At 45.0% G+C, this 115,343-nt stretch carries 91 protein-coding genes, 1 pseudogene and 1 riboswitch (2 of these 93 cut by a window edge); of the genes and pseudogenes, 74 read left to right on the top strand and 18 right to left on the bottom strand.

Features of this window, described 5'->3' with window-relative positions; translation table 11 throughout:
* From A6049_RS13155 to A6049_RS13110, 10 genes are all read left to right on the top strand, one after another.
* Positions 1-139: the end of an AraC family transcriptional regulator gene (locus tag A6049_RS13155; protein WP_063565080.1), read on the top strand. 740 nt of this gene lie to the left of the window's left edge; the window shows 139 of its 879 coding nt (coding positions 741-879); the start codon falls outside the window, past its left edge; its stop codon occupies positions 137-139.
* 85 nt (positions 140-224) lie between these two features.
* Entirely contained in the window at positions 225-1,499 is a 1,275-nt protein-coding gene (locus A6049_RS13150; RefSeq protein WP_063565079.1) for an ABC transporter substrate-binding protein, read from the top strand.
* 52 nt (positions 1,500-1,551) lie between these two features.
* A complete protein-coding gene (locus tag A6049_RS13145) occupies positions 1,552-2,442 on the top strand; it encodes a carbohydrate ABC transporter permease (protein WP_063565078.1) in 891 nt (296 codons plus the stop codon).
* Between the two features lie 15 nt (positions 2,443-2,457).
* Positions 2,458-3,339, top strand: coding sequence for a carbohydrate ABC transporter permease (locus tag A6049_RS13140; protein WP_063565077.1), 882 nt, complete (start codon positions 2,458-2,460; stop codon positions 3,337-3,339).
* A gap of 227 nt (positions 3,340-3,566) precedes the next feature.
* A complete protein-coding gene (locus A6049_RS13135; protein ID WP_083584581.1) occupies positions 3,567-4,322 on the top strand; it encodes a response regulator transcription factor in 756 nt (251 codons plus the stop codon).
* Complete coding sequence (locus A6049_RS13130; protein WP_063565075.1) at positions 4,291-5,943, top strand: sensor histidine kinase; 1,653 nt, start codon at positions 4,291-4,293, stop codon at positions 5,941-5,943. Before A6049_RS13135 ends, A6049_RS13130 begins: the two co-directional genes overlap by 32 nt.
* Positions 5,944-6,161: 218 nt before the next feature.
* Positions 6,162-7,799, top strand: coding sequence for an extracellular solute-binding protein (locus A6049_RS13125; protein WP_063565074.1), 1,638 nt, complete (start codon positions 6,162-6,164; stop codon positions 7,797-7,799).
* 184 nt (positions 7,800-7,983) lie between these two features.
* Complete coding sequence (locus A6049_RS13120; protein ID WP_063565231.1) at positions 7,984-8,853, top strand: ABC transporter permease; 870 nt, start codon at positions 7,984-7,986, stop codon at positions 8,851-8,853.
* Positions 8,854-8,863: 10 nt separating this feature from the next.
* Entirely contained in the window at positions 8,864-9,751 is an 888-nt protein-coding gene (locus A6049_RS13115) for a carbohydrate ABC transporter permease (protein ID WP_063565073.1), read from the top strand.
* Between the two features lie 161 nt (positions 9,752-9,912).
* Positions 9,913-11,061 carry a glycoside hydrolase family 76 protein gene (locus A6049_RS13110; RefSeq protein ID WP_095206081.1) on the top strand — a complete coding sequence of 383 codons (1,149 nt, stop codon included), beginning with the start codon at positions 9,913-9,915 and terminating at the stop codon, positions 11,059-11,061.
* Positions 11,062-11,277: 216 nt separating this feature from the next.
* Here the strand turns inward: A6049_RS13110 and A6049_RS13105 are convergent, their stop codons facing one another.
* Entirely contained in the window at positions 11,278-13,332 is a 2,055-nt protein-coding gene (locus A6049_RS13105) for a GxGYxYP domain-containing protein (RefSeq protein ID WP_063565072.1), read from the bottom strand.
* 306 nt (positions 13,333-13,638) lie between these two features.
* Here A6049_RS13105 and A6049_RS13100 point away from each other — a divergent pair, with 306 nt between their 5' ends.
* The 10 genes from A6049_RS13100 (at position 13,639) to A6049_RS13055 (ending at position 31,843) form a co-directional block, all read left to right on the top strand.
* Positions 13,639-14,787, top strand: coding sequence for a GntR family transcriptional regulator (locus tag A6049_RS13100; RefSeq protein WP_063565071.1), 1,149 nt, complete (start codon positions 13,639-13,641; stop codon positions 14,785-14,787).
* A 166-nt stretch (positions 14,788-14,953) separates the two neighbouring features.
* Complete coding sequence (locus A6049_RS13095) at positions 14,954-17,158, top strand: hypothetical protein (protein ID WP_063565070.1); 2,205 nt, start codon at positions 14,954-14,956, stop codon at positions 17,156-17,158.
* A gap of 46 nt (positions 17,159-17,204) precedes the next feature.
* Positions 17,205-20,282, top strand: coding sequence for an alpha-mannosidase (locus A6049_RS13090; protein WP_063565069.1), 3,078 nt, complete (start codon positions 17,205-17,207; stop codon positions 20,280-20,282).
* Positions 20,283-20,332: 50 nt separating this feature from the next.
* On the top strand, positions 20,333-21,259 hold the full coding sequence (locus A6049_RS13085; RefSeq protein ID WP_082935088.1) for an ABC transporter permease: 927 nt from the start codon (positions 20,333-20,335) through the stop codon (positions 21,257-21,259).
* 12 nt (positions 21,260-21,271) lie between these two features.
* The gene (locus A6049_RS13080) at positions 21,272-22,168 is read left to right on the top strand and encodes a carbohydrate ABC transporter permease (RefSeq protein WP_063565068.1); all 897 of its coding nucleotides are present in this window, start codon (positions 21,272-21,274) and stop codon (positions 22,166-22,168) included.
* Between the two features lie 63 nt (positions 22,169-22,231).
* Complete coding sequence (locus A6049_RS13075; protein ID WP_063565067.1) at positions 22,232-23,884, top strand: extracellular solute-binding protein; 1,653 nt, start codon at positions 22,232-22,234, stop codon at positions 23,882-23,884.
* Positions 23,885-24,026: 142 nt separating this feature from the next.
* Positions 24,027-26,036: a glutaminase family protein gene (locus A6049_RS13070; RefSeq protein ID WP_063565066.1), complete on the top strand. Its 2,010-nt coding sequence runs from the start codon at positions 24,027-24,029 to the stop codon at positions 26,034-26,036.
* A gap of 23 nt (positions 26,037-26,059) precedes the next feature.
* On the top strand, positions 26,060-29,281 hold the full coding sequence (locus A6049_RS13065) for a glycosyl hydrolase (protein ID WP_240321386.1): 3,222 nt from the start codon (positions 26,060-26,062) through the stop codon (positions 29,279-29,281).
* Between the two features lie 256 nt (positions 29,282-29,537).
* Positions 29,538-31,112, top strand: a complete 1,575-nt coding sequence (ptsG, locus tag A6049_RS13060; protein WP_095206079.1) for a glucose-specific PTS transporter subunit IIBC — start codon at positions 29,538-29,540, stop codon at positions 31,110-31,112.
* Positions 31,113-31,117: 5 nt separating this feature from the next.
* A complete protein-coding gene (locus A6049_RS13055; RefSeq protein WP_063565065.1) occupies positions 31,118-31,843 on the top strand; it encodes an N-acetylmannosamine-6-phosphate 2-epimerase in 726 nt (241 codons plus the stop codon).
* Positions 31,844-31,892: 49 nt separating this feature from the next.
* Here the strand turns inward: A6049_RS13055 and A6049_RS13050 are convergent, their stop codons facing one another.
* On the bottom strand, positions 31,893-32,696 hold the full coding sequence (locus A6049_RS13050; protein WP_205412012.1) for a MurR/RpiR family transcriptional regulator: 804 nt from the start codon (positions 32,694-32,696) through the stop codon (positions 31,893-31,895).
* Between the two features lie 297 nt (positions 32,697-32,993).
* On the opposite strand from A6049_RS13050, the gene A6049_RS13045 reads away from it, so the two are divergent.
* The 3 genes from A6049_RS13045 to A6049_RS13035 all read left to right on the top strand — a co-directional run bounded on the left by A6049_RS13045 (position 32,994) and on the right by A6049_RS13035 (position 39,229).
* Complete coding sequence (locus A6049_RS13045) at positions 32,994-37,058, top strand: S-layer homology domain-containing protein (RefSeq protein WP_063565064.1); 4,065 nt, start codon at positions 32,994-32,996, stop codon at positions 37,056-37,058.
* A gap of 161 nt (positions 37,059-37,219) precedes the next feature.
* Entirely contained in the window at positions 37,220-38,266 is a 1,047-nt protein-coding gene (locus A6049_RS13040; RefSeq protein WP_063565063.1) for an AraC family transcriptional regulator, read from the top strand.
* A 168-nt stretch (positions 38,267-38,434) separates the two neighbouring features.
* Entirely contained in the window at positions 38,435-39,229 is a 795-nt protein-coding gene (locus A6049_RS13035; protein ID WP_063565062.1) for an SDR family NAD(P)-dependent oxidoreductase, read from the top strand.
* A gap of 83 nt (positions 39,230-39,312) precedes the next feature.
* Here the strand turns inward: A6049_RS13035 and A6049_RS13030 are convergent, their stop codons facing one another.
* On the bottom strand, positions 39,313-40,218 hold the full coding sequence (locus A6049_RS13030) for a LysR family transcriptional regulator (RefSeq protein WP_063565061.1): 906 nt from the start codon (positions 40,216-40,218) through the stop codon (positions 39,313-39,315).
* A gap of 134 nt (positions 40,219-40,352) precedes the next feature.
* Here A6049_RS13030 and A6049_RS13025 point away from each other — a divergent pair, with 134 nt between their 5' ends.
* Positions 40,353-40,931 carry a LysE family translocator gene (locus tag A6049_RS13025; RefSeq protein WP_063565060.1) on the top strand — a complete coding sequence of 193 codons (579 nt, stop codon included), beginning with the start codon at positions 40,353-40,355 and terminating at the stop codon, positions 40,929-40,931.
* A gap of 25 nt (positions 40,932-40,956) precedes the next feature.
* On the top strand, positions 40,957-42,102 hold the full coding sequence (locus A6049_RS13020) for an epoxide hydrolase family protein (protein ID WP_063565059.1): 1,146 nt from the start codon (positions 40,957-40,959) through the stop codon (positions 42,100-42,102).
* A 101-nt stretch (positions 42,103-42,203) separates the two neighbouring features.
* Here the strand turns inward: A6049_RS13020 and A6049_RS13015 are convergent, their stop codons facing one another.
* Positions 42,204-42,863, bottom strand: a complete 660-nt coding sequence (locus tag A6049_RS13015) for a helix-turn-helix transcriptional regulator (protein ID WP_063565058.1) — start codon at positions 42,861-42,863, stop codon at positions 42,204-42,206.
* 165 nt (positions 42,864-43,028) lie between these two features.
* Here A6049_RS13015 and A6049_RS13010 point away from each other — a divergent pair, with 165 nt between their 5' ends.
* The 11 genes from A6049_RS13010 to A6049_RS12960 all read left to right on the top strand — a co-directional run bounded on the left by A6049_RS13010 (position 43,029) and on the right by A6049_RS12960 (position 52,965).
* Positions 43,029-44,432, top strand: a complete 1,404-nt coding sequence (locus A6049_RS13010; protein ID WP_063565057.1) for an MFS transporter — start codon at positions 43,029-43,031, stop codon at positions 44,430-44,432.
* Between the two features lie 33 nt (positions 44,433-44,465).
* A complete protein-coding gene (locus tag A6049_RS13005; RefSeq protein ID WP_063565056.1) occupies positions 44,466-44,771 on the top strand; it encodes a winged helix-turn-helix transcriptional regulator in 306 nt (101 codons plus the stop codon).
* 50 nt (positions 44,772-44,821) lie between these two features.
* Positions 44,822-45,163, top strand: a complete 342-nt coding sequence (locus tag A6049_RS13000) for a hypothetical protein (RefSeq protein ID WP_063565055.1) — start codon at positions 44,822-44,824, stop codon at positions 45,161-45,163.
* Between the two features lie 45 nt (positions 45,164-45,208).
* The gene (locus A6049_RS12995; RefSeq protein WP_063565054.1) at positions 45,209-45,565 is read left to right on the top strand and encodes a HesB/IscA family protein; all 357 of its coding nucleotides are present in this window, start codon (positions 45,209-45,211) and stop codon (positions 45,563-45,565) included.
* 113 nt (positions 45,566-45,678) lie between these two features.
* Entirely contained in the window at positions 45,679-46,569 is an 891-nt protein-coding gene (gene murB, locus A6049_RS12990) for a UDP-N-acetylmuramate dehydrogenase (RefSeq protein WP_063565053.1), read from the top strand.
* Between the two features lie 6 nt (positions 46,570-46,575).
* A complete protein-coding gene (locus A6049_RS12985) occupies positions 46,576-47,004 on the top strand; it encodes an Rrf2 family transcriptional regulator (protein ID WP_063565052.1) in 429 nt (142 codons plus the stop codon).
* A gap of 37 nt (positions 47,005-47,041) precedes the next feature.
* Positions 47,042-47,590: an NADPH-dependent FMN reductase gene (locus A6049_RS12980; RefSeq protein WP_063565051.1), complete on the top strand. Its 549-nt coding sequence runs from the start codon at positions 47,042-47,044 to the stop codon at positions 47,588-47,590.
* A gap of 183 nt (positions 47,591-47,773) precedes the next feature.
* On the top strand, positions 47,774-49,180 hold the full coding sequence (locus A6049_RS12975) for an outer membrane protein assembly factor BamB family protein (protein WP_063565050.1): 1,407 nt from the start codon (positions 47,774-47,776) through the stop codon (positions 49,178-49,180).
* 198 nt (positions 49,181-49,378) lie between these two features.
* Complete coding sequence (locus tag A6049_RS12970; protein ID WP_063565049.1) at positions 49,379-50,602, top strand: RNA polymerase sigma factor; 1,224 nt, start codon at positions 49,379-49,381, stop codon at positions 50,600-50,602.
* Positions 50,603-50,771: 169 nt separating this feature from the next.
* The gene (locus A6049_RS12965) at positions 50,772-51,752 is read left to right on the top strand and encodes an SDR family NAD(P)-dependent oxidoreductase (protein WP_063565048.1); all 981 of its coding nucleotides are present in this window, start codon (positions 50,772-50,774) and stop codon (positions 51,750-51,752) included.
* Positions 51,753-51,942: 190 nt separating this feature from the next.
* Positions 51,943-52,965, top strand: a complete 1,023-nt coding sequence (locus A6049_RS12960) for a phosphotransferase enzyme family protein (protein WP_063565047.1) — start codon at positions 51,943-51,945, stop codon at positions 52,963-52,965.
* A 170-nt stretch (positions 52,966-53,135) separates the two neighbouring features.
* On the opposite strand, the gene A6049_RS12955 is transcribed toward A6049_RS12960, so the two are convergent.
* Positions 53,136-53,762 (bottom strand): HXXEE domain-containing protein, encoded by a 627-nt coding sequence (locus tag A6049_RS12955; protein ID WP_095206076.1) that lies wholly within the window; start codon positions 53,760-53,762, stop codon positions 53,136-53,138.
* 24 nt (positions 53,763-53,786) lie between these two features.
* The gene (locus tag A6049_RS12950) at positions 53,787-54,368 is read right to left on the bottom strand and encodes a TetR/AcrR family transcriptional regulator (RefSeq protein ID WP_063565046.1); all 582 of its coding nucleotides are present in this window, start codon (positions 54,366-54,368) and stop codon (positions 53,787-53,789) included.
* A 281-nt stretch (positions 54,369-54,649) separates the two neighbouring features.
* Between A6049_RS12950 and A6049_RS12945 the strand changes: the two genes are divergently transcribed.
* A complete protein-coding gene (locus A6049_RS12945) occupies positions 54,650-55,564 on the top strand; it encodes a poly(ethylene terephthalate) hydrolase family protein (RefSeq protein ID WP_063565045.1) in 915 nt (304 codons plus the stop codon).
* 150 nt (positions 55,565-55,714) lie between these two features.
* Here A6049_RS12945 and A6049_RS12940 read toward each other — a convergent pair whose 3' ends face one another.
* Positions 55,715-56,830 carry a GntR family transcriptional regulator gene (locus tag A6049_RS12940; RefSeq protein WP_063565044.1) on the bottom strand — a complete coding sequence of 372 codons (1,116 nt, stop codon included), beginning with the start codon at positions 56,828-56,830 and terminating at the stop codon, positions 55,715-55,717.
* A gap of 408 nt (positions 56,831-57,238) precedes the next feature.
* Between A6049_RS12940 and A6049_RS12935 the strand changes: the two genes are divergently transcribed.
* The 15 genes from A6049_RS12935 to A6049_RS12865 all read left to right on the top strand — a co-directional run bounded on the left by A6049_RS12935 (position 57,239) and on the right by A6049_RS12865 (position 80,799).
* Positions 57,239-58,618 carry an ABC transporter substrate-binding protein gene (locus A6049_RS12935; protein WP_063565043.1) on the top strand — a complete coding sequence of 460 codons (1,380 nt, stop codon included), beginning with the start codon at positions 57,239-57,241 and terminating at the stop codon, positions 58,616-58,618.
* A 71-nt stretch (positions 58,619-58,689) separates the two neighbouring features.
* Positions 58,690-59,583, top strand: a complete 894-nt coding sequence (locus tag A6049_RS12930; RefSeq protein WP_024631712.1) for a carbohydrate ABC transporter permease — start codon at positions 58,690-58,692, stop codon at positions 59,581-59,583.
* A 12-nt stretch (positions 59,584-59,595) separates the two neighbouring features.
* Positions 59,596-60,414 carry a carbohydrate ABC transporter permease gene (locus A6049_RS12925; RefSeq protein WP_024631711.1) on the top strand — a complete coding sequence of 273 codons (819 nt, stop codon included), beginning with the start codon at positions 59,596-59,598 and terminating at the stop codon, positions 60,412-60,414.
* Positions 60,415-60,454: 40 nt separating this feature from the next.
* Positions 60,455-63,214 (top strand): alpha-mannosidase, encoded by a 2,760-nt coding sequence (locus A6049_RS12920; RefSeq protein ID WP_063565042.1) that lies wholly within the window; start codon positions 60,455-60,457, stop codon positions 63,212-63,214.
* Positions 63,215-63,337: 123 nt separating this feature from the next.
* Positions 63,338-68,908, top strand: a complete 5,571-nt coding sequence (locus tag A6049_RS12915; RefSeq protein ID WP_161490580.1) for a glycosyl hydrolase family 28-related protein — start codon at positions 63,338-63,340, stop codon at positions 68,906-68,908.
* Between the two features lie 45 nt (positions 68,909-68,953).
* Positions 68,954-70,177, top strand: coding sequence for an enolase C-terminal domain-like protein (locus A6049_RS12910; RefSeq protein WP_063565040.1), 1,224 nt, complete (start codon positions 68,954-68,956; stop codon positions 70,175-70,177).
* Between the two features lie 34 nt (positions 70,178-70,211).
* Positions 70,212-71,054, top strand: coding sequence for an NAD-dependent epimerase/dehydratase family protein (locus tag A6049_RS12905; protein WP_063565039.1), 843 nt, complete (start codon positions 70,212-70,214; stop codon positions 71,052-71,054).
* A 33-nt stretch (positions 71,055-71,087) separates the two neighbouring features.
* Entirely contained in the window at positions 71,088-72,779 is a 1,692-nt protein-coding gene (locus tag A6049_RS12900) for a carbohydrate-binding protein (protein WP_095206074.1), read from the top strand.
* A gap of 52 nt (positions 72,780-72,831) precedes the next feature.
* The gene (locus tag A6049_RS12895) at positions 72,832-74,160 is read left to right on the top strand and encodes a family 43 glycosylhydrolase (protein WP_063565038.1); all 1,329 of its coding nucleotides are present in this window, start codon (positions 72,832-72,834) and stop codon (positions 74,158-74,160) included.
* Positions 74,161-74,496: 336 nt separating this feature from the next.
* Entirely contained in the window at positions 74,497-76,968 is a 2,472-nt protein-coding gene (locus A6049_RS12890) for a family 43 glycosylhydrolase (RefSeq protein ID WP_240321385.1), read from the top strand.
* 217 nt (positions 76,969-77,185) lie between these two features.
* Positions 77,186-78,106: a deoxyribonuclease IV gene (locus A6049_RS12885; protein WP_240321384.1), complete on the top strand. Its 921-nt coding sequence runs from the start codon at positions 77,186-77,188 to the stop codon at positions 78,104-78,106.
* A 101-nt stretch (positions 78,107-78,207) separates the two neighbouring features.
* On the top strand, positions 78,208-78,552 hold the full coding sequence (locus A6049_RS12880) for a YojF family protein (RefSeq protein ID WP_024631702.1): 345 nt from the start codon (positions 78,208-78,210) through the stop codon (positions 78,550-78,552).
* 23 nt (positions 78,553-78,575) lie between these two features.
* Positions 78,576-79,250, top strand: a complete 675-nt coding sequence (gene bshB2, locus A6049_RS12875) for a bacillithiol biosynthesis deacetylase BshB2 (RefSeq protein WP_063565223.1) — start codon at positions 78,576-78,578, stop codon at positions 79,248-79,250.
* 169 nt (positions 79,251-79,419) lie between these two features.
* Positions 79,420-80,061: a hypothetical protein gene (locus A6049_RS12870; RefSeq protein ID WP_481852721.1), complete on the top strand. Its 642-nt coding sequence runs from the start codon at positions 79,420-79,422 to the stop codon at positions 80,059-80,061.
* Positions 80,062-80,250: 189 nt separating this feature from the next.
* Positions 80,251-80,799 (top strand): hypothetical protein, encoded by a 549-nt coding sequence (locus A6049_RS12865; RefSeq protein ID WP_240321383.1) that lies wholly within the window; start codon positions 80,251-80,253, stop codon positions 80,797-80,799.
* Between the two features lie 117 nt (positions 80,800-80,916).
* On the opposite strand, the gene A6049_RS12860 is transcribed toward A6049_RS12865, so the two are convergent.
* From A6049_RS12860 to A6049_RS12845, 4 genes are all read right to left on the bottom strand, one after another.
* Positions 80,917-81,729 (bottom strand): undecaprenyl-diphosphate phosphatase, encoded by an 813-nt coding sequence (locus A6049_RS12860; protein WP_063565034.1) that lies wholly within the window; start codon positions 81,727-81,729, stop codon positions 80,917-80,919.
* A gap of 16 nt (positions 81,730-81,745) precedes the next feature.
* Entirely contained in the window at positions 81,746-82,510 is a 765-nt protein-coding gene (locus A6049_RS12855) for a DUF817 domain-containing protein (protein WP_072732831.1), read from the bottom strand.
* 167 nt (positions 82,511-82,677) lie between these two features.
* Positions 82,678-83,529 (bottom strand): bifunctional 5,10-methylenetetrahydrofolate dehydrogenase/5,10-methenyltetrahydrofolate cyclohydrolase, encoded by an 852-nt coding sequence (locus tag A6049_RS12850; RefSeq protein ID WP_063565033.1) that lies wholly within the window; start codon positions 83,527-83,529, stop codon positions 82,678-82,680.
* A gap of 51 nt (positions 83,530-83,580) precedes the next feature.
* A riboswitch (ZMP/ZTP riboswitch) is annotated at positions 83,581-83,662 on the bottom strand.
* A gap of 83 nt (positions 83,663-83,745) precedes the next feature.
* Positions 83,746-84,558, bottom strand: a complete 813-nt coding sequence (locus A6049_RS12845) for a stalk domain-containing protein (protein ID WP_063565032.1) — start codon at positions 84,556-84,558, stop codon at positions 83,746-83,748.
* Positions 84,559-84,825: 267 nt separating this feature from the next.
* On the opposite strand from A6049_RS12845, the gene A6049_RS12840 reads away from it, so the two are divergent.
* From A6049_RS12840 to A6049_RS12830, 3 genes are read left to right on the top strand one after another with little or no spacing between them, the layout of a single operon-like run.
* Positions 84,826-85,308 (top strand): MarR family transcriptional regulator, encoded by a 483-nt coding sequence (locus A6049_RS12840; protein ID WP_063565031.1) that lies wholly within the window; start codon positions 84,826-84,828, stop codon positions 85,306-85,308.
* 20 nt (positions 85,309-85,328) lie between these two features.
* Entirely contained in the window at positions 85,329-85,904 is a 576-nt protein-coding gene (locus A6049_RS12835; protein ID WP_063565030.1) for a nitroreductase family protein, read from the top strand.
* A gap of 16 nt (positions 85,905-85,920) precedes the next feature.
* Positions 85,921-86,406, top strand: a complete 486-nt coding sequence (locus A6049_RS12830) for a nitroreductase family protein (RefSeq protein WP_063565029.1) — start codon at positions 85,921-85,923, stop codon at positions 86,404-86,406.
* Between the two features lie 169 nt (positions 86,407-86,575).
* On the opposite strand, the gene A6049_RS12825 is transcribed toward A6049_RS12830, so the two are convergent.
* The 3 genes from A6049_RS12825 to A6049_RS12815 form a co-directional block, all read right to left on the bottom strand.
* On the bottom strand, positions 86,576-87,838 hold the full coding sequence (locus tag A6049_RS12825; RefSeq protein WP_063565028.1) for an MFS transporter: 1,263 nt from the start codon (positions 87,836-87,838) through the stop codon (positions 86,576-86,578).
* Positions 87,839-87,877: 39 nt separating this feature from the next.
* The gene (locus A6049_RS12820) at positions 87,878-88,783 is read right to left on the bottom strand and encodes an ArsR/SmtB family transcription factor (protein WP_063565027.1); all 906 of its coding nucleotides are present in this window, start codon (positions 88,781-88,783) and stop codon (positions 87,878-87,880) included.
* Positions 88,784-89,033: 250 nt separating this feature from the next.
* Positions 89,034-89,696, bottom strand: coding sequence for an MBL fold metallo-hydrolase (locus tag A6049_RS12815; protein WP_063565026.1), 663 nt, complete (start codon positions 89,694-89,696; stop codon positions 89,034-89,036).
* Positions 89,697-89,863: 167 nt separating this feature from the next.
* Here A6049_RS12815 and A6049_RS12810 point away from each other — a divergent pair, with 167 nt between their 5' ends.
* The 5 genes from A6049_RS12810 to A6049_RS12790 all read left to right on the top strand — a co-directional run bounded on the left by A6049_RS12810 (position 89,864) and on the right by A6049_RS12790 (position 95,645).
* Complete coding sequence (locus A6049_RS12810) at positions 89,864-90,391, top strand: sigma-70 family RNA polymerase sigma factor (protein WP_063565025.1); 528 nt, start codon at positions 89,864-89,866, stop codon at positions 90,389-90,391.
* A complete protein-coding gene (locus A6049_RS12805) occupies positions 90,378-91,850 on the top strand; it encodes a DUF4179 domain-containing protein (RefSeq protein WP_063565024.1) in 1,473 nt (490 codons plus the stop codon). The genes A6049_RS12810 and A6049_RS12805 overlap by 14 nt, the downstream gene beginning before the upstream one ends.
* Before the next feature lie 318 nt (positions 91,851-92,168).
* Complete coding sequence (locus A6049_RS12800; RefSeq protein ID WP_063565023.1) at positions 92,169-92,804, top strand: glycoside hydrolase family 11 protein; 636 nt, start codon at positions 92,169-92,171, stop codon at positions 92,802-92,804.
* A gap of 212 nt (positions 92,805-93,016) precedes the next feature.
* Positions 93,017-93,856 carry a formylglycine-generating enzyme family protein gene (locus A6049_RS12795; RefSeq protein WP_063565022.1) on the top strand — a complete coding sequence of 280 codons (840 nt, stop codon included), beginning with the start codon at positions 93,017-93,019 and terminating at the stop codon, positions 93,854-93,856.
* Between the two features lie 346 nt (positions 93,857-94,202).
* Positions 94,203-95,645, top strand: a complete 1,443-nt coding sequence (locus A6049_RS12790; RefSeq protein ID WP_063565021.1) for a hypothetical protein — start codon at positions 94,203-94,205, stop codon at positions 95,643-95,645.
* Between the two features lie 80 nt (positions 95,646-95,725).
* On the opposite strand, the gene A6049_RS12785 is transcribed toward A6049_RS12790, so the two are convergent.
* Together A6049_RS12785 and A6049_RS12780 are read right to left on the bottom strand one after the other, a co-directional pair.
* Positions 95,726-96,109, bottom strand: coding sequence for a winged helix-turn-helix transcriptional regulator (locus A6049_RS12785; RefSeq protein ID WP_063565020.1), 384 nt, complete (start codon positions 96,107-96,109; stop codon positions 95,726-95,728).
* Positions 96,102-96,464, bottom strand: coding sequence for a winged helix-turn-helix transcriptional regulator (locus A6049_RS12780; RefSeq protein WP_063565019.1), 363 nt, complete (start codon positions 96,462-96,464; stop codon positions 96,102-96,104). The genes A6049_RS12785 and A6049_RS12780 overlap by 8 nt, the downstream gene beginning before the upstream one ends.
* A 105-nt stretch (positions 96,465-96,569) precedes the next feature.
* On the opposite strand from A6049_RS12780, the pseudogene A6049_RS12775 reads away from it, so the two are divergent.
* A pseudogene (locus A6049_RS12775) lies at positions 96,570-97,483 on the top strand (arginase family protein).
* Positions 97,484-97,751: 268 nt separating this feature from the next.
* Positions 97,752-98,207: a hypothetical protein gene (locus A6049_RS12770; protein ID WP_306291819.1), complete on the top strand. Its 456-nt coding sequence runs from the start codon at positions 97,752-97,754 to the stop codon at positions 98,205-98,207.
* Between the two features lie 69 nt (positions 98,208-98,276).
* Here the strand turns inward: A6049_RS12770 and A6049_RS12765 are convergent, their stop codons facing one another.
* Positions 98,277-99,128 (bottom strand): aldo/keto reductase, encoded by an 852-nt coding sequence (locus A6049_RS12765; protein WP_063565018.1) that lies wholly within the window; start codon positions 99,126-99,128, stop codon positions 98,277-98,279.
* Between the two features lie 222 nt (positions 99,129-99,350).
* Positions 99,351-100,394, bottom strand: coding sequence for an SIS domain-containing protein (locus tag A6049_RS12760; protein WP_063565017.1), 1,044 nt, complete (start codon positions 100,392-100,394; stop codon positions 99,351-99,353).
* Between the two features lie 284 nt (positions 100,395-100,678).
* Here A6049_RS12760 and fba point away from each other — a divergent pair, with 284 nt between their 5' ends.
* The 12 genes from fba to A6049_RS12700 form a co-directional block, all read left to right on the top strand.
* On the top strand, positions 100,679-101,545 hold the full coding sequence (gene fba, locus A6049_RS12755) for a class II fructose-1,6-bisphosphate aldolase (RefSeq protein ID WP_063565016.1): 867 nt from the start codon (positions 100,679-100,681) through the stop codon (positions 101,543-101,545).
* Positions 101,509-102,471: a 1-phosphofructokinase family hexose kinase gene (locus tag A6049_RS12750; RefSeq protein WP_090807496.1), complete on the top strand. Its 963-nt coding sequence runs from the start codon at positions 101,509-101,511 to the stop codon at positions 102,469-102,471. Before fba ends, A6049_RS12750 begins: the two co-directional genes overlap by 37 nt.
* Positions 102,472-102,655: 184 nt before the next feature.
* Positions 102,656-103,456: a DeoR/GlpR family DNA-binding transcription regulator gene (locus A6049_RS12745; protein ID WP_063565015.1), complete on the top strand. Its 801-nt coding sequence runs from the start codon at positions 102,656-102,658 to the stop codon at positions 103,454-103,456.
* A gap of 70 nt (positions 103,457-103,526) precedes the next feature.
* Positions 103,527-104,819, top strand: coding sequence for an ABC transporter substrate-binding protein (locus tag A6049_RS12740; protein WP_063565014.1), 1,293 nt, complete (start codon positions 103,527-103,529; stop codon positions 104,817-104,819).
* Between the two features lie 15 nt (positions 104,820-104,834).
* Entirely contained in the window at positions 104,835-105,770 is a 936-nt protein-coding gene (locus A6049_RS12735; protein ID WP_063565013.1) for a carbohydrate ABC transporter permease, read from the top strand.
* 22 nt (positions 105,771-105,792) lie between these two features.
* Positions 105,793-106,617 (top strand): carbohydrate ABC transporter permease, encoded by an 825-nt coding sequence (locus A6049_RS12730; RefSeq protein ID WP_063565012.1) that lies wholly within the window; start codon positions 105,793-105,795, stop codon positions 106,615-106,617.
* A gap of 18 nt (positions 106,618-106,635) precedes the next feature.
* Positions 106,636-107,937, top strand: coding sequence for an alpha-galactosidase (melA, locus tag A6049_RS12725; protein ID WP_063565011.1), 1,302 nt, complete (start codon positions 106,636-106,638; stop codon positions 107,935-107,937).
* Positions 107,934-108,890 (top strand): carbohydrate kinase family protein, encoded by a 957-nt coding sequence (locus tag A6049_RS12720; RefSeq protein ID WP_063565010.1) that lies wholly within the window; start codon positions 107,934-107,936, stop codon positions 108,888-108,890. The genes melA and A6049_RS12720 overlap by 4 nt, the downstream gene beginning before the upstream one ends.
* Positions 108,891-108,940: 50 nt before the next feature.
* Positions 108,941-110,488 (top strand): right-handed parallel beta-helix repeat-containing protein, encoded by a 1,548-nt coding sequence (locus A6049_RS12715; RefSeq protein ID WP_063565009.1) that lies wholly within the window; start codon positions 108,941-108,943, stop codon positions 110,486-110,488.
* 254 nt (positions 110,489-110,742) lie between these two features.
* A complete protein-coding gene (locus A6049_RS12710) occupies positions 110,743-112,404 on the top strand; it encodes an extracellular solute-binding protein (RefSeq protein ID WP_063565008.1) in 1,662 nt (553 codons plus the stop codon).
* A 75-nt stretch (positions 112,405-112,479) separates the two neighbouring features.
* Entirely contained in the window at positions 112,480-114,315 is a 1,836-nt protein-coding gene (locus tag A6049_RS12705) for a sensor histidine kinase (RefSeq protein WP_145921922.1), read from the top strand.
* A gap of 2 nt (positions 114,316-114,317) precedes the next feature.
* On the top strand, positions 114,318-115,343 hold the 5' portion of the coding sequence (locus tag A6049_RS12700; RefSeq protein ID WP_063565006.1) for a response regulator. It continues 525 nt past the right edge of the window; the window shows 1,026 of its 1,551 coding nt (coding positions 1-1,026); it begins with the start codon at positions 114,318-114,320; its stop codon lies off the right edge, out of view.

Here is a 115,343-nt window from a genome sequence, read left to right as displayed (position 1 = left end):
ATCTATTCTGGATATTGCCATTGGTCATGGGTTCAACAATGTGAACTCATACAACCGTCTGTTCAAAAAATATAATGATTGTACCCCGTCCGAATTTCGCAAGAAGCATCGTACAAATATCACAACATATGAAGGATGATTCACAATATTTGGGGAGAAAGCCCTCTCCAAAATCCATATACTCTAATAAATTGTAAGCGTTTCCTTTTTGAAGGAGGGGGCCCATGAAGAAGTTTAAGCTTAAATATATCTCCATGATTGCACTCGTAAGCGCAGTGTTAATGGTGTCCGGCTGCCAACCAAGTGGAGCCAACCAGTCCAAGCAGGAGGAAATCACCGTCTGGAGTTTTACGGATGAAGCAGGTTATGCTATTGAAAAATTCGAAAAGAAATATCCTAACATTAAGGTGAATTTTGTCAATATTCCGGGCAATTTCTACATCACCAAGCTTAAGTCTGCACTACAGACAACGTCTAAGGCTCCGGATGTGTTTATGATCGAGAATGCAAATATAAGAGAGCTAATTGATGTGCCTTATCTGGAGAATTTATCGGCAGCACCGTATAACGCCAATGAATTAATTCCAGAGCAATATGCTTTTGTGCAGGCTAATGAGAAGGATAGCGAAGGAAATATTAGAGCGATCGGTTATCAGGGAACGCCTGGAGGTATTTATTATCGGAGAGATCTGGCCAAAGAATATTTGGGTACGGACGATCCGGAGAAGGTAGCGCCGCAAATTGATACATGGGAGAAGATATTCGAGATTGGAGAGAGAGTTGAGCAGGAGAGTGGAAATAAAGTTCATGCCCTTGCCAACTGGAATGCGATATCCAATTCATATGATGGTATCCCTTGGGTTAAGGATGGGAAGTTAGTCATCGATCCCACTTATATGAGGGTGCTTGACCTTGTTCGTGAAGCCCGTCAGCGGCATGTGCTTGCAGAGTTGGATGATGGTAGTGCCGGATATGCGGCTTCGATGCAAAAAGGCCAAGTGATGTTCTATCCGGGAGCAACCTGGGCGTTGCAATACACCTTTAAGGCGAACGCTCCGGATACCGAAGGATTTTGGGGTCTCGCGCCGGGGCCATCCGCTTTTAGTGCCGGTGGAACTTATATTGCGATGTACAGCAAAAGTGACAAAAAGGATCTGGCCTGGAAGTTTATTGAGTTTTATAACTTTGATCATGAATTTCTCTCTGGGCTGGCGAAGGAACAGGACTATTTCACAAGTAACATGGTCGTGAATGATCAGCTTGCGGGATCTGTATCTTCAGCGTATTTGGGAGGGCAGAAGCATTTTGAGTTTTTCTCGGAAGCAGCCAAGCAGGTTCCTGTATATGAGCGAACCAAATATGATTCAACCATTAACAATGACATCTTCAAAAATGTTCTCCAGTTGTATCTCAATAATGACATTCAGACCAAAGAAGAAGCCGTAAAACGAATCAATCGTGATGTCAAATTGAGATTTCCGGAGCTGGAAGTGGATTAGCTTAGAAGTAAGCGAATGCCTTTTAATCATCCGATGACTGGGGGTACAAATCATGTTTGCCAAGTCAATCCGCAAAGATCATTACGGATACTATTTCATTGCTCCGTTTTTCATTCTTTTCGCCATTTTTGGGCTATACCCCATTCTGTATTCTCTCTATATCAGCTTCACCAACTTTGATGGGATTACTACGCCAGACTTCGTCGGAATGGGTAACTATATTGCTGTTCTGCAAGATCCTTTGTTCTACAAGACATTATTTAATACTCTTTTTATCTGGGGTGTCTCTGTGGTCCCACAACTTACTGTTTCGCTTGTACTCGCCTTTATCCTCAACGACAAGTTACTTAAGGGAAGAGACTTTTTCAGAGCGGTTTATTTCTTTCCCAACATCGTTACCGCTGCATCATTGGGTCTGCTTGTGAGTCTGATCTTTGATTGGCAATCCGGCGGTTTAAATCATTTTCTGGTTCAAGTTGGACTTATCGATGATCCAATTAACTGGAAAAATGATCCTTGGTTTATGCGACTGATTGTTTCATCCATTCTGTTCTTTCAATACTTTGGTTACTCCATGGTCATCTATCTGGCAGGGCTGCAGGGTATTGATCCGGCACTGCAGGAAGCCGCTCAAATGGATGGGGCGAAAAAGAAACATATTTTCATTCATATCATCGTTCCAATGCTCCGCCCAATCATTCTATTTCAGATGATCACGTCCATTATTGGGGGTATTCAGATTTTCGATCAGCCGTTTACATTGACGAATGGAACGGGTGGTCCGGATCGTGCAGCCATGACGAGTATTATGTATCTGTATAATGTGGCATTCCAAAGTACACGTTTTGGTTATGGGGCGGCCATTGCATTCTGTCTGTTCATCATCATTATCCTGCTATCGGTCGTATCCTTCATGATGACGAAGCGCAAGAGCCGTGCATAGGGAGGGGGAAATGAAATGCCAACCGTCAAACCAGTCGAACAACAAAAAGTTACTCTACAGCAGTACGATACTGTGAGGCGTCTGACACTGGGCAAAGTCATTATTTATCTGTGTTTGATTGGCCTAGCCGTGCTCTGTATCATTCCATTTTATCTCATGCTCATCTATTCCACGCATAATAATGCGACGATTGCATCGACATTTACGTTTCTGCCCGGCCCCTTCTTGCTGGACAATTATACGAACATGGCTTCCAAAATCAATATCTGGCGCGGGTTTGCCAACAGCTTTTTCATTGCCGGAACGTCTACGGTGCTATCTTTGTATATCGGTTCACTAACGGCTTATGGCTTCGCCAAGTTCAAGTTCAAAGGTCGCAACTGGCTATTCCTGTTCTTGCTTGCGACCATGATGGTGCCTGGGCAGCTCGCGCTGATTGGGATGTATCGTCTGTTCAGTATGTTAGGTTTGCTGGACAGCTATGCAGCGATCATTTTGCCGGCAGCGGCGAATGCATTTAATGTGTTTTTTATCAAACAATTTATGGAGAGCAGCATTCCAGACGAGATTATTGAATCTGCACGTGTAGATGGTGCAGGGGAGTTCCGCACGTTCAATCAGATTGTCTTGCCCATTCTGGGCCCGGCCATATCGGCCCTTGGTATATTCACCTTTATCGGTTCGTGGAATAATTTTCTCACGCCGCTGGTCCTGTTTTTCTCCCTGGATAAATATCCGCTTCCGGTACTCGTTGCGCTGGTACAAGGATATTATGGAATGGATTACGGACTGTTGTATTTGGGTGTTGCGATCTCGATCTTGCCTATTATCATTGTCTTTGCGATATTCTCCAGACAAATTATAGGCAGCGTTGCATTAGGTGCGGTTAAGGGATAGCACGTGTACGGAAATAGTCGCCTTTTTGGCGGCTTTTTTGTTGTTTTACATGATATTTCTATGTCGCTGGGCACTTAAATCATGGACATCGATGCCTGAAAATTGGTGGATTACCTTTTTGAAAGCCCTTTCCTAAATCTATGATATACTACGATATGACTGAATACTATGTACACCAAGATAGTCCCCTTATAGTTTGCCTTCACTTTACTTGCAAAGGAGATGTCATGATGTTTAATGTTCTTGTTGTTGACGATGAGTGCGTGCAAAGAGAAGGCATTAAGGATTTGATCTCTCACTACGGCTTTCCCTTTCAAGTATTGGAAGCCGAGAACGGAAAGAGCGCAGAGCGAATTCTGGTAGAGAACGCGATTGATATCCTCATCACCGACGTCAAAATGCCTCTTATGGACGGACTAGAGCTTAGCAAACAAGCCAGGAAAACGCAGCAGAATATAAAGATTGTGATCTGCAGCGGTTATGATGAATTTGAATATGCCCGCAGTGCCATTCGACTGGGTGTGGTTAATTATTTGCTCAAGCCACTGGTTAGGGAAGAGTTTGTACAGGTGATGGAGGATATCACGCAGATCCGTGCTTATGGTGGAGGTCCCGAACCGGAATCCGTGGAATCGAAGGTCATTCGACAGGTGAAGGATTATGTGAAGGATAACCATCAGAGAGATATTTCATTATCCGAGGCAGCCCACGATGTTTATCTATCGCCAGGGTATTTGAGCATTTTGTTTAAAAAAGAGACTGGGGAGAACTTCTCGAAATATTTGACCGATTATCGTTTGCGGCGTGCAAGCCATCTGCTGGCTCATTCGAATATGAAAATCAATGATATTGCAGGGGCCGTTGGCATCGACAATCATTCTTATTTTGCCAAGCTGTTCAGAAACAGGTTTGGCGTCAGTCCGTTACAGTTCAGAGAGTGCGGGGTGCTTCATGATCGGATGGATCAAGAGCAAATTCAATGATATCAGGTTCCGAAACAAGCTGCTGTTATCCCATTTGGTGATTGCACTCATTCCGATCCTTCTGCTTGGACTGCTCTCCTTCATACAGTCTTACCGTATTCAAATGAAGGAGTTGCGGAGCGAAGCTGAAGCGAGTCTGGAGCAGGTGGCTAACATTATGGATTATAAGATTAATCGCTACAATACGCTAAGTGAGTTCATGGTGCTTAACCGGGATTTATCCCAAATATTTACGAAAGACTACGAAGATAATTATTATAATATGTACCTGGATTTCCGGGACATTCTGGAGCCATTGATCTCGAACATCCGGCTGATGGATGATGATATTGAAGGCATTACCTTTTATACATCCGGGGAGTTATTGGGGATCCGCAATAATATTTTGCCAATTGGGGATCTCAAGAGTAAGGCTTGGTATGACGGATTTCGAGGCAGGCGCTGGATTGTGGATGGGGAGAAGCTTTATCTCGTTCAGGAACTGATCAGCAATCCGAAAGACAGCAATTTTATGGTGATCTCCATTCAGCATGATAGCATCTTTGCAGATCTGGACAATCTGTCGGAACATGTAGCTGTTCATATTGAGGACGCGAAGCAGCATGTGATATTTCAGGAAAACCACAAGCGTGTTGCTGTGGCCGCAGGTTCGAAAGTTGGGGAGTCTGGCGATCTAAGTCTTAGCCGCTCACTCGCTAACAACGGCTGGACCATTCACTATAATCTGCTGAATACCAATGCGTACGCCAATGCAATGAGTATTTTTCAAATTACGCTGTTTGTCATCATCCTCAGCCTGGTCATTACCTTCCTGCTCATTTATGTCATCTCTAATAACTTTACGCAAAGAATTATCCATATCAAGAACAAGGTGGACAAGGTAGAGCGGAACAATCTGGATGTGATTATCCGGAGTTCATCCAGGGATGAATTTGGTGAGCTGACTAACGGTATCGGTAAAATGCTGACAAGGATCAACAGCCTGATCTCTCAGGTGTATAACGCCGAAATTGCCAAGAAGGAAAGTGAATATAACAAGTTGATTAGTCAGATCAACCCTCACTTCCTGTACAATACCCTTTCATTTATACGCTGGAGGGCCGAGAAAAAGGCGGATATAGAAACGAGTTATATGGTATCTGCATTAGCCCGTTTCTATAGAACAACACTAAACCAGGGGAAGAATATGGCCACCATTGAGGCTGAGGTGCAGCATATTAGAGCGTATCTGGATTTGCAGCTCATCATGAACGATGGCCGATTTGATGTGGATTACCATATCAATGACGAGGTATTACATACAGAGGTGATTCATTTTATTTTGCAGCCAATTGTGGAAAATGCCATCAAGCATGGTTTTGTGGAGGCAGATGCGATAGATTATCGCATTCACATTACAGTTAACCGGGTGGGAGAAGGGATTAAACTAACCGTTTGTGATAACGGTGTTGGCATGACGCCTATGCAGACGGCAGGGTTGTTAACAGGAGAGAACGGCGGATGTGGTGTTCGGAACGTTAATGACCGAATCAAGCTGTATTATGGTCGGGATTACGGCCTCGTTATTCATAGTGAGCCAGGCAGCGGAACGGAAGTGTCAATCGTCCTTCCTGCCACATGATTGCGTGTAGTTACATTAAAAACATAGCGTTAGTACGGAAGCGGTTGCTGTTGCGACCGCTTATTTGTTACTGTTATAAACTTTTAATACAGAGAAATAAAGTAAATTGGAGGTCATAAAAAAAGTGTTACATATCCGAAAAATGTGGCATATACGCCATTTGTGAAAACGCATACAATTTGGTTATCAAAAGCAAATCAGATAAAGGGGATGACAGAATGAAGAAGCGCAGTAAGATGGCTACGCTGCTGATCGGAAGCATGATGATAGCTGTAATCAGTGGCTGTACCGGGGGCAATAACGAGAGTGCACAACCGCAAATTTCACAACAGGACTATGAACCTTATGGTAAATATGAGACACCCGTGGAATTTACGATTGGCCGAAATACCAATCATGTGAACAATCTGCCTGCCGGCGATACCATTGAAAACAATTTGGCTACACGCTATGTAGAAGACCGGGTGAACGTCAAAGCCAAGGTGGCTTGGGAAACAGATGATATGGATCAGAAGCTGTCACTCTCGATGACGACAGGTGACCTCCCGGATGTAATGCTTGTCAGCCGCGAAATATTTAATCAACTGGTGGATAACGATCTCATTGCCGACATGACAGAGGTTTATGAGAAGACAGCATCCGAGGGTGTTAAAAATATTTATGGTTCCTACGGAGATTTGCTGCTGAATCAGGTAAAGGTGGATGGTAAAATCATGGGTCTGCCCATGACGAATATCGGAAACCAGCACCAATTGCTGTGGGTCCGGAAGGATTGGGTGGATAAAGTAGGCGCGAAGCTCCCGGAATCCGTCGAGGATGTATGGAATCTCGCGAGAATGTTTGTGGAGAAGGACGTTTCGGGAACAGGCAAGACGGTAGGCATGGTCATGGATTCCAATGCGATGAACTTTACGCCGATCTTTGCTGCACACGGTGCCTTTCCGATGAACTGGATTCAGAAGAACGGTCAGGTTGAATATGGATCTGTTCAGCCTGAAGTGAAGCAAGCGCTGACAGAGTTGAGTGCCATGTATAAAGAAGGTTTGATTGATAAACAGTTTGCTGTCCGGTCGAGTGAAGAGAAGGAAGCTCTCGTCATCAACGGACAGGCCGGAATGGTGTTTAATCCATGGTGGATCGGCTACACCAACTACAAGGATTCCATCAAACAAGATCCTGAAGCAGTCTGGGTTGCCGTATCTGCACCAGTGGATGAAAATGGCAAGTTCAAGACGATCCGGCAAGATCCGGTGGGCGGTGGTATCGTCGTTGTGAAGAAGGATTTTGCTCATCCTGAAGCGATTATGAAATCAGTCAATTTAACAACGGATTTCCTGTACTCCTTAACGGAGGACGCAATCAATTACAAGAAAGAGCATGCTGACGAGTTGCTCACCGATGCAAGCCGCTGGAACAATGATCCTACCCAGATTCCGATGCAAGTGGATTATGACGATGTGCTGAAGCGGTATTACGATGATCTGATTAAGGCGGATGAGGCCGGAGATGCTTCCGCTGTTCAGGAAGATCGAATGGTTTCTTTCAAGGCCTATCAGGAATTCAAAGAGAAAGGTAATGCGATCGATGCAAACACCTATGGTGAATATCTCTCCCGGATCGAGGGACAGCGTGAGGCGAATAACCCGAATTTGGAAGTGATTCCCGCAGGCTTCTACGGAACAACCGAGACGATGAAGCTGAAGTGGGCGAATCTGCAGAAGCTCGAAGAGGAAACCATGCTCAAGATCATTATGGGGGAAGCTCCTGTAGATGAATTCGATAAGTTTGTCGACACTTGGAAACGTACGGGTGGTGACGAGATTACAGAAGAAGTCAACGAGATGAGCAACAGATAAGGATCGCGTGAGCTTAGGTGCGGAAGCCTGATGGTGGACTTCCGCACGGGCTTTCGTCGATAAAGCCTGTCCAATTAGGCACATGATGGAGGTGGAAAGGACAATGCCGCAAATGGAAACAACCGTTAATCAAGAGCGGGAAGTGCGTTACCGGAGCAAAAAGAAACGTAAAACCTTTGACGAAATGACCTATCATTTTATGCTCCTGCCTGGCATGATCATGCTGTTCATTTTCTCAATTGTACCGATGTTCGGGGTCGTGATGGCATTCCAAAAGTTCATTCCCGCCAAAGGAATATTCGGGTCAAAGTGGGCAGGGCTTTCCAATTTCACATATATGTTTCAACTGCCGGACGCGAAGCAGATTTTCATTAATACATTGGTTATCGCGGTTGGAAAGATTGCTCTAGGGTTGATTGTACCCATCGTATTCGCTTTGCTGTTAAATGAGGTGCGTCTGAAAGTATTCAAGAGTACAATTCAAACCATCGTCTATTTGCCGCATTTTATGTCCTGGGTGGTTCTGGGCACCATGCTGACCATGATCTTTTCTTTCGATGGCATGGTGAATAACTTCCTTGAGTTTCTCGGACTGGAGCGGATTATGTTTCTGGCGAGTAATGACTGGTTTAGGCCGCTGCTCATTGTGACGGATACGTGGAAGGAATTTGGCTACGGGACGATTGTCTATCTGGCTGCATTAACGGCAATCAACCCTGCATTGTACGAATCTGCCGCAATGGACGGCGCAAGTCGCTGGAAACAGACGCTGAATATCACGCTGCCGGGTATGTTCCCAACGATTATCCTGCTGGGTACGCTGAGTCTTGGTAATGTACTGAATGCGGGTTTTGATCAGGTGTTTAACCTGTATAATCCGCTGGTATATGAAACGGGCGATATTATCGATACTTTTGTATACCGTATGGGTCTGATCAACATGCAATATTCATTTGCAACAGCGATTGGACTGATGAAATCGGTGATCAGCTTTGTTCTGATCGTGATTTCCTACAGACTGGCTTCGAGGTATGCGGGGTACAGAATTTTCTAGGAGGGTTAGCATGATTCAATCCAAATCGCTCGGCTCCAGGCTATCCCGCCTGTTGATTATGTTTGCGTTAATTCTGATTACGTTCATGTCCTTGGCGCCGATTGTCAATACCATTATGGTGTCCGTCAGCAGCAGTACAGCTGTTAATGCAGGTCGGGTTTATTTTTTTCCAGTGGAGCTGAATTTCTCATCGTATGGCCAGATTCTGAATGATACGAAGTTTTGGAAGGCTTTTTTCATCTCGGTCGAGCGGGTGGTGCTGGGGGGAGCAATCAACATGTTTTTGACCATTCTCATGGCCTATCCGTTGTCACGAAGCGTCACACAATTCAGATCGAGAAACACATATATGTGGATTATTGTGTTTACTATGCTTTTCAGCGGGGGGATCGTTCCATGGTATATGGTCATCAGCAAGTTGGGGTTGATCAACAGCATTTGGGCGCTGGTTCTGCCGGGGGCAGTTCCTGTCTTTAATGTGATTCTCCTCATGAACTTCTTCAAGGGAATTCCAAAGGAACTGGAAGAGGCCGCATTTATTGACGGTGCCAGTCCGCTTAAAATTCTGCTCAAAATCTTCATCCCCATTTCCATGCCGAGTCTGGCAACGATCATGCTGTTTGTTATTGTTGGGCACTGGAACAATTTCTTTGACGGCATCATTCTGATTAACGACAGCTCCAAAATCCCGCTCCAGACCTATCTGCAGCAGCTCAGCCTCACACGTGATCAGATGCAGAATCTTTCGGTCGAACAGCTGCAGCAGTTCAATAAAATCTCCAATACAACGTTGAATTCTGCCAAAATTCTGGTATCCATGATTCCCATTCTGATGATATATCCTTTTCTGCAACGTTATCTAATCCACGGAATCGTACTTGGAGCCGTAAAAGAATAGTTCTGGTTATCAGCATCATCTGCAGTTCTGCCTGAGAAATATGGAAGGGGGTGAAGGAACACCGTCAGGGACAGGCGTGAACAGAGCTGGAGCAAGGGATTGACACTGCTTTACGGGTAAAACTGTTAGTTATACGTCGATTGGAGAAGGGAAGGGATCTGATGAGCAAAAGGAAAATGGTTAGCCTCACGCTGGTACTCAGCATTATTCTGGTCACCACCATGGGGGCAACAAGCGGTGGCAAGAATCGCTATGCAGATCAGGCGCAGTGGTCGCAAGAGAAGCTGCATGAATACTACTGGAATGATGCATCAAAAATGATGAATAATGCTTACCCATCAACACCAGAGGGTGAACAGGCCTTAAATTACTGGTGGAAGGCTCATGCGGTCGATGCATTGGTGGACGGATACGAACGTACAGGAGACAATGCCTACACTGAGCGTGCGGAAGAACTCGTTCGCAGTATCATTGCACGAAATGGTTCACTTCACAATGAATTCTACGATGATATGGAATGGCTCGCGCTCGCCGGGCTTCGTCTGTATGATGCAACAGGCAGTGAAGAGATGAAGGGATACGTAATGGAGTTGTGGGATGACATCAAGACCGCCTGGTGGGAAGATGAGCTTGGCGGTATGGCTTGGAAAAAGGATCAGCGTTATAACCGAAATGCATGCTCCAATGGGCCTGCCGCTATCTTGGCTGCAAGGTTGTATGAACGTTTTGGCGATGAGCGGGATCTGGAATGGGCCAAAAAAATATATGATTGGGAGAAACAACATCTGGTTAATCCGAAAACGGGCCTGGTAGCGGATGGTTTGGTGCTGAAGGAGGATGGCACACTGGATGTGAATGAAGCATGGATCTTTACGTACAATCAAGGCACGTTTATCGGAGCGGGTGTTGAACTCTACCGGATAACAGGAAAGAAGACGTATTTGAAAGATGCCGAGAAAACCGCAGCTGGTTCTTTGAAGACCTTAACGGATGAGAAGACGGGCATATTTAAAGAGGACGGCGACGGGGACGGTGCGTTGTTCAAAGGCATCCTGATCCGTTACATGGTTGAGTTGTATGAAGTCGGGCATAACAAGAGCCTGAAAAAGGCAGTCTATCGCAATGCCGATGCCTTACTGAAAGGTAGCCGGGACAATGGATTGTTCGGTCAAGCTTGGGGGAAAGCAGCCCAGAACCCACTCGACCTTACGGCTCAGCTCAGCGGCGTATTTCTGCTGGAAGGAGCTGCTAAGCTGGAAGACGGCAAAGCGGATAAGCCAGGTAAACCGGATAGACCAGTGAAGAAGTAGCCATTTGAGTGGAAGATAGGTTAATAGGATAGTAATTATTAGAGGTCAGCGCCTGCATGAATCTTTCCAAGAGAAAGATCATGCGGTGCTGTTATGTTCCGGTGTCACTGTTAAACGGTAAATCAGCGGTGAGGCTTCATTCGAAAAAAGCATCGTACCCAATTACTCAGGGTACGATGCTTTTATGCGTCTGCAAATTCATTGTAGGTATGGTGATTACTTGCTAGCGGGTAAGTTGTAGCTTTCTCGGATTAGGGAGAAATAGTCATCAGCACGGACAACCTTGAATTCTGTTCCGAGTTCTTCGGTGATCGCCAGTGCATCGGATGGAGTCGTACTCCATGCAAGCAATCCAAGGGAAACGAACAATGGCGATTTACCATCCCAATTCGCTTTCGCTTCATTCAGCACCTGTAATCCATCCTGCACGGTACTTATCCCACGAATTGTGGATACGGGCAGGCTATCATCAACGATTTCCACACCATAGTTGTCTTCATAGCTGATGAATAAGCCGGGTGCATGATAATCCTGTGCATAAGCCTTGGCTTTAAATGGCGTGAGAGGTACATTCTCGCTGTCTATACGGTTCAACACATAAGGAATGGTCATGCCAGTCTTTTTCATATATTTTTCAGTTTGCTGCAAAAATTGCCGGAAGCTTGAGTCGGGCCATGCCTCTGGATAGAAGTATCCTGCACCGGACGGTCCAGCGATCAGCAGGTCATTCGGGGTTGCAGTGTTCACATAATAATTCAATATTGCTGGTGCACCTTCGTAGAGAAGCGGGCTTGAAGTCCAGTTAATCGGAACCTTACCTCTGGCCGGATCATCCCACATCACACGCATGCGATGCTGGTTATACTGAAAATTATCACCCTCCGTAAAGGTATATGTTACATAGATTTTGTTCTCCAGCGCAGGTCGCGGAGATTTTTTCACCGGGGTGAGATTCGGTTTTGTCCCCGAGAAAACAGTCAGGTTGCTGAACCAATCGGCTGCAAGAACATAGACGCCATATCGAGATGCGATCTCAACGGAGCTGAACTCACCTTCGACATCATTGCTAAACCAGCCAAGGTAGGGAGTTCCGGGTTTTACATCAGACATGATCTTCTCGAAGAGTGCTTTTTGCTCAGGTATATTGGAATCCAACCAGAATACCATCGCTTTATTAGCGACTGCATAATCCCTTAAATATGCATAGGGCTCCCGTTGCTCAGCGGAGAGAGGGCGGATATTACCCGCGGATACTTTATACTGATTCCACATGTCCACTTCAGCTGTCAGGTTCTGAGTACCTACAGGAGGAGTGAATTCATACACAAAATAATTGCCATTATCGGCGAAACGGTGGCCGCCTTCTCCTTCAGCAACCTTGGAATTCTGTCTATCATACAGGAATTGTTCTTCTTCCGGTGTTCCTGCGATGAAGTTAGCGATCTCTTTTCCATCCGCCTTGACCGTAACCTCATGTACAGCCGGTCCCCAGCCATCTTGAGTAAAGGCGTCATCAAATCGGAGATATACTGAAGATTTTCCCAAGAGTGTAGAAAGATCCAGGGAATACGTATCACGGTTGCTTGCATCTCGAATCTGTTGTTTTTCCTCCGTTATCGTAACAAAGGATTCAGGCATGCCGGATGGAATGCGAATCGCCGTATCCGGATCGAGTCCAATTAACATCTGGTGGTTCGTTTTCTTCCACAGATTCTCATACTGCCAGGTATAGGCATCTATCCGACTATTGAATTTACCCCGCAGGTCATCTACAATCTTCAATTTGTAAGGGGCTTTGGACAATTTGACTGCTAACTCGGGACTGGCAACCACAGCATTCTTCAGTCCTGCGAGCGTGGTTGCTACGTTGATCGTATCAGGTACTTGGGGATCATATACAACCATGCCTTTGACTTCGTTGCGATAAGCAGAGAACACTTCCCAATAATCCTGATGAAGCGTGTAAGGCACCTTGATGTCCTTAAGCCAGGTCAATTTTCCTTCTTCCTGGGACTCAATCAGATAGATTCGGGGTTGTTCTCTGTTAACGATACCCTGTAATGTTCCCAGCAACAATTTGATGTCACCTGGCGCATCATAGATGTCGGCTGCATCCAAATGTTTCGGCTTTTTGAAACTTGGCAGTTCACGGTGTTTGGACCCATCAGGTTTGGCTGTCTGTACATCCGTTTCCGTAGCTGAAGCAGCGCCGGCGGTTAATGAAAAAGCGCATATGAGAGCTAAACAGAGCATCGTGAATCTACGAGCCATGGCGAATTCACTCCTTGTTATAGTCAAGAATTAGAGCTGTGCCTTCGTAATACCCACCCTCCTTTTTTGGTCAAAAGCCAATCCACACATCTCTATCCAACACATATTAAATATATTCATATATAATTTTACAAGGGGTTCGACAAAACTTCCCATTATTCCTGGAAATCAGGCATATTAAATGCGATGATATTAAGGAGATAATCTTTGCAACTGCAGATAAGCTCAGCTTGTTTATTGCACTTGCAGGTGAAAGGATATATTATATATCTCAAATATTATGAATGAATTGGTGATGTGATCAAAATGAGTACAAATGATCGAATTCCACTGTATCAACAAATCCAGGACTATATCAGACATGTCATAACTCAAGAAAATATGAAACCCGGTGATCGCATACCGACAGAGAAGGAACTGATGGATCAGTTTCAGGTCAGTAAAATTACAGTTGCCAATGCCTTGACCGGATTAGCAAATGAAAAGTTAATTGCGCGTGTGCCGGGGAAAGGCAGTTTTGTAGCTGAAGAAGCGGATAGTGCTTCTATGACCTCATCGCAAGCGAACACAATGAAAGGTAGAGAGGGGACACTGTCTACAGGAATGATTGGCATCATTGTGCCCTCCATCCATGATTATTTTGCCATCAGGCTCGTTGAGGGAATTGAGCAAGCCTTGCGTGACGAAGGATATCGCAGCATGATCATGTTTACACATGGCAAGGTGGATAAAGAGAAGGATGTCATCAAGGAAATGAAGGCGCTTGGGGCAGAAGGTCTATTAATCTTTCCTGTTGATGAAGAGAACTACAACGAGGAGATCCTTGGCATGAAGCTCTCGGGTTTTCCTTTTGTACTGATGGACCGTTATTTGCCAGGGGTCGAGACACATTATATTGCGGCAGATGGCAGACGGGGCACAAGGCTAGCTGTGGAGCATCTTTGGGAGCTGGGACACCGGGATATCGCTATTTGCTCGGATTCTCCCCTTCAGACAGTTACGGTTCAGGAGCGGATCGAAGGTTATATTGAGGCTTTAAAAGGCAAAGGTGCGTTAATTAATCCTGCTCATATGATCACAGATTTCCAACCGCTAACTGAACTTAAGGAAGCAGAGGCCCACCCTTTGTATCGATATATCCAAAATCGAATGGTCACAGCCTATGTTTCGCTTAACGGCAGGTTAGGTGTGCAAATCTATCAAATGGCCAAACAAGCAGGGCTTCGAGTGCCTGAAGATGTATCGATAGTAAGCTTCGATGATCCCACCTCAATCGTGGAGGAATTCAGTATATTTACCCATGTTAAGCAATTTGAGCGGGATATGGGGTATCGGGCGGCTGCTAAATTACTTGAAGTATTACGTGGTCATGGGGAAACGAAAAGTTATAGCAAAATGCTGATTGAACCCGAGCTGGTCGTACGTCAAACTACCGGAACGGTTCCTCAAGCTTAATTTAACAAGAAAAGAAAACCTTTTCCGTAGAGAAGCGGAGAAGGTTTTTTTATGTTTGTATAAAAAACATATTGAATATATTCATATCATATATTATAGTCTAGAAAAAGATGGATAGTCATACATTGCAACCCAAATCAAATACGAGCTTGGGGAGGTTAAGAAAATGGCACGAGATCGAAAGGAAGAGCGTACGGGATTTCAAGAATCTGCTGCTTACCATCCGGATTATGATTTACAGACTGACTTTGTGATGGTTTACGGGATTGATGAGTCGATGCAGGAACGCATTCTGAAGTGGAAAGAAAAAGGATATGTGGTTCATTTGATGACAGGAGTTGCTTGGGGGACCTACAACAGCTATTTGGATGGTGAGGTCGATGGAGCAACACATTGGGATGAAGCTCAAATGGACCGGGAAGGCAACATGATTCTTCATGGGAGCGAGCCAGTCATTCCATACATGGTGCCTACCATTTCCTTTGGTCATTACATAGCGGATCGAATACGTATTGCCGTTGACGCCGGTGTGGAAGCCATCCATCTGGAGGAACCTGAATTCTGGGTAAACGGAGGCTATTCAGAAGCTTTTAAACGGGAATGGCAGTTGTATTACAAAGAGCCTTGGATTCCGCCACATGCTTCACCTGATGCCCAATTTCGAGCTTCCAAATTAAAAGCGTATTTATATACACGTGTCCTGGACCGATTATGTGCCGAGATGAAGGACTACGCGTTAAAACGTTATGGTCGTGTCCTTCGCTTTTATGTTCCGACTCATAGTCTGATTAATTACACACAGTGGTGTATTGTCAGTCCACAATCTCAGCTTCTAGAGCTACCCTCCATCGATGGGTATATTGCACAGATCTGGACCGGGACATCCCGAACCCCCAATGTGTATGAAGGGTTGCGTAAGGAACGTACGTTTGAAACCGCTTACCTTGAATATGGCGTCATGCAGGAACTGGTTCGTGGGACCGACAGACGAATGTGGTTCCTGCATGATCCGATCGAAGATAACCCGAATTATACCTGGGCTGATTACCGCCAGAACTATTTAAAAACGGTGGTTGCCTCACTGCTGCATCCCGGGGTCGCCCATTATGAAGTCGCACCTTGGCCTCGACGAATCTTTCAAGGCACTTATCCATCCGAGGATGGCTCTGGCAAGGAGCAAATTCCGTCAGACTATGCCACAACTTTGCTTCAGGTCATGCACACGCTTGGTAACATGAATCAGGATGTGATTGAAACAGCAGAGGAGACATTCCAAGTTGGCGTTTTTATTGCAGACTCAGCGATGTTTCAACGAATGAAGTCAGATCCCAATGCAGCTCATGCCGGTAAATACGATGGAACAGATCCTGAAGGATTCCAGGAGGATGGCGATACAGAACTGCTCGATTTTTCTCCTTTTTACGGTCTGACACTGCCGTTATTGAAATATGGTATTCCTGTCCGTCCACTTCAACTGGATAATGTAAGGCGGTATCCGGGTTACTTGGCAACTTATCGTGTGCTCATACTGAGCTATGAATTTATCAAACCGGAATATCCGGACATTCATTATGCTCTTGCACAGTGGGTACAGGATGGTGGAGCGTTAATCTATGTAGGCGATGACAGCGACCCGTATCACGATATTCGTGCATGGTGGAACCATGACCGCAAGCAAGGGCAGTCAGATCAGTCGTATAACTCCCCTCGAGCACATTTGTTTGAACAGCTAGGTCTAAAAGATAAGAGGCAAGGTGTCAATAAGGTAGGAAAAGGGGTAGTTTGCTGGCTGGATGAACATCCGGCTGACTTCACTTTATCCAAGGCAGGGGCTGATCGGCTGCGCCAATCTGTGAAAGAAACGTTGGAAGCTGTCCACGGACCAGAACTACAGTGGGAATCGAAGCCTTATTTCAAAATTAGACGAGGTCCCTATCTAATCGTATCGGTTCTCGATGAATCGGTCAGCGAAGAGGCAGTAGTCATTCCAGGTCCGATTGTGGATTTGTTTGATTCAAAGCTCTCAGTGCTGAACCAGGTGACCCTAAATCCGGGAGAGCAAGCCTTGCTCTATGATATTGAAGCGGGTCGTCCAACGGCTGGAGAAGTATCCGTCATTGCTGCTTCTTCCCGAATAGAAGGTCTGTCTCAGTCGGCCACAGGTTTTCGATTCATTGCAAGAGGACCTTCCAACATGAAGGCAACAGCAAGGTTGTATTGCAAGGCCAGACCATTATCCGCCCAGTATGTCATTCAAGAGCAGATGGTCCCCGTGGTATGGGAATGGGACCCGGATTCAAAGACAGTGCTTCTTCAGTACGAACATGGCAACGAGAACAATGCAGAGGTTCATGTCCGCTGGACTTCCTGAATTCACAATACAACCTGATTGATGTAACAGAGAGGAGTATACTAGTATGCCCTACGAACCGATAAGGCCAGAACGGTTAAAACAGATGTTAAACAAACTTCGGGAAGCCATATATGAGCCGATTGCCGAATTAGAAGTGACGGCTTGGATTACACCAGAGCCCGTACCTTACGAGGAACGGATGACCGGCACGAAAGTGACACTCAAGCAAGGAGAACAATGGGGAGAATTATGGGATTGTGCCTGGTTCCGTTTTGCAGGTAATCTTCCGGCAGTCACAGGTAACCAAACCACGGTCCTCTTGCTGGATGTCAACGGTGAGCTGTGTCTGGTTGACCATGAAGGGTCACCTATCCAAGGGTTGACGACGATTAACTCCGAATTTGATTTTTCATTAGGTCTGCCTGGCAAACGAGTCGTGCAGCTCCATGAGACATCTGTAAATGGACAGGAAGTTGAAGTGTGGGCAGATGCAGGCAATAACGATCTGTTCGGCAAGTATCGCGGAGGGACGCTGAAAGAAGCACTCATCGCCTACTGCAGGGGAGATATTCGGGATCTCTATTACGATACCGAGGTGCTCTTGGAGACCGCAGAGCAGCTCCATGAAGGTTCCGCCCGGAAGGAGAGAATCTATCAGACGCTCTATGATATTTCAGTACAGTTGATCGATTTCTCGAAAGGGAATGTCGAGCAAGCGAAAAAACGACTAAATGAACAGCTAACCCTAGAGGGGGGCGATCCGGTCTTAACCCTAAGCGCTGTGGGTCATGCTCATATAGATTTGGCTTGGTTATGGCCGATCCGTGAAACGATCCGTAAAGGAGCTAGAACGTTCTCAACTGTGCTTCGCATGATGGAGCGTTATCCCGATTATGTGTTCGGAGCGAGCCAACCGCAGCTGTACGATTGGATGAAGCAGCATTATCCCAAGCTGTATGAGCAGATCAAGGAACGTGTACGTGAAGGCAGATGGGAACCGCAAGGCGCCATGTGGGTAGAATCGGATACCAATGTGCCTGGTGGTGAATCACTCGTACGCCAGATTTTGTATGGCAAGCGTTATTTCCAGCAGGAATTTGGTCTGGAAATGAAATCGCTCTGGATGCCTGATGTATTCGGCTACTCGGCAAGTTTGCCCCAGTTATTAAAGAAATCCGGTGTGGATTACATGATGACCCAGAAGCTCTCCTGGAGTGAGTATAACCGGCATCCCCATCATTCCTTTCTATGGGAGGGAATTGATGGTTCAGCTGTATTAACACATATGCCACCAGAGGATACTTACAACAGTCCTGCAGCTCCGCGTTCGATCATCAGTGCTGAACAGGGGTATCTGGATAAAAATGTATCAAACCATGCGCTAATGCTCTTTGGTATAGGAGACGGAGGCGGAGGACCTGGCGAAGAGCATTTGGAGCGGCTGACACGGGTGAAAAACCTGCTTGGCTTGTCCCCTGTTATACAGGAACCTTCTTGGAAATTTTTCGAACGACTTAATGAGGAACGTGAACGGTTCCAGACATGGCGCGGTGAGCTTTACCTGGAGAAGCATCAAGGAACCCTGACCAGTCAGGCGCGAAGTAAGCGGTATAACCGGAAGATGGAGAAAGCACTGCGCGAATTGGAGTTCGCCTCAGTACTTGTGGCTTCACAGCTAGGCAAGTCTTATCCGTCCGAGTCACTGGAAACGATATGGAAGGAAGTCCTCCTGTATCAGTTCCATGATATCCTTCCGGGGTCTTCCATCAAGCGTGTGTACGATGAGTCACTCATACGATATGAAGAACTTTTAGATCAGACAGAAAATATGATCAACGAAACCTACAGCCATATGGCAGACCAGATCTCTTCAAATATCGAATCCTCATCCAGCTGCTCCGTGGTGATATTCAATTCATTGCCTTGGGAGCGTCAGGAATGGATTCACACGAATGGAAACTGGCGCAAGGTTCAGGTTCCATCCATGGGATACACAATGGTATCAGATCATGTGGACCAGGGTGCTATAGATGAAATCGCATCATGCGCCCAGTTAGTTCCGGGAATACAAGAGTCGGAATTTCACGTTTCCGCTGAAGAACGCTGTGTGGAGAACGACACATTCATCGTGAAGTTTGATCGGAATGGAGCCATTATCTCCATTCAGGACAAGGCTGAAGCGCGGGAAGTCATTCCGCAAGGTCATCCGGGAAATGCACTTCGTGTGTATCACGACGAAGGAGATGCTTGGGATTTCAGTCATGACTATTCCGCACATACAGGTATACCATTAACGCTTCATGACATTCGCGAGCTTCGTGAAGGACCAAAAGTCGGGTTGGTCTTCGAATATAACTATGGAGAATCCACTCTGATCCAGACGGTGGTTCTGACAGAAGGCAGCAGACGAATTGATTTCGAGACGACCGTGGATTGGAGAGAGAATGGTAAAATGCTTCGTACTTCATTCCCGGTGAATATCCGTACAGATCAGGTTCACTGTGAGATCCAATTTGGCAGTTTGACCAGACCAACTCATCGGAATACGATGTGGGACTTCGCCAAGGATGAGATATGTGCTCATCAGTGGATTGATTTATCGGAGCCAGATTATGGAGTCGCATTGCTTAATGATTGTAAATATGGTCATAGAGCCATCAATAATGTGCTTGGTCTGAATTTGCTGCGCAGCAGCTCGTATCCTGATCCGGAAGCGGATCGTGCGGAGCATACGTTCACCTATTCGTTATATCCGCATCAAGGCAACCATGTTCAGGCTGAGATCTATCGAAGAGGTAATGAACTGAACATCCCGCTTCGTACAGTTTCCTTATCATCTGTATCTGGTAAGCATAACGGTAAGCTCCCATATTCGAAAACATTTCTTCAGCCGGATCATCCGCACATCATGGTGGAATCCGTCAAAAAAGCCGAGGATGCAGACGACATCATCGTCCGTCTATATGAAACTTCGGGAACACATGCCATCACGGCATTACATCTTGGATTCCATATAGCAGAAGCCTGGACGACTGATCTTATGGAAAATATCATTTCACCCGTTTCATTTGCAGGAGCATCCGAGATGGCTTTATCCTTCACGCCATTTGAAATCATCACGTTACGATTGAAGTTAGGATAGCTATAGCTGGGATGGATGACCGTCCATTATGAGAAAGGAGAGGTTGGAATGTGATCAAGACAAGAGTGAGCAACAATCGATTGATGAAGCGAATCTGGCAGCATAAACTCTTTTATTTGTTTATGCTGCCCGGAATCGTCTGGTTTTTCCTGTTCTCCTATGTACCGCTATATGGAATTCAGGTTGCTTTTAGGGATTACAATTTCGTTGGCGGATTCACCGGAAGTCCATGGGCAGGCCTTAAGTACTTTCAACAGTTCTTCAATTACTATCAATCCGGTGACATCATCCGTAACACGATCATCATCAGTCTCATGAAACTGCTAATTGGCTTTCCGATGCCAATCATTCTTGCACTCCTCTTAAATGAAGTACGAATGATCAAATTCAAAAAGACGGTTCAGACCCTTTCTTACTTGCCTTATTTCGTATCCTGGATCGTCGTGGTTACGCTGATGCAACGGCTCCTAACGCCGTATGGGGGGCCAGTCAATGACTTATTGGGGTCATTTGGAGCGGAGTCGATCCAGTTCCTGAATAATCCAACATGGTTCTATCAGATGATCGTCGGTTCAGACATCTGGAAGAATATCGGTTGGAATTCCATCATCTTTATGGCCGCCATTGCGGGTATTGATCAGCAGCTTTACGAAGCTGCCAAAATGGATGGTGCGGGACGCTTCAGACAGATGTGGCATGTATCGCTTCCAGGTATCCGCAATGTAGCTATCATATTATTCATACTCGCTGTGGGCAGTCTGATGAGCGCAGGTTATGAACAACTGCTTCTCCTGAATGGACCGGCAACCGCAAGTCTTGGCAGTGTACTGGACGTGCATGCCATTAACTCCGGGATTCGAGAAGGACGTCTCAGTTACGCTGCAGCTGTAGGACTATTCCAAAGTGTTATCGCACTCATTCTGGTTGTAACCGTTAATCGCATCGCCCGCAAAGTCAGTGATGTATCCCTGTTCTAAGGAGGTGACCTTATGGAACGAAAATGGTCCTTATTCTCGGTACTTAACTATATTTTTCTTGCTTTGGTTGGATTCTCGATGATTTACCCGTTCATATATATCTTGGCTTATTCACTGAACGACGGTAAGGATTCGATGCAAGGCGCGATTTATTTTCTTCCCCGCCAATTCACGTTGGATAACTATGCTCAGGTATTCGATAACGCAAGGATCTGGAAGGCATATCAAATTACGATTATGCGCACCGTGCTGGGTACTTTTCTCCACGTTGTATTGTGTACACTCATGGCCTATGCACTTTCCAAAAAAACATTGCCAGGTCGCTCCTTTTTCACCTTTTACATCTTTTTGCCTACGATTTTCAGTGCGGGATTCATCCCGTTCTTCATTACACTTCAAAAACTGCATCTGATTAATAGTTTCTGGGTGTACGTTTTGCCCTTGTTGTTCAACTTCATGCACATCATCATTATTCGGACATTCCTGCAAGGCATACCTGAGGAACTGGAGGAATCGGCGCGTATTGACGGGTATGGAGATTTTCAAATCTTCGTACGAATCATTCTGCCTCTTTCCGGGCCGGTACTTGCAACGATCTCGCTGTTTATTGGGGTAGCCCACTGGAATGATTGGTTCTCGGGCGCTTATTACGTCTCGAACAAAGATTTGATACCGGTGCAGACCCTACTGCAAGAAATGCTGACGGAAGCAGAGGCATTATCCAATTCGATGCAGCGTGCAGCTCAGCAGGGTGGGCAGACGGTTGGTGGTGTCGGTGGAGCAGGAGCAACACCTGAATCACTTCGTATGGCATTGCTTGTTATTACGGTTTTCCCGATCTTATGTATATATCCGTTTCTGCAACGATATTTCGTGAAGGGGGTTATGATTGGTTCGGTTAAAGGGTAGATCATCCTGACCTGAATTTGCTAGAGCTTTTACCGAGATCATTTAATCAAGGAGGCGATTGGTTTGAACAGGATTTGGTCGAAAGGCGTATCCATCTTGCTCGTGTCCATCATGGTTGGAGGTTTGCTGAGCGGTTGCACGAATTCATCAGGAAACGGGGAAGGCGCAGAAGGAGAGAACGGAAATAAACTCAAAATCTTGCACAATTGGAATGGCTCAGGCGGATCGGATAATGGGATAACCCCTGTCGAGGAAGTCATCAAAGAGAAAACTGGCGTCACATTAGAGTGGGAATATACGAAAGGGAGCGAGACGGAGAAAGTAAACCAGATTTTCGCCACACAGGATTTGCCGGACATTTACACCGGACCTGCATGGGGCGGCGAGCTGGACGGGATCATAAAGGCTGCCAAAGAAGGACAGCTGGTAGATATATCCGATAAATTGGGGGATTACCCAAACCTGGCGAAATCCATTGCGAAAGAGAATGTGCCACCAGCATTGTATGAAAAGGCGATAGATGCGTATGACGGCAAGAAATATTTACTTTTACAAAATCAGCCCGCAACGAACGAAGACGGCATGGATTGGCTATATGGCTTCTATGTTCGCAAAGACATAGCCGAGAAAGTCGGCGTGGATCCTCAGTCTGTCGTGACGAAGGAAGACTTCTATAACTTCCTCCAAAAAATCAAAGATGCCAACCTGAAGGAGAGCGGTCAGCCCGTGTTTCCACTGGGCGGATTTAGTAACGGATGGTCCGTAGGCATCGGAAACACGATGTTCTATTCCGGAGCAGGCTATGTAGACAAAGGTGACGGAACGGTAGAGCATAACTTTTTCACCAAAGGATACGAAGAATACACGCTGTTCTATCGTAAACTGGTTGAGGAAGGGCTGATGGACCCCGAAGCCTTTACTCAGACGGATCCTATTGCCAAAGAAAAAATTAATCAAGGACGCATTGCTATCCTTGCCGCACATTATCCGGCCATTTTGGACGCCTCCAAAGAATATGTTACTTCACATCCTGGAAGCGATTACATCCCGATCGGACCATTGGAGCGGGCAGATGTTGACCCGAGCCGGCCTGTTGATCTTGGCATTCAAGGAAACAACGTAACGGCTATCACCAGTAGCTGCAAGGGCGAGTGTGTAGATGCAGCGCTCAAGTTTCTCGATTACATGGCTTCTGACGAAGGCTTCATGCTGGCCCGGTACGGAGTTCAAGGGGTTCACTGGGATATGAAGGATGGCAAACCAGTACCGAATCAAGAATGGTTCGATAAGTTTACAGCAGATCAATCCGGTAAAGTTCGCAAAAACGAGGGTATTTCCATTGGGCTGGAATCGATCACGGGGCTTGACCGGATCAATTCGGCAGCAGGCGGCGACATCTGGGCAGACCAGGAAAGACTCGATGCCATGGAGAACGCCCGGAAAATCCTGCGACCAAATGGCATTCATGTGATTACAGCCTATAACCCGGGCGATGTGATTACCAAATCACCGGAATGGGAAATGTTGAAGCCTTCCATGGACCGGATGGGAGATGCCTGGAAGGAAGCTATTTTCGCAAAATCGGATGAAGCAGCCCTTAGCATTATCAACGACCTCAGGGAACAGCTTCGGAAGACCGGATACGACCACGCGATGCAGTTCACCAATGAGAATCTGAAAGGAAAAGATATCGTAACTGTTCAAATGCCGAACTGATGCTGAAGAGTTAGGTTAACGATTATCACGGAAATCAAATAGGCTTTGCAGCGCCTTGGTCAACAAGGCGAGCGAAGCCTTTCCCTTTTGAATCAGGATGTACCGTTTTCGTTGAAAAAATGAATTGAAGGAGATGAAATAAATGACGACATTTAGACCACCATCCGTACCTTTGGTCACGGTAGACCCTTATTTCAGCGTATGGTCTGCTGCTGACCATCTCTATGATGATCACACCAGGCACTGGACGAATAAAACTCAAGGTATGGTTGGCATGATTGTCATTGACGGCAAAATCAGAAGGTTTATGGGGAAAGTAGGCGTTCACGAAAATTCAACCATTGAGGAGCCTGATGTGCTCAATCAGACGAATCTAACCGTTGAGCCTGTAACTACCCGTTACACCTTTGCAGGAGAAGGCATCGAACTTGAGGTTCATTTTACCACACCGCTATTGCTCGATGATCTTGAACTGTTATCCAGACCAGTGACGTATGTTACGTTCCATGTTCGAGCGATAGATGGTCAAGGCCATCAAGTGAAAATCTATTTTGATGTGACAGGTGAATGGTGTGTACATACTCCTGATCAGCAAGTCACCTGGGAGTCTCATGTAATTAATGAACAGTTACACGCCATGTCTATAGGAACGGTGGAACAACCTATATTAAAACGTGCCGGAGATGATACGAGAATAGACTGGGGTTATATGTATCTGGTGGTTCAGCGATCTCATCAATCTCAAGCGGTCATCCATGCGGTATCCAAGCGTGAGGAGTATGCCCGGTCAGGTCTTTTTAAGACAGGAGATGATTCTATCCAGCCAAAATCCATATCTGGCGATATGGCTATTATGGCAACTGAACTGGATTTGGGTCTTATCCATGAAGAGCCAGCATCCCGCTACCTGATGCTCGCCTATGATGATATTCATGCAATTGAATATTTTCACCAACCACTGAATGCGTATTGGAAGAAAAATGGTCTGACATTTGAGGAAATGCTGGTAAAAGCAGCGGATCAATATGAAGAGCTAGTACAACGATGCGACCGCTTTAATCGGGAACTCTTAGCGGAGAGTCAGGCTACAGGCGGGAACCAATATAGAGACATTCTGGCATTGACCTATCGGCAAGCGATTGCTGCACATAAATTGGTTGCTGATGAAGCAGGAGAAGTATTATTTTTCTCCAAAGAGAATTTTAGTAACGGCTGTATCGCGACGGTGGATGTGAGCTACCCCTCGATTCCGTTGTTTCTGAGGTATAACACCGAATTGGTCAAAGGTATGATGCGTCCAATCTATAAGTATGCCGAAAGCACGGATTGGACGTTTGATTTTGCTCCACATGACGTGGGGACTTACCCCCAAGCTAACGGCCAGGTTTACGGAGAGAACAAACTCGAATACCAGATGCCCATCGAGGAATGTGGCAATATGCTCCTGATGGCAGCAACGGTATGCAAATATGAGAAGCATGCGGAATTTGCCCGTGAGCACTGGGGACTTCTAACAACTTGGGCTTCATATTTGTTGCAACATGGTCTGGACCCTGACAATCAACTGTGCACGGACGACTTCGCCGGACATCTAGCGCACAATGCGAACTTATCGATTAAAGCGATATTAGGCATTGCCGCCTATGCGTATATGTGTGATGAACTTGGTTTGCCGGATGGTGCCGTTTATCGTGAAGCGGCTGCAAAAATGGCAGAGGAGTGGTCATCCATGGCGACAGCAGGTGATCACTACAAGCTGACTTTTGACAGCTCGGATGAATCATGGAGCATGAAATACAATCTGGTGTGGGATCGTTTGTTGGACCTCAACCTTTTCCCAAAAGAAGTGGCTGCTAAAGAGTTGGCGTATTATCAGCTAAAACAGAATCGATATGGCATACCGCTGGATAGCCGTGAGACATACACCAAGTCCGATTGGCTCGTATGGTGTGCCTCCATGAGCGAAACGCAGCCTCAGTTCGAACAGATGATTTCTCCTCTGTGGGACTTTATGAATGAAACATCGAGCCGTGTACCTGTAACAGACTGGTATGACACCATCACCGGAAAGCAGTTGAATTTTCAAAATCGGTCGGTTGTTGGAGGATTATTCATTCCTTTGCTGAGAAAGACATCTGTATCAAAATCATGATGAGATCAGGTGATGAATTGGAGTTGAAAATCACGGATATTCATAAATTACAACAGCAGTTCAAGAATCCTGAGGCGACGTATCGTCCACAGCCCTTTTGGTTTTTGAACCACAGTTTTAGCAAGCCAGAGTTAGAAAACCAAATTCAATCCATGGTTGAAGCCGGTGTTGGCGGCGTTGTATTACATGCGCGTCACGGGATGCAGGCCTCATACCTGTCAGAGGAGTTCATGGATACGGTGGATTTCTGCACAAAAGAGTGCCAGAAGCGTGATATGGTTGTCTGGCTGTATGATGAGGACAATTGGCCGAGCGGAACACTGGGAGGTAAGCTGACGAGGCAATATCCCGAGTATCGGATGAGATACTTGAGGGTTGAGGAACGAAGATATTTACACGATGCACAGCAGGAAATGTTATCTCTCGATTTTGCCTCCTACGCTAACAATGAACTCATCGCAATTCTCGCTTATCGTGCCATCCAGCAAGAAGGGGAATGGCTGATCTATGATCAACCTGAGGATATTACAGAGTTATGCGGACAGGAATGGAAGCCTGATAACGACGAGGATTATATTATACTTGCCTGCTGGTCCTGTGAAATTGCTGAAGGGATCACGTTTGCAAAAGGGTATTATCTGGACACGTTGAACCCGGAAGCCGTGCAGGCTTTCATTCAGTCGGCATATGAGCCGTTTCAGCAATTTCAGCCTCATTTCGGAGTGACCATTCAAGGTGTATTCACGGATGAACCTGGGCTCATGATCCACGACGGTTTTTTTGGAGTCGAAGCCATCCGAACGTCGGTTCAGGATGTGAATGCAACTCTGCCCGGAATCGTATTCGCTTGGACACATGGGATGGTGGAGCGGTATGAGCAGGAGAACGGATATGATCTGATTCCAAGATTAGGCGCGTTGTTATATGGTATGGCCGATGGCAGCAGGTCTGCGAGGCAGGACTATCATGATACGATTACCCGTTGGTATGTGGAAGGTTATCATGAAGCTATTCGTTCGTGGTGTGAATCACACAGCTTGCTGTACATCGGCCATACGCTGGAAGAACCCGTCTGGGGGCAGGCTCGGTCGCAGGGTAATCAAACCCGTGTATTGCAGCAGTTCCATTATGCGGGTGTGGACTACCTAACACATGGAATCGGTACAAAGGAGAATCCACATCGTATCGTATCCGTAAAGACGGCCGGGTCTGTCGCACAGTTGGACGGGAAAAAAAGAGTTATTTGTGAGTCATTTGGTGCAAGCGGTCATGCCTATGCCATGCGACAAAGGCGGCTTGATGCCAATTTTATGGCATTTTTGGGTGTTAATTTGTTTATCCCGCATGCATTTTACTATTCGTTTGCAGGGTATCGGAAAACAGACTTTCCACCTACGGAATTCAAGCATGCACCGCATTGGCCACATTATCGGACTTTTGCCGATTATCTTGGTCGGTTGAGTGTACTGGGTACTTTCACGAAGCGTACACCTGAAGTACTTCTGTTGTCACCTATCCACACGGTATATGAGCGGATGTTCTTATCCGGTGAATCGAACCAGCATCCAGCTGCGGATCAACTGTTTTCGTTATTGTCAGACCGCATGCTGCGCAGCTCCATTGATTACGATTATGTGGATGAGTGTCAGCTCAGGCAGGCAAAGATTACTCAAGATGGAGGATATCAGTTTAACGGAGAACTAAACGAATATTCGATTTTGATTTTGCCGGAAATTACGGTCATGTCTGTAGATATCGCAAAACAGCTTGTTACCTTTGTAAACTGTGGTGGAAGGCTTATTGCGGTTGGGGCAATTCCTTGTGACAGTGAGCGACAGCGCCAAGATCCGGAATTACGGAAGTATATGAACGAACTATATGGCTCCGATCCTCAGCCAGGGGAATTACAAGCGATTGGCAAAGGGTACAGCCTATTCTATTCCATGAAAAACACAGCTCATAACGACACACTTATGAACTTTTGTGTTCAGTTAAGAGAGTTAACGACATCATCACCAGCGATTGCCTGGAAACAGATCGAGGGGCAAGCTGAGGATCTCATTAGCGTTGAACGCAAAATTGAAGATCATGTGCACACATGGCTGATGAACTGGTCGGAGCAGCCCGTGACCATTCAACTCCATCAGAACCCTGTGAAAGAACACATTGATGAACAGATGGAAGAATGGAACTTGGAAAACGGGAATATAAACTCGTTGAGTCAAGATGCTGTTCTAACATTTGTACCGGGAGAGCTTCGGGTTCTATCCGTTAGACCGGATCATGTACCTGATCCGCTTCACACTGAAGATTCGACGCATCCCAAACCGCAAGAGCCTATAAATCATAAAGTGCAACATACCACCGATGTGTTGGTACTAGGTGATCCTTGGCAGTTTCAGACCGTCGAACCCAATGTGCTTGTGTTAGATCAGTGGAAGGTCACATTGAATGACCGTCAGTCCAGAATGAATGCAACGATGCCAGGCCAAGTCAACACGTACCGGACGACGTTTGTCGTAACTGAAGAATGGATCGAGTTTACGAAATTACAGCAAGATGCAGTCCATTTAAACGAAGCTGGAAATGAGCGGATCTTCACGATTGAGCTAATCCTTGACGATATCGAGCAAAAAATTCCATCCCATATTGGTTTCCTCCAACGCAGACGTAATGTTGAAATCTTTGTTAATGGAGTACGGATGGAAGCACTCCGGCCTTCCCTGTGGCAAGATACTCATTACGCTGGTGTGGATATTACCGAACATCTTGTTAAAGGCGAGAATGAGCTTGAAGTTCTCACGGTTTCATTGCTCGAACCTATGCCAGCCATTTCTTTTCCTGCTTATCTGGTTGGTTCATTTGCTATACAAAATCAGACTACATTAACCATTGAACCTGAACAAATGACTGGGGTTTGGAATGTTGAAGGTTATCCTTTCTATTCGGGAGCAGGAGTGTACTCGCAGCAACTGGATTTGTCTGATGTCAGCTTGAATTCGGCAAATGAAATTTGGCTGGAAGCGGAAGATATTAGAGAGACGGCTTGCCTGTATGTGAATGGGGAGCAGGTTGGCATCCGATTATGGCCACCCTATCATTGGAACGTCACGTCTTACATGCTGCGAGGTAATAATGTAATCGACATTCATGTGGCTAATACACTGGAGAATCTATATGGAAAGTCTTCACTACCTTCGGGCATGAATGGGCAGGTAAAACTTGTAACTAAAATATTGAAATAATGCATGATTCAGGTTTAGGTTTTGGATTCACGGGGGAAGAATATGAACACGATAAAGTCGCCAAACTGGCGGCTTTTTTTGCATTGGAACAAAAAGACTGAGCTTTACTTCGCTGGAAATAATTATATTTGAACCGGGTTATTCATCAAATGATTAGACCTCACACGTAATGAAAGCGATTTAAAATTGTGTTGACGAAAACCATTTTCATAATTATCATGTAAATGAAAATAGTTTTAGAGAGGTGGATATCACTGTGAAGCAATATTTTGAGAAGGCTCAGAAGTTTGGTAAATCGTTTATGCTTCCTATTGCTGTTTTACCAGCGGCGGGTCTATTACTGGGGATCGGAGGGGCCTTGTCCAACGCCAATACGGTTAACTCGTATCCATTTTTGCAGATCACATGGTTGCAGCAAGTGTTTACGGTGATGAGCAGTGCAGGAAGTATTGTGTTTGATAATCTGGCATTAATCTTTGCCATTGGTGTGGCTGTTGGACTCGCCAGAGCGGACAAAGGTACAGCAGGATTGGCAGCTGGACTTGCCTATCTGGTCATGAATGCATCGATCAATGCCATGCTGGTCAATTCGGATAAACTTGCCGCGGATCATTTGGCTAGTGCCGGTCAAGGTATGGTACTTGGAATCCAAACCTTGCAAACCGGTGTACTCGGAGGGATCGTCGTCGGATTGGTTACCGCATGGCTTCATAATCGGTATAACAAAATAGAACTTCCTCAATTCTTAGGATTCTTTGGAGGTTCACGTTTCATTCCTATCGTTTCATCTTTTGCGGCCATCTTTATTGGTATTGCTTTGTTCTTGATCTGGCCAACCATCCAGCTCGGCATAACGCAGCTTGGAGGTTTGGTCGATAGAACTGGGTATATCGGAACACTGTTATATGGATTTATTTTACGGATGCTGGGTCCACTGGGGTTGCACCACATCTTTTATCTGCCTTTCTGGCAGACGGGAGTCGGCGGAACAATGGAGGTTGCGGGAAAAGTTTACGAAGGAACACAGAATATTTTCTTTGCTCAACTGGGAGACCCTGCAACCGAGAAGTTCTTCTCGGGTACATCCCGATTTATGTCAGGACGTTTTATCACGATGATGTTTGGTTTGCTCGGTGCGGCCCTCGCTATTTATCATACGGCCAAGCCTGAACGTAAAAAAGTAGTTGGCGGATTGATGTTGTCTGCGGCACTCACTTCGTTCTTGACAGGAATTACGGAGCCTCTGGAATTCTCATTCCTGTTTGTTGCTCCAATCCTGTATGTCATTCACGCCGTATTTGATGGATTGGCATTTATGCTTTCACATATTTTTGAGATTACAATCGGTCAGACTTTTTCAGGTGGATTAATCGACTTTATCTTATTCGGGGTACTTCAGGGTAATGCCAAAACGAACTGGATTATCGTTCCCATCATCGGAGTGGTCTGGTTCTTCCTTTATTACTTCACCTTCCGAATCTTGATTGTGAAGCTCAATTTAAAAACTTCGGGACGTGAGGAAGAAGTAACATCAGAGGCAGACGCCAAAACGCAAAGTCAGCAGTCTAATACACCCGCATCAACGAAAGGTGAAGAACGCTCCATCGCTATCCTGAATGGACTTGGCGGTGCAGACAATATTAACGAATTGGATTGCTGTGCAACACGGCTTCGCGTATCTGTGAAGGATATCGAGAAGGTTCAAAAGGATGCGCTTACAGCTACTGGAGCCAAAGGGGTAGTACTTGTTGGTAACGGAGTGCAGGTTATTTATGGCCCTCAGGTTACCGTGATCAAAAATGAAATCGAAGAAATTATGGAAACGGAGTAATTGCAATGAATTTAGATAAATTAGATAAATTAGGTTTACAAGGTGGTCTCGTTGTATCATGTCAGGCTTTGGAGCACGAGCCACTTCATAGTTCGCTGATTATGGGACGCATGGCAGTCGCAGCAAAAGAGGGAGGAGCGATCGGTATTCGTGCGAATACTGCTGTAGATGTGAAAGAGATCAAAGAACAGGTTGATCTGCCCGTCATAGGTATAGTGAAAAGAAACTACGGAACCAATCCCGTATTTATTACACCAACGATCTTGGAAGTAGATGAACTTGCCGAGGTCCACGCAGAGATTGTTGCGGTTGATGCCACTTTGCGTGCACGGCCGGACGGTAAATCACTGGATGAATTCGTACATGAAATTCGCACCAAACATCCTCAACTTCTATTAATGGGGGATATTTCAACCAAAGAGGAAGCCATCAATGCAGAACGACTTGGTTTTGATCTGATTTCCTCTACATTGGTCGGATACACAGAAGAGACAGCAGGGCTTAAGCTGTATGATAATCAATTTGCAGCCTTGAAAGAAATTCTAACTAGCGTACAAACGCCTGTTGTTGCGGAAGGGAATATCATGACACCGGAGATGGCAGCAACGTGTCTGGAAGCTGGAGTCTATTGTGTTGTTGTTGGTGGAGCCATTACGCGTCCTCAACAAATTACGGAACGTTTTGTCTCTGAAATTGCTAAATTGAAAAAGCCTTCTCCTTCTGTCCAATAAAAAAAGAAGAAATCAACAAAACAGCCAACGAAATAGGTTGGCTGTTTATTTATTCAGCAGAATAAAGAGCTTTTAACGTTTGCTGCCGCGCATGGAGTAAATGTTCATCCTCAAGTAATAGAAGAGAAATCACATCCAGGATGTAAATAATGGCTAATTGGCTGTTGATGAAGCTCACATCTCCGGTTCGCCCGATATCAGGTGTGAAAATGCACAAATCCGAGACTTCAGACAGGGGTGTATGATCAAAATTAGTAATTCCAACAACTTTGCTTCCTCTTTTTTTGGCTGCGTTTAATGCGTCACTGACTTCTAAGGTTCGTCCTGAATTGGATAAACCAATGACCAGATCATCTTCGCCCAAAAGAGAAGCACTCATGATCATCATGTGTGAATCCGTCACCGCATCAATGACGATATCCATCCGCATTAGTCTGTATTTGAACTCCAGAGCAGATAAACCTGAACTTCCCAAACCATAAACATAGATTCTGCGAGCTTTTTTTATGTACTGGACCACTTGTTTGATTCTGTCGGTATCCAGCATTTCTGCGGTAGCGTTGATGATATCATTGTGGATCTGCTGTGTTCTGATAAAGAAATCTGTTTGATTGCGGGGTTGATCCACTTCACGGTTAAGTCGAATTTTAAAATCTACAAAGGTAGAACAACCTACTTTTTTACAAAATCGAGTTATGGTTGACATGGAAGCATTGGTGTAAGCAGCCAAATCCCTAATATTAATATTATTAATGGATGATTTATTACGCATCACATAATCAGCGATTTCCTTTTCTTTCGCTGAAAAACGTTGATATTCAAGCTGCAGCATGTCGATGACACTAGATGACATTATGATTCCCCTTTCCCAGAACATGTTAACTTTTGTATAGTCTATCCTCATTAGTCTACTTCCTAAAAGCCAATTCATCAAACCTTTAAAAATAGTCTGTATATTTTGATCCAAATAGGAGGAAAACCATATTAATTATTATGTTAACTAAAAACATTGTCCATATTATAAGTCAAATAAATGTAAGAGTTTACATAAGTTTTACTTCCCGCTAACTGAATGCTGATCTTCTCTTGTTATGCTAGGCCTGTTTGGATTTACATAAGCCAACCAATCATACATACAAAGGAGAGAATTATGATCAGTCACCTCTACAAAAAAGTGTTATCCATCCTGTTATCGATTGCTTTGGTATTCGGATGGCTTGCGGGATTTGGGGGAGTTAATTCAGCCCAAGCCGCATCATTGTCTGAGCCTGAGATGCTGTTAGAGCGTAATGCCACTTGGCATTATTTCGATCAGGGTCAGGATCTGCAATCGGATTGGCGTGCTTCATACGATGATTCATCTTGGAAAACGGGACAGGCTCCACTTGGTTACAAAGACAACGGTAATGGCGTAAGCACTTCCTATTTTGGATCACTCAAAACGGAAGTCAGCTACGGTCTGGACAAAAAAAATAAACCCCGCACAACCTATTTCCGGACAAACATTAACGTTAACAAGGATCAGATTGACGGTTACGGGCAAATTCTCGGCACATTCGGTATTGATGACGGTGCAGTGATCTATGTGAATGGTGTGGAAGTCATTCGTTTTGGCATGCCGGATGGAGAGATTGTGTACTCCACCCAAGCAACCTCAAATAAGGACTTGCCGGTAATGTATGAGAATATCGACCTAACTGAGCCAATGAAAGCCAATTTGCATGAAGGCTCAAACGAAATTGCGGTCGAAGTGCATCAACAGAGCGACAGCAGCTCGGACCTGTATTTTGACATGGAGCTTAAAGCCTTGGCTAATGCGCCATCGCTGGATATCAGCAAAATAACGGTTACCTTCTATGGAGATGCAACAAGTAGCAAAGGCTTCACTTGGTATACTCCTCTTGCATCTGCACAGAGCACTGTTCAAGTGGTGCCGAAACAAGGAGGAGGCGTTGCCGACTTCAGTCAGGCCCAAATTTTCAATGGGCGTGCAACCGTCGCTTCCAACTCCCCGGGAGAAATGGTGCATAAGGCGGAAGCGACAGGCCTTTCCCCTGACACTTCTTATTCTTTCCGTGTTGGTGATCAGGATCTGGGTATATGGAGTGAGGTTGGAACGTTTAAAACGGCTCCGGTTGACGGAGCATTTACCTTTATTGACCTGACGGATACACAAGCGAAGGAAGAGGATGAGGCGATCCTGTCCGGATCTACTCTGTCCAAAGCACTCGCGACTGTTCCGAATGCTGAATTTGTCGTCCATAACGGAGACGTTGTGGAGAATGGCACTTCAGAGCAAGAATGGAATTGGTTGCTTGGTCATTCGCAAGCCAGTCTTATGAACACGACCATTGCACCGTCTGCTGGCAATCATGAGAATAAAAATTATGCGTTCTACGAGCATTTTAATGTGAAGCAGCCAGACGGTGCTACAACGGTAACAGGCGCATATTATTCGTATAATTATAGCAAAGCTCATTTTATCGTATTGAACTCCAACGAGGATTCATCGGATTACGCCAACTTCTCGAATGAGCAAGTCGCATGGATGAAGCAGGATGTAGCGGAAGCAAAAGCCGCAGGGGCCAAGTGGATTATCGTGAACATCCATAAAGGTCCATACACGACATCGAATCACGCCACGGATAGCGACATTATTGGTGCGAACGGTGAACGAAAAAAAATCGCTCCACTCATGAACGAACTGGGGATTGATCTAGTCCTTCAGGGACATGACCATATCTATGCACGGACGAAACCAATCAAGAGCGATGGTACTGCTGAAGATGTGTCCAAAATAACGGAGACCTTCAATGGACAGAGTATCGAATACGCGGTCAAACCGGATGGAACCATTTATATGATTCCTGCTACCGCCGGGGCTAAAGTATATTTCAAAAACCAGAAAACTGAATTAGGAGATGCATATTTTAATTTGTTCGAGCGTGCGGAGGAAAACCACGCTCGGCAATATGGCGACACCACGAGCGCAGCCAGAGGGCAGGTTCAGAACTTCGTTTCATTGACTATTGACGGAGACAAGCTGTCCGCCATAACGTATGAGATTGACCAAAATAAGAATGCAGAACCATTTGTCGTGGATACTTTCGGGATTATCAAGGAATCGGATACAGTTCCTGTTCCAGAACAGGTAAACAAGGTAACGGTAACGTTCCATGGAGATCCTACCAAGAGCAAGGGGTTCACATGGTACACTTCCGATCAAGTAACGAATAGCGACCTTCAGGTTGTGGAGAAAACAGCTGCAACACCTGATTTCACGCAAGCCAAATCGGTTCAAGGGCGCTCTGCACAACCTGCGAATGCTCCTACAGAACTGATGCACAAAGCAGAAGTGACAGATCTGAAAGCTAATACAACCTATTATTTCCGTGTAGGGGATGCTTCCCAGCAAGTATGGAGCGAGACTGGTACCTTCCGTACAGCACCGGAGAAAGGCAAATTCACTTTCATTGATCTGGCGGATACACAAGCGAAGGAAGAGGATGAGGCAATTCTGTCCTCTGAGACATTGGCCAAAGCATTGGCTACAGTACCGGATGCACAATTTGTTGTTCATAACGGGGATATCGTTGATAATGGTGTGAAAGAGGAACAGTGGAACTGGCTGCTCGGGCATTCGCAGGAAAGCCTCTTAAATACAACCATCGTTCCATCCGCAGGGAACCACGAGGACGAAAATTATGCGTTTATCGATCATTTCAACATCCAGTCACCGGTAAATTCTGCTACGGAGACGGGAGCTTACTATTCTTATGATTACAGCAATGCGCATTTTGTTGTGTTGAACTCCAATGAGGATTCGGATGAGTATGACAACTTCTCTTTAGAGCAAGTCGAGTGGCTGAAGAAAGATGTTCAGGCTGCCAAGAAGAATGGATCCCAGTGGATAATCGTCAATATTCACAAGGGACCGTACACGACGTCAAATCACGCAACGGATTCCGACATCATGGGAGCAAACGGTGTGCGTACCAAGATTGCACCGATCATGGCGGAGCTTGGCATTGATTTTGTACTCCAGGGACATGATCACATCTATGCGCGCACAAAACCGATTGATCAGAAGGGGAAAGCGCGTCAGCCAGAGATTATCACGGAGATGCAAAACGGACAGAAAATCGAGTACTCTGTGAATCCGGATGGCACGATCTATCTGATTCCGGCAACAGCGGGTCCAAAAGTGTATTACAAAAATCCGAGCACAAGTCTCGGTGATGCTTATTACAATCTTTTTGAACTGGCAGAGGAGAATCATGCAGCCAAATATGGCCCTGATCCGAATGACAACCGTCGTCCAATGCGCAGTCAGGTACAAAATTTTGTGGGCATTACGATTGACGGCAGCAAATTGACAGCTATAACGTATGAAATTGACCAAAATCAAAATGGAGCAGCCCCGTTCATTGTTGATCGGTTCGGTATCGTGAAGAAGACAGAACCATCGAATCCAGGACCAGGAACTTCCAATCCGGGAACATCGAATCCCGGCTCGGGTTCAGGTTCAGGTAATGGATCTGGCAGCGGTAATGGCTCCTCAGGAAGCGGTGGCGATACAACTACCGGTAACGGTTCGAACAGCGGTAGTGGTAGCGGAACTGATTCCGGCAACAAACCGGATACTGGATCAGGCAATAACGGAAACGGAGGGACTGCGCCAGCGTTGAAAGATACAGCCGGACACTGGGCAAAATCTGCAATTGATAAAGCCCTGGCGGCTGGATTCGTCAATGGCTATGGCGATCAGACCTTCCGTCCAAATCAGAAAGTCACACGTGCCGAGTTCATTACGATGCTGGGCCGTGCCTTGAATCTGAATACCGTAAGCGAGAGTATTCACTATACGGATGATAACAAGATTCCTTCATGGGCGAAGCCTTATATTACAGCAGCTGCATCCGCTGGCATTGTCAATGGTTACGAGAATGGCTCGTTCGGCCCTAGCAAGACGCTGAGCCGGGCGGAGATGGTAACTATGATTGCACGCGCTGGCGGAATCCAAACGGATTCCAATGCGAAACTGGATTTCAAAGATGCAAAAGATGTCCCAGCATGGGCAGTATCCTATGTAGCTTCTGCTGTGGAAGCAGGTCTGGTGGGCGGTGTAGGTGGCAATCGATTTGCTCCGATGCAGACAGCTACCCGTGCTGAAGCAGTTACACTTATTGTTGGGCTTCTTGAACAATCGAAATAACGCTAAACCTAATTTCCAAGAAACCAATGCGGAACGTTCCCGCATTGGTTTCTTGTTTTATTCTAGAGACCGGGAAATATTAGAGTTATTGCAAAAGAATCAGAGTCCCTGTACAGTGGATGAATCATTAAGCAACAATGACTCCAAGAAGGAGGGTATTTATGAAGTCCCACACCTCTGAGCGTATTAAATTCCCGGCAGGGTTTTGGACAAGCTTGCATCAATTAGGGATTGCGGCCCACGATGTAGCTCGCAAAGCACAACTGCCGCTCACGATTATAACTGAACCAGCCGTCACGACTGCTCAATATTTCGCGATCTGGCAGGCATATTCTGATCTCGTCGGTGACACTGCCGAAGGAATCATCAAGCTTGCGACCGTCTTTGAAACGGGGAAATACCCGCCGAGTGTCTTAGCAACCTACCATGCGCGTGACTACCGTGATGCATTACACCGAATGGCTCGCTACAAACAACTTTGTCCCCCTGAAAGCTTGCGTATTACTGAGGAGGGCGATGATTGTTCAATTGAACTGAAATGGTCTAACGAACAACCAGGTCCGTCATTGCTGGTTGGAGTCACACTGGCATTTCTCCTCGAACTTGGGCGCCGGGGAACAGGTCAACCTTTGACTGCGCGGCTTGTCGAATTTTCGCGCACCATGGGCGATGTTCGAACCCTTGAGACTTATTTTGGCTGCCCAATTCGAATTGGTGCAACTTGTAACCGGCTTACCTTACTTCGTAAAGATTTGGACCGTCCGTTTCTTTCATACAACGAAGAGTTACTGGAGATCCTTACTCCCGCCCTGGACCGATCGCTGGATGAACAGCAGGGCAGTCGTTCTATTACAGACATGGTCAAATGGATTATGAAACGCAGTCTCACAGGAGGTCGCCCCGACATTCAAGTCGTTGCCAAGGAATTGGGTATGAGCGATCGGACCTTGCAGCGCCGGCTTACAGAAGAGAATACAAGTTTCAAGCATCTATTGACGCAAGCCAGACATGAGCAGGCACGAGCCTACTTGGCAGACCCTACACTGGATATTAAAGAAGTAGCTTTCTTGATTGGATATGAAGACCAGAATTCGTTCTACCGTGCCTTTCGTTCATGGGAAGGGGATACGCCAACGAATTGGCGTACGGTATATTTAGGAACGAATTCGCTATCCGAAGGACCGCCAGAATCATCAACTCTTCATTAACTAAATGCTTTGTATCATTTGGCGTGTTATGCAAGAACTTTGGCGCAACACGCTAGTTACTGGACAACGTAGACAAGGTAATATAAATCCTATCCGGAGCACAAGACTGTTTTTAACATGATAACGAATCAGCTTGCCGCTACAAGAAAATAAAAGGAGTAGTGTAATATGGATATGGGTTTATACGGTAAAACAGCTTTGGTTACAGGATCGACGAAGGGGATAGGGAAAGCCATTGCCATTGAACTTGCCAAAGAAGGGGTTAATGTGCTCATCAATGGACGAAATGATGCAGAGGTTGAGCGCATGGTTCATGAAATGAAGTCTGATTTTCCTGCTACCTCACCTCAAAAAGCTACAGCTGATCTGGTGGACATTGGTCAAAGAGAAGCCTTATTTGAAAAATACCCCCAAATTGATATCCTAGTGAACAATATGGGGATTTATGAAATGATGCAATATGAGGATATCAGCGATGAGGTTTGGGAGAAATACTTCCGTACGAATGTGCTCGCTGCAAATGCATTGTCCAAATTTTATATGCCAAAAATGTTGCAAAATGATTATGGCCGCATGATCTTTATTGCGAGTGAAGAAGCCATTATGCCTTCAGGACAAATGCCTCAGTATTGCATGACCAAATCCATGTTATTATCGTTGTCCAAAAGTTTATCGAAATTAACGGTAGGAACAGAAGTTACCGTCAATACAATCATGCCAGGACCAACCCTCTCTGAAAATGTGCAAGAAATCATTGAGAGCATCTACCCTGATGAATCGATGACTTTTTTAGAAAAAGAGAAGGATTTTATGCGCAAAAACCTGCCTCAATCCGAAATCCAACGATTTATCAAGCCTGTTGAGATTGGCAGATTGGCCACATTTGTATGCAGTCCGTATGCATCGGCATTCAAAGGTTCTCCAATCCGTATGGATGGGGGAATGGTGCCAACCATCTTCTAAACTTGTTTTTCACTATACAAGTGAACGTAAAGAACCTTGAGGGAAGCCCAAGGTTCTTTTTTTGTTTCTATATATCTATAAGCTTAATGGATCAAATCCGATTCGTTTTCTGATACACTGATTGATTTTATAACAAGCTCACTGAAAGCTTTAATGGCTGGAGATAGCCATTTTTTCTTTTTAATCAGCATATGGGAGTAAAGGGGGTCAAACTGTTCGGAATGACTCACAATCTTAAGTTTTCCTCGTTCCACGTCTTCTTTAACTGTCATGTAAGGTAAAAAAGAAAAGCCGAGTCCACTCATAACGGTTTGTTTGATGGCCTCAATACTCCATAACTCCATCGTTTGAAACGGAGGAATATCATGTTTTACAAGATGTTTTTCAAACATGGTTCGATAACTGCATCCTTCTTCGTTGGTGATAAAAAAGGTGGGGTTGTTCTCCAGTTTATACGCATCAAAATGTTCCGGGCCGTCATTGCTGGAAACCAGTACTATTTTTTCCTCGATTAGCTGGTAATGAATGCATTTTTCCGGATGCAGCTCCGGGTACACCATCAAAGCTACATCTACACGCCCACTTATCAAATCAACCTGGTTTTGCTCACATGTACCGTTGGTAAGGATGAATTGAACTTGAGGATATTTCGATGAATACTCCTTGATGATCGGACTTAATCTGGAAATTGTTAAAGACTCTGGTGCAGCTACCCTTAATTTACCTTTAACTTCCTGTTCGCTTCTTATACTTTTAATTTGATCATGAGTTGCCAGCAAATCTTCTGCCAGCGGTATTAATTCCCTCCCCAGATGTGTAAGCTTCAATTGTCTTTTTTCGTATGTGAAAAGCTCCCCGCCAATCTCTTCTTCTAGGGACTGTATATGAGCCGTGATCGTAGATTGTGTGTAGCCCAATTGGGATGCGGCACCGGTATAGCTTCCAACCTCGACAATCGTCTGAAATGTGACAAGATGTCTAATTTCCATCCAAGTTCTCCTTAGCTTGAGACATGTATCGATAAAAATGATAATGCTTTTAATAATTTCGATTTTATTAAGGGTTTAATTCATCATACAATAAAGTCCTTCAGATCGTAAATGATTTCATTGGGGGGTACAGCTTGAATATTGTAGCATTTCTAACGTATGTTATCGTGACCTCCATAACACCTGGACCAAGCAACATCTTGATGATGAATGAGGCACGGAAATTTGGCTTTATTGGATCATGGAGATTTAATGGTGGTATTTTAGCGGGGTTTGGCTTATTGGGGATCATAAGCGGCGTATTTACAACAAGCCTATATCACTGGTTGCCAGTTGTAGGGCCGTATTTTAAATGGGCTGGTGCAGCATATATGCTTTATCTGGTGTGGCTTATGATTGGGAATAAAAGCTCGGCAAAGGATTCGAGGGATGTGCAATCGTCATTTTTATCCGGTGTTATGCTCCAACTTATCAATGTCAAAAGTATATTGTTTTTTCTAACGGTGATGAGTGCTTTCATTTTGCCTTCTTCACCTTCTGGCGGGAGTCTTGTTATTTATTTGAGTTTATCGATCCTTCTGGGATGGTTGTCGTTACTTGTATGGTCGGGGTTTGGCTCCATGTTCAAAACCTTTCTAACTGTCCATGACAGGTCAATTCGATTGCTGATGTGTCTGTTGTTGACATACTCAGCGATACGTATTTTTATTTAACTCAAAACGTAGGAGGATAATTGAAATGAAACCGTTCAAGATCGCTATTCCAGAGCAACAATTACACGATTTATCTAACAGATTGAAACAGGTTCGATGGCCCTCTCGATTCTCTGAAGAACCATGGGCTTTGGGGACAGATCATTCCTTTTTGAAGCGATTAGTGGATTACTGGAGTTCGGAGTATAACTGGCGCGAGCAAGAAGCAAGACTGAATCGTTTCCCGCAATATATTGAGAACGTGGATGGTTTCGATATACATTTTGTTCATGTTCGAGGTGAAGGCGTTTCATCACGGCCGCTGCTACTGACTCATGGTTGGCCAGGATCATTCGTAGAAATGTTAGAACTGATTCCTTATCTAACAACCCCATCATTATATGGTGGACAGGCTGAAGACGCATTTGATGTGATTATTCCTTCTTTGCCGGGATTCGCATTTTCGAGTAAACCCACTCAGCCTGGGGTAGGTTCCAAATATGTAGCTACACTTTGGGCGAAACTGATGGATCGTCTGGGTTATGAAAGGTATTTTGTACAGGGAGGGGATATTGGAGCAGGAGTCTCAACGTGGTTAGCCTTCATCTACCCCGAGCGGGTGAGAGGACTTCATCTTAATTATATTCCTGGAAGCTACAGGCCACCACTTACTCAGAATACACCTTCGATGAGCAAAGAAGAGCGCACATACCTTGACTCCATAGCGGAATGGTCGGAACGAGAAGGCGCTTATAGCGCCCTTCATAGAACCAAGCCGGAAACTTTGGCTTTTGCACTGAGTGATTCCCCGGCAGGTCTTGCCAGCTGGATGGTAGAAAAATTTCGGGGGTGGAGTGACTGTAAAGGAGATATTGAGAGTTCCTGTTCACTTGATCATATCCTCACGAATATCTCGATATACTGGTTTACCAATACAATTGCATCTTCCATGCGAATCTATACTGAAGGTGGCAAAATGCCACTGCATTTCACGGAAGGCCAGCGCATTACTGTTCCAACAGGGGTTTCCGTATTTCCCAAGGAGTTGCCGATGCCTCCACAAAGCTGGGTAGAGCGTGTGTATCATGTTACGTACTGGGAGGAAGCGGATAAAGGGGGGCATTTCGCTGCGATGGAACAGCCAAAGTTATTAGCTGAACATCTTCATCGTTTTATTCATTCCATTAATTAATTTCTCATACAATCCTTTTCTGGATTTAACGGGAACAAAACGTAACCATTCAGAAAGTCGCCTGTTGGCGGCTTTTTATATAGTTATGCAAGTTTGTTTGGTTACGAATGATATTCTCTAACCGTATATATGCAGTTTCTTCCTCCAGCCAAAATATACTCTCCACGTTCAATATGAACTTGATCCCCCAGAACCGTTTTGAATAAATGCAATTCATTCTTACATAACCCGGTACATACCGCCGCAGCTTCACAGATTGGACAATGCTTCTCTATAAACAACAGGCTACCATCGCCTTGATCCTTGACCTCGGCCATATAGCCTTCATTTGTTCGGATTTCAGCCAGTTTCTCCAGCCTTTCCTTCACGCCGGATGTATCGCCAATGTACTGTAGATATTGCTCTTGCATGTTCTTATTCCGAACATTGAGGAGCTTGTCCAGCCCTTCATTTCCGAAAGCTTCTTTCATGGAATTGATCAGACTGACGGATAACTCCGAATATCCACTAGGGAAAAAACGATCAGCAGCGGGGGTTAATCTCCATAGCTTGGTTGGTCGACCCATGGGACGAGCTTCTTCTTCGAAAGTAACCAATCCTTCTTCTTTCAGTGCATTTAAATGCTGCCTGATAGCCATTCCAGATAACGCAAATTGGGAGGAGAGTGCCACAACATCCATTCCACCTTGCTGTTTAAGCAGGTTAATGATTGCTTTTCGGGTACTGGTTGAGGCATCCTTTTTCGTTTGATCCCGGCTCATGGTGAACCTCCTTTTTAAGCAACTGAATCTTCATTATTTCATACATTTTAAACAAATACATTGACAAAGTCAAAGGCGAACTGTAGTTTAAACTTTGTAAAGTAAAATGTTTACTAAGTATCCGGATACGATGTATACATAAAATTCTCTTGGAGGTCACATACCATGTCGTCCCATTCACAAAGTATTTTCAGTCCGCGTTATTTTGCATTATCCATAGGAATTATATTGTCAGTGATGGCTGTTGGATTTGAAGGTTTGTCGGTAACGACAATTGCTCCTTCCATTGCTGGAGACCTGAACGGTCTTAACCTGTTTGGCTGGATATTCAGTACATATCTGCTTGCACAGATTATAGGCACCTTGGTTGTTGGTCGGATTATTGATAGAAGGGGACCCGCAGTACCATTTACGCTCGCACTTCTATTGTTTATTGTCGGGCTGGTCGCAGCCGCAACTGCAGGAGATATGTATACCATGATCGCGTCACGCGCCATGCAGGGTTTGGGGGCCGGAGCTATGATGACTTGCGTGTACACGGCGATTTCCTTAAGTTATCCTGATGAATTACGTGCCAAAATACTGGGCGCATTCGGTACAGCCTACGTTCTTCCGTCCATGCTTGGTCCATACGTTGCAGGGCTTATTGCAGATCAGTGGTCATGGCGCTTTGTGTTCTGGGGGATTCTACCGATCCTGTTAATTTCAGCGCTCCTTAGCTTACCTGCCTTTACGAAATTAAAATCACAGCCTTCACAAGGGGAGCAAGGATCTGCCGCTACTTGGATGGCGCTGCTATTAACGATAGGTACGGGAACTTTATTAGTGGGACTTGGAAAGCTTCCGTCAATTATTGGATTTGTTATCGTCTTTATTGGGGGAGTTCTGATGGTATACCCACTGCGCAAACTCCTGCCGGAGGGAACCCTTGCTTTGCGAAGAGGTATGCCCGCTATACTCGCTACGCGTGGATTGTTCTTCGCTGCTTATACCAGTACACAAAATTTCTTGGTATTAGCTTTAATTGAGGTGAAAGGCATTACACCTTCTCAGGCTGGTTTAATTGTAGCAAGCGCTGCACTGAGCTGGTGTGTCATTGCTTATATGCAAGGGCGTTGGGACTCGGCAGATCAGGGTCGTGGACGTCATACACGAATTATTATTGGTGTACTCCTGCTTGCCATCGGAATTACCATCGTATTTTGGGTTCCTGTTGTGACCGTTACCGCAGCGGTTATAGGCCAAATCATAGCTGGAATAGGAATTGGATTGGCACATCCGATTAGTGGTGTTGTTGCGTTTTCCCAAACAGGAGAGGAAGGCGTTGGCAAAACCTCGGCAAATCTGCAATTTGCAGATTCATTTACACCGGGCGTAGTCATCGGGATCGGTGGTTCTATCCTGGTGGTGTGTCAAGCTGGCGGGATGTCATTGCAATCAGGATTAATCGTAACGATGGGCTTTCATCTGATATTGATTGTCTTGAGCTTGATTGCCAGTACTCGAATTGCACCAGTAACAGACCAAATAAGAACGGGACTGCAATCGTTAGGCTTGAAAAACAAATAAACGGGGGTAAGCCAAGGAAGGTGTGTTCATGCGATGTTGACTTCGGATACCGAGAAACTTTTCACAGCCTATCGTATTATCGGAACGAAATGGACGATCCATATCCTATGTACTCTTTCGCAAGGTCCTAAGAAATTCAGCGAAATTTACGAAAATGTGCCTTCCATCTCAGAAGCGATCCTCTCCAAACGATTAAAAGATCTTCAGAATGATCAGTTGGTGAAGAGAAAAGCCCTAACACATCCCATACAGATCATGTATGAACTTACACCCAAAGGGGTCGCTCTAGCTGCTTTCATACCTTGCTTGATGGAATGGTTTACTACAAACATGAATTAACGCAAAGGAATATCCTGCGATTGCCATCATTTTATCCGGAGGTTTTCTGAATGAACCATGTGTTAATCCTATCCGATACGCATCACATTGTTAAAAGTTTAAGTTTGTTGATTCAAACCGAGGCGTCGTTACATGTACTGGACGCTACTCGTGATGTGATCGGTAGTAACATGGATCAACTTCCGGATAATTCTGTGATCATCGTAGATATGAATGTGGACAATATTGAGCTGCTTATAGAACAATTTCCCGAGAAATATCGAGTGATATTGTATAGCGGGTCGCTGGAACTTATGGATATTCCTATCCATCTGCAATCAACAGGTTGTCGTTATTTTAATGCATATACGAGTCCTGAAGAAATCATTAAGATTTTAATGGGCTGCGTTTGAAAAACAACCGGCTAGCCAAAAAATACGCTTCAAGGAGGTATAACAATGATTCAGGTCAGTGAAGCAGCAGCAGAAAAAATCGTTGAAATCCTGGCAAGTACGGATACCCAGAATTCTTTCCTTCGGGTCGGGGTCGATGAGGGGGGATGTAGTGGTTTATCCTATAGCCTTATCGTAGATGAACAGCAAGCAGAAGGGGATATCTTATTAGATAAAGGTGTATTTCGTATATTGGTTCACACCAATACGGTTCCATATATTGAAGGACTTGAGATTGATTACGAAGAAAGTGGAATGTTAGGGGGATTCACCATGAATAACCCTAATGCAAAAGTTTCATGTGGATGCGGGGCCAGTTTCCGAATGGCGAATTACCGTGGTGAGGTCAAAAAATGTGATTAATTGTCAGGATGACGGAATATTTTCAACCAATATCTCATATTAAACATACAATGAAGGAGCTTTCTATTTGCCGATCGTGCAATCATGTCTTTTCAACTCAGGGAGAGAATGTCATGAATATTTTTGAGAATCACATACCTTTGGAAAAATTGAAATGGAATGAGCCATTAAAAGACCACACGTATATAAAGCTGGGTGGTAAAGCAGACATACTTATCCATCCTACAACGAAAGAAGAAATTGTTAACGTGATTAACATTGCAAAAACACATCAAATACCTCTAACGATTATTGGAAAAGGATCAAATGTCATTATCAAAGATCAGGGCGTGCGTGGAATAACGCTCTCTCTGAGCGAATTTGATCAGATTAAAGTCTATGGTGACAAGATTGTCGCGCAGAGCGGTTCCAACATTATTGATGTGTCACGTACTGCTTTACACAACAGCTTAACAGGTCTGGAGTTTGCATGTGGAATACCCGGAAGTACAGGTGGCGCCTTATATATGAATGCGGGGGCTTACGGTGGTCAGATGGATGAGGTCGTTGAGCGAGCGCTAGTGGTTACTAAAAACGGAGAGCTGATAAACATGGTCCGAGATGACATGCAGCTTGGTTATCGAAACAGTATCTTTCGAACGGATCAATACATCATACTTGAAGTGGAATTTAAGCTTAAACCAGGGAATAAGGATGTCATTTCGAGTATCATGCAGGATTTAACGTTTAAACGGGAATCCAAACAACCGCTTGAATTTCCCTCTTGCGGAAGTGTATTCAAACGTCCAGAGGGACATTATGTCGGAAAACTCATTCAAGAATGTAATTTACAAGGTACTCGCATTGGGGGAGCGGAAATTTCCAAGAAGCATGCTGGTTTTATCATTAATGCAGATGACGCCACTGCTGAGGATTATTTAGAATTAATCAAATTAATTAAAAAAACAGTGCGTGATCAATTTAATATTGAATTGGAGACGGAAGTCATTATTTTGGGAGAGTAGGCTGCTATGAACAGTGAGCTAAGTGTTGTCATCTATATTCTGGTTCTCCTTAGTTCACATGAAAATGAGAAGTTAACCAGTACTCAGATCTCTGAAAGGATTCGGGTGAACCCGGCGAGGATACGCCGAGTCCTTAGCTCGATCAAAAAAGTGGGATACGTTAAGTCAAAAGAAGGTATTGACGGTGGTTATGTTTTGTCTAAAGACCCGTATGAGATAACCTTGAAAGATGTGTACACCCTGGTGTCTTCCAAGCCGCTTCAGATCCCCAAACCATCCATTATGAAAAAAGGGAATTTAACAGCAGAGGTAGATATTCAGCTCGCAAACATTTTCATAGAAAGTGAACAGCAGTTAATGCAGCAGTTAGAAAAAATCACCCTAGGCAGCATGCTTCATGTGATGAAGGAATGTGCGTTGGAAACCATGGAATAGTTTGATGATGAAGAAGAAATCATAGGAGGTTAATGTTGTGAAATTAATCGGATTATCCGGGTCACTGATTGGATCAAAGACACCAGTGGGTGTGGATGCTGTACTCCAATTCGTAAAAAATAATCATCCAGAAATTGAAGTGGAACTCATAGATTTAAGAGATTATAAAGGGATCGAATTTTGCGATGGTCGCAAGTTGGAGGAATACAATGAAGACACCCAGTTGGTGGTCCAAAAATTGATTGATGCTGACTTTTACGTTATCGGCACACCAATATATCAATCCTCTCTGACAGGCGTACTGAAGAATGTATTCGACCTTCTGCCCGTGCAGAGCATTTACAATAAAGTGATGGGTTTTATAGCAACCGGGGGCACCTATCAGCATTATTTGGTAGTGGAAAATCAATTAAAACCGATTGCCGGCTTTTTCCGCTCTTATGTCGCACCAAGCTATGTATATCTGAATAGTGATCATTTTGATGCTGAGAATAACATTAAAGATACTGAAGCACTAAGTCGGCTGGAAAAGTTGGCTGAGGAACTGGTCTTCATGCAGACTCAATTAAAAGCTTCATCGAGCTGAACAAGGAGTCGCCAATTTGGCGGCTTTTTTCGTTTTAAATTCAATATAAATCTCTTAACAATAGTATAACTATTATGCAATTCAATGCGTTATATTCATAAAGATTATAGATACGATAGCTCTCTCAAGAAATACACATCTATTAAGGTAACTAATGTAGAAACGATTACAATGGAGGGTATTATGCTCAAAACGAAAAAGAATCAACCGTTTACAAATTTGAAAGGTCAACTATTCCGATGTATCGTCGCAAGCTTTATAGCTGTCGGGCTTATTACTCTGGGGGGGAACGCCCTAATTCTGTCTCAGGCACATGCAGACGCACCTGATGTTTCGGTACGCAACTGGTATTCCTATATGGGGATATCGGTACCCGAACTTAAGCCTTCCTGGACTGCACAAGTGGACAATTATTTGAATATGAACGAACCTTATATTGGTCATCAGGCAGTAGCGGAAGAGGGGAAGGTATTCACTTTCGCTGATAGCAAACTGATCTCATTGGATGCAAAGACAGGCAAACGGCTATGGTCTTACGGAAAAGGATTAACACCTTATGTTGTTTATCATAATAACGTCATTTATGGGCTCACTGAGGATCATAAGCCTTATGCTTTGAACGCGAAGACAGGAAAAGCGATATGGCAATCCGGTTCATCCACATGGATCGATACACGGTATCGTACAGAAATGTTAGTTCCAACGGGTGATACGCTTTATATTATCCAAGGTAGTACAACATTTGCATTTGATATAAAGACGGGCAAGCTAAAGTGGCGGGCTGACGAGCCGCTTGGTGAAGGAAACGGTACCGACTACCTGGAGGAATCTAATGGCGTCGTGCTTCGAACCTTTTTTGTACAGGGGGCACTTACGTCCATCCAACTAAATGCATATGACAAGAAGACAGGCAAAAAGTTATGGGATGCTTTCGGTCAAGGAGAAGCACTTCAAATTAAAGACGGTCTCGTGTATTCGGTTGATTATCATTCTTCCAAACTGACAGAATATCAATCAAAACCGGAACGTAAAGTGAGTGTGAATGCCTATAACCTCAAGACTGGCGTACAAAAAGGGAGCCTTGAATACAACTGGAAAATGAATGGTGATCCACCGTATGACTATGGGTATGGGAGTGTATTTGCAAGCAATGGAAAGTTATACATTGAACAAGGAGATCGGGTGGCGGAATACAACTTTGACAAATATATAGCTAATGCGGATCCGCTTCGGACTTATCCGCGCCCTTTTTATAAAGAAAACGGGCTGTCGCTTGGTATCGTGCAGGAAAGGCTGATATACAAAAATGAAACAACGGGAGAACTAGCGGGTATTAAGCTGGTGAATGGACAGGAAATCAAGTGGTATGGCGACGCGCCTGTTGCTCAGATTAGCGTGTACGGCAAAGGAATGTACCGGACGCAGCGTAACGGAACAATGTTGGGGATTAATATGTTGACTGCTACACCCGTCTTTCGGGTAACCACCGGAGCAGATTTACACGAAGCGACGCTGAAGACAGACGGTATGATCATAATACAGGCGGAGGGTAAACTCCTCGGTGTAAAGCTGCCCGCATCGTTGAGATAAGCAAAGGCTGAGTTGTGTTTTCATAAAGAACAAAGGTAGCCGGTCAGTGAATCGGCTGCCTTTGTTTGTTTTTCATCTTCAAAAAAGCAAAATTCATATCTTAGAGATGAAGTAGCCAAAAATTATTTTTTCTCATGCGTGGCTTTTTCGCTTCCTCCGGTGTCTAATTAAATGTAAATCAAGAGGAGGTTCCCCACCATGTCAGGAGCTCATGACACGAAACCTGTTTATCCGGATGAACAGGAAAGCATCACCATCTTTGAGAACACGTATGAGCAATATCGTCAACGAATCAGCAAATACTTCTCACTGAAATTGAACCCGTTGGTTGCAGACGATTTGACCCAACAGGTATTTTTGAAAGCAGTCGAAAATATTCACAGCTTTAAAGGAAGCTCAAATTTATTCACCTGGATCTTTAAGATTGCTCAGAACACGGTGAAGAACGAATATCGCAGGTTATCACGACAAAAAGAATCTCCTTATGATTTTACAGATTATGAATCGCAGTCGATCTCTCTTGAATTTACGAAACGTGTTGATATTCGCATTGATATTGGCTCTGCGTTGCAAAAGCTGGATGAGATTGATCAGGAGATTATTGCATTACGCTTTTTCGTTGACTGCACATTGCCTGAAATATCCAAGATAGTTGGACGACGGGAAAGCGCAGTAAAGAACAGACTGTACCGGGCATTGGAGAAATTAAGAAAAGAACTGAAAGAGTGGGGGGATATTGCCATCATGTCTATTCATGAACTGATTTCCATTGTAAATAAAGGTGAAAACCAAGATACGAATGATCGTACGACGAAAGTGCATCAAGATTTGTTCGATGAACTCAACAATAGTGTTGAACGAGTGTCGACCAAATATAAACATCATCCATCACAAAAGGTAGTTATTGAAATTTATTCTGATCTGCCAACGTTTCATCAAGCTGTCGGAGAAACAGATGCCCCCAATTGGTTTATGGGCACATATGAAGGGCGTACTCTGAAAATTGTCTCTCCATTGAACCCGGGACCGGAGCATACGTATCAATCCATTCTGAAAGGCACAGTCCACTTGTTTGCCATGTGGCTAATCAGCGACATTAATCCTGCAGCTCCCAAATGGATAAGACAGGGCATTGGTGGATATGAAGCTAAACAGATGTCCCAAGATTTCATTAAAGGATCAACGGAAGATAGCATACGCAATCAGTCGATTCCATCTTTTGATGAATTAAATAACGATACGTGGGATTTTGAAACGATGAAAGGTTTTCAGTTCTCTTACATGATGGTGGAATTTGTGGTTGAGCGATACGGAGTAGATGCATTGAACAAACTAATCCGCAGTCCTCAAGATTTCGAAGGGATCTTTCAATGCAGTGAGACTGAACTGCATGAGCAATGGGTGAAGTATATAAAAATATAATTGAAATATAACCTTATACTGTTGATTGTAAGCCCCGGTGATGAACCGGGCTTTTTTTGTATGAGTAAAGGTTTGGGGCATTGAAGTAGATGAATTCGTTCATATTTGACTTAGAGTACACTCTAAGCTGTAAACTTGAAGAAGACACATCTGGAAGGAGATTATTTTGATGAACCAGGATAATAAGTCAAAAACCTCACAACATAAAATCGGTTCCGGATTCAACCATCGTACGACAGCTGAGGAAGTATTGAATAACACGGATTTATCAGGAAAACTTGCTATCGTCACGGGTGGATATTCCGGATTGGGACTGGAAACTACACGTGCACTCGTTCGTGCTGGAGCCAAGGTTATTGTGACCGCACGTCGGCCAGCCATCGCCAAAGAGGCTCTTGCAGGGCTAGCTAATGTAGAGATTGATGAACTTGACCTCGCAGATCTCACTAGTGTCCGTGCTTTTGCCGATCGTTTTCTGGCAAGCCACCGGAGTATCGACATGTTGATCCTTAATGCGGGGATTATGGCTTGTCCAGAAACTCGCGTAGGGCCGGGCTGGGAAGCACAATTTGCTACGAACCATCTTGGACATTTCACACTAACTAACTTATTATGGCCTTCACTTGTCAGCCATGGAGGAGCACGGGTTGTATCCGTTGCATCAACAGGGCATCATTTCTCACCAATTCGTTGGGACGATATGCAGTTTGAGAACGGCTATGAAAAGTTTCCTGCATATGGGCAGTCCAAAACAGCAACCATTTTGTTTAGCGTCGAACTGGATAGACGTGGTGCAGATCAGAGAGTGCGTGCGTTCTCTGTACATCCGGGTGGAATTCTGACGCCGTTGCAACGACATATGCCGAAGGAAGAAATGATTGCATTGGGCTGGATTGATGAGTCTGGTCAAGTTGCCAATCCAAACTTTAAAACACCTGAGCAAGGGGCAGCAACGCAAGTATGGGCAGCGACTTCTCCTCAACTTGAGGGAAAAGGTGGCGTGTACTGCGAGGATTGTGACATCAGTGAGCCAGCTCCTGCGGACGGAGCCTTCTTTGGAGTCAAGGATTATGCCATCGACCCTGAGCAAGCCCGTCGTCTATGGGAAGTTTCAGCCCAGTTGACTCAAACGGATCTACCAACCTCTTAAGATCTTCTTTTCTGTTCATGAGGAAAGTCGCCTGAAATGGCGGCTTTTTTTGTGTTGGAAATGCCCTTCGTGAATAGCCACCTATGTAGAAGATGTTTTATAATCGTTTGTTATATACGCCCCCAATGGTCTGTTCTGTATAATTCGTTGTACATCTGGATTCGCTTGCGGATGATGAATGAGGAGGACAATGATGACTTTTTTTCAAAATGGGACACATGAAGAACTTGAATGTTTGCTCGTTCAGGCGAGAAGTGTATGTCTAAGGGCATTAGATCAGTATGAATTAGCATGGGATTGTATACATTTTATTCAGTTGTCAGATACCATCACGTACAAAATCGATACATCTCCATTGAAAAGCTATTTGCTTCGCATTCATTCCAATCGGCTAAGTAAAGAGTCTATCCGTTCAGAACTTACTTTGCTTCAATCATTGGGCACATCTGATGATCTCCACGTACCTCAGGGTGTGGCGAGTCGCGATGGCTCGTATGTTTTGTTCATAGAGGCAGAAGAAGAGGGGATGTACTTTTATGTCACGATGATGAATTGGGTGGACGGAGAGCATATGGATGGAAATGAGGTTAATGAACGTTGTGCATACCGTATGGGTTCTATGGCCGCAAAACTCCATGAAGCAATTACCCGTTTTGTACCATCTGTTGATTTTTCTCGTCCCATATGGGGAGAAGAGAGTTTTAAAGTGGATATGACCAAACTGAGACGTTATTATACAAGGTTTTTATCCGATCAGGCATGGAAGACGTATCAGAGAGCATCCCATAAAATATTATCCCAACTTGCAGACTTGGATCAGAATCCACAGCATTACGGAATCATCCACGGAGATTTACATATTGGTAACATCGTATTCAACGATGAACAACCTAATCCAATTGATTTTGGACGATGTGGCTACGGATATTATCTTTACGATATAGCAAACACAATATTAGGGCTTTTTCCCGCACAACGTTTGGAGTTCATCAGAGGTTATGAAAGTGTAAGGACACTGCCAACAGATTATGTTGAGGTTCTGGAAAGTTTCTTTATCATGTGCATAATTGAGAATTACAGCCACCACTCTTCCGATCCTAGAGAAGCATCACGATTAATTGATGAGCAGCCGTACGCACAAGCGTGTATCAGAGAATATTTAATTAATGCTCCATTTCTTTTCAATGGGATAGAAGTACAGGAAGTTACTTAAATGAATGTCTTGGAATCAGCTCTACTGCTTTTTATCTTGCTCGCATGGCATCACGTCTTCAGGAAGTTTCAGAAAAGTTCAAGTTTGAAATATAATCATTTCAAAAGAGAAACGTAAAACGCATCGAATCCATAGACGCGATGCGTTTATTTTATATTGAAGTCACAGGTTTATTTTTTAGTATAAGATCCTAATTGTTTTTGTGAAAAAGGATGAACGGAGTTTTTGTTTCTTAGCCACATATTGCCTTTAACAATTAAAACATAGACAGCTACAACAAAATAAATGGTGCTCCACATCCAATTTGCTGGTGTTAACATATTCTGTTCATAGGCACTTTTAATGTACCAGATTCCAATTGGCAAATGCAGAAATATCGCTGAAAATAATCCGGGATTATATATGCTTTTTGCTTTTATATTAGCGAAGATGCCATGCCAGATAATCTGGAAAAATCCCATTAATATAGGTGCCAGACCCAGCCATACAACGGAAGGGAAGAATACAGGCGGTAAATAAAACACATAGGCGATAATCAGATTAATAATCATGGCTGACTGCTGATTTAACGGATATCTCTCAGGTGTTTTACTTTGGAACAAAACTTTATTAAACAAACCTGCAAAGTAACCAGGCCATCGATATTCTTCAAATTGATGCAGGAGTATGGCAACAAAGCTTAACCATAAAATGCTGTTAATACGCGGAAGTGTTCCCCAATTCAAGATGAGATAAATACATACAAGGCATGCAATGATCAATCCCAAGTCTTGCCAATGTTTTCTTAACATGTTCAACTGAATCGCCTCCATCAATGTTGTTTAATGAAAGTATCTTTCAAAGAGCAAGTCAATTTGTGCTTCTATCGGAGCAATCTTCACAGAAGCTCCTTTTTCCAGAATAGGACTCATAAGTGCCGGGAGAAAAAGCGCCCCGAAAACTTGCGTCATCATTGTGGTCAGTCGTTCCGGTTGTTGCTCTCCGGTTATCTCTTTTAACGTATTTTGAACTTTGGGGAACCCCAATAAATTTAAGAATGAACCGTATTCCTGTTGAGATGAGAAATCTGCTGAACCCATAAGAATAATTCTGGATAACAATTCGGGATATTCACGGATGACTTGTAAATAATCCATTAAGAATTGCTTTAATCGATCTCGGGCGGGAATGGATAATTCATCGAGTATAACAAAGGTATGCTGAAAGCCACTCAGAATCATTTTAATAGATTCACTGATCAAATTTTCTTTGGAGCCGAAGTAATAATTAACCAGGGATACATTTGTGCCAGAGGCTTCGGCAATTTTTCGTATGGTGATGCCTTCAAATCCACTTTGTTTGGTGAACTCTAGTGTGGCTTGCATAATCTTTTCTTTTGTTTCACTTTTCTTGTCTGGTTCCATATGTAAAACCTCCAATAAAGTTATTCAAACAATGTTTTAAACAGTGTTTGAATTTATATTAGCACGTTTTCCTAATTTTGCAAGTCATACATTTGGAGTATTGACCATTAACTAAGAAACATCATTTCGAAGGCTTTTCATGAAGACATGTTCAGTTTTTCGTGGGTGTTTTATTATGAAATGCGAAAAGGTTGATGTAACAAAAATATCTCTAAACAAAAAGCGTTATACCTGTGGTATGTTTTACGTACGAATACCGCTTTAATGTGAGAGGAGATTGTATGCCACAAGTGAAAAGAGTAATTCGGAGCAAGTGGTTTCTATGGATAACAGGTGTTATCGGTATTTTTATCGCTGCATTTTGCGTATTATCCTTCTTCCTGGTAAATTCGGTATCGGCTACTTTTGAAGCCGGAAGTGTTGAAGAAAAATATGCTCTACCCGGCACGTACGAGGTAGATACGCTGGAGATCAAGGACGAGCAAGGCGAGAAGCTGTACAGGATTTATTCTCCGCAATCAACGGATGTCTTGCATCCCCTCATCGCTTGGGGCAACGGAACCGGGGCATTACCTGACAATTATGATCAGTTGTTAAGACACCTGGCCAGTTGGGGATTTATTGTCATTGATACATACAGTCAAACCACGGGTACAGGAAAAGAAATTATGGCTGCGATCCAATATATGCTCAGTGAAAATGAAGCGACGGTCAGCCCGTTCTATCACAGGATTCAAAAAGATCAGGTCGGTGCGGCAGGGCATTCGCAGGGATCAACGGGTGTGATTAACGCTCACACGAATTTTGAGAACGGGGATCTCATCAAAACGGTTGTATCGATTGCTCTGCCTGAGCTGAAATATTGTGATCCAGAGGACGTGTATGATACATCAGCGCTGAAGGTTCCATTTTTTGTTATAGGAGGAACCCGAGATTTCATCATCTCCCCGTCAGACTCCAACAAATTGGCCTTGAACAATACCAGTCCGGATCTTCCGGTCTTGATGGCCATGGCTAAGGGCGCTGCACATACAGCGATAGAGCAGGATGGCGGGCAGCATAGAGGTTATTTGACAGCTTGGATGAGATATCAATTAATGAATGATTCGGAGGCAAGCGTGGCCTTTGTTGGAAAGCATGCTGAAATAGGAACGAATAATCATTGGAAGAATGTTACTTCCGCAAATTTACAATAGTCATGGTTCACATAAATCGAAGGACCCTTCTGAAATGGAAGGGTCCTTCGATTTATGTGGAAAACAATTTGAGGCATTGAAATGGCTTTATCTAATGCCACTATAAACGTTTTCAGAAAATTCATCCTGTTGAACACCAAGTAACGGTAGCTATGATTTCGCCTTTGCTGTTGATTGTCTGGGAATAAGCATCGTAGGTAATTTAACTTGAAGGTACTCACTGTTTGGATTCTCCACTTGTTTCAGGATGACTCTGCCCGCTTCTCGTCCGAGTTCAAGTTCCTGCTGTACAACAGCCGTGGGCGGAATGATACAGAACTCCGGAAATTCGACATCATCGAAGAACACGACAGATAAATCTTCTGGTACAGAGATTCCCATCTGCATCGCCGCTTGAATAACATGAGGGCTGAAATTGGAGGATAGAAGGGCCGTCATCTGCGGATTGGCCTGTAAAAACTTCTGAATCATCATGATAACCTCTTCATCGCTGGCACTCATGGCCAGACGTGTCATCTGTATACTGCGATCAATCAGAATATGACGGTCCTCCAAGGCTTTCTCATACCCATGCAATCTGTCCTCAATACTTGATGTTCCCTCAGCAAGAGTGGAAATAAAGCCAATTCGATTGTGCCCAAGCTCATGAAGATGCTTAACCGCCTGAATAGCTGCCTCATGGTTGTCCGAGCTGATGGAGTTGGTCTCCACCCCTTTTAGATTGCGGTCCAGAAGGACAAGGGGAAAGCGATTTAGCGTAAGCGCAAGAATCTCATTGTTATAGTGCTCACCCTCAACGGGATAGATAATTAGTCCTCTGACGCCTGCCTGTTTCATTTCCTGAATTTTGAGAATCTCTGTCTCTTGTGAATCATTCGTCTTGGCAAATAACAATTGATAGCCATTCTCTGAAAGGGTGTCCTCAATTCCGCTCAGCAGATTGGCGGTGAACCTATTGTCAAGACGGGGGAGAAGGAACCCGATTGTTGGTACTGTGAGCTGCTCTTTTACCGCTGAAGTGATGTTATGAATTTCCTCTGGACTGTGATCGTTAACAAAGGTGCCTTTGCCTTGAAGTCGGTAGACCACTCCTTTATCAACTAGAGCAGTAAGGGCATTTTTCACCGTGATACGGCTCACACTGAATTGTTCAGCCAGTTCATTTTCGGAAGGAATTCGGCTGCCCGGTTTCCAATTTCCGCTTCGAATCTGGTCAATGATATAAGTCTCGATTTTCTTGTACATTGGCTTGAAGGTTCTCACCATCGCATTTTATCTCCATTCACTATTAGTTCGTTCTAAATATATTATATTAATACAACATATACAAGTGCTAAAAATCAATAACAAGTGAGTAAGACAAGAAGATTGAAATTACGAACAAATATGATAAAAAAACCTTATGAATAAACAATTTATTAGAAATACAATTTGTTAAGTTGTATTTAAAAATAAACATTTACAAGTAAAAGTATGTTGTTTATATTGTTTTTAAAGTTTGTTGGATAAAGCGTTTCCAACGAGCCTTCACAATCTTATCTATGCCACAAATTTATTCTCGAGTGTTCCTTAATTCGAAAAAGGGGGTGCAACGGTTCTTAACACTAATTGGTTGCTGTGGAATATTCATTAAGCTAGGAAAGATCAAAAATTAAAGATAAGGGCGGTTAAAGGATGAAAAAAAGAGCAGGCATGATCGTTACTTTGATAACTGTTTTCTCACTCATTGTAAGCGCTTGCGGTGATGCGCAGTCCGGGGGGACGGAACCCAAAGCGAGTAAAGAGCTGACGATGTGGACGTGGAAGGTTGCTTACACGCCAGGGATTGAAGCAGCTGCGAAATTGTATGAAGAGAAAACAGGAATCAAAGTCAAACTCGAGACCTTTACACCAGATGATACGTATCGCCAAAAATTCCAGGCGGCAGCCAACTCCAAAAATTTGCCGGATATTGTGAACTGGTGGGCAACGGCAGGCGATTCCATCGAGAACTCAGTGCTCGAACTGTCAGGTGAAGTCGACGATGATCTGTTGAACAGCTACTACAGTGCTGCAATGGACCCGATCATTGTCACACAGAGCCAGGTTGATTCCTGGAAAGAAGACAAGAACGCCACCACAATTCAAAAGTCACTGAAGACTGGCCAGTTCTACGGACTGCCGCTTGATATCGGAGGATTCTTTACTTTCTATGGTAACAAGAAGCTGATCGAAGAAGCAGGGCTGACAGCCGAAGCGCCAAAAACATGGGAAGAGTTTGTCACCATGATGGAGACTGTCAAAGAGAAAACAGGTACTCCTGGGCTTGTGTTTGGTGCAAAGCTGCCTGATCTGTGGGAGAACTGGGCCGGTTCGGCACTGTCCATCATGCTGAACGAACCTCAAGGTTATATTGATCTGCTCGAAAGAAAGTCTAAACTAAGCGACCCTTCAAATCTGCCGGTAGTGAAAGCGATGGAGACACTGGCAAACAAAGATCTGCTTATGCCGGGAATTTTGTCAACGGATATTGATGGAGCAGACCAGGCGTTTGCTGCTGGCAAAGCCGCTTTCGATCTCGGTGGTTCCTTCACAATGTCTACGCTACTGGCTATGGGAATGAGTCCTGACGATATTTTCACCTTCCCGGTACCTCCGCTTGAAGGATCGAAAATTAACAGCTGGACGACTGATCCATTCACGTTAACGATGTTGTCAGTAAATAAAGATTCGCAGAACAAGGCTGAAGCGCTCGATTTCATTAAATTCCTCACCGGTGATCCGGATGCTGCTGTTGCTTTTGCTAATGCGGCGTATACAGTACCTGCGCTGAATCTGGGCGATCGTGCAAATGATCTGGACCCGAACCTGAAATCAATTTCAGATGCATTCGCTGCCGAACCTGGTCCTTACAGTCAAGCTTCACCTGCAATCAATACGTATCGTGGCAAGCACAAAGAGTGGGAAGTGTATGCCCAGTCCATGCAATCCATGATCGAGAAAAAGATGACTGCTGAACAAGTCGCCAAGAAGTTCGACGACACCATGGAAAGTCTGAAAGCGAGCGGGAACTAGAACACCAAAGCAATTGGCAAGCCCCGTAAGGGGCTGTCGATTGCCAAATTGAGAGCAAAAGGTGATTGATCATGATAAAAAGTCGAAATAAGTGGATGCCGTATCTCTTTTTACTGCCTGGCGTGCTTTTGTTTCTAGCCATCGGCGTGTATTCGGTCGGATTCTCGATCATGCTCAGCTTTTATAACTGGTCCGGGATCGATTTTTCCACCGCAAGGTTTGAAGGTCTGGCGAATTTTCGTCAGTTCCTGCTCGGTGATGATCCGATTGTAACCCGGAATTTCTATAATGCCGTTCTGCACAATCTGATTATTGCCGTTTCACAGGTTGTGGTCGTCGTTCCAATCGCACTTGTGCTGGCATTTGTGCTGCAAAATACGAAGGCAGCAACGTGGTACCGGACGATTTATTTTCTGCCGATGATCGCATCTGGCGTAGCTATCTTTTATGTATGGAAAGGTTTGTTTGAACCTAGTGGAGCATTCAACTCACTCTTCTTATGGATGGGCTTGGATTTCCTTGCTGTACCTGGTGGAATGCTGGGGAGTTCGTCTACTTCTTTACTCGGTATTATTTTGACATCAATCTGGGGCGGTCTGCCTGGAACGCTGATTCTGTACTACGCTGGTCTGACTTCCATTGATCCGACACTATATGAAGCAGCAAGTGTGGATGGTGCCAAGAAAACAACCATGATATTGAAAATTACCTGGCCGTTACTGAAGCCAATCACGCTTATTGCCGTCATTCAGATGGTGAACGGAGCCTTTCAGGCTTTTGAGAATGTGTTCATCATGACAGGCGGCGGACCGGCTGGCAGTTCGGAGGTTATTGGTACACTCGTGTACCGCACAGCTTTTCTAAACAATGATTATGGTCTGGCCAGCGCAATCGGCTGGGTATCATTTCTGATTACAGGTGCCATTGCCATATTCAGTATTCGCTCATTCAAGGCAGACATCTAAAAGGAGGAGCACATGGTCAAATATATTAAGCATATCATTCTAATCTTGTACGGATTGACCTGCCTGTATCCTTTTGTCTGGATGATCGGCACTTCGCTGAAGACATCACAGGATGCACTAGCCAATCCACAGAGTCCGTTTCCACAAGCTGCACCGATGTGGTCCACATTTGGTGACGTATGGAACAAATTGAATTTCTATCAGTTTTTCATCAACAGCGTGATCGTAAGTGCGGTCGTGATTATAGGCGTTATTCTCATCTATACCATGATGGCCTATTCGTTTGCCAAATTTGTCTATCGGGGCAAAAAATTCATCTATTACACGTTTATTGCCTTGCTGCTCGTTCCAGGTGTAACCACATTGATTCCGCTTTATATCAACATGACCAATCTCGGGCTGCAAAACACGTATATTGGCATGATTCTGCCCATGATTAATGGTGCTGCACCCTTCGCCATTTTCCTGTTCACCAGTTATTTCCGCACAATCTCACATGAGTTATACGAGAGCGCCGTACTGGATGGATGCAACAATTTCAAAATCTACTACAGAATCTATCTGCCATTAGCGTTGCCAGCTATCGGAACCATTGCGATTCTAAACTTTATCGGAAGCTGGAACAATATTTTGTGGCCGATGATTATCGTGGATAGCCGGGACATGTTTACGTTACCGATGGGACTCATGTATCTGGATTCATCTTCATTCAAGAAATGGAATGAACTCATGGCAGGGGCTTTGATTACGGTCATTCCAATCCTGCTTGCCTTCCCGTTCATGCAGAAGATGTATGTCAAGGGCATGACGGTAGGTTCAGTAAAAATGTAAGTACACAACAACTAAATCATACAAGATTGGAATGAAATGAATGACTACAAAAACCGCGCATATTGTCGCACATACTCACTGGGACAGGGAGTGGTATTTATCCTTCGAGAAGCACCGAATGTTGCTCGTTCAGCTCATGGAGGATTTAATCGAGACGTTTGAAAATGACTCGGAATTTACCAATTTCCATCTGGATGGGCAGTTTATTGTACTGGAAGATTACCTGGAAATCATGCCGCATAGGTCGAACCAGGTCCGCAAGTTAATTGAAGAGGGCAAGCTGATTGTCGGTCCATGGTACATCCTTCAAGATGAATTTCTCGTCAGCAGTGAAGCCAACGCACGTAACCTGTTAATTGGTATTCAAGCCTCAGAACAAATGGGAGGATATGCGAGAATCGGATATTTCCCGGATTCCTTCGGCAATATGGGTCAGGCACCACAGCTCATTAGCCAGGCAGGCATTGAGGTAGCTGTATATGGACGTGGAGTGAAGCCAGTTGGATTCAATAACGAAATTCAGTCTGGCAATGAACATACCTCCAAATACTCGGAGATGTATTGGGAATCTCCCGATGGTACTCGTGTACTGGCGATCCTGTTCGCCAATTGGTACAACAACGGCATGGAAATTCCGGTGGAACCAGAGAAGGCGAAAGTTTACTGGACCGAAAAACTGGCTGCAGCAGAAGAGTTTGCTTCAAGTTCGGAACTCCTGTTCATGAACGGATGTGATCATCAGCCGCTTCAGAAAGATCTGACACAAGCGTTAAAGACGGCTACCGAGATTATGCCAGATGTGGCGTTTCGTCACTCCAGCTTTCCCGAATACATTCAGGCTTTACAAAAAGCGAAACCCCAATCATTGGACGTCATTCGCGGTGAACTTCGAAGCCAATGGACCGACGGCTGGATCACACTTGTAAATACGGCTTCAGCAAGGGTGTATATCAAACAGCAAAATGTAAAAAGTCAGACGTTACTGGAGAAAGTGGCTGAGCCGCTGGCAGTCATGGCCTCTCTGTCCACAGGCATTTATCCACGGCATGAGCTGTTATATGCCTGGAAGACGTTACTGAAGAATCATCCTCATGACAGCATCTGCGGGTGCAGTGTTGACGAGGTCCATAGGGAAATGATGACCCGATTTGCCAAATCACAAGAAGTGGCGGAAGTCATATCGGTTCAGAGTGCTCGTACAATAGCCGAATCCGTGGATACATCTGGCTTTGACGCAGATTATGCGTTGCCTTTTGTAGTGTTTAACACTTCGGGACATCGACGATCCAATGTGATTGTAACTAGGATGGACGTTGAGAGACGTTACTTTGACCACCGGCCTCCGCATGAAAAGTATCAGGAGTTTAAGCGCGAATATGAAGCCTTTGACTCGAACGATTGGGTTGTATTGAACGCGGAAGGCAAGCAAGTGGAAGCCGTAATCACACCCGTTGGACCAACATTTGGATATGATTTGCCGGATGATCGATTCCGTCAACCTTACTGGGCATATCAAGTGAATGTAGAGCTTTATGTCCAGAACATCCATGGTTTTGGATATCATAGTTTTGCTCTTGTGCCTAAGAGTGTTTCTGGAGAGAATGCGCTTAGCGAACTGACTACCACTGAACTTGTTACAGAAGAGCAAGTGATGGAGAACGATTATGTGCGGATCGAGATTGCGGGGGATGGATCGTTTAGCATGTTGGATAAAGTGAACGGTCGTAATTATACAGGGCTTGGCATTTATGAGGATACGGGGGATATCGGAAATGAGTATATGTACAGACAACCGGATCAGGAAGCTCCGTTGACTACGCAGGGACTGCCTGCCCAGATTAAGCTGGTACATCATACACCACTGAAAGCCGTCTATGAGATCGTGCATAACTGGAAGCTTCCGGTAGGCGCAGATGAACTGCTGGATGAAGAGATCCGCTCCATGGTTCCATTTCGTTACCGGAAATCCCGGCGGCTTGATGAAACTAGGGAGGTGAGCATTCGTACAGAGCTAAGCCTTGAAAAAACGGGTCGTTCGGTTGGCATTAAAAGTTATATCAATAACACGGTTCAGGATCATCGAATTCGCATGTTGTTCCAAACGGGACTCGAAGCAAGTCATGTTACCGTTGACTCTATTTACGAACTGGCAAAGCGCCCGATACAGCCGGAAGCGGAATGGAGAAATCCGAGCAATGCGCAGCATCAAAATGCATTTGTCAGTATCAGCAATGGTCGTGAAGGGCTGACGATTGCGAATAAAGGTCTTAATGAGTACGAAGTATTGGCTAATCAGAATACCATTGCTGTGACATTGCTGCGTGGGGTACGTGAGCTTGGGGATTGGGGGGTATTTGAAACGCCGGAGGCCCAATGTCTCGGACAGCACATTATGGAAATGGAGCTCATCTCACATAATTTGGATGTTATTGAGTCCGAGGCTTATGTGCAGGCGTACCAGTTCCCGGTTCCCTGGACCGTTCAACAGACAGGGGTACATGGTGGAACGTCACCCGCTACCCACGAGTTTTTGCAATGGGAGGGTGATCATCTCGCTTTTAGTGCGCTTAAACGTGGCGAGGCAAATGATGACATGCTGTTCAGGGTGTTCAATGTATCATCGGAGACGACTTCACTGAAGGTAACGCCATCGTTTGAGGCTAAGGAAGTGTACGAAAGTACAATTGTTGAAGATCAAGGTGAAGCCATGAAGGTAGCGGATGAGGGAAGTTATGTTTTGAATGTGGGACCAGCAAAAATTCAGACGATCGGCATTCAACCCACAACACGTTTAAAATAAACAATTCAGTCTTGGAGTTCTCTCCACTGCTGCGGATTGAAAACGGATGCATCATGTTCCACATACGACAACCCTGTTTTCGTGCAGCTTGATTACATGATCAAGTTAATGGGAGGTACGATTGTGAACAAACGATTATGGTTAGGTGCCAGGTGTACTATTTCAGTTATGTTGACTATTGTCATGTTATGTTCAGGGCTATACATCACACCAGCAATCACACACGCGGCAGCAGAGAGAGAAGATATTACTGAACAGGGAGACGTCCATCTAAATGATGTGTCACCTGACTCAGTAAGTATTACGTTGGGGGAAACTCCTGTGCAGCAGGGCATAACGGCTCGTCCCGGCGATGGACCTTCAGCAGGGCTTCAAGTGGGGATATCTGACGGCAAGGCGTATTGGAAAACCAATCAGACCGTGAATCCAACAAATCCGGCCGATAACATCCTGTATTTTTACTTTAATGTTGCGGATGAATATTTGTTTGAAAATACCGATCAGGACGTGTTCGTCACTGTTGAATATTACGATAGCAATAGCGGAGCGATGTCTCTGCAATACGATTCGAAGCAATCCAATTTCAAGGATGCTCCTTTGTTCCGGTATGAAAATACGGGAACCTGGAAGACACATACCTTCAAGCTCAGTGATGCCAATTTCGGTAACCGCACCCATGATGCGGATTTCCGGATCGGAGTTAGCGGCGCAGGGGCACCAGCCAACAATCCGGAACTTCATTTGGCCAAAGTAACCGTCCATAAGCAGCCTCAGCAACAGGGAGGTACTCAGACGAAGGTCTATGATACGGAATTCCCTACATCAGATATCGTCATTGCAGATCGGAGCGTAACCGATTATGGAGCAATAGGGGACGGTGTCTCGGACGATACTCAAGCTTTCAAAGAAGCGCTGGCAATAGCCGGAAATCAAGGTGGCGGAGTTGTGTTCGTACCATCCGGAACCTATAAATTAACCGGAGAGCTGGTTATTCCAACAGGCGTTACACTTCGCGGAGATTGGGGGAATCCCGAAGAGCATGGCGGGTTAGTCAAAGGTACAATCCTTGCTGTATATGGCGGCAAAGGTCAAGCTAACGGGAACAGCTTCATAAAGATGGAGCCTTCCAGTGGGGTAACACATGTGTCTATCTGGTATCCCGAACAGATTATAAATAACCCGGTGGCTTATCCATGGACGATGGAACAGCTTCCAGGTGACAGTGCTACGGTGAAAAATGTAACACTCGTCAATGCATACCAGGGGATCAAGATTGGCCCGGAATGGAACGAACTTCATTATGTGAAAGATGTATACGGCACCACACTGAAAACCGGTATCTTTCTGGATTTCACAACAGACATTGGGAGACTGGAAGAGCTTCGTCTGTCCCCGAATGTATGGGCGAACTCTGGTTTGCCAGGAGCACCTGAGCAATCTCAATTGCGTGAATATATGATACAGCAATCAGAAGGTATCGTAATGGGGCGCTCGGACTGGGAGTATATGTCGAATATTCATATCTCGGGTTATAAGACAGGCATACGAATCACGACAAGAACAGGAAGCCTTGAAACAGCCAATGCACAGCTGTACAAGATTCAGATTGACGACTGCAACGTTGCGCTGAAGATTGAAGGTGTCAATGATTATGGATTGCTGGTGACAGACAGTCAATTCGAAGCGAGTGCTGGTCCGAATCCTGTTGCTATTTATGCAACGGAAGGTTTTCACTCCATTGCCCAGTTTAACAGCGTAACGGTGGGCGGGGAGCCCAAACATGCGGTTGTGAATGAAGGGCGTGGAACGTTGTCCTTTGAGAGCAGCTCTTTCGAGAATTGGGGTGAAGGAAGCGGAGATTACGCCATAGTTGCCCAAAGTGGTTCGCTTATACTGGGTAGTTCTACCTTCGCGAAGCCGGATCGGCACCTGCTTCTTCAGGGAGATGTGGCAACAATCAATGCCATACATTCCGGACACGAAGGCAACCTTGCAGTGAACGATGAAAGTACCTCGGCGGAACTGAACATCCATCAGGAAGAAAATTTGGTGTTGGAAACGATCCCTAATGTTCCTTCAGTAGATATTGCTGTGCAGCCCAAGCCGGGTACTCGCGAATTGTTTAACGTAGTGAGCCAGCCCTATTTGGCTGATAACACAGGGAATACGGATTCATCCCAAGCCATTCAACAGGCATTGAATGATGCCGAAGCAGCAGGTGGAGGAACGGTCTATATGCCGGCTGGTATTTACCGCGTTGAGCAGGCTCTTGTGGTCCCGACTGCCGTAGAACTGCGGGGTAATTATGATGTACCTCATCATACGATTGGGAATGGAACCGTTATTTTTACGAACTATGGAGAAAACGACCCGGATGCCGATGCCTTCATTCAGCTGAAGCAAGCAGCGGGATTACGCGGATTATCCGTCTATTACGATCAACAAACATGGTCTGATGCAAATCCGGTGAAGCCTTATGCCTGGACTGTGCAAGGTCAAGGGAAAAACGTATACCTGATCGATACAACCTTGGTTAACCCTTATCAGGCTGTCGACTTCGGCACCCATGATACAAGTGGTCATTATATCGATTATGTAGCGGGATCACCGCTCAAGGAAGGCATATATCTTGGTGGCGGGTCAGACGGAGGATACATGCGGAATGTGCAGTTCAATCCGCATTATTATGGTCGGAACAATTATCCGAATCATCCATCGAATGATGAAGAATTTAATCAAATTTGGAATTATCAAAAAGAGAATCTGGACGCCTTCCGTATTGGGGATGTTACCAATCAGGTTATTTTCAATACATTTGTATACGGATCAAAGTACGGTATTCATTTTGAAGAACAGAATGGAAGAGGGCCCGAAGCTGTCGTTATTGGTCATGGCACGGATGGCAGTAAAAAGGGAGCCGTATTACAACATGCGGGAACAGCTGGTCTTTCGTTTATCAATACAGAGCTGGTTTCCATGAGTACAACAGACAAGGTATACGTGGAGGTTGGGCCAGACTTTGGTTCCAAAGCGGTGTTCTTCAATACGTCCATGTGGGGAGACACAACAAGATCCTTTGATATTCACGGAGGAGATATCCGCATACAGCAGGGGAACTTCACGAACGTTGGTGAAATCGGCATTAATGCAATCGGTGGTGATATTACCCTCTATAATTCCTATTTTCAACAGCCACGTACGAATCATGTGGTTGCAGGTCCGAACGTAGAGAAGATGGTGATATCCAACAACCTGTTTAATGGCGGTTTTCAGATTGAGAATGAAGCCCCTCCTGGAAAAGTGACGGGGACCAATCTGTTTCCTTTGGCACTCAAACTGAACCAGCTTGGGTATGATCCATCCAGACCAGGTGATCCCGGAAGCACGCTGACTTTGACTAATGTTGCAGGTGAGGCTTTACTTCAAGGGCAGATCGAACTGATTGAACCGAGTGTGTATAAGGCGATGTTTAAGCCAGTACGATTTGAGGGGCTGGGCATTGGGAAAAGCATGGATGTGGCGCTTCCCTATATATCAAGTGACTTGCTCAAATTCAGAGTAACGCTTGAAAACGGATTCCGTTATGAGACTTCAGTCAAACTGTCACAATCCTTTGCGGCACAAAAAGATGCTGTTGGAACGCTGCCATTCATTGAGGTTTCCAGTCCCGATCATTACAACAGTGTCGGTGGAAGTTGGGGAGGTCCGAATGACCTCAGCATTCAAGCTAAAGCAAGTTGGGATGCGGAAAATTTGGTTCTCAAGGTGGACGTCAAGGACGATATTCACCATCAATCCAATACCAATGGCGATATATGGCAAGGAGACAGCTTACAGCTCGGTATTGACCTTGGCAAAGAGGATGGTGCGGCCAGCAAACAGGTGAATGAACTTGGTTTTGCACTGAATCAGGAAGGTGTCATCACGAAATGGAGATGGCGAGCTCCGGAAGGCGTTGCTACAGGATTATTGGAATCAGCATCAGCAAACATTACCCGGGACGAGACGACTCATATTACTCATTATCAAATTACGCTGCCTTTTGCAGCACTTCATCAGGAAGGATATTCATTCCAACCTGACAAACCTATCGGTTTTGCATTGCTTGTCAACGAAAACGATGGCGAAGGACGATCAGGCTTTATGGAGTTTAATGGAGGGATCGGTACAAGTAAAGATGCACGATTATTCGGAAACTTGTATCTGCTTACGGGTGATTATGTGACATTGTTGGAGCAATCGGCCGAGGAGAGTGTTCGTACTGCGGAGCAAAAGAAAGATGTTACCTCTATAGATACAGCAGCCAACTTCGTCACTTTGCTACCTGGCGGCACGTTGAAGTCCTCATTACTCGTGAGACTCGCTGCTCTTACATCAGGTTCCAATCCGAATCCCGGGGGCCCCAATCCGAATCCCGGGGGCCCCAATCCACAGCCAGGCTCGGGGTCGCAGCCAAGTGCTGGAGGGGGCTCTCCGACTGGAGGGGAGAATGAAGCAATACCTGCCGCTCCTGGTGCTACAATGCAGCTTCTGCCCAAGCTGGATAAAGCTGCTTCATTGGCAACAGCCGAGCTCACCAACAAGATGATGGAGGATGCATTCAACCGCATCACCCCTGATCAGGACGGGAAAAAGAAGCTGATAGTAGACATCGAATCCGTGGATGGTGCTGAAGGGTATGCTCTGACACTTCCATCCAGCTTTTTGCAGGAAACACCATCTACCCATTGGTTGGAGATTCGAACAGCATGGGGAGTGCTGCTGGTTCCGAGCAATTTGCTGGCTAGTCCCCAAGGAACGATTGGAGAGCGTATTACCTTGGTATTAAGTAAGGCTGAACGAAGCACTTGGAGTGCCAAGCTGAAATCAGACTTAGGAGAGCGGCCTGCGATTTCTTTATCTGTGATATCGGATGGCAAATCCGTTGCATGGCAAAATTCCATTACGCCAATCACAGTAAGTTTACCTTATCAGCCTAATGTAACTGAACTGCTAGACCCGGAAAAACTTGCAGTACGACGTATCTCGGATGACGGGCAAATGATCTCCGTTCCAAATGGGAAGTTCAATAAAAAATCGGAACAAATGATTTTCAAAACATGGCAAAACGGAGTTTATGCAATTACTCAGGATAAGCAAACATTCCAGGATATACAGCAGCTTTCATGGGCTCGCCATGCCATCGAAGTTCTAGTGTCCAAAGGGGTTATTCGTGGAATGACAAAGGCAGAATATCAGCCTCAATCCATGATCCGCCGAGCGGATTTCGTAACTCTGCTTACCAATGCCTTAGAATTACAACCTCATCAGGGAAGCAAGGTGGAACGCTTCGCGGATGTACCTGAGCATGTTTATTACGAACAGTCCGTGAATACCGCAAGAACGCTGGGCATCATTCAAGGGGAAGGCGCCGATCGATTCTCGCCAGCATCTCCAATTACCCGGGAAGAAGCAGCGGTTATGATCTACAGAGCTATGCAAGTTATCGGGATGCAGCCTCTTCCTGAAGGTGAATCCGGTCTGAATGACTATAAAGATAATCATTTGATTAAGGCATATGCCCGCGATGCCATTGATTCATTAACCAAATCAACAATGATGGAAGGAAGTAATGGCAGCTTCCATCCGGAAGATACAATGACACGTGCTGAGACCGCAGTGCTGCTGTATCGTTTATACAACCGTTTGCCTTAAATCTTCCGATAGGATTGAAATGGAGCAGATGAGGAGAGTGAACACATGGCTAAAATTACACGGATAGAATGCATACGTACAAGGCACGACGGAAGCTGGACCATTGTGAAGATTTCGACGGATCAGGATGGTCTTTACGGATTGGGTTCTGCTTCCGATCTTTATAATCCCGAAGCGGTGGTTCAGGTCATCGAACAACTGCTGGCACCATTACTCATAGGGAGGGATGCATCCCAGATTGAAGATTTGTGGCATCTCATGCATATGAGCGGATATTGGAGAAATGGGGCAATACTTCATACGGCCATTGGTGGAATTGACATGGCCCTGTGGGATATCAAGGGTAAGGAAGCGAATCTGCCAGTCTATCAATTGTTAGGAGGGGCCTGCCGTTCGGCAGTTCCCTGTTACGGCCATGCCGGAGGTGCTGATATCAGCGAGCTGAAAGAAGATGTATCTCGTTTTATGGAAGAAGGATACACGGTCATTCGAGTGCAGATGGGAGGTTACGGTGGCGGGGGATTTGTCAGCGGCAAGGACGCGAATTTGCCACGCGAGCCCTGGAGCAGCGGTCCTGTATTTGATGAACATGCGTATCTGCATGCCATCCCTGACATGTTCGAGAAGTTGCGCCTGGAATTTGGTAATGGGATTCAGTTTACTCACGATGTGCATGAGCATTTATCCCCCATTCATGCCATTCAGCTGTCGAAGCGGCTTGAACCTTATCATCTTTTCTTTCTGGAAGATGCACTTGCTCCGGAACAGATCGGATGGTATCGACAGCTTCGTCAACAGAGTGCTACGCCGCAGGCAGTGGGAGAATTATTTGTTAATCCTCAGGAGTGGACGGGTCTGATTCAAGAGAAGTTGATCGATTTTATCAGAGTTCGAGTATCGAAAGCAGGCGGAATCAGCGCTTGTCGCAAGATCGCTACGCTGGGCGAAGCCTACGGAGTACGAACAGCCTGGCAGGAGGGTGGGGAGAATGATCCTGTTAACCAGGCAGCTGCTGTCCATCTGGATATGGCCCTGTGGAACTTTGGTATCCAGGAAATCAATCATTTTAAACCTCATGAGTTGCAGGCATTCCCCGGACATATCGTCAGAGAGGGAGGATATCTATACCCTTCCAATAAACCGGGACTGGGCATTGAACTGGATGAAGTGAAGGCCAAATCATTACTAAGTGACTCATGGGATCCCAACAAATATCATCGGCCGTATCCTCTGGACCGCAAAGCGGATGGAACATTGGTGCGACCCTAACGAAGTGACAAGAACAGACAGGAGAGATATAGGAATGAAGACGATTGCAGTTACAGGTGGAGGCGGAAAGCTGGGTTCACAAGTCATTGAGAAGCTGCAATTACAAGGTCATGATGTCGTATCGCTGGATAAACACCTGTCAGACCGGGTGCGTTGCAAACAGATCATTGTCGACCTGAACGATTATGGTCAAGTCGTGGGAGCGCTTGCCGGAGTAAATGCGATCATCCATCTAGCAGCGATTCCTGCGCCGCTTCACTACCCTCACAGCTATATTTTCGCTAATAATACACTTTCCGGATACCATGTGCTGGAAGCAGCCTCTTTGCTCGGTATAAAAAAGGTGGTCATGGGCTCCAGTGAATCATCCTACGGGTTTGCCTGGGCCAACAAACCCTTCGCTCCCGATTATTTCCCGGTGGATGAACAGCATCCGCAACAGCCACAGGAATGTTACGGCCTGTCTAAGATCGTTAATGAGGTCACTGCAGAGATGTTTCATCGTAGAAGCGGGATGCAGGTAATTTCCCTCCGTTTTTCAATGATTGTCGGACCAGGAGAGTACAGACATTTGGCTATTGCGAAGGCGGAAACGTTCAAGCACATATTGTGGAGCTACATTGATATTAGGGATGCCGTGGATGCTTGTTTGGCTGCTCTGCACGCCGATTATGATGGGGCTGTTCACGTTAATGTTACCGCTAATGATACGTTAAGTGATCGGCAAACGACAGAATTGCTCGCCACCTTTTATCCCGATGTAAAAGATCTACGGACACCTTTCTCTAGTCGAGAAGCCATTGTTAGTAATGGAATGGTGAAAGAGCTTCTGTCCTGGGGCCCGAAGCATTCGTGGGCGGATGAAGAACAGGAGTAGCTTATGCGCAACTAAAATGAATAGGGGGATAATATGCTAAATTTCATGCAAAAAAACAAGAAGGTTTTGGCTTTTGCAAGTGCGGCATTATTGATTCTTACGTTGTGTTTGTCTATTTCACCTTCCATCGTATCGGCAGCTTCCGCGTTTAATCAAACGCAGGCTTCCAGTTATAACAGTCAATCCGGAGTCCAACTGGAAAGTTCCAGCGAGGGAGGGCAAAATGTCGCATTTATCGACAACGGCGATTACATTGTATTCAACAATGTGGATTTTGGCGGCGGTGCCAATTCAATCGACGTGAGAGTAGCCAGTAATAACAGTGGCGGTACGATTGAGGTCCGTCTGGATAGCCTAAACGGGACACTCGCGGGAACTGTTGCAGTTCCAGCTACGGGCGGGTGGCAATCCTGGCAAACGAAGTCCGGGTCAATCAGTGGTGCCACTGGTGTACACACAGTCTATCTTAAATTCACGGGCGGAACCGGCAATTTATTCAATCTACTCTGGTTCAAGTTCAGTGCTTCCGCCGCAGGCAGCGGAGGCGATGTCGTAGGCAAGCTGTATGCCGGGTATCAAGGCTGGTTCAACGCAGCCGGAGACGGTTCACCGAACGGTGGCTGGGTGCACTGGTCCAAAAATAGCAGTGCGCCATCAGCAAATGGCAACGTGAATTTCGAGTTATATCCAGACCTTCGCGAATATTCCAAGCTGTATCAGACAAGTTTGGCGAACCTCGGTAATGGTTCTCCTGCCAAATTGTTTTCCTCTTACGATCAGGAGACGGTCAACAAACATTTTGAGTGGATGCAAACCTACAATATCGACGGTGCAGCATTGCAACGGTTCGGCGCAGATGAGAGTGACACACCTAACAACTGGAAAAGCAACCGGGACAGCGTAGCCGTCAAGGTTAAAAATGCCGCGGAATCTTATAATCGCAAGTTCTATGTCATGTATGACATTACGGGTATGAATGCGAGCAATTGGGTACAGGCAGTTAAGCATGACTGGACGACCAATGTTGTGAACAACATGCACCTGCCATCATCTTCGGCCTATGCGAAGCAGAATGGCAAAATGGTTGTCTGCATCTGGGGTATTGGCTTCACGGATCGGCCAGGTACTGCAGCAGAGGCGGCCGATTTGATCGGTTGGTTCAAAAACCAGGGGATCTATGTCATCGGTGGCGTGCCTACGTATTGGAGAACGGGAAATAACGACTCTCGATCTGATTTTATGAACGTCTACAAATCGTTGGATATGATCTCGCCTTGGTCCGTTGCCCGCTTCGGCAATATTCAGCAAGCGGACAGCTTCAAAACCAATCAGCTTCAACCTGATCTGGCTTTCACACAGCAAAATGGAATTGACTATCAGCCAGTGATCTGGCCGGGTTCGGCTTGGTCGAACATGACTGGTGGCCCAAGAAATGAGAATCCGCGTCTGCATGGAGACTTCATGTGGAGGCAGGCCTACAATCTGAAGAGCATCGGTATCAATACCGGATATATCGCGATGTTTGACGAGTACGATGAAGGTACGGCTATTGCCAAGATGGCAGAGAACAGCTCCATGATTCCAACCAATCAATATTTTCTAACGCTGGATGCCGACGGTGTTGCCGTATCTTCAGACTTTTATCTCCGACTTGCAGGGGATATCAATCGCATGTTCAAAAACCAGATTCCAGTGACGGCAAACCATCCAACAAGTCATCAATAGAGCCCAAATGGCATGATTTTAACAAGTTCGCATACGTTCAGGAGGATTAAAAATGACTACTAATGATATTGGCTTCGAAACCACACGCCAAAAGACGACATCCATGAATCCAGCAATCACATCTATATATACAGCAGATCCTTCGGCCCATGTATGGAACGACGGTAAAATTTACATTTACGCATCTCATGATATGGACCCAGCCAGAGGTTGCGATCTCATGGACAGATATCATGTTTTTTCCTCGGAGGATATGGTTCACTGGTTGGACGAAGGGGAAATACTCCGTTCAGACGACGTTTCCTGGGGCAGACCGGAGGGCGGCTTCATGTGGGCGCCTGACTGTGCATACAAGAATGGAACCTATTACTTCTATTATCCGCATCCAAGTGATTCGAACTGGAATGATTCCTGGAAGATCGGGGTTGCCACCAGTCTCTATCCGGCGCATGGCTTTACGGATCAAGGGTATATCGAGGGGCTTGGCGGGTTTGCACTGATTGACCCGTGTGTAATTGTAGACGATGACAATAGCGCCTATATCTACTATGGTGGCGGCAGTGTCTGTCTGGGAGGCAAGCTCAATGAAGATATGATGTCACTGGAGAACGGCATGACAGAAATGCAAGGACTTGAGGATTTTCATGAAGCGGCCTGGGTGTTCAAAAGAAACAATCTTTATTATCTTACCTATGCGGACAATCTGGAAGACAACAACCGTATGAGATACGCAACAAGCGAGAATCCGCTTGGCCCATGGACGTACCGAGGCATTTTTTTGGAGCCGACAGGCTGTTCCACGACCCATGGCTCTGTAGTAGAATTCAAAGGGCAATGGTATCTTTTTTATCACAATCAAGCGATCTCTGGAGAAGGTACGCTGCGCAGCGTATGTATCGACTATCTGGAGTTCGATGAAGATGGTTCCATCAGACCTGTGGTTCAGACAAGGGAAGGTGTATCGTCCGTTGGTCCAGCCCCGGTTCCTGCACGGCAACAGAAAGTTTATGCAGGTGCAGCTTGTCAGGTTTTTGGAGGAGCTGAAATCAGGACATTGCAATCCGGTCAAACCGTGGTCGGGAATCTTCAATCCTCAGAAGCGTACGCCTTGTTTAAGAATATAGATGGAGGCGAAGGCGGAAGAGCATCGATTGAGCTTCATTATGCGACTGGTGAACGACTAGCCAAATTGCATCTGACGATTAATGACCAGGACTATTCTTTGCTGAATGCGCTATCCACTGGCGGTTTGCAGGAGTTCGGCGGAATCACCAATATCACCGTTCCTTTGGAGCCGGGTAATGTTAACACAATCCAAATTTCAGGTGGACATGGTGAGATCAATCTTTTAAGCCTCACCGTTACCCCGTTGTTGGATTAATACGTAAGAAACGGGATAGACGTTTAAACCTCAGGAGAGTTTTCCTGAGGTTTTTTCTTGTAAATATGAACGAGTGAGTTCTAATAAAAAATAAGCACTTTTTTCCAACAAAATGCCAAATGAATGACAACGAAATGTTATTTCTATTTGTAACTGCTTACTTTATGCTAGATTTCAACACCCGATGAGAAGACTGGATTATGTCTGTACATACGGTTATGAGGGTTAGCCGTTGTGCAGAAGAAAACAAGTTCTTCGGATGTAAGACAGAAGTGCACGTAGAGAACCTTGATGTATTTGTAAGCGGTAACAAAAAACAGACTAGGAGGAAATCATGTGAGGAAGAGTCGTCGATTCATGTTCACGCTGTTGGTCATTTTATTAATGGTTTCGTCAGTGCCACTCCCTGCCACAGCCTATCAAAATCCGCAAACGTTACCGGATGAATGGGGACAATATGGACTCGGGGACCCCTATGTATTGAAATTTAATGGATACTATTACCTGTATGTAAGCACAAGAGATACGGACGACGGTGTCAAAGTCTGGAGCTCCAAAGACCTGGTGAATTGGTCGTACCGTGGATTAGCTGCAACAGATCCCATTACGCACGGAGCTTATGCTCCTGAAGTTGTTTACTGGAATGGCATGTTCTACATGTATACATCACCTGCCGGAAAAGGACATTACGTGCTGAGCAGCACAAGTCCTACCGGACCCTTCAATGTAGTAACGGGCAACCTTGGAAAGTCGATTGACGGTAATGTGTTCATTGACGATGATGGCTCGTTCAGCTTCTATCACGCAGCACAGGGCCGCATAGATGCAGCACCGATGAGCAGTCCGACTGAGATCGGAGTGAGTGCGTCTACAGGAGTGGGGATGGGAGGCTGGACTGAGGGTTCAACCGTCTTCAAACGAAATGGAAAATACTATATGACCTATACAGGTAACCACGTATTTAGCAAAGGATATCGGGTGGATGTGGCAGTTAGCACCACAGGTCCGAGGTCCGGATATGTTACGGATAGCACAAACCCGGTATTAATTCGTACAGAGGGTCCAACCGTGGGATTAGGACACAACACTGTAGTAACAGGACCTAATCTGGACACTCACTATATGATGTATCACAATTTGGAAGGTAACGGAATCATTGGACCGCTGCGGCATCTGAACATGGACCGAATTGTATGGAATAACGACAAGATGATCGTGATAGGTCCGACTTCAACGGATCAACCCAATCCAGAAATGCCTGTTTTCTTTGACTACTTCGATCGTACTGCAATCGGAAGCAATTGGTCCAACGTGAACGGTGGTAATTGGGGCATCTACAATCAGGAACTCATGTGGCAAAATTCAATGGGCAGCTCAACTTGGTATAAACAAGTGACGGCTTCGAGCAGCGCATCGGATTATACGGCTGAATTTAACATGAAGGAAATGAATCGGGGAACGTCCACCAATCCGAGATACGGCGCTACATTCTCCTATACGAATGAGAACAACTACGGTGTTGCGCTGATCAGTTCGAAAAACAAAAGACTTGAGACATTTTTCCGAATTAACGGTGTGGATCAGGCTTGGCAAACATTCGATCTGCCTGCCGACTTCAATTATTCGAAATGGCATAACATACGGATAGAAAAATCGGGATCAACGTTTAAATACTACGTAGATGGTATGTTCAAAGCAACGCGTACCGCCAATGTAGGAGCAGGCAAAATTGGTGTTCTGACAGAGGATACACATGCGGACTTCGGCTATACTGCTTTTAACAATGATGTGAACGGAAGCAGTGCATGGAATGCCTCCAAGCCGATTCCAGGAACAATCGAGGCCGTTCATTATATGAAAGGAGGCGAAGGTGTCGCTTATCACGATACAACGGCTGGGAACCTGGGCGGGGCTTATCGTACCGATGCCGGGGATATTCGCCTGAATAACGAAGGACTGTTCAACTTAGGCTGGAATCAGACGGGAGAATGGTATAAATACAAAGTAAACGTGGAGTCAAGTGGATATTACGATATTGATTTTCGCATGGCTACCTCGTTGGACGGGGCTCAGATCCGAGTGTGGGATGGTTCGACCGACTTAACGGGTATCGTCAATGTACCTAATACGGGCGGATGGGATAATTGGAAAAACATATCGAAGAAAAAGGTCTACTTAAATGCTGGACAACGGGAATTAAAGGTTGAATTCGTAACAGGCGAGGCTGATTTCTCAAGAATGACGTTTCAGAAGAATGTTGATGTGACAAGTGTAAGTGATAATTTTAACGACGGCGACGATAATGGATGGACACGGTTTGAAGGAACGTGGGCTGTAGAGAATGGTGAATACAGTGCAGCGAGCACCGGACCTGCCAAATCTACATTTGGAGATTCAGGATGGGCAGATTATACGGTCGAGGCGGATATTAAGATGATTGACTCAGGGGGAGATGGGGGGTTACTTGTCAGAGTGTCCAATCCATCCCACGGCACAGAACGAGGTCAGAACAATTATGATGCTTTACAAGGATATTACGCCTATCTGACCACAAGCGGAGTTAGTCTGGGCAAGATGAATTATAATTGGGCGCTCCTCAAGAGCAACGCGCAATCATATTCCACCAATACCTGGTATCATATGAAAGTTGCCGTTAATGGTACAAACATCAAAGTTTATGTGGATGATATGGTCACTCCGAAGATCGATTATACGGACAACAGCTTGAATCCGTTCACGCATGGCAAAATCGGTGTTAGAACGGCAAACAAGCATACACACTTCGATAACGTATCGGTTACTCCCTGAACCGGAAGCCAAGCGTTGAGAATGAAAATGGTTGTAACGAGAACTGAAATGCATATCAAGCCGCCAATTGGCGGCTTTTTTGCCTTAAACATGAAAGTTATTGCGACCAAATGATGCCTTCCTCTGATCTCCTTCACCACCGTCATTTCCCATTAGCCAATCCAACCCATTTCATTGATAATTAAATGATGGTTTCAACAGGAGAGGGTGGTTGGTAATGATGAAAAGTAGTGATCTGCTGATTGGATCGCATGTATCCTTTGGAGGAAAAGAGATGCTTCTCCAGGCTAGTAAAGAAGCCGCTTCTTACGGTGCATCTACTTTTCTGATGTACACTGGCGCACCGCAGAATTCGAAACGAAAATCTATTTCGCAATATAATATAGAAGCAGGTCATTTGCACATGAAGCAGCATGGCATTTCCAATATTGTCGTGCATGCTCCATTCCTGATTAATCTGGCGAATAGTTGCAAACGAGAGGTGTTTGATTTTAGCGTACAATTCCTGCGAGACGAGATCGAACGAACGGCATCACTTGGATCAAATCAGCTTGTTCTTCACCCCGGGGCCCACGTAAATGCTGGATTGGACATCGGTATTCGACAAATAATCCGGGGATTAAATGAAGTATTACAAGACGATAATCACCCGGAGGTACAGATTTCGTTGGAGACGATGGCGGGAAAAGGAACAGAGTGCGGAACAAGCTTTGAAGAACTGGCACAGATTGTCGATGGCGTGCAGCGGAATGAACGGATTTCCATATGTCTGGACACTTGTCATGTTCATGATGCCGGATACGATATTGTTGATAATTTTGATGGGGTACTTGAGCAGTTTGATAAGGTGCTTGGCCTTGATCGATTAAAAGTACTGCATATCAATGACTCCAAGAATGTGCGGGGATCGAGGAAAGATCGCCATGAAAACATTGGGCACGGACATATCGGACTTCAGACTTTGGATTATATCGTACATCATCCCCAGCTCGTGTCAATTCCGAAACTGCTTGAGACGCCGTCGATTGGCAAAATAAAATATAAAAGTGCACCTTATCGACATGAAATTGCCTTGTTAAGAAGAGAGTGCTCCGAACCCGTGCAGAAGGAAGAGGATTCTTTAGAAAACAGTAAATAGAGAGTATTCCAAACATTCGCTCACTCATTCCATGTTTATTCTCACGGGACATATGTTAAAATGGATGTAGAACGTTACTTTTTATTAAAAAGGAGGCCGCCATGCAGCCAATAGAGCCTCAAGACATCCAACACCGGATCAATCAACTTCTCGATCAGGACCTATATTTACACCTCGAACTCACGTCAGGTGCTTACGCCAGTCACTTCGATAGCACAAGGCATCCGGGGTCGGCATTCATTTCCAATGCGGTCATACGATATACGCAAGGATCTATCTCGGGCACAGGCCCATACCGAGTTGGTTTAAAAACCACTCACGGCTGGATATACGCTGAAGGACTTACACACATTGACGAGCTGGAACAAGAACGACTCATTCTGGCTGGTCACGATAGTCAAGGAAAGCTGGTTGTAGCTTTACAACTTAGTCGGGAATTGTTCTGATGAAAGCGGAGGATCAAATAAGCATGAATAACAAACAGATTGAACATCAGCGCATTTTAGTTGTGTTTCCCCATCCCGATGATGAAGCATTCACTGCTTCGGGAACGTTGGCGAAATACATAGAAGGCGGTGCTCAAGTCACTTATGCTTGCCTGACTCTAGGGGAGATGGGACGTAATATGGGCATCCCTCCATTTGCCAACCGGGTCACCTTGCCAATAATCCGTAAGGATGAACTCATAGAGTCCTCCAATGCGATTGGTATTCAAGACTTAAGGATGCTCGGTTTTCACGATAAAATGATCGAGTTTGAAGATCCTGAACTGCTAGATGGCCATATTTTGGCCCTGATCAAGGAGCTTAATCCTTCACTGGTCATTACTTTCTATCCGGGCTATAGTGTGCATCCCGATCATGATGCAACCGGAGCTGCGGTTACGCGAACGATTGGTCGACTGCCTGCAGAGGAGAGACCAATTGTGTACTGCTGCGCATTCTCGAACAATCACGAGGAGAGCATCGGAAAAGCGGATGTGATTGAAGATGTGAGTGGATTCCTCGCCGAGAAAATGGCATCGATTCGAGCTCACCGTTCGCAATTCCAAGCGCCTGAACTTGTCGGCAAGCGGGAATTGGATGATGAACAAATCCGAAATCGGTTTGGAAGAGAAGCGTTTTGGACCTATAAGTTCGATTAATTTTACAGTTTGTACTATCTAATTTTCGTAAAAAGTCGCCATTATGGCGACTTTTTTTCGTTTTAAACATAACATATTGTTCAGAGGTGATTGGATTGGGAAGGGGCAATCGTATGGTTTCCATTCGCTTGCACGGGTAATAACATATTGACCATTAAACTCGTAAGGAGTGATACAATTGAAAGAACTTCGTTCTGTTTTTATTAAAATCCCGATGCTCTTTATGTTTGTTGCACTTACAGCTTGCTCTGGAGAAACGGAGCCGTCGTCCACCACTGAAACGTCAACACAAACAAATGAATCGGTTACAGCTCCCACCACAGAAAACGAGGAAACATCTGAAACGACACGACCGCAAACAGAAAGTTTGGATTTGATGTCAGGGGAGGGCAATTCTTCACAAACGGCAACCTTACATCAAGGAGAGGGTTTTTCATTGTACGTGTTCGAGAAGTTTTCTTTTGACGCTGCCAAAGGCCGCTTGTCGCTGACAAGCAATCCGGACTACTATGTAGATATTGAACCGCTGCCCTCAGATTATGATCTGGAAAAGCTTAAGACGACTGGGCAAGAGGACTTGGAAAAATTCGGTGAGGTGACTGATTATAGTGGAGAACTGATCGAGCATCCGCTTGGTTTCGCTGAGCTTTATCTTCAAGCCTCAGGTGAAAAAGGGATAAACGATTATATGGTCTGGAAATCAGAAAAAGGTGACGCTTTTTTATTCCGTCTTCACAATCCCAAAGGTGAAGAAGCCTCTGATTTCGCTGGTCCGGTCCTTGTGTCCTTATCCACGGTTCAAGGCGAATAGTTGTCATCGTCATCTTAAGGAGTGAATGACATCGTAATACCAAAAATGCGAAGCAAACGAATCATTCGAATTACTGCGATACTCATTTTACTTTTGCTCATAACGTGCATCGCATTTGTTTATGTTAATGACAGACCTGGCGGACTAGCCGATCGGCGCATGTCCAAAGCAATGGGAATGAGTGAAACCATGCATATTCCTATAGGAAAAACTGCTGAAGAAGCGATCCGAAAGTTTAGAAATAATGATGATTCATTACAAATCATTCATCAAGAACCGGTAGACGGCGGCATAATTTTGTTCAAACAAAAAACGGGTCAGGAAAATAACAGCAATCTTCAGATGGAGTATGCTCGGAAAATAATATTCGGATGGAAGTGGGCATGGGGTGGCGGATATTCCATTGGTGAATCATCTCAATTCACGTCTGCACTGGATTACATGAGCATACCTGAATTGAGTCACATATCGACACCTTTCCCTATGCTGTTTGGACATATATTAGACCCGGCTATTCAGCGTGTAACAGTCGAGTTTGAGGGAAATGAGAAACCAGTAGTTGCCGAAGCCAAGTTGGTTGAGGTGGGGCCGGAAAGCATAATCTGGTTTGTATCACTGCCCTCGTCTGCAACAATTCCGTATGAAATGAAGGGATTCAACGACAAAGGAGAACTCGTAACCCATAAACAAATGGATGATCCGAATGGCATGGGCGCCATGGTTCTGGGAGAACGTTAAAGAGTGTTCGTACGGAACCTGCGAGTAGGGCGGGATCGTCAAGTTTGGAAAACAATAAAAAGGGAACAACCCATTGTTGAGGGTTGTTCCCTTATACGTTACAAGGAAAATTCGGGTTTACAAAAAAATAAGTAAAAGAATTCCGACTACGAAGCAATAGTATGAAAAGTAAATCAAGTTCCCTCTTGCCATAATTCCCATGAACCATCTCATTGAAAAGTAGGTTACGATAAGGGTCGTAATGAACGCTAAAATGTAAGGTATAGCTAACTGCGCTCGGTGCGGATCGGTTACAATGTCAGAAGCCCCTAATATTACCCCGCCAATGCTGATCGGAATGTAGAGCATAAAAGAAAATTTCAACGCCGTTTCTTGTTTCATCCCGACAGCAATAGATGCAATCACTGTTGCACCAGAGCGGCTTATTCCCGGAATAAGAGCCACCGCTTGAGCCAGACCCACCAGTACTGCGTCTTTCGCAGACAAATCCCCATCTCTTTTGCGCCCGCGAAGGTTTCGAATAAGCCACAGCGCAACCCCTGTGATCAGTAAACTAATCGCAACCGTATAGACAGAAGTGAATATTTCTTCAATTTTATCCTTGAATAGCACAGCCCCGATCGCAGCAGGCAGGGTACCAATGATTATGTATAGACAAAACATAAAATCTGCTCTGTACTCCGCATTGCGAGAGACTAGAAATCGCCAGCCTCCTACAATAAGTTTTTTGATATCTTCCCGAAAAATAAACATAATGGCAATCAGTGAGGCTGTGTTTGTCAAAATTTCAAAGGATAATCCGTTCTGCTGCATGCCAAGCAGTCGTTGAACGATAATCAAATGTCCGCTTGAAGAAACCGGAATAGGCTCTGTAGCCCCTTGTACGATACCTAATAACACATATTTCAACCACAAAATAAAGTCTTCCATTGTATCCTCCTACTCATTATTTTCGATTAGCTTTGACATATTTCAGTTGGGCCACAATGATGACACTAATAATCACCAAAAGGAACCACGAACTTATCTTGCTAAAACTGACCAGTTGCCAGGAGTCATGCTGGTCAGGGTATTTCCAGCCGTTAAAAAATGTAGCTATATTTTCAGCAGTCCAGATGAAAAAACCTACGATGACAAAAGCGAGCGTTAACGGCATTCGATAGGTAGTTAATCGTACCCGATAGATAATCCATGTTTTACGAAAAACAATAAATACCAGAGCGGTCAACCACCAACGAAAATCGGGAATAAAATGATGTGTGAAAAAGTTGATATAGATGGCTCCTCCTAACAGAACCGAAGATGCAAACCCAGGCCAGCCTGTCATGTCCATACGCAATCTGCGCCATATTTGGCACATAAAGCTTGCTACACTTGCATACATAAATCCGCTATAAAGGGGAACGCCAAAGAGCTTGGTATAACCAGGCTCAGGGTATGACCAGGATCCCATCCACACCTTATACATCTCCAGTACCAATCCAATCACGTGAAATATACATATGACTTTGATTTCATCACGTGTTTCCAATCCGCTCCGGTACATAAGGTATTGTACTGCTAATAAAACAAGCAGAATGGCATCATAGCGATAAAGAAAGGGTATCTGAATTACGCTAGAAAGGGCCAACGTTCCAAAGATCGCCACAGGAAAAATGCAACTCATCGCCTGATGATAACCAAAATGCAGGAGCTGTACTAAAGGTTTCAAGTTATGTTTATCTCCTTCCTAAGCCTTGTTCATAATAATATAGATTTAGTCGGTTTGTAAAAAGAGAAAAAAAGATCTATATATTTTCTTATTTTCAATTCGAGCTTATTCAAAGACAAAACAGGCCCCTCGTCAACTGGAGGGACCTTGTTTTTTGGCTAATTCAATTATGCATTTTCAGACAGCTTGTAGGCAGATTTAATCGTATGTTCAATGAGCGTCGCAATCGTTACAGGACCAACACCGCCCGGTACAGGTGTAATTGCTGAAGAAGGAACAAAGCAAGCTTCGTAGTCCACATCTCCGACGTTGCCTTTGTTATAACCTGCATCAATAACGACAGCACCTGGTTTAATCCAGTCTCCTTTAACAAAGAGCGGTTTACCCACGGCTGCAATTATGATATCGCCAAGCTTCACGATTTCTTCCAGATTCACGGTTTTGGAGTGGCAAGTCGTCACCGTTGCATTCCGGTTTAGCAGCATGGCTGAGACAGGTTTGCCCAGAATTGGACTTCTTCCGATGACAACTGCATGTTTGCCCTCGATCTGAATATTGTAGAAATCCAAAATGCGCATAATAGCCTGTGGTGTACAGGAAGGGAATTCTGCGTCTCCAAAAGCATTAAGTGCAAAACCGAGAGTCGTAACACCGTCAACGTCTTTCTCGATACTAATGGCATCAAAAGCTGCTCTTTCATCGATATGATTCGGGACAGGGTGCTGAAGCAAAATACCGTGTACGGAAGGGTCATCATTTAGCTTGTTTATTTCTTGAATTAATTCATCCGTGGTGGTATCCGCAGAAAGAACGACCTTAATGGATTGCACGCCTAAGCGAGCACAAGCATTTCCTTTCATACGCACATAAGTCGCTGAAGAAGGATCATCTCCGACGAGAATTGTAGCGAGACAAGGCTGAATGCCTTTTTCCTTAAGAATGGCAACCTTCGAGGCCATGTCTTCCTTCATAAAATCCGCTACCGTTTGGCCATTCAAGATCAGTTTGTCAGTACTCATTTTCACATCGCCCTTTCAACATAAAAAAGAGGCAAGGAAATAAATATTCCTTACCTCTGCCCAGGCGTACGGCTTATTACAAAACCATATGCTCCCTCACGGTTCACCGTGTTCGCCAGTTACATATGATCGTTTGAATTGTTTAGATTGATAGTACTTGAAAAAGCAAAATTGTTCAATAGTTAATGGATTTCTCTTATAGAGAGAGAGATGATCTTAAGGATTAAGTATCTCGTCTATTAATGAAAATTCAACACGATCTACTTTCCAGCCCTTATTTGTATAGACGAGTGTGGCACTTCGGTAGAGTGTTTCCTTCTTACCGTAAACGGAACTAGAACCCGAGTATTGACTTAATCTAGCTGTATTGCTGTCACGGTAAGTCAGACCGGATTGGCTGATGACTTTGAATTTAAAGTTGTATTCCAGCCCTTTATCCCGAATAATTTCGTTGATAAAACGATCTGTAAAATAGGCGCTAAAGTATGTCCGAATTTGCTTAATGGAAGACAGGTTTGTCGCTTCATTTAATTTATCAACGAAGATTTGCTGTTGTTTGGCCGTTATTCTCTTTGTATTGGGCACTTGCACTTTGGGTTTTGCCATCGTCACCTGTATTTGCGTGCCATCCAGAGTGATTGTTGCTTGGCTGGTTTGTTGATTCCATTGCACGTCAGCGCCTAAAGTTTGACTGATAAACCGCGCCGGGATATAGGTGGTGTTATCGTTTAATTCCGCAGGAACATCCAGAGAAACTGCCTCTTGGTTAACCAGTATCTTTTTAGAGTTAATGGTCAAAAGTATTGTCATTTCACCTTTGGTAATGGTGATATTTTTTAGTTCTTTATTCCAGTTAACTTCCGCTCCCAAGTTTTCGGACACTGCCCGTAACGGAATTAGAACACGATTATTTTGTAGCATGCCAGTATCCATTGTGATGTACTGGTTTGCAGCTTCCCCGGTAGCCGCAAAGCTCGGCAGGATGAGCAGAGTCGTTGTCAGCAAGGAAATAGTGATTTTTTTAAACATAGGCTCCTCCTCTAAAGATTAATTATTTAAATATGTAGACGTTATCAAAATAGAAAATGTTTCTGTATGTAAGATGCCATTCTCCAAGCAGTAAGGTAGCCTAGGGCTTAATTCTAATTTTTTTCTTTTACCAGAGGAAATAGTTGATAACTGTTCTCACTCATGATATATTGTTAACAAGTAAACTATATCGGATTAATTTCCTGAATTAGTTTAATCATTCAAGGTTTTTTTATTGTTTATAAGTAAATAAGGAGCGATTGAAGAATGGATTCAAACGATCGAACAAAACAGTTACTGTATGACCAATTTATCCGGTTTTTACATGTATATGAGAATCACAAGGATACGGAAATTGAACATTTTCTAAGTATCGCCCAGCGGGAAAGCATGGACAAAATCCCTCAGCATTTGACCGCGGTTCATATGATAGATTGCATTGGCAAGCATGAGCCTATTAACAACACAGGGATTGCTGAGGCGATGAATTTGTCCAAAGCAAGTATTACCAAGATCGGCAACAAACTGCTGGAGGAAGGATTCGTCAAACGTACGAAAATGAATGACAACAAGAAGGAGAGCTATTTCCGGTTGTCACCACAAGGCAAAAAGATCTTTGAACTGCATGAACGTTTACATGTACTTGAGGCTGAACGGTTCTATCGTTCTTTGGACAAATATTCGGAACCGGAGCTGAAAATAATACTTCAATTTCTTCAAGACAGCAGCATGGATATGGAATCCAGATAAACTGAAGGAGAGTGAAACACTTGAGTCTGGCAGAATTGATCAGGGAACGCAGAAGTATTCGTAAATGTAATTCTACACCGGTGGAAAAGGAGTTGGTTGTTGAATTGCTGCACAAGGCTACGCGGCTTCAACCATCTGTTGAAGCTGGCTTATGGCGTGTCGTTTATGCCGGAACCCCCGAAGCACGCAAACGGTTGGTGGACTGCATGCTGGAACAGATGTCGCAGAGCAAGCTCGGCAAGTTGATTCCGGGAAAACTGCTGGATGTGTTTAAAAAGAGGTTTACCGATATTCCTGCTCATGTCATTGTTATGTCGACTGTAGGACCGGATCGTCTGACCAATGATCGCAATTATGCGGCTGCCTGCGGGATGATGCAGAGCTTCCAACTGCTGGGATGGGAACAAGGGTTAGGAATGCTGTGGGATACAGAGTCCATGATTCAGAATGAAGGCTTTTTCAAAGGAATTGGACTGCGTGAGGATGAAAGATTTGTTGGCATTCTTCATATGGGATATTACGACAAAGCGCCAAGAAGCCGGAAAAGAACACCAGCTGAGCAAAAGTGGACTGTATTTCAGGGTCAGACTACGTAGAAGGGAGGATGTAAATATGGAATTGTCCGATCTGCAAGGGGGCATACACAGTCCGAAATATTTTTTGGATCGACCGGTATCACAGGAGCTAATCCTTGAATTGCTCAATCACGCCGTGTGGGCGCCAAATGATGGACTTCGTGAGCCGTGGCGATTTATTTTTGCTGATAATCGTAATGGGAAACTCATGCAGGGAATGCAGGAGCACGCTCCAGCGTATCTTCTGGTTCTGGTGAAGGAAGAGGCGGATCATCATAAGCGGGAAGAGGACTTTGCAGCTGTCTGCTGTCTGATCCAAAATTTTCGTTTGCTTGCCCATGAACAGGGCCTGGGTGTGCGCAGTACGTTGCATGACTGGATGTACGACCGGAGTCGTGCTGAAAAGTTTGGCGTGTTAGGCAACGAGCGAATTGCTGCGGTTCTGGAATTGGGATATGGCGCTGTACAGCTGGAAGGGAAAACTGAGATAACAGAACCTCAGCTTCAGTTCGAACTGCTGTAGCGTAGAAGATATAGGAAAGAAAATTTAAATGAATGAGGAACGACAAAACCTTGATCGGGATTGTCGTTCTTTTTTGTGCGGTGTGTATCCGATTTGTAGATTACAAGTCAGCTATAGCGGATACACACAACTAATCCAGAGATTCACCTATTTTAGAAAAATGATATTCCTATAATGTGTTAATTACCTTGTTATGAGAATTGAATTGTGTTCTATTCTGTAAAGCAGATAAATCACCATCTAAATTCTTCAGGTTGGGAAGGAAAGCTGCGGCGACCGAACAAAGCAAGGGGAGCAGACCCAAAGACAAGAATAAGAAAGGCAGACCATAGAGTTCTGCAACCGCTGCACCTGCAAAAGCACCTACAGGCTGTAGTCCGCCACCAATGAGGAACCGTATTGAGTTGACTCGGCCTTGAAGAGGTCCGGGGACAAGTGTACCATGCAAAGCTGAACTGAGAGAACCAAAGAAAGGTCCTGCTGCACCAGCGGCACATAAGGCAACGAGCGCAAACGGATAACTCGGGAATAGGCCCAGTAAGGCGTTAAAAAGCCCGATGGCGGCTAGGCTGCACAACATAACTGTCCGTCGTCTTTTGATTTCACCCATCCACGAGATGACCAAAAGTCCTATTAATGTGCCACATGCTGAAGCAGTGGTGAGTGTACCTATAGCAGCGGCATCCCGATTTAACACTTCACGAACAAAAGGAATCATCATCGTCCAGATCGCTACAGAAGACATGTTGCTGATCGAAACCATTCCCATAATCGAAAGCATGGCCGGGAAACTACGATAAAAGGAGAAACCTTCATGGATATCTCTGAAATAAGCTTTAATTGAAAATGAGGACTTAGCTGCTACTGGCTTCTGCATTGTGGGCAGATAGAGCAACGTGGCAATGGCGGCGGTGTAACAAACGGCGTTGATGCCCAGCGTTGGCAACGCCCCAGCTACGGCAGTAAGAGCTCCGGCTAAGGCTGGGCCCAACAAAGCAGCTGCATTACGGCAGCCGTCGATTACCGCGAATGCACGCACCAATTTGTGTTTATCTGATACTCCTGGAATAATTGCCATTGCGGTGGGCATGAATAGGGCAGAACATGCCCCGCTTAGTCCTGCGGCCAGGAAAAGATGCCATAATTGCAAGTGGCCTGCGAGTCCCAGACTCAGCGGTAATAAGAGAGCAAGCAACCTAACAGAAGCAAGCACTGCCATGAACCGCCCTCGGTGTAACCGATCGGATAACGGCGAGCCGAGCAACCGAATGGCCACTTCTGGAATGCTAAAGCTTAGTGCCATCGCACCCATGGCCATCTTAGATGCAGTTATTTCATAGACAAGCCATTCCATAGCCAGAAGACCAAATACGTCACCAAATGAACTCAGAGTGACAGTCGCTAGTAAACCATAATAACTGCGCTTAAGCATGAGTGTTCCTCCGTGTGCGTAGGTTAAAGGGCATGATCATCATTCTTCAATATAAGCTGAAATCTGTTCCGAAAGCTTGTTGAGAGCTTCTAAACGCAAGCTGTAAGAGGTCGTTTTCTGGTTATAATGCACGATGACAAGCCCCGCTGCCCTTAATGAAATCAGGTGGTAGTGAACCGTACTTTTAGAAAGTTTAACCTCGCTAACGATCTCAGTGAATGTTAACTGCCTTCCAGCCAACAGGCGGAGGATATATAATCTGGTCTCGTCGGACAAAGCTCGCGTTAGACGCAACAACCGATGTTCAGGCCGACCCGTTGCTGGTGGGAGAATATCGGCAGAGTAACTTGTGAAAATCACTTCATCAAAGATGGCTGAGGTGACAAAGGGACGAGCATGATATTGAGGGATTAGAATCACTTGTTTGAGCAGAGGGGTGGGGTATAGACGCATACCTTCTGTTGCCTCCTCATAGACCTCTAAGTCATTGGTTCCGTTTAAACTGGACTGTCTGGTTTCAGCTTCTAAGGCGAGACCTTCGATAATCGCCGAATCAATTTGGCTGAAATAGTGGGTATCCCATTCACGCAGCGCTTCGGATGTCCGGCTGCGCAGTTCCGGGAGATTGGAGGGAACGGACAACTTCACATTAGCAGCGATGTCATATAGCTGGCCCGTGGTTAGGTCTTCAAGCCAATCCAAAAAACTACTCACTGAGCGTTCACCAGGACAACTCCAAATATAAGGTGCTAGGCTAAAATCATCTACAAGTTTCATCGTCTCCCGCATTTGTTGTAGTTTGGCAGGTGCGAACCGATCTTGTACTTCTCTGACCCATAGTTTTCCAGCATCCAGAGCATTATGATTCTGTTTACTCATGAAAACCGTCAGGCTGCTTACACATTCATAAATGGGCGCGAAATCAACTTCCACTTTGTAGTTCATAGCTCGAATTTCCCCCTGTTCTTTCTTGTTCTATATTTATAGAACAACTAATTTGTTTTATTGTATACGAACAATTATGGGTTTGCAACAAAAATGTCCAATGATTTACTTATTCTCTTCAACGAAAAAAGACGTTCCCACGGGTGGCGAGCACCTGAAGAAGCGTCTTTATGATTTATAATGACAGCAAAATGAGCAGTCTGGTTTTAAAATAACTGAATAATACTCACCGATAGTGTATATTGAAAATTTAATCTTGGTTGAGTGCTGCTATCTGATCTTTCACATTTACATTACTTAATCCCCCGTGGTAACAAATGACAGATGTAATATCGAAATCTGCATATTTTCTCAACGAGAGCTTTGCTGCGTTCATATCCGGTGTAGTCGGGGCGTGAATTCCACCAAGTATACCTTCTACACTGTACATGGAATCCCCGGCAATGAGAGTTTTACTTTCCTTCAAATAAAGACTGATATGACCGGGTGTGTGTCCAGGCGTGTGAATAACGCGAATCCCGCCGCAAAACGGCAGTTCCTGACCATCTATTAAAGTATGGTTTACTGTGCCCTTCGGGGGATTCTCCAGGTGACCATCTTTTATCAGAGGCAGTTCTCCTTGGATGTACGGCTTATCCAATTCGTGTGCATATACATAAACAGCGTTGCCACGCGTCTGTAAAATCTCCGGTAGATTCCCTATATGATCGACATCCTGATGGGTCAAAATAACTGCATTTAATTGGTCTATTGAAACGCCAGCCTTCTCCATTGCCACACGTAAATCCTCAAATTGACCTGGAAAACCAGTGTCTATTAGAATAGTCATTTCTTGATCCTTTAAAAGAATAGGGTGTATCACATTCCCATGATAGTCTAGATGGAGCATTTCGACTCCCTTTGAAATTTCCATAATATTAGTCCTCCGTAGAAAGAAATAGTATCTCTTTGTAAACGAATCAACTTCGTAAAAAGATACGGGGGTAGAATTGAAAAAAAAAGATTAGTGTTTTCTTGTGAACCAAACCAAGTATAGGATGATCTAATGAATAGAAGGAATGAAGGAAAGGGGGAGCATTGGTGGATTTATCAGAAAAAGCCGAACTTGCAAGACAAGGAGATAAGGAAGCTTTTGTATTTTTAATACGTGCTGTTCAACAAAGCCTATTTGTTATAGGAAGATCAATCGTTAAAACGGATGAAGATTGTGCAGATGCAATACAGGAGACCATTGCTAAAGCTTTTTCTAATGTACATACACTGAAAGAGCCAACTTATTTTAAAACTTGGATCATTCGGATTTTAATCAATGAGTGTAATCGGATTATTAAGAAAAAAAAGCGAGTATCCCTTGTCCCTTATGATATGAGAAAGACATCTTATAAGGGGGATTTTGAACAAATTGAGCTGTTTGAGGTAATTGACGAATTGGATGAACAGCTTCAAACCATCGTGACACTTTTTTATATCGAGGACTTATCGGTCAAGGAAATAGCTAGAGTGCTTGAAGTTTCTGAAGGAACAGTAAAGTCAAGGTTATTCAGGGCCAGACGACAATTATCAGAGCTCGTTCTAGAGGAAGGAGAGGGCAGATATGAATTTTCATGATCCGGTTGACCGTGAGATCAAGCAATTAATAAATGCTAAAAGAAAAGACCTGATCATTCCTGATACAGTACAACTTGCTATGGAGAACGCACTTTCCTCCATTTCGGAGCAGAAGGTAAAAAAGAAATATCCCCATAAAAAATGGAGATGGGCAGCAGCAGCTTTAGCCCTCTTTTTCATCCTAGGAGCGGTTTCGATTTATTCCGTACCAACATTTGGTGAGATGATCCGGTCTTTATTTGCCAAGGATAACCCGGATATTGGACTTTTGCGGGCACAAGAATTGGGACTAGTGCATAATCCTCACATTAAAGTCAAGGACAAAGGTTATACGCTGGTAATTGATGAAGCAGTTGCAGACCCTACCCGAGTGACGATGGCTCTTCAACTCTTTGATAAAAAAGGTAAGCACGATCGCTATAAGTTACTCCTTGGAGATCTGAACAACATTACAATCAAAGATGCTAACGGTAAAGACTTGGACACCATGTACGATATGGGGTACACAAATGATTTTTATTATATGGTTGCTTTCTTCAATGAGCCATTGGAGACAGACAAGATTACGATAGAAGGGAATATTGGGACGCTTGGCAACAGAAACGAGCCTTCCATTGAAGGAGAATGGAACTTTAGCTTTGATATAGATATGAGAGAGGCTAACCAGCAAACGAAGATAGAAGAATTATCAGGTAGCTACACAACGCCACACGGAATGACAGTCACTTTAAAGAGGTTAACGAGAATGGTACAAGGAGTCCGTTTTGAACTGGAGACTGAACTTAATGATGCTGCAATGGCAAGGTCACCCGGTGATTTATGGGAAAAGCAGATGTTGAGCTTTCACTTTGAAACTAAAGAGAATGAAGAAATTCATTCGGTAAATTCGAGAAAGAATGGTGACATGGTTAGTCTGATGTCTACTGATTATGCAGTCATTGGAGACGGGAAGATTCGTTGGAGTTATATTTTCAAGTACTTGCCAGAGCATGAACCATATCGTTTTATTTTGGATGGTTACTCGGTCGCGGAAACAGACGGTAGCAGAATTTCCTTTAGGCCATCGGAGCTGATAGAACCCAAATCTTTTCAAATATTAACAGACCGCATAGAGTTGGTTGGGACGTCGCTTGAGGACTCACAAAACCCTGATGCCACATTTGAAACAGCCGTATCGTTCTACGGGGAAATGGATAACGAAATAAACAATGAAGAATGGAAAGCATACGATTCATCAGGCAAGCAGTATGACGTTAGTAAGTGGGGGATTTCAACCTTAAAAAATACGCTTTCTAATAATTGGAGAGAGGGATTTATTAGTATGGGGAATCGCGATACGCAGCAGCCTTATGAATATCGGATTATGGGGTTAGACGACATTCCGGAGGAACTTATCCTGGTAAGACGTGTAGTGGATAAAAGGTACAAAGACCCGGACTGGTCTGTATTGCTAAAATAATTTATTAATGTGTAGTCTATCCAGCACTAATATCCTCAGCATCACTTTCACAGCCGCCCTTCTGGGCGGCTTTTTGCATATTTGTTTTCTTATAGGTACAAGTCGATTTTTAGAAGGAAAGCAGATATAGATCTAAACATATTAGAGATTAATCTTTAATTTGTCAGGTTTTTATGTAACCGCTATCATTCTATAATTTAGTCAGAAAGGAGGTGAAAGTAAAAAAAATAATTGCATCAAATGGTAATTGAAAACTTCAACCGAGAATCAGACGAAAGCAGTCGATAGGGCAAATACAATCATATTGGGAGGTAGAGTATGTTTAAATTTAGCAAAAAAATGATGACGGTCATTCTTGCGGCTTCCATGAGTTTTGGCGTGTTTGCAGCAACCTCAAGTGCAGCGACAGATTATTGGCAGAATTGGACCGATGGCGGCGGTACGGTCAATGCCGTGAATGGATCAGGCGGCAATTACAGTGTGACATCGCAGAATACGGGGAACTTTGTTGTTGGTAAAGGCTGGAATGTTGGATCTCCAAACCGGACAATTAACTATAATGCTGGGGTTTGGTCTCCATCCGGTAATGGATATTTGACACTTTACGGGTGGACAAGAAATGCACTTATTGAATATTACGTTGTAGATAGTTGGGGCACATACCGACCAACCGGAACGTTTAAAGGTACTGTCAACAGTGATGGAGGAACCTATGACATCTATACAACGATGCGATACAATGCACCTTCCATTGACGGTACACAAACCTTTGCCCAGTGCTGGAGCGTAAGACAATCGAAGAGAGCGACCGGGGTTAACTCCGCTATTACATTCAGCAACCATGTGAACGCATGGGCAAGTAAAGGAATGAATCTGGGTAGCAGTTGGTCATACCAGGTGTTAGCGACAGAAGGATATCAAAGCAGCGGAAGTTCCAACGTAACGGTGTGGTAAGTAATCCACGGTAAGCAACCCCATTTAACGTAAGTAAAAAAGATTTTTATACATTAAGGACAGGCTCAATGCCTTTTCCTCAGTTCTACTTTCAGTCCGGATATGTTGAAGGCCGTTTAAGTCAGACAAATGGCCTTCGACGTTGCCGGATACGAAATGATAGGTATCATAGGCCATTTTTTATTTTCCATTCGCTTAAAGGAGATTGTTCAATGAGAAAGCTATTAATGTTCTTTTTAATAGCAACAATGCTAGGAATTACTGCCTGCTCGCAGGATAAACCCGAACCGAAGGATAACCTTGTATTCGTGCAAGGTGGAATGTTTAAGAGTAACAAGTCCAATTTTTCTGGAAGAAATGCGACCCTTTCGAACTTTTATATCGGAAAATATGAGGTAACTCAAAAAGAGTGGGAAAATGTCATGGGAAATAACCCCTCCGAATTCAAAGGAGATCAATTACCGGTAGAAATGGTGAGTTGGTATGATGCGATAGAGTATTGCAATCTAAGAAGTATACAAGAGGGCTTGAAGCCGCATTACAACATCGATAAGGATACCCAAGACCTGAATAATAAGAATGAGAACGATAATATTAAATGGATAGTAACCATTAATGAGGGAACTAATGGTTACCGACTGCCTACAGAAGCGGAATGGGAATATGCCGCAAGCGGAGGTCAGGATAGCAAGAATTACACATACAGCGGCAGCGACAACGCCGACAAAGTCGCATGGTATTGGAAGAACGCCGGGGACAAAATCTTAACTGGAGACTGGAACTGGCCTGCCATAGAGAGCAACAAAAACCAAACCAAATCGATTGGTACTCAACAGCCCAACGAGCTTGGTATCTACGATATGTCTGGCAATGTAAGAGAATGGTGCTGGGACTGGTACAGCGATGCTGAGAGCCAAATGGCTTCATTTCGGGTAATAAAAGGCGGGGGCTGGATCGGTGGTGTCAACAATAACGAGATCGCTTTTCGAGGCAAATTCGATGCAAATGGTTTTGGTCTGGATCAGGGGTTTCGTGTTGTTCGCGGAGAATAGTCGAAACGTTGTAAAGTACCCAAATAGTTTAAGACGGCCCTATATGCTGCAAAGTAGGTCGTTGAACATAAAGAGATGCCCGCGCTAATGCAGATTAGCCGGGGCATCTCTTTTTGAAATGCTTGTATTTCATTCTAATGCACAGGATCGGAAAGGTGATGCATTGTTTGTCGTACAAATCGACCCTTTATTTTGCAGGATCAAAAAGTATCCTACCACACAAAAATGATCGGATCATACAAAAAAGTGCGTACTATTCAACGATCAGGGCACCTGATAATCTAACATTCGAAGGGCAAATTGAATTGTCGTTCAATATAAAAATCGTACTGAAGGGGTGGGAAAAATGCCAGCGTATCAACTTCACTTGAAAGATAAACGGATCGTATGGGGAAACGCAATAGATGTGGAGTCTCTCATTGGCACATATCCACAGGATTCAATTAGACCAGGAGAGAATGCGGCTTTGGATTGGAAATTGCCTAATGGCATATATAGAGCAAAAGAGGTCGTCATAGAGCTGGATAAACTGCTTGAGGCGATACTGGTTCAGCTGGGCGAACCGATAGACGGTAATCCTTCGGTGTTATTGGACAGCCTTCAGGCCAATTTGGCGATCTCCGGTGATCTTTCATCACTACCGCTTGGACCTTTGGCTTTGAAGGATAAGGCAGGTGTTGAAGTTACGGCACAGGCGGCACGTATCGGTGAACAATTGGTTCTCTGGGCACGAGAGATTAATTCTGAAAAGAGGGCACTGGCGCAATATGGACCGGAAACCCTAGGAGAGCTGGAATTTAGAAGTCATTGCTATGGTCATACCCTGATACCGGAAGCTATTGCTCAGGTTTGGGGTCCCGCTGGGGGACCAAGAGTTATGCAGTTATATAATGAATACTTGCACCAATTTGTATTGCTGCGGGATGCATTACTTCCCTTTGCCAATTGGGAACAAGTACCGTTTGAAGTCATGGAACACACGCAATTCAAAGGATTACGTTTTCTGGAGCCTGCCCGTAAGGTCTTTTTAACTCAATTGCTCGGGAAGGAATTAACTCACAAGGCGATTGTTCAATATGCACAGAGTGTGCTTAGCTCGAGTTTGACCTCTGCTGGTTACGGCTTTCAATATCCTTTGGGAACTGTGTTGCCCGCTGGCTTGGGAGAGTCGGCTGGTACGGCTGCACGTTATCTTCTGAAGTGGCATCCGGTACAAACCATTGAGACTGAAGATACAAAAGATTTAGTTGCCATCTCTTTCGAATATGAATATGACGATTATTATGCTGCACCACGCGACGAAGCAGGAACGGGTATACCTGGCAGCAAGGATCACTTTCACATTTCAGAGAATCATAGTGATCTTCCATCCATCGCACGGCTGCTTCCGAATACAGATTCAGATCGAACGACCTTGCGTTTCAGACTGGAGAGGGAAGGTCATGTATCATCTAGTGTAGAATCTAGTGTGGATCTCGGTCAGCTCTTCAGGGGACATCGATTTTCATATCGGCCTGAAAAGAACAACCATTCCAAGGATGCTACTGTGAAGCGAACATCGACCAGCATTCATCAGGTAGCAGACATTCTGTCGCATTCCGGATTGGTGACAAATACGGATAATGGAGTCCATATCATACCAACAGGCGGAAATGAACTTGTACAGTGGGCTTTGTTAGGCAAGCTGTATCCCGAAAATGTGGTGTTAGTGGACAAAGGAGATCAAGAGGAGCTGGAAGCAGCTTTGGTTTCTGGGAAGGGGTATGGAACGCAATTTTTGGTGTTGTAATGCTATAAACCATTCGTGACAGATGATATGACGACGGCAGCGTACTCGTACAGAGCTGCTGCCGTCTAATTACGACTACTTTAATTTACATTAGCGATGTCGCGGCGAGAGTCATCATTGTCGCAAGATACTTCGTCGGGGAATTTCTCGATATAAGTCGTACCAAACTTGCACAACATCTGTAGCATGGGGGCCAGTTCCTCGCCCAGATCGGACAAATAATATTCTACTTTTGGCGGTGCAACCGGATAGACCTTGCGAATAATCAGGCCGTCGCTTTCAAGCATTCTGAGCTGCATTGTAATCATGCGTTGAGTTGCGTCCGGAAGAAGTCGCTGAAGTTCATTAAACCGAATGGGACCTTTAGTTAAGTGATTGAGTATAGAAATTTTCCATTTACCGCTAAGTAAGCTCATGACAATTTCCGAGGTACAGCGATAGGTTTTATTTCTAAAGTTAATCATCCTCCAACACATCTCTTTCACTTTGATTTTGTACTCCCCACTCACATAAACCTTCCAGAACAGGCAATAACGTTTCCGCTTTATCGGTCAGTCTGTACTCGACTTTAGGCGGGACTTGTGGATACTCTTTCCGTTCGACCATACCATCCGCTTCTAATTCTTTTAGTTGTGAACTCAGTGTTTTAAACGTAATCGCTCCAATTTGTCTTTTCAGTTCATTAAAGCGTACCGGTTGGTTTTCTGCCAAAAGATAAATAATGACCATCTTCCATTTGCCGCCAATGACAGACAATGTATAGCCAAAAGGCGTATCTTGAATATGTTTAACCTTACCTTGATATTCAGCCATGCTCATATTTATGCTATCCTTTCGGGTAGTACCTGTCATAATAGTGCGTACTACTTTTTGATTTGCGTTCAGTTTATACTAACCTTACTTTGAAGTAAAGGAGAGAAAAACTTGAATCAAAAAACAATACGTCTGTTAATGCCTCAATGGCAAGGGGGAAATAATCCTAACTACTCTTTTGGGGCGGAACTGCTTGCCTGGCTGGCTCCTGATAATGATCAACCCCTGATCCAAGTTCCTGTACAAGCATATGATGGAACTCCACTGGAAAACGAGAATGGTGTAAATGGGAGAAAACAGCTCATTGAACAATTGGAAGCAGCACAGCATATTATTCATGCTCACAAGCCTGACCGCATCGTTATGTTTGGTGGAGACTGCTTGGTCGAACAAGCTCCGTTTGCCTATTTAAACGAAAGGTATAATGGAGAATTAGGCTTGATCTGGATCGATGCGCACAGTGATTTGGTTGGTTACGCGGGTTATGATAACGGACATACGCTACCTCTGGGTAATCTTTTGGGAGAAGGGGATGAAGAGTTTGCAAAACATGTAAAAATCCCTCTAAAACCTGAAAATGTCTTTATCGCGGGGTTGGCAACACCTACAGAACAGGAAGACGAAGTGATCTCAGAAGCTTTTAAACGATTAGGTATAACGACTGCAGAATCAGATACTGAAATGATTCAAAGACTTGGCATTAAAACTGCCGGAGTCAAAGAATTAACGAAAAGTACAGCATCCATCAAACAGTGGATCAAAGAAAGCGGCATTAAACATCTGGCTATTCACCTGGATCTAGATGTGCTTGATCCTAAGGCTTTTCGCTCGTTATTATTCGCTAATCCTGAAGGCCCTTATACGTACTCTCCTGCGGGAAGCTTGCAAATTCCTCAGCTCCTTCATCTGCTCAAAGAATTGTCGGAAGAAACAGATGTTGTGGGATTGGGTATTACCGAGCATATGCCATGGGATTCAATCAACTTGAAGAACCTGCTAGGGAAATACCTATTCTAAATAAATAATATCATTCAATATACTCACCAACGGATTTATAATACTAGAATAATAGGTTGACCATAAAAAATACACTCAGACACTTTATCATTGTGTGAAGTGTATTTTTTTGTGACTGTACGTGAGATAAAAGCTTAATAGCATTTGAGTGCTGAGGATTTGAAGCTATGGCTGGCTGTGATCTGGGGTGCATTGTAAGACACCATTGGTCATTCACCTACATACATTATCTCAGGACAAATGACTATTGAAGTCAGTCATGGAGGTTTTAATCTTATGTCAATTAATCATCATTCGAATACATCACATCCTTATTGGATCGAGAACGTGGGCGGGAGAGAAAGGGAAGCTATGACTCCTCATCCTGTAGTTGTGGAGGTTAGGCAAGTCGCATCCAATCAGATTGTAGTGACGTACGATCAACCAGCGGATTTAGCATCCGCAACAAACATATCGAACTATTGGATAAGAAGTAATATGGCTAGTCCATCAGATATAGCCAGTCTAGGAATGGGAGAAGCCATCGGCAAAGAAAATTCGATTCGTGCTGATCGGGGGATGATCGCTCCTATTAATAATTCCAAAACGAGATTTGTTATAACCTTCAATGTTAACGCGACTATGGGTGTTCTTTATATTTTGCTTCCATGCTTTGTCAATTTGGAGGGGAGATCCGGATTCACTGGAGGAAATTGGGGACCGTTCAGTAGAAATATGTTTATTGGATTGTAGTAAACAGTTCAATAGGGCATGAACACAAAAAGTCGCCAGAAATGGCGACTTTTTTATCGATAGAAAGGGTCAGATTTCAAGTTTACGTGTACCGAGCCACTTCACCATTTCTGGGTCGTTATGAGAAAAGAACAGACTTTGCTTCGTATCTAATGCAGTAATTGATTCCATATCATTTTGGCTTAATTCAAAGTCAAAGATATTGAAGTTCTCAACAATTCTCTCTTTACGAACAGACTTCGGAATGACAACGACTTCTCTTTGTGTCAACCAGCGTAAAACGACCTGTGCAACAGATTTATTCACCTTTTTCGCAATGGATAGCAATACATCATTCTGGAAAAGATCATTTCTTCCTTCAGCAAAAGGCGCCCAGGATTGAATCTGAACATTATTTTCTTTCATAAAAGCAGCACTTTCGATTTGTTGATTGAAAGGGTGTGTTTCAACCTGGTTTACCGCAGGAACTACCTCATTATGAATGATTAAATCGATCAGACGATCCATCTGGAAGTTGCTAACTCCAATAGCACGGACCTTTCCTTCACGATACAATTCCTCCATAGCGCGCCAAGAGCCGTACACATCGCCAAAAGGCTGATGAATTAAATACAGATCCAACACATCCAATTGCAATCGATCCAGAGATTTTTGGAATGCTTTTTTAGTGTTTTCATATCCAGTATCCTGAACCCAAAGCTTTGTAGTAATAAATAATTCTTCTCTTGGGACACCACTTCGTTTAATGGCTCGACCAACGGCTTCTTCGTTTAGATATGAGGCAGCTGTATCAATCAGGCGATATCCTGCCATAATGGCATCGTAAACGCTTTGTTCGCATTCATTTTGATCTGCAATTTGATAAACACCAAAACCCATAATGGGCATCTCCACACCATTGTTAAGTATTACTTTTTCCATGTTAAAGCCCTCCTTCTTATAGGTTTATTATGTACCAAATCATCATTCTAGCGTTATATCATTCATATCAAATGTTTGCCTAATTATCTCACGGGACGCATGAAATTGATTTTTGACCTTCAAGTAAAAGACTTCTATTCTGCTGAATAGAAGTCTTTGAATCTCCCTCTGAAATTCCCCTTTTCCAACCTTCCAAGCCAATTGAAAGAACAAAGCTATCTTTTATAGCTTGACCCAGGCCACCAGCCCATCGGGCTGATCCGGGTTAATACCATGGCGTTCGGCATTAGCCAAAGCAGCGATTTGCGAGATGAAGATGAAAGGAATACCCCGCACCGCTGTATTAAGCGGATGACTAGTTGTGATTTCAAGGTCGATGAACTCCTGCGGGATGCCCATCGCCCGATCGGCAAATGTAATAATGGTGGCTCCACGCTCCTTAATATCCCTCAACAGATTGCGTTGATGCTCAATACCGCTGTCCGACAAGGCAGCAATCACTAAAGTATCCGAACCCACGGTGACCATCGGGCCGTGCCGAACGTCAAGAAGATGGTATGCGTGGGCTTGTGTCTTGGCAATTTCGGTCAAAGCGATGGCACCCTCGGCTGCCAGGCCTTGTAGTTCACCGTCTGCAAGCAGGACTGTATTCGTCCAATTGAAGTTGGAGACACGGCGGATGCTGTCCTCTACACATGCCATGTAGGCTTCACCTTGATGAATCGCTTCCTGCATATCGATAATCAGCTCCTCATCACCAGCAAGAAAAGCGGCAAGCAGCAGATTGGCTGCATACAGATTGGTTACTGTGCGGGTCTGGCAAACGCTATGGTCAAAAGCCCAGGGCAGTTCCAGAGGGAAATCAGCGTTTTTGGATAACGGCGAGCCCGTTACACAAGAAATCGTTAATAATGGAATACGTTGATCGGACTGAAGTAAACGCAATGCTTCAACGACCTCACTCGTACTGCCAGATCGTGACGGCGCTATGATCAGGCTACCCTCCAGCATGGGACGATAGCGTTCTGCATGGAGCATGAGATCACCAGCGGCAAGTGACATTGCAGGCAGGCCAGCACGCAAACGGAAGGAAAAAGCGGCCGCTTCGCTCAAGCAATAGCTGGACCCGGCGCCAACAAAGGTTACGGAGGTAATCGCTTGAGCTTGGACAAAGGCAGTAAATTCCGTGCGCTTGGCCAGTAAATAGTTGTAGGTCTGCTGTAGGGCCTTATATTGTTCTTTTACTTCAAGATACGTCAAACTCATAAAAATACCTCCCGGGAATGATTTAGATTGATAGCTTCAGTTTGTGATCTTTTCGATCAAATATATAGTTAAATGATTGTGATAATCATAATTATGCCTTTATATCCCTGTAAATTGCAATAGTTTTCCAAAATAATGATTGATTTAATCAAATAAAAAGATTATTATGATCACAAGCTAGAAATCATCAAATGTTTCCCATACTCATCTGACCCGTGAAGGGAGGTGCAGGATCGTTCAAATCGTCGCTATGTAACGACGAAACCTTAAAAGGGGGAATGGATATGCCACTGATCTCGTCCACTGAAATGCTGCAAACAGCTCGCAGGGATCAATACGCCATCGCTGCATTTAACGTTCATACCCTGGAAATGCTTCAGGCTGTCGTTGAAGCGGCTGTAGAAACCGAATCACCGCTCATTATTCAAACCACGGTGGGCACAGTCAACCACTTGGGACCAGATTACATTGCTCATGCGGCTAAAACCGCAGCGGACTTGACGGATATCCCCATCGCACTTCATTTGGATCACTGCACTGATTTTTCAACGATTATCCGATGCATACGAGCAGGTTATACCTCCGTTATGATCGATGCATCCATGTATCCTTTTGAAGAAAATGTGAACCTAACCCGTAAAGTGATGGAGGTTGCTCAGGCATCTGGCGTAAACGTGGAGGCTGAGCTTGGTAAGGTTGGCGGCGTTGAGGACGATATTGTCGTCGAGGAACAGCATGCTTCCCTAGCAGATCCGGAAGATTGCGTGCAGTTTGTTGAACGTACTGGTGTAACTACACTGGCTCCAGCAATCGGTACCGCACACGGTATTTATAAGGGACAGCCGAACATAGATTTTGAACGAATTGAAACCATTGCGAATCGAGTATCGGTTCCTTTGGTGCTGCACGGTGGTTCGGGCATACCAGCTGAACAGATTCATCGGGCGGTTGCACTTGGGATGTCCAAGGTAAATATAGCCACAGAGCTGCGTATTGCTTTTTCCGAAGCTATCAAAGATGTATTTTTAATCCATCCAGAAGAGAATGATCCACGTAAATACATGGCTCCGGCGAAGGAAGCAGTTAAACGGCTTGCCATGGAGAAAATACGGTTATGTGGAAGCACTGGCAAAGCCGGCGTAGTCCGATGATTACCACGGTCACACTCCATGCGGCCATCGACCGGACATTATACGTTGACAAGTTTGGCGTAGGTCAAATGCATCGGGTGACAAGACAGGTTAATGAGCCGGGCGGCAAAGGCAATAACGTAGCCAAGGTGATCCGGCAGCTCGGCGGTGAAGTCACAGCTACAGGCATTATTGCCGGCAATAACGGTGTATTTATTGAGAGAAATCTGACTGAACGAGGGATACGGACTGCTTTTATCCAATCAGCGGGAGACTCACGAGTCTGCCTCAACATTGTGGATGATTCCAGTGGTAGCTCTACCGAGCTGCTTGGGCAGGGTCCAAATATGTCAGAAGCTGAAGTTGAAGCGATCAAGAAAAAAGTACAGGAGCTCGCCATCCAGTCTAGTGCAGTTATTATGTCTGGAAGCTTGCCCCCAGGTGCACCGGACACATTGTACGCAGAACTGATTTGTATTGTTCGTTCAGCAGGCGCGCGAGCCTTTCTGGATACAGGTGGAACAAGTTTCACCATTGGGCTGAGTGCAACACCCCATTTCGTGAAGCCGAATGAGCAGGAGCTGGCCGAATGGCTGGGGCAGAAGCCAAGAAACGTGAGCGAATGGGCCCGTGCAGCGCACAGGTTGGCGGATCAAGACATTGATGAGGTGTGCATAACACTCGGCAGTGACGGTGCTCTGGCTATTTTAAACGGAAAAGCATATATGGTGAAGCCGCCAACCATTCAGCCTGTGAATACGGTAGGTTGCGGAGACGCCTTTGTTGCCGGCATGGCATATGCAGGAGAGCGCGGCGATTCGGATGAGTCCAGACTGCGTACGGCTGTCGCGGCTGCTGCTACGAATGCAATGTCTTCTAAAGCAGGTGACATCGACTATGTTCTGTTTGAGGAGTACGAACATCAGGTGCAAATTATACCTTTATGATGGTTGAAGGTTTTGAAAATCAGCTTCATATCCCTCATGAATAACCGTTAGAGAGATACTTTTCTTATGGGATGCAGTTCACGTCGACATATTGCAATCCATCCTTTCATCCTACACAATAGAGCTAGCACGGGCTGAAGTTAACGGATATCATGCAGGCCCAGACATATTAAAGGAGAGACTTATGCAATATTCAAAGGGTGAACTGCGCAGAGCACAAACATTGGAACTGATTAAATCGCATGGAAAAATATCGCTGCAAGAGATTGTCCAGACGGTTGGCTGCTCGGAAGCAACCGCAAGACGTGACTTGGACGCACTTGAAAAAGCGGGCGAAATTATTCGAACAAATGGGGGAGCCATATATGAAGGGGGCCTGACGTCGGCGGTATCGGAGCTACCATTTGCAGCAAAACGCGATTTCCGACGGATGGATAAGGAACGGATCGCTGCCACGGCCGCTGCCCTTGTTAAAGAGGGAGACATTATCTGCCTGACGGGCGGTACAACGACGTTCTTTATTGCGAAAGCACTCAAAAAGCATCGTAATATTACGATTGTCACCAACGCGGTGAATATTGCTTATGAATTGGCTGATGCCGAAGATATTCAGGTTGTGGTCATTGGCGGCGTTATGCGGTCTAAAAGCTACGAGTTATGCGGTCCGCTGGCAGAAAGTGTGATCGACAAAATTAACATTACGAAAATGTTTCTCGGGGTGGACGGAGTAACGCAGAATTTTGGCTTTACGATGCATTCCGAGCTTGAAGCTCGTATTGCCCAATTAACAATGGAACGTTCCAGCGAAGTTTATGCTGTATTCGATCAAAGCAAGATTGAGAAAAGTGCTTTGTTTACGATTGCTCCCTTAACTCAGGTGACAGGGGTAATTACGAATAAACAGCCGGAGGGATGGTTTGAGCAGGCGTGCCAGGAGCATCAGATTGCGATACATACAACTACAGACCACATTGCTTCTATTTAAATACGCGTAATACTCAAACGCCCTTCCCTTCATATGCTGGCTAATTTGCAGGACAAGGGAGGATATGCGAATGCATTTTTCCAAGTTTATGCTGATCATTGCGATGGTTTGTGTTGTATTCGCTGAAGCGGGCTGTTCCAGCTCCTCCTCTTCAGGCGGCGATACATCCGCAGACCCGCAAGGTAAGGTGAATCTGGTCTTTTGGAGTCATCAGGAAGATGCCATTGTGGGCGCATACAAGAAATTAATATCCAAATACCAGACCTTACACCCCGATATAACGATCGAGTATCAGACCTTTCCATATGATGTATACAGCCAGAAGCTGAAAGCCTCATTCTCCGCGAAGAAACCACCCGATATTGCCGAATTTTTCGGCACGTGGGTGCCCGAATATTCCAAGAACGATCTGCTTGTCGAAATCCCTGATAGTGAAAATGTAAAAAAAGAGTACTATGATGCTCCCCTTGGGGGATATTTGCGAGACAACAAGTTATACGGGCTGCCACTTGAATACAACATTGAGAACGGCGGCATGTTGATTCACCCGCAAATGCTCAAAGACCAAGGCTTCGATCACGCACCGTCCAACTGGACAGAGCTTGTGGATTACGCCAGAAAATTGACTGTCCGTGAGAACAATGTCATCAAAGTCAAAGGTTTCGATTTTGTATCAGCAGACAATATTACGTTTACTTTCTTATCCCTTATTTTGCAGCAAGGTGCAAGTTTTATGGGTGAAGACGAACATGTTAATTTCCACTCACCGGAGGCGGAGAAAGCGATGTCCACCTTGGTCTCGCTCGTGGCCGATGACAAAGTTGCGGATTTAACCACGTTCGGCGGTGAGCTGGATACCTCTGACTATTTTTTTCAGGGGAAATCAGCCATGACCTATCGCGGTCCCTGGACGATTGCTGCGGGACAGAACAACTATAAGGTTGATGATTTTGAATACGTTTCCGTGCCTTCCTTTACGGAAAATCCACCCGTTTTTGCTGCCGAATCCGGTTGGGGTCTTGCGGTATCCAAGAAAAGCAAACAGCAGGAGGCTGCGCTTGATTTCATCCAATTCATCTCGGAGAAGGACAACCTCTCGACATGGAATACGGATACCTTTACCGTACCAGCCAAAAAAGAAATTGCCGAAAACCCGGAATTCCTGAAGAACAATCCTCATCTAAAGCCTTCGCTGGACATATTGGCGTTAGGTCAATGGATCGGCCCTATAGCAGACCGGGATTTCTTCTTCAAGCAGGTTAACGACAATTTCCAGCTGATGGCTAGTGGACAGCAGAGTGTCCAGGACGGGTTAGCGAACATTGAACAGACGATCAATGATAATCAGGATCAACATAAGTGATAGGGGTGCTGGGGCATGAGTACTGCTATATCTACCAACAAGGCGGACAAGGTTAACCCAGCGGTAAAGTCAACAGCTTACAGGGCAAAACGAAGGTTCATCATCATCTCACTCGTACCGATCTTGCTTCTGTTCGGGGTGTTTGCTTTCCTTCCCATCGCATGGAGCCTGGGCTTATCCGCATTCAAGTATGACCCGCTCAGCTCAAACGCGATATTCGTGGGGGCGGAAAACTATATTCGCATGTTCCAGGACTCCATCTTTCTGAAGTCACTGTGGGTAACCTTCAAATTTGTATTTATCGCCGTATTGATCAACATTGTCATTACGCTTTTGATTGCTTCAGCGATTCAGCGAGTCCGCATCCCGTGGCTTAAAAATGGCTTTCGGACTATATTCTTTCTTCCCACGATCGCTCCGCTGGCGGGAACGGCCATCGTCTGGAATACCATGTTCAATTACAATGACGGCTTGTTCAACATGATTCTCGCCAAGATGAATATGGCGCCGATCCAGTGGCTCAGTGATCCGCATTATGCGCTCTACTCCGTCATTATGATGACCTTGTGGGCTGATATTGGCTATAATATCGTTCTTTTCATTGCTGGACTGGATTCTATCCCGGATATGTACTATGAAGCAGCGACGCTGGAGGGGGCGGGCCGATGGCATGTCTTTCTTCACATCACACTGCCATTGCTGCGCAGAACGTTGCTGTTTGTTTCCATCACGACAGTTGTTTCCTATTTTCAGGCCTTCCCACAATTTCAGATTATGACCAAGGGCGGACCCTTCAACGAAACACGAGTGCTGTCACTGCAAATCTATGAACAGGCCTTCTCCAGCTCCAATATGGGGTACGCATCTGCTATGGCAACCGTATTTCTAATGATCATCTTGCTTGTGACGCTGCTGCAACTTCGGTGGGGACGCACGCAATGGGAACATTAAGAGGAGAGGGGAGTAGAATCCGATGCCGCGTAAATTCAGCCTGTGGGAAGGGTTTACTATCGCAGTTCTTGCAGTTATAGCTTGTGTTATGCTTTTGCCTTATGTCTGGATGGTACTTTCATCTCTGAAAAGTAACATGGACATCGTCTCAGGTTCCGCCGGTTTTTTACCAAGTAAGCCGAGTCTGGACGGATACCGAACGGTTTTTAGCGAGGCGCCGTTTGTCACGTGGCTGCTGAACAGTCTGATGACTTCCGTCATCATAACGGTGGTGACCTTGTTTACAAGCGCTCTAGCCGGATATGTCTTTGCCAAGCATCAGTTTAGAGGTAAGAAACTGCTGTTCATTCTGATCCTGGCAACCATGATGATTCCCTTTCAGGTTATTATGATTCCCACGTATCTGATCACGGCTGAGCTTGGACTGGTTAACCATTTGCTGGCGATTATTTTGCCCAATCTGGTTAGCTCCTACGGCGTATTTCTGGCTAAACAATTCATAGAAGAGATTCCACAGGAGCTGCTGGAGGCAGCAAGGATGGACGGTTCTGGCGAATTCAGGCTGATGCTTCGCATCGTCATGCCGCTTATTCTGCCGATGCTGTCAGCGTTGGGAATATTCACGTTTATGAACTCCTGGAATAACTATCTGTGGCCACTGATTGTATTAAATGATGAGAGCAAGATGACCGTTCCGCTGGCATTGGTCTATTTTAACGGAACGCACCAGGTCAATTACAACGTCGTCATGTCAGCTGCGGTATTGATTACAATACCGGTTATTATAATGTTCCTGATCTTCCAGAAGCAATTTATTAAAGGCCTAGCTATGACGGGCATGAAATAACGGGTGAGGAGAAGAGTTATGACTAAAATCTCAATTATCGGAGCAGGCAGTGCATTTACACGAGAGATCGCTATGGATATCCTGCTGATTGAAGGCTTGGAGGGTGGAACTATTGCCCTGGTTGATATTGACGAGCGGCGGCTTGAGTTGGCACGCAGGCTGGTGCTTCAGATCGTGGAACAGACAGGGAAGACGTGGGAGGTGATTGCCTCTACAAATCGCAGAGAGGTCATCGGCGGTTCACAGTTCGTGATTAATCAAATTGAAGTAGGCGGGCTGGAGACGGTTCGTTATGAATATGAAATTCCGCTGAAATATGGGGTAAAGCAGTGCATTGGCGATACGCTGGGACCAGGGGGACTGTTCAAGACACTCCGTACCCTTCCCAGCTGGATGGAGATTGTGCGGGATATCGAAGCGCTCTGCCCAGACTGCATCATTCTAAACTATACCAACCCGATGTCGGCGGTTACACTCCTGACTTCCCGCATTACGGATATTCCGGTGGTGGGACTATGCCACTCTATCCAGAACACGTCGGCTCAACTGGCTGAATATGCAGGAGTTCCATATGAAGAGATGTCATGGAAAGCCGGAGGTATTAACCACATGTCCTGGTTCGTGGAGCTGTCCCACGCCGGGAGAGATCTGTATCCAGTATTACTGGAGAAAATACAAACTCCTGAACTGCTGCGGCAGGACCCGGTCCGCTTTGATGCGATGAAATACCTGGGTGCATTCGTTTCGGAATCCAGCGGCCATTTCTCGGAATATATCCCGTATTACCGTAAACGCCAATCACTTATCGACCAGCACTGCAACTCAGGTTATAACGGAGCTACGGGATTCTACGCTGACAACTGGCCGATCTGGCGGAGAGAGAATGATGAGCAGATCGTTTCACAGCTTGAGGGAACGGCACCGCTTGAGCTGAAATCCAGTAATGAATATGCAGCCATTATTATCGAAGCAGTATTGAAGAATGAGCCGAAGGTCATTTATGGTAACGTTCCTAACCGGGGGCTGATTGAAAATCTGCAGGCTGATGGTGTGGTGGAAGTGGCCTGTCTCGTTGATAGGAAAGGCGTTCAGCCTTGTCGCTTTGGAAGACTGCCCGAGCATTTGGCCGCATTGTGCCGCTCGAACATGGCTTTTTTTGACCTGGCAGTGGAAGCTGTGAGGAGGAGTGACAGGGAAATGGCTCGCCATGCACTGATGCTCGATCCACTAACTGCTGCTGTATGCTCCCTGGAGGAGATCGGAAGTATGTTCGATGAACTGTATGAGGCGGAACAGGGATTTGTTCCGGTATTGAAATGATGCAGAGACAACAAACAAGTCCCGTTGTTGTCATTGCTGGCGAGCTAAATGTAGACGTCATTGTATCGGGAACGGATGTCATGCCGGAATGGAATCGGGAGAAAATGGTTGATGGCTTCGAGATTGTACTTGGTTCCTCTTCAGCAATTACGGCCTGTGCGCTGGCAAGCCTGGGAGCGGATGTGAGATTCGTTAGCGTAGTGGGAGATGACGATTTCGGAAAATTCTGTATAGCTGAGCTGCAGCGTATGGGCGTAAATACAGAGCATGTTACCCGATTGTCTGGCATCAAGACAGGTGTAACTCTGTCGCTCTCCACACCCGATGACCGCGGGTTGTTAACTTACGCTGGCAGTATCCCATTGTTAACACCGGATTATATCCCGGAGTCCCTGCTACAGCAGGCCTCACATCTTCATTTTGGTTCCTATTATTTGCAGGATGGAATGAGACCTCATTGGCGAGAGCTCTTTACAAGATTGCGGGCAGATGGAATCAGCACGTCTTTTGATACCGGCTGGGATGTATCCAATCAATGGGACCGCGAGGGCATAAGTGCACTACTGACGGTAACTGATTTGTTTATTCCCAGCGAGGATGAACTGCTGCACATTTTCCCTGCCGCTGGGGTAAGCCATGTGCTTGATTCCATGTTTCCTGATGTGGCAGGAATTGTAGCGGTCAAACAAGGGTCAAAAGGTGCTACACTACGTCAACTGGACGAAAGTAGAATATCGGCCGGATCTTACACTTTGACACCCGTCGATACGACAGGGGCAGGAGACTGTTTCAACGCAGGAATTATATATGGATACTTGCTTGGGATGCGAAGTGATGAACTGCTGCGATTTGCCAATGCATGTGGAGCATTGTCCACACTTGGCATTGGTGGCACAGGGAGTTTGCCGACAATGGAGGCTGTTCTTCTTTTGCAGGCTGAGCATGAACAATAAATCCTGATTTTAATCTAACACAACCAAATTGATCAAAGGGAGTTGAGAATATGTTGAAATTCGGTAAAACATTGCTGGTGGGATTAAGTATGGCGGTAGGGATAGGACTGGTTTCAGGCATTGAATGGTCCTCATCTGCTGCCGCAGCAGGCACAGATTACTACGTAGCGACAAACGGAAATGACTCCAGTGCGGGAACGAGCAGCGCGCCATGGAAGACGCTCCAGCACGCAGCGGATGCTGTTCCTGCAGGCAGTACGGTGCATGTTCGTGGCGGTGTGTACAACCAGAAGCTGAAGATCACCCGCTCAGGCTCCGCTTCACAGGGGCCGATTGTATTCACTAACGATGGCACGGAGACTCCGATTATTGACGGTACAGGACTTTCGGTTAGCGGGATTGAAGGGTTGATTGACCTGACCGATGTGAATTACGTTACCCTTCAGGGATTTGAAATTCGCAATTATACTACAGCTACCAAGGACGTCATGCCCGTAGGCATTTATGTTCACGGATCAGGCAGCTTTATCAATTTGTCTGGTAACAAAGTCCATGATATCAAAAACACGGCCACCCCAACCGGCAGTGATCTCCTTGGCCGTGACGCACATGGGATCGCCGTATATGGAACAAAGGCACCGGAATCCATTCACGATATTACGATTAATGGTAATGAACTGTATAATCTTGTGCTCGGCTCCAGCGAATCCCTGGTTCTCAACGGTAACGTGGACACCTTCTCGGTGACGAATAATGTCATCCACGATAACGACAACATTGGCATTGATCTCATCGGATATGAGGGTAAAGCGCCGAATACGACTTACGATCAGGTACGGAACGGACTCGTGAAGGGCAACAGAGTCTACAATATCACTTCCAACAATAATCCTTCGTATGGGAAGTCACTTCCGAATAACAGTAATGCGGCCGATGGCATTTATGTCGATGGTGGCAAGGATAGTATTATTGAACAGAACTACAGCTACAACAATGATATCGGTATCGAGATTGCGTCCGAGCATGCCGGTAAATCTACCAGCAATATTACTGTTCGCAGCAACGCAGTCTACAACAACCGACTCACTGGCATCGCGATGGGCGGGTATGATACCAAACGCGGCTCCACCGTAAACTGTAAGATCGTTAACAATACCGTATACAAAAATGACACGCTTGGCGATGGCAGCGGCCAGCTTTACGTTCAATACGACACACAAAATAACGTAATTAAGAACAACATTTTTGTAGCCAGCTCTACAGATGTATTGATTTACAATGAATACACCAAAAATTCCGGAAACGTTGTGGATTATAATCTTTATTTCGCCCCTGCCGGAAGCAATGGAGCCAGCTGGACTTGGAAAAATAAAGATTACACAGGATTCTCCGCTTATAAAACGGGAACTGGCAATGACGCGCATTCCTTGTTCATCGATCCCAAATTTGTGAATGCTTCAGGATACGATTTCCATCTTCAATCTACATCTCCAGCGATTGATGCCGGGAACACGGACAACGCAATTATCGGAACACTGGACATTGAGGGGAAACCGAGAGTACAGGGGGCTGCTGTGAATATCGGCGCTTACGAGTGAGATTTATAATCTAACGGGAAGACTCTCCCGAAGGCAATAAAACAAAGGAAGCTGAGTAATCAGCTGCCTTTGTTTTATTTTATTTAAAGAGTAATAATCCTCTTTAAATAGCCGTGCCTGAGTTAGAACTTATCTAAACCAATATTTAGGTAGTCAGCGGCATTTCCATTTCGATCCAAGGATAGTAAAATCGGTGATAGGATGATTAATGCAAAGGTTAATTCACAACTGTAGTCAAGAAAGGAGGATGTGGAATGAAACCCGGTTCCATTAAGCACAGCATGGTCATCTATGGGACCATAATCTTAATGCTGGTTTTGGCCGCGTGTTCCCAATCAGAGCAAATTGAAAATCCATCACTCCCACAGCCCGTTCATCCTAAACAACAGCCGATTGAATACAAGTCGAACCCCGATGAACCCGCATGGAAGCTTGATACCACGCCTGTGGATTTAACCTGGTTTGTAGGTGCGAACTGGTATGGGCACACATGGGGTAAGAGCATGACCTCCAAAATTGTAACAGAGAAAACAGGTGTTAACATCAAATTCGAACTGCCATCGGGTGAAGCAAGCGAACAAATTGCGCTCATGATGACTTCCGGTAAGCTGCCGGATTTGATGACAATAGGCTCGTGGGAAAGTGCGATTCATAAGTTGTGGGAAGGGGATCAGGTGTATGCCTTAAATGAACTGGCGGAGCAATATGATCCTTACTTTTTCAAGGTCGCGGGGGACGGTACATTGAAGTGGTATCGTCAGGAAAACGGTAATACATATGGCATTCCAAATGATTCATACAGTCCCAGCCTAATGCAGGCCACTGGTTTGACGGCTGCGAACCAAACCTTCTTAGTGCGAAAAGATCTGTATGAGGCTATGGGAAGACCGGATTTGAGCACTCCGGAAGGCTTTCTGAACGCACTGCAATTGTTAAAGGATCAGTATTCTGTGTATAAAGGTCAGCTCATCAGTCCCTTCTTTGCTCAGGGGGATGTCTCTTATGGGATGACCGAGTACCTGCAAAACCTGCTGGCTATTCCGCATGAAAAGGACGGGAAATTTAACGACCGTATGACCGACCCAGACTATATCACCTGGTTGAAAACCTTCCGTACAGCTTATGAGCGTGGCCTGATTAATGTAGATTTTCTAGTAGATTCGAATGCTCAGGTAGAGGAAAAAACCAGTAATTCCCGTTATTTTATGATGATTCGCGAGTGGACTGGCATGGCGGCTATCAATCCGATATTGGCGGCAGGTGCATATCCAAACTCATACTACATCGCTGTGGATGGCCCGCAAAACAGTCAAGGTGATTCCGCCAGATTGTTCCCTGGTAACATGGACGGTTGGATGGTTACGATGATTAGTAAATCCACCAAGAGTCCTGAACGAGCCATCCGATTTTTGAGCTATTTAGCGAGTGAAGAAGGCCAAAGGGATGTATTTCTGGGTAAAGAAGGCGAAACATGGGCAATGAGGGATGGCAAACCGCAGTTGACGGCGGAAATGGTCCAATTGCTTGACTCAGATAGGGAGCGTCTGGAAAAGGAATACGGTATCATGGATACCTACTGGATGCTGCGCAACCCTGCCTTCGTTAACCAGTGGAGACCAGAAAAGGCGCTATCCGTTAAGCAAATGGAGGAGTTCGCGAACAAACAGGCGGATATGGACAGTGGCATCTATAAGGGAATAGATCCTGTAGGAGATTCCGATATAGCCTTATCCTGGTCGCGTATTTCTCAGAATTGGGAAGAAGTCTTGCCTGAACTGATTACTGCCAAAGATGAAGCTGCTTTTGATAAAATTTTCGAAAATTTCTTGGCCCGTCGTGTGAATTACGGTTTTAATCAGGTAATGGAATACCGTCAGACCGAGCTGGAAGCGAGAAAAGCCAAGATGGCTGAATAATCATTCCCTAACAACCTCGCTCTCTATCGACTAACTTGTAATATATGGTATAACAAAGGTGGTGCGGATTTCAGAGTGAATTACCTACTGACTAGAATGAGGAAACTTTACCGCAATGCCCGTATATCCCAAAAGCTGTTTCTGGCGTTTAGCGTGATGATTGCCATACCCGTTATTTTAGTATCCTTTTTATATATTCGCATGCAGGAAACCCAGCTATACAAGGACGCTATGTCAGCGGGCAACAGCCACGTTTCATGGCTAAACGAACAATTGCGCAGCAGAATGGATATCATTGAGAACGCTTCCAACACGGCACTCACTCAAAAGTCATTTGTGGATTTTATTCATTCCAATATGCTTGTGGATGGACTACGACTGGTGAAATTTAAGCAAAACCAATTTGAGCAAATGCAAAATATCATTCAGAGTAATGCGATGATCAGTGAGCTCAGCTTTTACGTGGATAACCCGAACTTATATGAAATCTGGCCTGAAATCTATCATTATCAGAAATTTTGGCCGCAGGATTACTGGGCAAAGCTTCGGGATGAAGGTGGTGCGGCTTACCGCTTATTTTCTTTTAAGGATGGTGAACATACGCTATCCTATTACCGGCTGGTTCGCCTTCAGGGTCAGGAGAAAAAACGACCTAGTATTATGGAAATTCGCGTTCCGCACAGTATGTTTTTCAGCGACCTGCTCCAGGAGAGCAAGGGAGACTTCTTTTCTGTTTTGATGAACGAAAGCGATCCTCCCCAATATGTTTATAATCCCCAGCATGAGTTTTCTCGAAAAGCCGGTGAAGGACTGGACGAAATCCTTGGCGGTATTCATCGCCAGCTGGATGTACTGCCACAGGGAAGTCCCGTTAAAATTAAGGTAGGAGATCAGAGCTACTATGCACTGTACCGCTACATCGCTCCGCTAAACACTTATGTGGTCGATATCGCCTCCCATCAGGCATTGATGAAGGGGCCACGCAGCTGGTATGCATTTGTGGTAACGATTACATTATGTGTTCTGCTGCTCATCATGCTGCTCGTATCACATACAACTCGGCGCATTTTCCGACGACTGGACAGCGTACTGGCTTCAATGCGTCAGGTACGAAAAGGAGAACTGGATGCAACGATTGATACCGGCCTAGATGAGAACGAAAGAGGGGATGAGATCGATGAGGTGGCTGTGAGCTACAACAAAATGTTACATGAGGTTCAACGTCTGATGACACAGGTCGTGGATAAACAATTAATCGCCAAAAACGCACAGCTGCATTCCCTGCATTCGCAGATCAACTCTCATTTTTTGTATAACGCACTGGAATCTATTCGAATGCTCGCGGAGGTTCAACGACAACCTGCTATTGCGAATTCATTGGTATCATTAGGTTCGCAACTTCGCTACAGCATGCAGTGGCGCAGCGATACGGTTGCGCTTCGCGAGGAACTTGCCAACATTCAAAGTTATATTCAATTTATTAATTTAATGGAAGGCGGCAGCATCATGTTGACGGCAGATCTCCCGCAGGAGGTGCTCCGCTATGCAATTCCTAAAATGTGCATGCAGCCTATCGTTGAAAATGCAGTTCATCACGCTGCACCATCAGGCGAGAGTGTGTGTATTCAGATCACCGTTTCAGTGGAGAATGAACGCTTGCTTATTAAGATACAAGATGATGGAGAGGGGTTAGACCCGGAGATGTTAGTTCGACTGCAAGCGGCACTGCGGGGAGACTCGGATTCGCCGATTGTTACCAGCAAGAATGGACTTGGTTTGGAAAATGTGAATAAGCGGCTGCAGCTTCATTATGGCGAGGATTATGGTCTTTGGATTGATAGTGTTCAGGGCGCTTATACCTGTGTAACGATACATTTGCCTTGGGAAAATGTAAATCTTGGAGGGTGGTAGGAGTGATCAATATTCTGGTTGTGGACGATCAAAAGCACATACGTGACGGTCTGCAGGCGATGCTGCATCAATTTCCTCTGGAGCTGAACAACATATACTCTGCCGCAAGTGGGATGGAGGCGCTAATCCTTTTGCGCCAGCATAACATTCACATCGTTATTACTGATATTATGATGCCGGACATGGACGGACTCGCACTGATGGCAAAGACCAAAGAGGAGCGCATCGAGGTGGAATACCTCATTATTAGCGGTTATAGTGATTTTACATATGCTCAAAAAGCCATCGAACTTGGGGCAAAGGGATACTTGTTAAAACCTCTGAAGCGAGAGGATCTGCAAACTTCACTAGAGCATGTATGGCAAGAAATCCAGACACGGCAGACGCTTACGTACAACATGCAGCATGTCTCCCGTCTCGCCCGAGAGACAGATCGTAAAGAATTACGAATGTTTATGCAGGGAGCGTTAAACGATGAGGCCTGGATCCTCCAAATCCAGGAACAAAATCCTTCGCTTTGGCACAATTATCGCTTATGTTTGCTGCGAGAGAAATGTTGGATCAACCAGCCGGGTTCCAGCAGCGTCCATAGCATGGAAGCTATTGCTTATAGTGTGTTCGGTAGACAAGGTTGCGTTTGCCTGCAACACAGCCCGTATCTGATCCTTGCAGTGGATGCAGCGATAGATCCGGATGCTTTGCCAGCGGCACTCAAGGAAGGAATGATCGATGCCATAACCGTTATGACTGACCCGCAGCAAGGATTAAAGATGTTGCCCGGCAGCTATACACAAGTACATGAGCTATTCCACCATAGTTATCTGTTTCCAGATCAATATATCATCCTGCCAGCAGCTATTGAGCATATGGAGCAGCAGTGGCAACTTCCCTATGAAGAACTGTATGAACTGTTCCAGTCTGTTGGGACCGACGATAGTGGTAAAATTGCTCAGGGCATTTCCGCAATATTTCATAAAAATGTGCTTCAACGCTATCATATTGGCTATACCCAACAGCTCTGTGGTGCC

This window comes from Paenibacillus sp. O199, from assembly GCF_001636635.1.
Classification (GTDB): Bacteria; Bacillota; Bacilli; order Paenibacillales; family Paenibacillaceae; genus Paenibacillus; species Paenibacillus marchantiae.
Note: the sequence above shows the minus strand (reverse complement) of the source record. Positions and strands in the feature narration are given on the sequence as shown.

Excerpts from the sequence above, each read along its gene's own strand:
- A6049_RS12840 (WP_063565031.1), top strand. The coding sequence starts at position 84,826 with ATGGATTCAAACGATCGAACAAAACAGTTACTGTATGACCAATTTATC.
- A6049_RS13045 (WP_063565064.1), top strand. The coding sequence starts at position 32,994 with ATGATCAGTCACCTCTACAAAAAAGTGTTATCCATCCTGTTATCGATT.
- A6049_RS13105 (WP_063565072.1), bottom strand. The coding sequence starts at position 13,332 with ATGGCTCGTAGATTCACGATGCTCTGTTTAGCTCTCATATGCGCTTTT.
- A6049_RS12825 (WP_063565028.1), bottom strand. The coding sequence starts at position 87,838 with ATGCTTAAGCGCAGTTATTATGGTTTACTAGCGACTGTCACTCTGAGT.
- A6049_RS12845 (WP_063565032.1), bottom strand. The coding sequence starts at position 84,558 with ATGTTTAAAAAAATCACTATTTCCTTGCTGACAACGACTCTGCTCATC.
- A6049_RS13115 (WP_063565073.1), top strand. The coding sequence starts at position 8,864 with ATGATTCAATCCAAATCGCTCGGCTCCAGGCTATCCCGCCTGTTGATT.
- A6049_RS13040 (WP_063565063.1), top strand. The coding sequence starts at position 37,220 with ATGAAGTCCCACACCTCTGAGCGTATTAAATTCCCGGCAGGGTTTTGG.
- A6049_RS13000 (WP_063565055.1), top strand. The coding sequence starts at position 44,822 with ATGAACCATGTGTTAATCCTATCCGATACGCATCACATTGTTAAAAGT.
- A6049_RS12800 (WP_063565023.1), top strand. The coding sequence starts at position 92,169 with ATGTTTAAATTTAGCAAAAAAATGATGACGGTCATTCTTGCGGCTTCC.
- A6049_RS12950 (WP_063565046.1), bottom strand. The coding sequence starts at position 54,368 with ATGGAACCAGACAAGAAAAGTGAAACAAAAGAAAAGATTATGCAAGCC.
- A6049_RS12945 (WP_063565045.1), top strand. The coding sequence starts at position 54,650 with ATGCCACAAGTGAAAAGAGTAATTCGGAGCAAGTGGTTTCTATGGATA.
- fba (WP_063565016.1), top strand. The coding sequence starts at position 100,679 with ATGCCACTGATCTCGTCCACTGAAATGCTGCAAACAGCTCGCAGGGAT.
- murB (WP_063565053.1), top strand. The coding sequence starts at position 45,679 with ATGAATATTTTTGAGAATCACATACCTTTGGAAAAATTGAAATGGAAT.
- A6049_RS12905 (WP_063565039.1), top strand. The coding sequence starts at position 70,212 with ATGAAGACGATTGCAGTTACAGGTGGAGGCGGAAAGCTGGGTTCACAA.
- A6049_RS13035 (WP_063565062.1), top strand. The coding sequence starts at position 38,435 with ATGGATATGGGTTTATACGGTAAAACAGCTTTGGTTACAGGATCGACG.
- A6049_RS12995 (WP_063565054.1), top strand. The coding sequence starts at position 45,209 with ATGATTCAGGTCAGTGAAGCAGCAGCAGAAAAAATCGTTGAAATCCTG.
- A6049_RS12865 (WP_240321383.1), top strand. The coding sequence starts at position 80,251 with ATGCATATTCCTATAGGAAAAACTGCTGAAGAAGCGATCCGAAAGTTT.
- A6049_RS12740 (WP_063565014.1), top strand. The coding sequence starts at position 103,527 with ATGCATTTTTCCAAGTTTATGCTGATCATTGCGATGGTTTGTGTTGTA.
- A6049_RS12830 (WP_063565029.1), top strand. The coding sequence starts at position 85,921 with ATGGAATTGTCCGATCTGCAAGGGGGCATACACAGTCCGAAATATTTT.
- A6049_RS12795 (WP_063565022.1), top strand. The coding sequence starts at position 93,017 with ATGAGAAAGCTATTAATGTTCTTTTTAATAGCAACAATGCTAGGAATT.
- A6049_RS12860 (WP_063565034.1), bottom strand. The coding sequence starts at position 81,729 with ATGGAAGACTTTATTTTGTGGTTGAAATATGTGTTATTAGGTATCGTA.
- A6049_RS12885 (WP_240321384.1), top strand. The coding sequence starts at position 77,186 with ATGATGAAAAGTAGTGATCTGCTGATTGGATCGCATGTATCCTTTGGA.
- A6049_RS12770 (WP_306291819.1), top strand. The coding sequence starts at position 97,752 with ATGTCAATTAATCATCATTCGAATACATCACATCCTTATTGGATCGAG.
- A6049_RS13050 (WP_205412012.1), bottom strand. The coding sequence starts at position 32,696 with ATGTCATCTAGTGTCATCGACATGCTGCAGCTTGAATATCAACGTTTT.
- A6049_RS13095 (WP_063565070.1), top strand. The coding sequence starts at position 14,954 with ATGGCACGAGATCGAAAGGAAGAGCGTACGGGATTTCAAGAATCTGCT.
- A6049_RS12970 (WP_063565049.1), top strand. The coding sequence starts at position 49,379 with ATGTCAGGAGCTCATGACACGAAACCTGTTTATCCGGATGAACAGGAA.
- A6049_RS12965 (WP_063565048.1), top strand. The coding sequence starts at position 50,772 with ATGAACCAGGATAATAAGTCAAAAACCTCACAACATAAAATCGGTTCC.
- A6049_RS12710 (WP_063565008.1), top strand. The coding sequence starts at position 110,743 with ATGAAACCCGGTTCCATTAAGCACAGCATGGTCATCTATGGGACCATA.
- A6049_RS12820 (WP_063565027.1), bottom strand. The coding sequence starts at position 88,783 with ATGAACTACAAAGTGGAAGTTGATTTCGCGCCCATTTATGAATGTGTA.
- A6049_RS12790 (WP_063565021.1), top strand. The coding sequence starts at position 94,203 with ATGCCAGCGTATCAACTTCACTTGAAAGATAAACGGATCGTATGGGGA.
- A6049_RS12940 (WP_063565044.1), bottom strand. The coding sequence starts at position 56,830 with ATGGTGAGAACCTTCAAGCCAATGTACAAGAAAATCGAGACTTATATC.
- A6049_RS12985 (WP_063565052.1), top strand. The coding sequence starts at position 46,576 with ATGAACAGTGAGCTAAGTGTTGTCATCTATATTCTGGTTCTCCTTAGT.
- A6049_RS12910 (WP_063565040.1), top strand. The coding sequence starts at position 68,954 with ATGGCTAAAATTACACGGATAGAATGCATACGTACAAGGCACGACGGA.
- A6049_RS12935 (WP_063565043.1), top strand. The coding sequence starts at position 57,239 with ATGAAAAAAAGAGCAGGCATGATCGTTACTTTGATAACTGTTTTCTCA.
- A6049_RS13100 (WP_063565071.1), top strand. The coding sequence starts at position 13,639 with ATGAGTACAAATGATCGAATTCCACTGTATCAACAAATCCAGGACTAT.
- A6049_RS13120 (WP_063565231.1), top strand. The coding sequence starts at position 7,984 with ATGACCTATCATTTTATGCTCCTGCCTGGCATGATCATGCTGTTCATT.
- A6049_RS13080 (WP_063565068.1), top strand. The coding sequence starts at position 21,272 with ATGGAACGAAAATGGTCCTTATTCTCGGTACTTAACTATATTTTTCTT.
- A6049_RS13150 (WP_063565079.1), top strand. The coding sequence starts at position 225 with ATGAAGAAGTTTAAGCTTAAATATATCTCCATGATTGCACTCGTAAGC.
- A6049_RS12960 (WP_063565047.1), top strand. The coding sequence starts at position 51,943 with ATGATGACTTTTTTTCAAAATGGGACACATGAAGAACTTGAATGTTTG.
- A6049_RS12750 (WP_090807496.1), top strand. The coding sequence starts at position 101,509 with ATGTGGAAGCACTGGCAAAGCCGGCGTAGTCCGATGATTACCACGGTC.
- A6049_RS12765 (WP_063565018.1), bottom strand. The coding sequence starts at position 99,128 with ATGGAAAAAGTAATACTTAACAATGGTGTGGAGATGCCCATTATGGGT.
- A6049_RS13055 (WP_063565065.1), top strand. The coding sequence starts at position 31,118 with ATGAATTTAGATAAATTAGATAAATTAGGTTTACAAGGTGGTCTCGTT.
- melA (WP_063565011.1), top strand. The coding sequence starts at position 106,636 with ATGACTAAAATCTCAATTATCGGAGCAGGCAGTGCATTTACACGAGAG.
- A6049_RS12925 (WP_024631711.1), top strand. The coding sequence starts at position 59,596 with ATGGTCAAATATATTAAGCATATCATTCTAATCTTGTACGGATTGACC.
- A6049_RS13070 (WP_063565066.1), top strand. The coding sequence starts at position 24,027 with ATGACGACATTTAGACCACCATCCGTACCTTTGGTCACGGTAGACCCT.
- A6049_RS13130 (WP_063565075.1), top strand. The coding sequence starts at position 4,291 with ATGATCGGATGGATCAAGAGCAAATTCAATGATATCAGGTTCCGAAAC.
- A6049_RS13140 (WP_063565077.1), top strand. The coding sequence starts at position 2,458 with ATGCCAACCGTCAAACCAGTCGAACAACAAAAAGTTACTCTACAGCAG.
- A6049_RS12735 (WP_063565013.1), top strand. The coding sequence starts at position 104,835 with ATGAGTACTGCTATATCTACCAACAAGGCGGACAAGGTTAACCCAGCG.
- A6049_RS12730 (WP_063565012.1), top strand. The coding sequence starts at position 105,793 with ATGCCGCGTAAATTCAGCCTGTGGGAAGGGTTTACTATCGCAGTTCTT.
- A6049_RS12975 (WP_063565050.1), top strand. The coding sequence starts at position 47,774 with ATGCTCAAAACGAAAAAGAATCAACCGTTTACAAATTTGAAAGGTCAA.
- A6049_RS12880 (WP_024631702.1), top strand. The coding sequence starts at position 78,208 with ATGCAGCCAATAGAGCCTCAAGACATCCAACACCGGATCAATCAACTT.
- A6049_RS12850 (WP_063565033.1), bottom strand. The coding sequence starts at position 83,529 with ATGAGTACTGACAAACTGATCTTGAATGGCCAAACGGTAGCGGATTTT.
- A6049_RS13090 (WP_063565069.1), top strand. The coding sequence starts at position 17,205 with ATGCCCTACGAACCGATAAGGCCAGAACGGTTAAAACAGATGTTAAAC.
- A6049_RS13125 (WP_063565074.1), top strand. The coding sequence starts at position 6,162 with ATGAAGAAGCGCAGTAAGATGGCTACGCTGCTGATCGGAAGCATGATG.
- A6049_RS13005 (WP_063565056.1), top strand. The coding sequence starts at position 44,466 with ATGTTGACTTCGGATACCGAGAAACTTTTCACAGCCTATCGTATTATC.
- A6049_RS13015 (WP_063565058.1), bottom strand. The coding sequence starts at position 42,863 with ATGAGCCGGGATCAAACGAAAAAGGATGCCTCAACCAGTACCCGAAAA.
- A6049_RS12900 (WP_095206074.1), top strand. The coding sequence starts at position 71,088 with ATGCTAAATTTCATGCAAAAAAACAAGAAGGTTTTGGCTTTTGCAAGT.
- A6049_RS13110 (WP_095206081.1), top strand. The coding sequence starts at position 9,913 with ATGAGCAAAAGGAAAATGGTTAGCCTCACGCTGGTACTCAGCATTATT.
- A6049_RS12815 (WP_063565026.1), bottom strand. The coding sequence starts at position 89,696 with ATGGAAATTTCAAAGGGAGTCGAAATGCTCCATCTAGACTATCATGGG.
- bshB2 (WP_063565223.1), top strand. The coding sequence starts at position 78,576 with ATGAATAACAAACAGATTGAACATCAGCGCATTTTAGTTGTGTTTCCC.
- A6049_RS12930 (WP_024631712.1), top strand. The coding sequence starts at position 58,690 with ATGATAAAAAGTCGAAATAAGTGGATGCCGTATCTCTTTTTACTGCCT.
- A6049_RS13010 (WP_063565057.1), top strand. The coding sequence starts at position 43,029 with ATGTCGTCCCATTCACAAAGTATTTTCAGTCCGCGTTATTTTGCATTA.
- A6049_RS13020 (WP_063565059.1), top strand. The coding sequence starts at position 40,957 with ATGAAACCGTTCAAGATCGCTATTCCAGAGCAACAATTACACGATTTA.
- A6049_RS13145 (WP_063565078.1), top strand. The coding sequence starts at position 1,552 with ATGTTTGCCAAGTCAATCCGCAAAGATCATTACGGATACTATTTCATT.
- A6049_RS12715 (WP_063565009.1), top strand. The coding sequence starts at position 108,941 with ATGTTGAAATTCGGTAAAACATTGCTGGTGGGATTAAGTATGGCGGTA.
- A6049_RS13135 (WP_083584581.1), top strand. The coding sequence starts at position 3,567 with ATGATGTTTAATGTTCTTGTTGTTGACGATGAGTGCGTGCAAAGAGAA.
- A6049_RS12785 (WP_063565020.1), bottom strand. The coding sequence starts at position 96,109 with ATGATTAACTTTAGAAATAAAACCTATCGCTGTACCTCGGAAATTGTC.
- A6049_RS12760 (WP_063565017.1), bottom strand. The coding sequence starts at position 100,394 with ATGAGTTTGACGTATCTTGAAGTAAAAGAACAATATAAGGCCCTACAG.
- A6049_RS12720 (WP_063565010.1), top strand. The coding sequence starts at position 107,934 with ATGATGCAGAGACAACAAACAAGTCCCGTTGTTGTCATTGCTGGCGAG.
- A6049_RS12745 (WP_063565015.1), top strand. The coding sequence starts at position 102,656 with ATGCAATATTCAAAGGGTGAACTGCGCAGAGCACAAACATTGGAACTG.
- A6049_RS12780 (WP_063565019.1), bottom strand. The coding sequence starts at position 96,464 with ATGAGCATGGCTGAATATCAAGGTAAGGTTAAACATATTCAAGATACG.
- A6049_RS12895 (WP_063565038.1), top strand. The coding sequence starts at position 72,832 with ATGACTACTAATGATATTGGCTTCGAAACCACACGCCAAAAGACGACA.
- A6049_RS12920 (WP_063565042.1), top strand. The coding sequence starts at position 60,455 with ATGACTACAAAAACCGCGCATATTGTCGCACATACTCACTGGGACAGG.
- A6049_RS13030 (WP_063565061.1), bottom strand. The coding sequence starts at position 40,218 with ATGGAAATTAGACATCTTGTCACATTTCAGACGATTGTCGAGGTTGGA.
- A6049_RS12805 (WP_063565024.1), top strand. The coding sequence starts at position 90,378 with ATGAATTTTCATGATCCGGTTGACCGTGAGATCAAGCAATTAATAAAT.